The 115,343-nt window shown below is 59.7% G+C and carries 76 protein-coding genes, 3 tRNA genes and 1 rRNA gene (1 of these 80 running past the window's edge); 36 read left to right on the top strand and 44 right to left on the bottom strand.

Going from position 1 to position 115,343, the window contains the following annotated elements:
• The 4 genes in view from CQR48_RS00405 to CQR48_RS00390 are tightly spaced (at most 24 nt apart) and all read right to left on the bottom strand, a layout consistent with a single transcriptional unit that may run on beyond the window.
• Window positions 1–673 carry the beginning of an FtsW/RodA/SpoVE family cell cycle protein gene (locus CQR48_RS00405; protein ID WP_244898868.1) on the bottom strand. 1,103 nt of this gene lie to the left of the window's left edge, so only the first 673 of its 1,776 coding nucleotides appear in the window; the start codon lies at window positions 671–673; its stop codon lies off the left edge, out of view.
• Window positions 670–2,367: a PP2C family protein-serine/threonine phosphatase gene (locus tag CQR48_RS00400; RefSeq protein WP_101451584.1), complete on the bottom strand. Its 1,698-nt coding sequence runs from the start codon at window positions 2,365–2,367 to the stop codon at window positions 670–672. The genes CQR48_RS00405 and CQR48_RS00400 overlap by 4 nt, the downstream gene beginning before the upstream one ends.
• A gap of 6 nt (window positions 2,368–2,373) precedes the next feature.
• A complete protein-coding gene (locus CQR48_RS00395) occupies window positions 2,374–2,898 on the bottom strand; it encodes an FHA domain-containing protein FhaB/FipA (protein ID WP_029576234.1) in 525 nt (174 codons plus the stop codon).
• Window positions 2,899–2,922: 24 nt separating this feature from the next.
• Complete coding sequence (locus CQR48_RS00390) at window positions 2,923–3,624, bottom strand: FHA domain-containing protein (protein WP_015449566.1); 702 nt, start codon at window positions 3,622–3,624, stop codon at window positions 2,923–2,925.
• Window positions 3,625–4,648: 1,024 nt separating this feature from the next.
• Here CQR48_RS00390 and CQR48_RS00385 point away from each other — a divergent pair.
• On the top strand, window positions 4,649–7,282 hold the full coding sequence (locus CQR48_RS00385) for a S9 family peptidase (RefSeq protein WP_101451583.1): 2,634 nt from the start codon (window positions 4,649–4,651) through the stop codon (window positions 7,280–7,282).
• A 136-nt stretch (window positions 7,283–7,418) separates the two neighbouring features.
• Window positions 7,419–8,474: an alpha/beta fold hydrolase gene (locus CQR48_RS00380; protein ID WP_101451582.1), complete on the top strand. Its 1,056-nt coding sequence runs from the start codon at window positions 7,419–7,421 to the stop codon at window positions 8,472–8,474.
• Window positions 8,475–8,551: 77 nt separating this feature from the next.
• On the opposite strand, the gene CQR48_RS00375 is transcribed toward CQR48_RS00380, so the two are convergent.
• The 4 genes from CQR48_RS00375 to CQR48_RS00360 all read right to left on the bottom strand — a co-directional run bounded on the left by CQR48_RS00375 (window position 8,552) and on the right by CQR48_RS00360 (window position 13,465).
• The gene (locus CQR48_RS00375; protein WP_015449562.1) at window positions 8,552–8,725 is read right to left on the bottom strand and encodes a hypothetical protein; all 174 of its coding nucleotides are present in this window, start codon (window positions 8,723–8,725) and stop codon (window positions 8,552–8,554) included.
• Between the two features lie 243 nt (window positions 8,726–8,968).
• Entirely contained in the window at window positions 8,969–10,171 is a 1,203-nt protein-coding gene (locus CQR48_RS00370; protein WP_101451581.1) for a MalY/PatB family protein, read from the bottom strand.
• 342 nt (window positions 10,172–10,513) lie between these two features.
• Window positions 10,514–11,095 carry a dCTP deaminase gene (gene dcd, locus CQR48_RS00365; protein ID WP_015449560.1) on the bottom strand — a complete coding sequence of 194 codons (582 nt, stop codon included), beginning with the start codon at window positions 11,093–11,095 and terminating at the stop codon, window positions 10,514–10,516.
• A gap of 570 nt (window positions 11,096–11,665) precedes the next feature.
• On the bottom strand, window positions 11,666–13,465 hold the full coding sequence (locus tag CQR48_RS00360) for a threonine/serine exporter family protein (RefSeq protein ID WP_244898867.1): 1,800 nt from the start codon (window positions 13,463–13,465) through the stop codon (window positions 11,666–11,668).
• 411 nt (window positions 13,466–13,876) lie between these two features.
• On the opposite strand from CQR48_RS00360, the gene CQR48_RS00355 reads away from it, so the two are divergent.
• A complete protein-coding gene (locus CQR48_RS00355; protein WP_033492924.1) occupies window positions 13,877–16,633 on the top strand; it encodes a phosphoenolpyruvate carboxylase in 2,757 nt (918 codons plus the stop codon).
• 1,178 nt (window positions 16,634–17,811) lie between these two features.
• On the opposite strand, the gene CQR48_RS00350 is transcribed toward CQR48_RS00355, so the two are convergent.
• On the bottom strand, window positions 17,812–19,593 hold the full coding sequence (locus CQR48_RS00350; RefSeq protein ID WP_101451580.1) for an FAD-dependent oxidoreductase: 1,782 nt from the start codon (window positions 19,591–19,593) through the stop codon (window positions 17,812–17,814).
• Window positions 19,594–19,732: 139 nt separating this feature from the next.
• On the bottom strand, window positions 19,733–20,296 hold the full coding sequence (gene ahpC, locus CQR48_RS00345; protein WP_026503028.1) for an alkyl hydroperoxide reductase subunit C: 564 nt from the start codon (window positions 20,294–20,296) through the stop codon (window positions 19,733–19,735).
• Window positions 20,297–20,667: 371 nt separating this feature from the next.
• On the opposite strand from ahpC, the gene CQR48_RS00340 reads away from it, so the two are divergent.
• Window positions 20,668–21,432 (top strand): carbonic anhydrase, encoded by a 765-nt coding sequence (locus CQR48_RS00340; RefSeq protein WP_101451579.1) that lies wholly within the window; start codon window positions 20,668–20,670, stop codon window positions 21,430–21,432.
• A 126-nt stretch (window positions 21,433–21,558) separates the two neighbouring features.
• Window positions 21,559–22,938: a hemolysin family protein gene (locus tag CQR48_RS00335; protein ID WP_101451578.1), complete on the top strand. Its 1,380-nt coding sequence runs from the start codon at window positions 21,559–21,561 to the stop codon at window positions 22,936–22,938.
• A 52-nt stretch (window positions 22,939–22,990) separates the two neighbouring features.
• On the opposite strand, the gene CQR48_RS00330 is transcribed toward CQR48_RS00335, so the two are convergent.
• A complete protein-coding gene (locus CQR48_RS00330) occupies window positions 22,991–23,683 on the bottom strand; it encodes a M48 family metallopeptidase (protein ID WP_484785001.1) in 693 nt (230 codons plus the stop codon).
• 125 nt (window positions 23,684–23,808) lie between these two features.
• Complete coding sequence (locus CQR48_RS00325; protein ID WP_026650582.1) at window positions 23,809–24,495, bottom strand: SOS response-associated peptidase; 687 nt, start codon at window positions 24,493–24,495, stop codon at window positions 23,809–23,811.
• Window positions 24,496–24,632: 137 nt separating this feature from the next.
• Here CQR48_RS00325 and CQR48_RS00320 point away from each other — a divergent pair.
• A tRNA-Ile gene (locus CQR48_RS00320) sits at window positions 24,633–24,706 on the top strand.
• Window positions 24,707–24,750: 44 nt separating this feature from the next.
• Window positions 24,751–24,823 (top strand) — tRNA-Ala (locus CQR48_RS00315).
• Between the two features lie 264 nt (window positions 24,824–25,087).
• Here the strand turns inward: CQR48_RS00315 and mscL are convergent.
• Window positions 25,088–25,555, bottom strand: coding sequence for a large conductance mechanosensitive channel protein MscL (mscL, locus tag CQR48_RS00310; protein WP_015449545.1), 468 nt, complete (start codon window positions 25,553–25,555; stop codon window positions 25,088–25,090).
• A gap of 371 nt (window positions 25,556–25,926) precedes the next feature.
• Here mscL and gdhA point away from each other — a divergent pair, with 371 nt between their 5' ends.
• Window positions 25,927–27,273 carry an NADP-specific glutamate dehydrogenase gene (gene gdhA / locus CQR48_RS00305; RefSeq protein WP_101451576.1) on the top strand — a complete coding sequence of 449 codons (1,347 nt, stop codon included), beginning with the start codon at window positions 25,927–25,929 and terminating at the stop codon, window positions 27,271–27,273.
• A 116-nt stretch (window positions 27,274–27,389) separates the two neighbouring features.
• Here gdhA and CQR48_RS00300 read toward each other — a convergent pair whose 3' ends face one another.
• From CQR48_RS00300 to dnaA, 9 genes are all read right to left on the bottom strand, one after another.
• Window positions 27,390–28,592 carry a VanZ family protein gene (locus tag CQR48_RS00300; RefSeq protein WP_101451575.1) on the bottom strand — a complete coding sequence of 401 codons (1,203 nt, stop codon included), beginning with the start codon at window positions 28,590–28,592 and terminating at the stop codon, window positions 27,390–27,392.
• A gap of 214 nt (window positions 28,593–28,806) precedes the next feature.
• On the bottom strand, window positions 28,807–29,913 hold the full coding sequence (locus tag CQR48_RS00295; RefSeq protein ID WP_244898854.1) for an alpha/beta hydrolase: 1,107 nt from the start codon (window positions 29,911–29,913) through the stop codon (window positions 28,807–28,809).
• 687 nt (window positions 29,914–30,600) lie between these two features.
• Window positions 30,601–31,110, bottom strand: a complete 510-nt coding sequence (locus CQR48_RS00290; RefSeq protein WP_015449541.1) for a DUF3566 domain-containing protein — start codon at window positions 31,108–31,110, stop codon at window positions 30,601–30,603.
• Window positions 31,111–31,251: 141 nt separating this feature from the next.
• Complete coding sequence (gene gyrA, locus CQR48_RS00285) at window positions 31,252–33,939, bottom strand: DNA gyrase subunit A (RefSeq protein ID WP_101451574.1); 2,688 nt, start codon at window positions 33,937–33,939, stop codon at window positions 31,252–31,254.
• A gap of 123 nt (window positions 33,940–34,062) precedes the next feature.
• Window positions 34,063–36,102: a DNA topoisomerase (ATP-hydrolyzing) subunit B gene (gene gyrB / locus CQR48_RS00280; RefSeq protein ID WP_026650581.1), complete on the bottom strand. Its 2,040-nt coding sequence runs from the start codon at window positions 36,100–36,102 to the stop codon at window positions 34,063–34,065.
• Between the two features lie 307 nt (window positions 36,103–36,409).
• A complete protein-coding gene (locus CQR48_RS00275) occupies window positions 36,410–36,889 on the bottom strand; it encodes a DciA family protein (protein WP_101451573.1) in 480 nt (159 codons plus the stop codon).
• Window positions 36,886–38,379 carry a DNA replication/repair protein RecF gene (locus CQR48_RS00270; RefSeq protein WP_026650580.1) on the bottom strand — a complete coding sequence of 498 codons (1,494 nt, stop codon included), beginning with the start codon at window positions 38,377–38,379 and terminating at the stop codon, window positions 36,886–36,888. The genes CQR48_RS00275 and CQR48_RS00270 overlap by 4 nt, the downstream gene beginning before the upstream one ends.
• 250 nt (window positions 38,380–38,629) lie before the next feature.
• On the bottom strand, window positions 38,630–39,754 hold the full coding sequence (gene dnaN, locus CQR48_RS00265; RefSeq protein ID WP_015449536.1) for a DNA polymerase III subunit beta: 1,125 nt from the start codon (window positions 39,752–39,754) through the stop codon (window positions 38,630–38,632).
• Between the two features lie 596 nt (window positions 39,755–40,350).
• Window positions 40,351–42,273, bottom strand: a complete 1,923-nt coding sequence (gene dnaA / locus CQR48_RS00260; protein ID WP_101451572.1) for a chromosomal replication initiator protein DnaA — start codon at window positions 42,271–42,273, stop codon at window positions 40,351–40,353.
• A gap of 356 nt (window positions 42,274–42,629) precedes the next feature.
• Here dnaA and rpmH point away from each other — a divergent pair, with 356 nt between their 5' ends.
• The 8 genes from rpmH to CQR48_RS00220 all read left to right on the top strand — a co-directional run bounded on the left by rpmH (window position 42,630) and on the right by CQR48_RS00220 (window position 51,529).
• Window positions 42,630–42,764, top strand: a complete 135-nt coding sequence (gene rpmH, locus CQR48_RS00255; protein ID WP_015451361.1) for a 50S ribosomal protein L34 — start codon at window positions 42,630–42,632, stop codon at window positions 42,762–42,764.
• 16 nt (window positions 42,765–42,780) lie between these two features.
• Window positions 42,781–43,221, top strand: a complete 441-nt coding sequence (gene rnpA / locus CQR48_RS00250) for a ribonuclease P protein component (protein ID WP_101451571.1) — start codon at window positions 42,781–42,783, stop codon at window positions 43,219–43,221.
• A 9-nt stretch (window positions 43,222–43,230) separates the two neighbouring features.
• Window positions 43,231–43,542, top strand: coding sequence for a membrane protein insertion efficiency factor YidD (yidD, locus tag CQR48_RS00245; RefSeq protein ID WP_015451360.1), 312 nt, complete (start codon window positions 43,231–43,233; stop codon window positions 43,540–43,542).
• A 3-nt stretch (window positions 43,543–43,545) separates the two neighbouring features.
• Window positions 43,546–44,553, top strand: a complete 1,008-nt coding sequence (gene yidC, locus CQR48_RS00240; protein ID WP_101451570.1) for a membrane protein insertase YidC — start codon at window positions 43,546–43,548, stop codon at window positions 44,551–44,553.
• Window positions 44,554–44,764: 211 nt separating this feature from the next.
• On the top strand, window positions 44,765–45,331 hold the full coding sequence (locus tag CQR48_RS00235) for a Jag family protein (RefSeq protein WP_033492898.1): 567 nt from the start codon (window positions 44,765–44,767) through the stop codon (window positions 45,329–45,331).
• 372 nt (window positions 45,332–45,703) lie between these two features.
• Window positions 45,704–46,402, top strand: a complete 699-nt coding sequence (rsmG, locus tag CQR48_RS00230) for a 16S rRNA (guanine(527)-N(7))-methyltransferase RsmG (protein ID WP_015451357.1) — start codon at window positions 45,704–45,706, stop codon at window positions 46,400–46,402.
• A gap of 2,631 nt (window positions 46,403–49,033) precedes the next feature.
• Complete coding sequence (locus CQR48_RS00225) at window positions 49,034–49,978, top strand: ParA family protein (RefSeq protein WP_033492895.1); 945 nt, start codon at window positions 49,034–49,036, stop codon at window positions 49,976–49,978.
• Complete coding sequence (locus CQR48_RS00220; protein WP_101451569.1) at window positions 49,979–51,529, top strand: ParB/RepB/Spo0J family partition protein; 1,551 nt, start codon at window positions 49,979–49,981, stop codon at window positions 51,527–51,529.
• A gap of 849 nt (window positions 51,530–52,378) precedes the next feature.
• On the opposite strand, the gene trxB is transcribed toward CQR48_RS00220, so the two are convergent.
• From trxB to CQR48_RS00200, 4 genes are all read right to left on the bottom strand, one after another.
• Window positions 52,379–53,320: a thioredoxin-disulfide reductase gene (gene trxB / locus CQR48_RS00215; RefSeq protein ID WP_101451568.1), complete on the bottom strand. Its 942-nt coding sequence runs from the start codon at window positions 53,318–53,320 to the stop codon at window positions 52,379–52,381.
• 220 nt (window positions 53,321–53,540) lie between these two features.
• The gene (locus tag CQR48_RS09045; protein WP_180335076.1) at window positions 53,541–57,701 is read right to left on the bottom strand and encodes a lipid II flippase MurJ; all 4,161 of its coding nucleotides are present in this window, start codon (window positions 57,699–57,701) and stop codon (window positions 53,541–53,543) included.
• Window positions 57,698–60,016: a DUF6049 family protein gene (locus tag CQR48_RS00205; protein WP_244898853.1), complete on the bottom strand. Its 2,319-nt coding sequence runs from the start codon at window positions 60,014–60,016 to the stop codon at window positions 57,698–57,700. The genes CQR48_RS09045 and CQR48_RS00205 overlap by 4 nt, the downstream gene beginning before the upstream one ends.
• On the bottom strand, window positions 59,980–60,630 hold the full coding sequence (locus CQR48_RS00200; protein ID WP_026650702.1) for an NUDIX hydrolase: 651 nt from the start codon (window positions 60,628–60,630) through the stop codon (window positions 59,980–59,982). Before CQR48_RS00200 ends, CQR48_RS00205 begins: the two co-directional genes overlap by 37 nt.
• Window positions 60,631–60,715: 85 nt before the next feature.
• On the opposite strand from CQR48_RS00200, the gene CQR48_RS00195 reads away from it, so the two are divergent.
• Window positions 60,716–62,134: a CCA tRNA nucleotidyltransferase gene (locus CQR48_RS00195; RefSeq protein ID WP_029576267.1), complete on the top strand. Its 1,419-nt coding sequence runs from the start codon at window positions 60,716–60,718 to the stop codon at window positions 62,132–62,134.
• Between the two features lie 273 nt (window positions 62,135–62,407).
• Here CQR48_RS00195 and CQR48_RS00190 read toward each other — a convergent pair whose 3' ends face one another.
• The 7 genes from CQR48_RS00190 to CQR48_RS00160 all read right to left on the bottom strand — a co-directional run bounded on the left by CQR48_RS00190 (window position 62,408) and on the right by CQR48_RS00160 (window position 70,966).
• The gene (locus CQR48_RS00190; RefSeq protein ID WP_015451348.1) at window positions 62,408–63,031 is read right to left on the bottom strand and encodes a LytR C-terminal domain-containing protein; all 624 of its coding nucleotides are present in this window, start codon (window positions 63,029–63,031) and stop codon (window positions 62,408–62,410) included.
• A 32-nt stretch (window positions 63,032–63,063) separates the two neighbouring features.
• Window positions 63,064–63,990: a 4-(cytidine 5'-diphospho)-2-C-methyl-D-erythritol kinase gene (locus tag CQR48_RS00185; RefSeq protein ID WP_101451566.1), complete on the bottom strand. Its 927-nt coding sequence runs from the start codon at window positions 63,988–63,990 to the stop codon at window positions 63,064–63,066.
• Window positions 63,987–64,943, bottom strand: a complete 957-nt coding sequence (gene rsmA, locus CQR48_RS00180) for a 16S rRNA (adenine(1518)-N(6)/adenine(1519)-N(6))-dimethyltransferase RsmA (protein WP_101451565.1) — start codon at window positions 64,941–64,943, stop codon at window positions 63,987–63,989. Before rsmA ends, CQR48_RS00185 begins: the two co-directional genes overlap by 4 nt.
• A 50-nt stretch (window positions 64,944–64,993) precedes the next feature.
• Window positions 64,994–66,550, bottom strand: coding sequence for an aggregation-promoting factor C-terminal-like domain-containing protein (locus CQR48_RS00175; protein WP_101451564.1), 1,557 nt, complete (start codon window positions 66,548–66,550; stop codon window positions 64,994–64,996).
• A gap of 566 nt (window positions 66,551–67,116) precedes the next feature.
• A tRNA-Thr gene (locus tag CQR48_RS00170) sits at window positions 67,117–67,190 on the bottom strand.
• A 384-nt stretch (window positions 67,191–67,574) separates the two neighbouring features.
• The gene (locus CQR48_RS00165; RefSeq protein ID WP_015451343.1) at window positions 67,575–68,567 is read right to left on the bottom strand and encodes a DsbA family protein; all 993 of its coding nucleotides are present in this window, start codon (window positions 68,565–68,567) and stop codon (window positions 67,575–67,577) included.
• Between the two features lie 137 nt (window positions 68,568–68,704).
• Entirely contained in the window at window positions 68,705–70,966 is a 2,262-nt protein-coding gene (locus tag CQR48_RS00160) for a serine/threonine-protein kinase (protein ID WP_180335079.1), read from the bottom strand.
• 249 nt (window positions 70,967–71,215) lie between these two features.
• Here CQR48_RS00160 and CQR48_RS00155 point away from each other — a divergent pair, with 249 nt between their 5' ends.
• The 3 genes from CQR48_RS00155 to CQR48_RS00145 all read left to right on the top strand — a co-directional run bounded on the left by CQR48_RS00155 (window position 71,216) and on the right by CQR48_RS00145 (window position 77,629).
• A complete protein-coding gene (locus tag CQR48_RS00155) occupies window positions 71,216–74,140 on the top strand; it encodes a glycoside hydrolase family 3 protein (protein ID WP_101451562.1) in 2,925 nt (974 codons plus the stop codon).
• A 437-nt stretch (window positions 74,141–74,577) separates the two neighbouring features.
• The gene (locus CQR48_RS00150) at window positions 74,578–77,031 is read left to right on the top strand and encodes a glycoside hydrolase family 3 C-terminal domain-containing protein (protein ID WP_244898852.1); all 2,454 of its coding nucleotides are present in this window, start codon (window positions 74,578–74,580) and stop codon (window positions 77,029–77,031) included.
• Complete coding sequence (locus CQR48_RS00145; RefSeq protein WP_143252435.1) at window positions 77,024–77,629, top strand: GtrA domain-containing protein; 606 nt, start codon at window positions 77,024–77,026, stop codon at window positions 77,627–77,629. Before CQR48_RS00150 ends, CQR48_RS00145 begins: the two co-directional genes overlap by 8 nt.
• Window positions 77,630–77,757: 128 nt before the next feature.
• Here CQR48_RS00145 and CQR48_RS00140 read toward each other — a convergent pair whose 3' ends face one another.
• Both CQR48_RS00140 and CQR48_RS00135 read right to left on the bottom strand, forming a co-directional pair.
• Window positions 77,758–79,113 (bottom strand): sensor histidine kinase, encoded by a 1,356-nt coding sequence (locus CQR48_RS00140; RefSeq protein ID WP_101451560.1) that lies wholly within the window; start codon window positions 79,111–79,113, stop codon window positions 77,758–77,760.
• Window positions 79,114–79,119: 6 nt separating this feature from the next.
• On the bottom strand, window positions 79,120–79,851 hold the full coding sequence (locus CQR48_RS00135) for a LytR/AlgR family response regulator transcription factor (protein WP_101451559.1): 732 nt from the start codon (window positions 79,849–79,851) through the stop codon (window positions 79,120–79,122).
• A gap of 416 nt (window positions 79,852–80,267) precedes the next feature.
• On the opposite strand from CQR48_RS00135, the gene CQR48_RS00130 reads away from it, so the two are divergent.
• Complete coding sequence (locus CQR48_RS00130; RefSeq protein ID WP_029576273.1) at window positions 80,268–81,395, top strand: ABC transporter ATP-binding protein; 1,128 nt, start codon at window positions 80,268–80,270, stop codon at window positions 81,393–81,395.
• Window positions 81,396–81,518: 123 nt separating this feature from the next.
• Window positions 81,519–82,988 carry a DUF4032 domain-containing protein gene (locus CQR48_RS00125; RefSeq protein WP_101451558.1) on the top strand — a complete coding sequence of 490 codons (1,470 nt, stop codon included), beginning with the start codon at window positions 81,519–81,521 and terminating at the stop codon, window positions 82,986–82,988.
• Between the two features lie 147 nt (window positions 82,989–83,135).
• Here the strand turns inward: CQR48_RS00125 and rlmB are convergent, their stop codons facing one another.
• A complete protein-coding gene (rlmB, locus tag CQR48_RS00120; protein ID WP_015451338.1) occupies window positions 83,136–84,146 on the bottom strand; it encodes a 23S rRNA (guanosine(2251)-2'-O)-methyltransferase RlmB in 1,011 nt (336 codons plus the stop codon).
• A gap of 255 nt (window positions 84,147–84,401) precedes the next feature.
• Here rlmB and CQR48_RS00115 point away from each other — a divergent pair, with 255 nt between their 5' ends.
• From CQR48_RS00115 to CQR48_RS00105, 3 genes are all read left to right on the top strand, one after another.
• Window positions 84,402–87,398 carry a cation-translocating P-type ATPase gene (locus tag CQR48_RS00115; protein ID WP_244898851.1) on the top strand — a complete coding sequence of 999 codons (2,997 nt, stop codon included), beginning with the start codon at window positions 84,402–84,404 and terminating at the stop codon, window positions 87,396–87,398.
• 334 nt (window positions 87,399–87,732) lie between these two features.
• The gene (locus CQR48_RS00110) at window positions 87,733–89,058 is read left to right on the top strand and encodes a hypothetical protein (protein ID WP_143252434.1); all 1,326 of its coding nucleotides are present in this window, start codon (window positions 87,733–87,735) and stop codon (window positions 89,056–89,058) included.
• Between the two features lie 67 nt (window positions 89,059–89,125).
• Window positions 89,126–89,866 carry an alpha/beta hydrolase gene (locus CQR48_RS00105; protein WP_101451556.1) on the top strand — a complete coding sequence of 247 codons (741 nt, stop codon included), beginning with the start codon at window positions 89,126–89,128 and terminating at the stop codon, window positions 89,864–89,866.
• 401 nt (window positions 89,867–90,267) lie between these two features.
• On the opposite strand, the gene CQR48_RS00100 is transcribed toward CQR48_RS00105, so the two are convergent.
• The gene (locus CQR48_RS00100; protein ID WP_101451555.1) at window positions 90,268–92,346 is read right to left on the bottom strand and encodes a cation:proton antiporter; all 2,079 of its coding nucleotides are present in this window, start codon (window positions 92,344–92,346) and stop codon (window positions 90,268–90,270) included.
• 306 nt (window positions 92,347–92,652) lie between these two features.
• Here CQR48_RS00100 and CQR48_RS00095 point away from each other — a divergent pair, with 306 nt between their 5' ends.
• Window positions 92,653–93,084 carry a nucleoside deaminase gene (locus CQR48_RS00095; RefSeq protein ID WP_033492872.1) on the top strand — a complete coding sequence of 144 codons (432 nt, stop codon included), beginning with the start codon at window positions 92,653–92,655 and terminating at the stop codon, window positions 93,082–93,084.
• 81 nt (window positions 93,085–93,165) lie between these two features.
• Here the strand turns inward: CQR48_RS00095 and CQR48_RS00090 are convergent, their stop codons facing one another.
• Window positions 93,166–95,379, bottom strand: a complete 2,214-nt coding sequence (locus CQR48_RS00090) for an alpha-galactosidase (RefSeq protein WP_101451682.1) — start codon at window positions 95,377–95,379, stop codon at window positions 93,166–93,168.
• Between the two features lie 320 nt (window positions 95,380–95,699).
• On the opposite strand from CQR48_RS00090, the gene CQR48_RS00085 reads away from it, so the two are divergent.
• The gene (locus CQR48_RS00085) at window positions 95,700–96,545 is read left to right on the top strand and encodes a sulfite exporter TauE/SafE family protein (RefSeq protein WP_101451553.1); all 846 of its coding nucleotides are present in this window, start codon (window positions 95,700–95,702) and stop codon (window positions 96,543–96,545) included.
• A gap of 34 nt (window positions 96,546–96,579) precedes the next feature.
• Here CQR48_RS00085 and CQR48_RS00080 read toward each other — a convergent pair whose 3' ends face one another.
• Window positions 96,580–97,287: a response regulator transcription factor gene (locus CQR48_RS00080; RefSeq protein WP_015451328.1), complete on the bottom strand. Its 708-nt coding sequence runs from the start codon at window positions 97,285–97,287 to the stop codon at window positions 96,580–96,582.
• A 60-nt stretch (window positions 97,288–97,347) separates the two neighbouring features.
• On the bottom strand, window positions 97,348–99,081 hold the full coding sequence (locus CQR48_RS00075) for a sensor histidine kinase (protein ID WP_143252433.1): 1,734 nt from the start codon (window positions 99,079–99,081) through the stop codon (window positions 97,348–97,350).
• Between the two features lie 141 nt (window positions 99,082–99,222).
• Between CQR48_RS00075 and CQR48_RS00070 the strand changes: the two genes are divergently transcribed.
• The gene (locus CQR48_RS00070; protein WP_101451551.1) at window positions 99,223–100,122 is read left to right on the top strand and encodes a DUF5067 domain-containing protein; all 900 of its coding nucleotides are present in this window, start codon (window positions 99,223–99,225) and stop codon (window positions 100,120–100,122) included.
• Window positions 100,123–100,658: 536 nt separating this feature from the next.
• Here CQR48_RS00070 and CQR48_RS00065 read toward each other — a convergent pair.
• A complete protein-coding gene (locus CQR48_RS00065; protein WP_101451550.1) occupies window positions 100,659–101,900 on the bottom strand; it encodes an ROK family transcriptional regulator in 1,242 nt (413 codons plus the stop codon).
• Between the two features lie 235 nt (window positions 101,901–102,135).
• Here CQR48_RS00065 and CQR48_RS00060 point away from each other — a divergent pair, with 235 nt between their 5' ends.
• The 3 genes from CQR48_RS00060 to CQR48_RS00050 are packed head-to-tail and all read left to right on the top strand — an operon-like array spanning window position 102,136 to window position 105,275.
• Window positions 102,136–103,425: an ABC transporter substrate-binding protein gene (locus CQR48_RS00060; RefSeq protein ID WP_101451549.1), complete on the top strand. Its 1,290-nt coding sequence runs from the start codon at window positions 102,136–102,138 to the stop codon at window positions 103,423–103,425.
• Window positions 103,426–103,458: 33 nt separating this feature from the next.
• Window positions 103,459–104,397 carry a carbohydrate ABC transporter permease gene (locus CQR48_RS00055; protein WP_015451318.1) on the top strand — a complete coding sequence of 313 codons (939 nt, stop codon included), beginning with the start codon at window positions 103,459–103,461 and terminating at the stop codon, window positions 104,395–104,397.
• 44 nt (window positions 104,398–104,441) lie between these two features.
• Window positions 104,442–105,275 (top strand): carbohydrate ABC transporter permease, encoded by an 834-nt coding sequence (locus tag CQR48_RS00050; protein WP_015451317.1) that lies wholly within the window; start codon window positions 104,442–104,444, stop codon window positions 105,273–105,275.
• 335 nt (window positions 105,276–105,610) lie between these two features.
• Here the strand turns inward: CQR48_RS00050 and CQR48_RS00045 are convergent, their stop codons facing one another.
• Window positions 105,611–106,114, bottom strand: a complete 504-nt coding sequence (locus tag CQR48_RS00045; RefSeq protein WP_180335075.1) for a substrate-binding domain-containing protein — start codon at window positions 106,112–106,114, stop codon at window positions 105,611–105,613.
• Window positions 106,115–106,144: 30 nt separating this feature from the next.
• Here CQR48_RS00045 and CQR48_RS00040 point away from each other — a divergent pair, with 30 nt between their 5' ends.
• The 3 genes from CQR48_RS00040 to CQR48_RS00030 all read left to right on the top strand — a co-directional run bounded on the left by CQR48_RS00040 (window position 106,145) and on the right by CQR48_RS00030 (window position 111,735).
• Window positions 106,145–107,839: a glycoside hydrolase family 13 protein gene (locus CQR48_RS00040; protein ID WP_101451548.1), complete on the top strand. Its 1,695-nt coding sequence runs from the start codon at window positions 106,145–106,147 to the stop codon at window positions 107,837–107,839.
• The gene (locus CQR48_RS00035; protein WP_101451547.1) at window positions 107,836–109,656 is read left to right on the top strand and encodes a Sip1-related alpha-galactosidase; all 1,821 of its coding nucleotides are present in this window, start codon (window positions 107,836–107,838) and stop codon (window positions 109,654–109,656) included. Before CQR48_RS00040 ends, CQR48_RS00035 begins: the two co-directional genes overlap by 4 nt.
• 252 nt (window positions 109,657–109,908) lie before the next feature.
• A complete protein-coding gene (locus CQR48_RS00030; RefSeq protein WP_015451313.1) occupies window positions 109,909–111,735 on the top strand; it encodes a glycoside hydrolase family 13 protein in 1,827 nt (608 codons plus the stop codon).
• Between the two features lie 178 nt (window positions 111,736–111,913).
• On the opposite strand, the gene CQR48_RS00025 is transcribed toward CQR48_RS00030, so the two are convergent.
• A complete protein-coding gene (locus CQR48_RS00025) occupies window positions 111,914–112,357 on the bottom strand; it encodes a TetR-like C-terminal domain-containing protein (RefSeq protein WP_101451546.1) in 444 nt (147 codons plus the stop codon).
• A 134-nt stretch (window positions 112,358–112,491) separates the two neighbouring features.
• On the opposite strand from CQR48_RS00025, the gene ilvA reads away from it, so the two are divergent.
• Window positions 112,492–113,757 carry a threonine ammonia-lyase gene (gene ilvA, locus CQR48_RS00020; RefSeq protein WP_015451312.1) on the top strand — a complete coding sequence of 422 codons (1,266 nt, stop codon included), beginning with the start codon at window positions 112,492–112,494 and terminating at the stop codon, window positions 113,755–113,757.
• A 121-nt stretch (window positions 113,758–113,878) separates the two neighbouring features.
• On the opposite strand, the gene CQR48_RS00015 is transcribed toward ilvA, so the two are convergent.
• Window positions 113,879–114,646 (bottom strand): SIR2 family NAD-dependent protein deacylase, encoded by a 768-nt coding sequence (locus CQR48_RS00015; protein ID WP_026650771.1) that lies wholly within the window; start codon window positions 114,644–114,646, stop codon window positions 113,879–113,881.
• A 498-nt stretch (window positions 114,647–115,144) separates the two neighbouring features.
• On the opposite strand from CQR48_RS00015, the gene CQR48_RS00005 reads away from it, so the two are divergent.
• Window positions 115,145–115,343: ribosomal RNA gene (locus tag CQR48_RS00005) — 16S ribosomal RNA — on the top strand; the annotation flags it as partial.

The raw sequence follows: 115,343 nt of genomic DNA, 5'->3' as shown, positions 1-115,343 counted from the left end.
AATCACGCTGAATCACGAGCACGCCCATCGACATGGCCCAGACCACTACGATCGGACCTAAGTCCTTAATGCGCGGCAGTTGCAGACCCAGCACCTTCTTGCCGCCGACAGCGAGCTGGTCACGGTGGTCGAACAGGTACGCGGCGAAGAAGAACGCGATGAACAGCTTGGCGAATTCACCCGGCTGCAATGAATACGAGCCGATGCCGATCCAGATTCGCGCGCCGCCAATCGTCTTGCCCAGACCTGGAATCATCGGGGACAGCAACAGTACGATACCGGCCACCATGCTCACGTACGAGAACCGTCTGAGCACGCGATAATCACGCAGGCAGATCACAAGAATGCAGCACAGCACCAACGCCAAGCACAGCCAAATCAACTGTCTCGTGCCGACATGCGTACCTTTCTGCTGGTCGATGCGAGAGATGAGCGTGATGCCGATTCCCGTCAGCAGCAGCACGCACGGCAGAATTGACTGGCTGGCGTACGGCTGGAATTTGAGCAACAGCGACCACAAGATGATGAACAGCACCGCGACAACGCCCAGCAGTATCATGTATTCGCTTGGGAACGACCCGGCGGTGCGTTCAAACATCTGGAAGAAGCCGATGAAGCTGACTGCCATCGCGAACAGCATCAACGACATCTGGCGCAGACGAGTGACGATCATCCAATCACCGCCCATGCATCGGCGGACCATGTGGCCGCGCCTGATATGGGGACCAGGGGAACGCGCACCGCAGCCGGGCTGGATGCGGCGGACGGGCTTGCCGATCCGTTTGCCGAGGGGCTCGCGGAAGAGCTGGCCGACGGACTAGCCGAGGGGCTCGCCGACTTGGAATCGCTGGAATCCGTAGACCCCTTGTTGTTTGCCCGTTCGGTCGCCTTGAAGTTTTTCATCTCCTGCTCAATCAGCTTGACGTGGCTGCGCGCCTCGTCCAAACTGTCCACGGAGATTCCGTCATGCAACTGGTCGCGCCAAGACTGCGGCAGGGACGACACCTTGATGTCGGTGTCTTGGATGGCGTGGGACAGCTCAACGCCGAACACATTCGTCGGAACGCCCTGATAGATCGACACTACGCCGTCATGCTCGCCGATGTAATACTTGGTCTGGCTCCACCGGTAGCCGGCGAATGCCAAGCCGAGCAACGCGGCGATGATCACGACGATGCCGACGATGATGCCAAGACGTGACAGATGGACACGCTTGCGGTGCGCCCGCTTCTGTTGCGCCTGCTCGCGCTGGATGGCCTTCGCCACCTCCGGATCGTTGGGATCGGCTGATATACGGCCGTCACGCTTCTTGACGACAGGGATTTCACCGGTATCGGTATTGGGAATCTCGCCGTTTTCCTCACGCACTTGCGAAGGCTGCGCGACACGGGATTTCGGGCCCTGCTCCTCTTCCTTGGCCGCCTTGTCTTTTCCTGCGTGCACCGCGCCTTGGACCAGCGCCGCCGCACGCTGCGCAGGTGAGTTCTTGCCCGCCCGCAAAACCGGAGCCGAAGCGACCGGCTTATGCATAATATCGGCAATCGTTTCGAGGCTGGCGCTTGCCGCTCCGCCGACCAACGGGGTCTGATGCGGCAAATCGAAGGCATCGGCGTCAAGAGCGAGCGTGGCATCGCCGATCACCGCAGTCACGTTATCCGTGCTGCCAGCCTTCAATGCCATGGATACCAAGCGCTGCGCGCATTCCTCCTGATCGGAGACCGTGCTGAGCATTTCTTCGATAGTCGAATCCTCCAGCACGCCGCACAAGCCGTCCGAGCACAAGAGCCAACGGTCGGCAGGATGCGCTTCGCAGATGGCGATATCCGGGTGGGGGTCGATGTCAAAATCGCCGAGCACACGCATCACGACGTTGCGCTGCGGATGATTGCGCGCCTCGGCTGGACTGATGCGGCCGGTATCAATCAGATGCTGTACGTAGCTGTGATCGGTGGTCATACGCGACAGTTTCCCGTCACGAAGCAGATACGCGCGGGAATCGCCGATATGCGTCAGCACCCAGTACCCGGAAACCAAAGCGACTGCGACCACCGTCGTGCCCATGCCGGCGAGTTTGCGTTCATGTTTCGCTTTGCCGACAATCGCATCATGCGCAGCCATCACGGAGGTTTCCATCATCTGCGCCACAGCTTCCACACTGCTTTGCTCGTCATCCTGTTCAATATGAGCAAGCGAACGAATGGCGATGGTGGACGCGGTATCGCCGCCGGCATGACCTCCCATGCCGTCGCACATGGCGATCAGGCGTTCCCCGGCGAAGGAGGAATCCTGGTTATTGCTGCGAACCGTACCGACATCGGAAACGGTGGTCGAATAAAGGAACAACGTCTGTTTGGCTGCATTCGGCATCAGGCATCACCTCAGCTCGAACGTCGTGGCGCCGATACGGACAGGGACACGAGCGGGCAACACCGTCGGAGCGCTGATACGGCGCTGATTGACCACCGTACCGTTCGTGGAGCCAAGATCCTCAATCACCCACGAGCCGGCTGTGGGATCAAGATAGACACGGGCGTGATGCGAGGAGACGAATTCGTCATCAAGCACGACGGTATTGGACGCCGCACGGCCGAGGGTAATCGGTGCGTTCCCCAGAGGAACGGAACTTCCGGCGAGCGGGCCGTCGATGACGACCAGCAAGGTCGGTTGGGCGGATTGACGCGGCGTTGGCGCGGATGATCTGCCCGCAGACGGCGCTGCGGGTGTGGGACTCTTTGACGCCTTGCGCGCTTTACGATCACGGCGACGACGCGACAATGATTTGTGGGGACTGAACGTCTCGATGTCACGACGCAAGGAACGCACGACAAGCCAGAGAAACACCCACAACAGGATGAGATACCCGTACTTGAGGATTGCGAAGGTAAGTTCGGTGGGCATAACGAAACTCGCTCTCAGGCTGGGTCAGTCCTGATCCTGCGACGAAGCCCAATACAGGATGCGGGTACGGCCGATGGTAATGGTGTTGCCGTCAAGCAACGTGGCCGCGGGAATCTGATGCCCTTCGACGAATGTGCCGTTCGTCGAGCCGAGATCGCGTGCGATCACGCCGTTATCGGTGATGTCGATTTCAAGATGCTTGCGGGAGATGCCCGGGTCGTCAATGACTATGTCGCAGCCGGAACCACGGCCGATTACCGTCTTCGGCTTGGTCAGCAGATACTGGCTGCCGTTGATTTCGAGCATCGGGCTATCCTGCGACTGGTTGTCGGTTGTGACGGGTACTGCGTTGCCTTGCACGGATTCCGAACTCAGCTTGAAGTTGCCTTTGCTCAGGTCAAGATCCTCTTCGAAAATCACCACAACCGGACCGACAAAAGCGTAATTCTGGCTCTTGGCGTACTGGGTGAGATTATCCGCAAGCTCATTGGCAAGCGCCTCGCTGCCCCACTGCTCAATCCGATCGAAATCAGGGGTGCTCAGCTTAAAACGGTACTCATTCGGGGCCACCGTGCGATCGCGGCCGACCGGCATGGCTTCAGCGTCGATCTCACGCTCGAGGGCGCTTGACAGGTCGACGGGCTGCAGGTCCTTGGACCCGAACTTCGAAAACACACCGTTGACGGCGCCTTCCACGCTCTTTTCAAAACGGTCGAGAACGCTCATAGTGATCCCTTTCTATATCTTCGTCCATCCTACGCTGTGTCACCACCACGACCAAAATCAGACGCCAATACTTGCAATTTCTTCATTCAACGGTGCGCGGATGGTGATGCCGCCCAGAAAGAGGACGGGAATTGCGTTCGCGGGGATTCGTGGGAAGGACCGGGCGAGGTGGGGGCTGGGAGGTGGGGGTAGGGGTTGGGGAGGGTTGAGAGAGGTGGGTTAGGAGAGAGGAGGTGGGTTGAATTGAGTTGGAGGGCTTGGTGTTGGGGGAGGCAGGGTTTGAGAAGGTGGGTTGGGTTGAGAGGGGATTGGAAGAGCTGGATTGAGGTGGGAGGAGTGAGGTTCGGGGAGGCGGGGCTGAAGTGAGGTGAGGTGGGGGTCGGGGTGGGAGAGGTGGATTGGGAGAGATGGATTGGGTTGAGGTGGGAGAGATGAAAGTAGTTCACTGGGCTTACCAGGGCGGCATATTCGATCATTGCGTTTGCGGGGCGGAGAGCGGGGCCGGGATTGCGAGAGGATTCTTTAGGCCATCAGGGGGAAGGGCGGAATTGTTGAGGGAACCGGACACCCCGGCGCTGAATCGGGAATCGCACGCCGAAATCGGAACCAGTCCGAGCAGGAGCAGGACCGCGCCCGGCCACCACCCATGGCAACACCGCAAAACCTTGGAATTCCAACGTTCAGGCCACATCACAACAATCAGCCATTGCTGGCCCCACAGCCTGAATCCACCAAATCATGGACCAAATCAGAGAACAAGACTCCAAAACCGATCCAGTCCACAATTGCACCAACCTTCACGGCCCCACCCACAACAGCCACATCACAAAACCGTGGAATATCAGCAATCCATCCGCGCCGGTCATCAAACCGCAAGCCCGCAACCCGTCAACAGGCCCGAATCCATGGACCAAATCGGAGAACACGGGACGAAATCGGAACCGGTCCTCAACAGCGACAGACTGCACTCGGCCTTCAATCGCGGTGCCTTCCTCGCAAGCCCGCACCAGAGTAGGCTGAAAGCATGAGTGAACTTCATACGCATACCATCGGTTCCGTCAGCGGCAAGCCGGAGCGGGCGGCCGACGACAGGCCTTCCGCAGACACGTCAGCAATCACTGCATCGGCGGTCACGACACCAGCGACGACATCTGCCGCCGCGGCAACCATCCAATCCGCCATCGAACAGTTCCCGGAACATAAAGCCCGCACCCTGCGGTTCACCTGCGGGGCACCGCGTTCGGCAACCGTTATCGGGGACGGTTCCCGGGCGTTGTTCCTGCGCTCCGACGGCCCGGAGGACAGCGTCACATCTCTGTGGCTGAGCACATTCGACACCACCGCCGGCACGCACGAGGAAATCCTGCTCGCCGACCCGCGCGAATTGCTCCCCAACGCCGACGCCGAAGAGGTTCCCGCCGCGGAACGGGCCCGTCGCGAACGCGCACGCGAAGGCGGGCAAGGCATCGTGTCGTATTCGGTCGATGCGGCAGGCGACCGCGTGGTCTTCACCATCAACGGTCAGCTGTTCCTCACGCAAATCGACGATGACGGCTGCGGTGCGCGCACACGACAGCTTGCAGTAGATGCTCTGTCTGCGACACCGGACGCTGACGACACCCCGCACATCGATGACACGCACGCCCATCACACCTGCGCTGACGAGAATGACGCCTTCGACATCGTAAACGACACCGATCCGAACGACTTGCTGCCGGTGCTCAACCCCCGCATCAGCCCGGACGGCCGTCATGTGCTGTACACAACCGGCGAGCATCTGGTCATGGTGGATATCGCGGATTGGCCGCAATCCAACGAATCCAACGAATCCGGTGCGCCCAACACACCCGACAGCCCCAACGCCATCACACCTCTTCACGACGGCATCCGCGCAATCTGGGGCGTCCACAACGGCCCTGACCACGCGGAACACACGTGGAGCATCGGCCTCGCAGAATTCGCCGCCGGCGAGGAAATGAACCGGTATGACGGATTCTGGTGGTCGCCCGACTCCAACGCCGTCATCTTCGAAACTTTCGACAGCTCCGCGGAACCGACTTGGTATATCAGCGACCCCACGAACCCCGACCGCAACGCGACCTCACGTCGTTATCCACAAGCTCTGACCCGCAACGCGGACGTCTTCCTCACCCTGGTTGACCTTGAATTCGACGGGCACGGCCAGTACAGCGGCATGGACGCCCGGCGCATCGCATGGGACCGCCAGGCGTACGAGTATCTCGCCGTCGTGCGGTGGACGGCAGGGCATCGTCCGCTGCTGCTCGTGCAGAACCGGCTGCAGAACCACGACCAAGTGCTCCAAGTCGAACACAACGGCACCACCACCGTGCTCGAAGAACACACGAACCCCCAGTGGCTCGATTTGGTCGCCGGAACGCCGGCATTCACCCCGGATGGGCGCCTGGTGTGCGCGTTTAACGACATGGATACGGACACCAACCGTCTCACTGTCGACGGCAAGGCGTTCACCCCGGTCGGCTGGCAGGTGCGCACGGTTCTGCACGTCGGCGACACCGACGTGCTTGCCGTCGTGCAACGTACAACCGATAATCCGCAGGCCACCGACGTTCCGGACGCATGGGCCGACCAGGCGGACGAGCACGACGCCCGCAGCTTCGACGTAGTGCGATTCGGCTATGATGGCTCGATCACGCCGGTCACCATGTCGCCAGGCGTATGGACCGCATCGCGCACAGGACGCGGAATCGTCGTGTCCGGTAGGGATATGGATCATGCGAAATCACAGATGGTCCATCTTTTCGCGCTCGACGCCGACGGCGACCCCACGACCGCGGACCGGTTCCCCGCACTTGACAACCATCTGCGCGCCGACATCGCCAATCATGCTCAAACACCCGGATTCACGCCGAATACACGGTTCGTCAGATTGGGCGAGCACCGGCTGTATACCGCCATCACCCGGCCGAGCATCGACAGCCCGTACGCAGGCGCACAACGACTGCCCGTCCTACTCAAACCGTACGGTGGCCCGGGCCATCAGGAAGTCACTCTCAGCCAAGCAGCATACTGGGATGCGCAATGGTGGGCGGATCAGGGGTTCCTGGTCGTCACCGCCGACGGGCGCGGCACCACCGGCCGCGGACCGCGATGGGATCGCGAAATCTTCCACGATATGAAGCGCGTCACGCTCGCCGATCAAGTCGAAGCTGTACACGCCTTGCAGGAGGCGGCCCCAGAAGCGGACACCGACCGCGTCGCGATGATCGGCTGGTCATATGGCGGATTCCTGTCCGCGCTCGCCGTGCTTGACGCGCCACAAACCGTGCAGGCCGCGTGCGCCGGCGCCCCGCCCACCGACTGGACCCTGTACGACACGCATTACACCGAACGGTATCTCGGCCTCGACCCGGAAACCTACCGGTCCAACAGCATCATCGAGGACGCGCCCGGGCTGAGCCGTCCGCTCATGCTGATCCACGGGTTCGCGGACGACAACGTGAGCATCGCCAACTCTCTGCGCCTATCGCAGGCACTCATGGCGGCCGGAAAGCCACACACCTTCCTGCCGCTCACCGGCATCACCCATATGACCAACGACCCGACCGTCGCACGCAATCTGCTGATCCTGCAACGCGATTTCCTGATCCAGGCTTTAGGCATGACGCCGAGGGCATGAATCAAGCAACTCGCGGCATCGCCATACCGCGTTGTCGCGGTGAAGCGTTATGGCAGCTGAATAACGCCTGGGTATTGGCCATTCGCCCCACAGATGACCAATACCCAGATAATCCGTTTCGACTACAGTAGATGTCATGACGATTCCGCTGATCGACGAAAGCCATTACCAAGCGCAGATGGACACTGTGGTCATGCCCGCGCTCAAGCAATGCAGCACCGAGGGATGGATGGACCCCGCGCAGGCGCCCGGGCTCGGCGAGCCGGCAACGGAAGGCAAACTGCATTACGTGTGCTATGACGCCAGGGAATTCGACAAACTCAATGTCGAAGGCGCTACGGCAATGTTCAACGGCGCGATCGTCATATCACACGGTTTCACTGAATTCGCGACGAAATACAGCGAAATGATCTGGTATTTCATGCTCGCCGGATATTCCGTGTGTTTCCTGGAACACCGCGGACACGGCCGTTCCGTACGCGATATCGACAATCCATCCCTGGTGTGGATTGATGATTGGCATCGATACGTCGCCGATCTCAACAAATTCGCCTTCGACGTGGGCAGGGAATACGCGGGCGGACGGCCGCTGTTTCTGTACAGTCATTCGATGGGTGGCGGCATTGGCGCCGCACTGCTGGAAACATATCCCGACACCTTTGACCGGGCTGTGCTGTCCAGCCCGATGATCGCCCCGCAGACGGGAATGCCGAATTGGATCGCGTATCTGCTCTCAAGCCTGATGTGCGTCTGCGGATTAGGCAAGCATATCGTGTTCGGACAGAGCGAGTTCACGCCTGAACTCGATATGAGCGACCATCAAGGGGCATGCGAGGCGCGAGTACGCTGGTATCAGCAGCAACGCATCGACGATGTACACAATCAGACGTATGCGGCGACCTTCGAATGGGTGCGGCAGTCACTCAAGCTGTCACACGCGGTGCAGAAGCCGCGGGCATGCGAGAATATCGACACCCCACTGCTCCTGTTCCAAGCGGAGCGGGACCAATGGGTGCTCAATGAGGCGCAGAACCGTTTCATCCACTGGGTACTCAACGCCGGGGGGAACGCGAAACTCGTGCGCGTCCCCAGCGCGCTGCACGAAATCTTCAGCATGCCGAACGAAATCCTTGGGCCTTATCTTGAGCGGATTCTCGCGTTCTATGCGGATGCGGACGAGCTGAATCACTGACGTGGCACACTGCTGCGGCACCCGTCTGCTATGCGGCACGGTAATCGCACCACGACCAGATACCAGCCCGCCGCCGCTCACTCGCCGTCGTCGCTGCTGTCGAGAATCGACTTGAAGGGCATGTCCGGCAGGAAGCCGTCGTATGAATGCCAACGACGTTCCAGCTCCTTGTTCACCTCATCATGCTCGCGTTGGCCACGTTTCGCGTATTCGCGCAACTCGTTCGGGCCCATCATCTTCACATCTGCCATGTCTTCCATGCTAGCCGCCGTAATACCGACACAACCACCGCCGACAGCGAACACGGCGAGCACAACAAGCACAGCGAGCGGCGGGCCGGCAGTGAAACGACGCTCAACTGCCCCGCACCCCGGGATTTCAGCTGCGCCCGGAACTCACCAGCATCAGAAATTTCACAGCCATGCCAGGAACTCACCCACACCAGGATTTCAATCCGCAAACACCCGGACCGCAAGCACTCAGACCGCAGCCACTCAGAACACGTATTCTTGCAGTCTGCGGATCGCTTCACACACACGGCTTTCCGGCAGCGCCACGTTCATGCGGATGGAGTCCGGCATGCCGAACATCACACCGTCCTGCCAGGCGACGCCCACATCCCAGCCGCGCTTCTCAAGCTCCCCGATGGTCACGCCGTGCTCCCGACACCAGTGTGAGCAGTCCAGATACAGCATGTACGTACCTTCCGGCCGGGCGAGTTCCACGCCATCCACCGACGAGAGGTAATCGTACATGAGCCCCACGTTGCGCGACAACACGGCAAGCAGCTCGTCAAGCCACTGGCGGCCTTCCTGCGTATAGGCGCCGACCAGCGTGTGCATGGCGAGCACATTGGCCTCGTTGTAATGGGACTTTGACGCCTGCGCCTCAACCCGGTCGCGCAGATAGCTGTCGTAGATGATGTGATACGCGCCGACCAAGCCGGACACGTTGAAGGTCTTGCACGGCGCGTACAAGGCGACCGTCCGACGCTTCGCATCCTCGCTCACCGTTTGCGTGGGGATGTGCCGGTGCCCGTCAAGCAAGATATCCGACCAGATTTCATCGGAGACAACCACACAATCGTTGCGGCGGAACACTTCCATCGCTTCTTCGATTTCCCACCGCTCCCATACGCGACCGCAAGGATTGTGTGGGCTGCAAAATACCGCCACATGGATGTGATGCTCTTTGAGACGACGGTCCATATCGTCGAAATCCATGCGCCACACACCGTGCTCGTCAAGCTTGAGAGGACTGTGCTCAATGGCGTATCCCGCGTTCTCAAGTGCCATGGTGAATCCCACATAAGTGGGGCTGTGCAGCAGAATCTTGTCTCCGGGAGCCGCAAACGCCGCGACGGCGGACATCAATCCGCCGAGCACGCCGTTCTCATAGCCGATCGCCTCCCGCGGAATGTCGCTGACGCCGTTGCGGTCGCGCTGCCATCCGGCGATCGCATCGAAATACTCGTCGCTCATCTGGAAATATCCGAAAGCCGGATGCTTCGCGCGCTTGATAATCGCCTGCGCAATGGTGGGAACCGTGGGGAAGTTCATGTCGGCGATCCACATGGGGATCACGTCGAAGCCGGGTTTTGGCGGATCCGGAGCGAATCCCGGCTGGGAACCCAGACCATCGACGGCGAGCGCGTCCTTGCCGTGCCGTTCCATCAGCGACGTGAAATCGTAGGTCATTCCAAACTCTCCTTGGGTGTGGCTTGTGGCGGGGTCCCGGAATTCCAGACATTAGGGAATCCGAATACCCTTTCCGTAGTAGGCGAATCTCGTTTCGCACGCATTGCCGATATGTCACGGGATGACAAGTCATGTGACGGCAAGGCACGGGCGGCGGGGCGCATGATGACACGCGTGCGGGCGGTTCCGAACGGCTTCAAGCATCTGCAAGCGATTACAGGCGGCTCAGTCATCGAAATCAGCTGGCTGCCGGCTTGCAAACCGCAGACGGTCAAACCGCAGACACGCAAACGTGCCGTCGGAATACCAGCGGCACGTGAGGGATGCGGGGACTGCCGGGGCTCAGTCGTCGACTTTCGCGCGGTAGAAGTTGATATACGAACGCGACGGAGTCGGCCCGCGCTGTCCTTGATAATGCGAGCCGGTACCCTTCGACCCGTATGGGTGTTCGGCGGGGGAGCTCAGCTGGAAGAAGCACATCTGGCCGATTTTCATGCCCGGCCACAGTTTGACCGGAAGCGTGCTCACGTTCGACAGTTCAAGCGTGATATGCCCTTCAAAGCCGGGGTCGATGAAGCCGGCCGTGGAATGGGTCAGGATGCCCAGACGGCCCAGTGAGCTTTTCCCTTCCAAACGGGCTGCGATGGTCGGGTCAAGCTTCACGTACTCCCAAGTGGAGGCGAGCGCAAACTCGCCTGGGTGAAGAATCCATGGCTCATCAGGCTGGACTTCGAACTGTTCGGTCAGCGCCCCTTGGTTTTCCGCCGGATCTACGTAGGTGTATGCGTGATTGTTGAACAGGCGGAAGAAACGGTCCAGACGCACGTCGATAGAAGCGGGCTGCACCATCTCGGGCGTCCACGGGTCGAGCGAGATATGACCGTCGGCCTGTGCGGCGAGGATGTCACGGTCGGACAGCAGCATAAGATTCTCCTTGGCAATTACAATGCTCTCATCGCGGCCGCCGGCTTGCGGGCGCGGCCGCGGATTCACTGTATGCCAGTGTACGCGGCGGCGCGGCCATCGGTTGCCGGATCCGCTCACGCGCTATCACGACTTCAGCACAGTCTTGGCAGCATACTTTCAGGAAAACATCGAGTTGCCCACAGCATCGTGAGTTCTCATAGAACATGTCAGCAAACAGCTGATCAGGAACACCAGTTCCCGATAATTCAACCCCTTTTTCTTCTTCTCTCTCCTTTCTCTCCTCCCCGGTGGCATCCCCCACCGGGGTTTCTTTTTCGGATGTGGGAGATTGTCCTTATCGGCCGCGTTTCCCCATTGCCCACCCGCACGCCGCTCGCCCGCGGCCTATTGCCGACTTCCAATGCCGACATCTGAAAAACTCGCGTCCAAAGGCAAAACGTGCGAGATATTGAGAGATTCTTCCCGATATCTCCGTTTTCGGGGCGTCGTGTCCGAGAAATCACGACATCGAAATCACGAGATCAAAATCACAGCATCGCAAGACTGAGAGCTCAACGCGAACACGCCTCACACGTCGTACCGCCAGCTCTTGTCAGTGAGTACGCGAGCCATCACCAGCCCGATCGGCAGGCAGATAATCACCATGAACGCACGGAACGCCCAGTCCAACGCGTGCAACGTGTCGAAAGCCCCAAGGTAGAACATCGCACGATACATATACATGCCGGGCACCATGATCACAATGGACGGCACAGTCAAACAGATGCGCGGATACCCCAAGTGCGGCGGCAGCAATCCGCGCCGGACCGACGACCGCCACGCGGAGGCGAGCAGCCCGGCAAGCAGAGCGCCGATGAACGCACCGGCTTCGGCCGGCACACCCATATCCACGATTTCCAGACGCAGTGTATCGGTGATCATGCCGATCACGGCTGCGACTAGGCACATGCGCTGCGGCGAGTTGAACATCACGGAGAAGCCCCACACGCCAATGAACGCGAACACCATGCGCAGCAAGCAGTTGACTACCGGGCTGAGTCCCAAAGGCTCAAATCCCTGCGGGTTGAGATGCACAATCGAGGCGACCATCCAGCCGGCGAGTGTGGCGATCAGCACGATGCACAGCACGTATGTCACTCGTTGGATGCCTGACGGGAAGTCGATCTTCGCCATATCCAGCCCGCCCGTAATCATCGGGAAGCCAGGGATGACGAACAGCATCGCCCCGATATACGCAGTGTCATGCTGCAAGGCGACGGGGTCGAACAAGCCGATCAGACGCAGCATACCTGTGCAGGCCAGCGCCGCCACGCTCACGCATATGAAGGTCACGAAGAACTGGTTGAGATGGTGGACGAACATCCGCCGACGAAGCCAATGGCCAAGCCCCGCGCCGACGAAGGCCCCGATCATGTCATACGGGCCGCCGCCAAGCAGGAACACGAAGGCCGCGCATGCGCACGCCGAGGCGAGACCAGCAAACGCCGGGGAATACAAGGGTTTGCGATGTTCGATCATGTCGAGCCGTTCATGCGCCTGTCGTACAGTGACTCCGCGCCGATGCCCGGAACGTTGGCCGACATGGTCGAAATGACTTGCGTACTCGCCTTTCGGGGGGCGCTGGGTGCGTTCGAACCGCCGCGCAATTCGGCGCTCCCGGGCATCATCGCAACGCTCACCGCGGGACTGCGCGTTCTGTCCGCGTTCGGCGCGGTATTCGGCCTTGCGTCCCGCCTGACCGCCCTGTTCACGTTCCGCACGATTGATACCCCGCATATCCAGCGGCGTCGCCGTCTGGGCGTCCTGGGTGCCAGGACGGACCTGCTCGGCGTGTTCGAGCGCGTCGAGCACCGGGTCGTCATCGGCTTCGGCCGCCTGATCCCACAGTTCACGCTGGGCCTCACTGCCCTTGTTTTCCTTGATTTCCTTACGTTCTTTGCGCAGCTGCTTGGACAGGTCGGCGGACACCTGGGAGGCATCACGCTGATCGAGATGCTGCATCAAGCCTTCGGACACTTCGGTGCGGCTGTGATACATCGATCCGGTGCCGAGATTGACGTTAAACCAGTCAGCGAAATGCTCGAGTAGCCAGATCCGCTCGGTATTGACACCGGTGGTAGGCAGGTCCACCACTTCGGTGATCCGGTCGTGGCCGTCCGTGCAGGCCGCTTCGATATCGGTCAGATTCACGTCGGCGCGCACATGCACACCCAACGGGTACGCGATGCGGTGCATCATTTCGCGCACACGGAAGCTGCCGGTGCCCGCCCCCAAATCCAGCATGCCGACGCGCACAATCACACTGGCTTTCGCCGCGATTCCAGCCTCGGTGATCGGCTTGTCCCAGTCACGCTCGATATCCTCCATGTCGAGCGGAATGGAATGCGTATGGTATTTCCTCACCGCAGCCGCGGCGTTTTCGACGCCGCCTGTCTGCGCGTTGTCCCGCAGTCCGGTTCCCTGATGTTCTTGTTGTGAAGGATGCTGTGAAGGATGCTGTGAAGTCACGGTTCCATTACTATCGCAAGCCGTACCCCGTGCGGTCCGCGGCGTCGGCAGAATGACCGGAAAATCGCCAGTTCACCATCCTGTCCACCATTCGGTCAATCTGCGGGCAGATTTCGGACATGTTACACGCCCGTCGAAAACATGACCGTATAATGCCACTGCAACCGCTGAACCGACGGCTTTGGGTTCGCAACGGCCGGCACCACAACCGTGGAGGAGCCACGGAAGACCGGCAGACCGAACAACCGAAGGTTTGGAAAAGGAGGTTCAATGACAACAGAAAATCAGCAAATCACGCCAGCCGACGCCGGTATCGTGACGTCCGGCACGGGCACCAAAGGCCCGGAAGAGCGTGCTCTCCCTGATTCGCTGAAGCACGACATGGATTTGTGTCTGCAGATCGTGCGCGAAGTGCTTGGCGAATTCGATCCCAAACTGCTCGAGACATTCGATACCGTCCGCCAATATGTGGCCGACGCCAGCGCCGAGCATTTCACCAGTGTTCACACCGACCCGAGTGAGGGGCAGCGCGAGCTGGACAAGGCGGTCGAAACCATCGACGCGATGAATCTGCATGATGCGCAGCTGCTCGCACGCGCGTTCACCACCTACTTCCATCTGGCGAACCTGTGCGAAGAAAACTACCGCGTATCCGTGCTGCATCAGCGCGAAGCGGCAGTCAGCGATGACGAGGCGGTCGACCCGGTCAATGAGATGACCAACGCCTATCACAAGCTCATTGTTGAAATGGGCCCGGCGAAGGCGAAGGAACTGCTCAACAAACTCGAGTTCCACCCCGTGTTCACCGCGCATCCGACCGAGGCACGCCGCAAGGCCGTCGAAGGCAAGATCCGCCGCATCGCCCAGCTGCTGGAAAGCAGCAAGATGCTCGGCGGCTCCGACAAGAAGGAAAGCTACCGTCGTCTGTACAACGAGATCGACGCGCTGTTCCGCACCTCGCCGATTGCCCTGAAGAAGCCGACGCCTGTTGAAGAGGCCGACACCATCCTCGATATCTTCGACAACACGCTGTTCCACACGATTCCGCTCGTCTACCGTCGTTTCGACGATTGGATCCTCGGCGACAAGGCGGGTCTCGTCCCGCCGGTATGCCCCGCGTTCTTCCATCCGGGCAGCTGGATCGGCTCCGACCGTGATGGCAACCCGAACGTCACCGCGAAGGTCAGCCGCCAGGTCGCACGCAAGTTCAGCGACCATGTAATTGCCGCTCTTGAAGAGGCCTGCCGCACCGTCGGCCGTAACCTCACCATGGAATCCGGCACCACGCCGCCCAGCGCCGAGCTGAAGAACCTGTGGAACCACCAGAAGGAAATGAGCGAACGGCTCACGTCCAAGGCCGCGCTGATTTCCACCAAGGAAATGCATCGCGCCGTCATGCTGGTGATGGCCGATCGTCTGCACTACACCATCGAGCGCGACGCCGATCTCATGTACAAGTCCTGCGATGATTTCATCGCGGATTTGAAGATTGTGCAGCGTTCGCTCGCAGCAGCCGGCGATCCGCGCGCAGCCTACGGCCCGTTGCAGGATCTCATTTGGCAGGCCGAAACCTTCGGCTTCCACATGGTGGAGATGGAGTTCCGTCAGCATTCCGTCGTGCATTCCCGCGCGCTCGAGGACATCCGCGAACACGGTCTGCATGGCGAGCGTGGCGAGCTGCAGCCGATGACGCACGAGGTGCTCGACACCTTCCGCGCACTGGGTTCCATCCAGAAGCGCAACGGCATCAAGGCCGCACGCCGCTACATCATCTCCTTCACGAAGTCCGCGCAGAACGTGCGTGATGTGTACGAGCTCAACCGTCTCGCCTTCGCCCATCCGGAGGACGTGCCGACCATCGATGTAATCCCGCTGTTCGAACAGCTTGAGGATCTCGAGAACTCGGTGGATGTGCTCGACGAGATCATCAAGATCCCGGAGGTACAGGCCCGTCTGAAGGCTACCGGCGGCAAGATGGAAGTCATGCTCGGCTACTCGGATTCCTCCAAGGACGCCGGCCCGACCACCTCCATCCTCGCGCTACATGACACCGAAGGCCGTATCGCCAAGTGGGCCAAGGAACACGACATCGATCTGACGCTGTTCCACGGTCGTGGCGGCGCTGTCGGCCGCGGCGGTGGCCCGGCCAACCGTGCGGTGCTCGCGCAGCCTGCCGGCTCAGTCAACTGCCGGTTCAAGCTCACCGAGCAGGGCGAGGTCATCTTCGCCCGCTACGGCAACCCGGTGCTCGGCCTGCGCCACATCGAGTCCGTCGCCGCGGCAACGCTGTTGCAGTCCGCTCCGAGCATCGACAAGATCAACACGGAGATGACCGCGAAGTACAAGCCGATGGCCGACGCACTCAACAAGGCATCGCACGAGCGCTTCCTGGATCTGCTGCATACACCGGACTTCGCCGAATGGTTCTCGACCGTCACCCCGCTTGCCGAGGTGGGTCTGCTGCCGATCGGCTCCCGTCCTGCCAAGCGCGGTCTGGGCGCCAAGTCGCTCGACGATCTGCGTACCATCCCGTGGGTGTTCGCCTGGTCTCAGGCGCGCATCAACCTGGCTGCATGGTACGGTCTGGGCACGGCGTGCGAGAAGTTCGGCGACCTGGATACGCTGCGCAAGGCGTATGAGGAGTGGCCGCTGTTCTCCACGTTCATCGACAACATCGAGATGTCGATCGCGAAGACCGATGAGCGCATCGCAAAGATGTATCTGGCTCTCGGCGATCGCGACGACCTGCGCGACAAGGTGCTCGACGAGATGCGTCTGACCCGCAAGTGGGTGCTGCGCATTGTCGGCGACGCTTGGCCGCTGCAGCACCGTCATGTGCTCGGCCAGGCCATCAGGGTGCGTTCCCCGTATGTGGACGCGCTCTCCGTCACCCAGGTGCTGGCGCTGCGTTCGCTGCGTCGCAAGGTGGACAAGGAAGAACTCAGCCAAAGCCAACAGGCGGAGTTCATCTACCTTATCCTGTGCACCGTTTCGGGTGTCGCTGCAGGCCTGCAGAACACGGGCTGATTCCGATTTCCGACCAGTGCAAACGCGGAAGGCCTCGTATCCTATGGGTGCGGGGTCTTCCCGCGTTTTGGGGTGACTTGTGAGACACCTCTGCGCGACTTGTCTGCGCCGGCATACACAACTCATCAAAGCCCATGACGATTCGAATGAATCATCAGGAAATGTTGCGCCGCGTATCTGACGACATACACAACATGCCAGTTTCCCTGACGCTTCGGCAACGACGACCGGGAAACCACCCGCTGCGTATCTGACGACATACGCGATCCGTCACATGCCTTGACTATCAAGTGACGTTGGCCACGAATAGTCACGTTGCGCATGCACCTGCATACGCAACCCGTCAGATACCTTGGCGATCCGGTAACAATGAACCGGAAGCGCACGTTGCGTATGTCCAGACATACACAACCCGCAAGTTATCCCGCTGATTCGGTCTCCGAGCGCACAATCCGCCTCACCGCGCATGCGATGACACACAACCTGTCAGATACCGCAACGATTCGAAGACGATACTGCGAACGTGGTCCGCTCAGCATACGATGACATACTCAACTCATCACATGTCATGACGATATGACTTCACTCATCAGCATTTGACTACTCGGGAATGTCATCGTCCAGCCCGCCTGCCGGGAGATCACCACCGCCCCACGAGTCCGCCCAAAACTCCCCGGAAATCCCCCACAAATCACCCAGAACTCCCACATCCCCGCCCCATCCGAGCTGATCTGACCCTACCGGGAGTTTGCGGGTATGAGGATTCGATTCTCGCCCGACGCCTGTCCACCCTATCCTCCGGGAGGTTGCATGATATCCACCGATGGCAGCGCGTTCTCCCGCATTTGCGCGGGACTTCTCGCAACATGCGCGATTCAGGCCATAATCTCCCATCGGGCCGATTCGAGTCGCATTGGTATATCAACGATTTCCTTGGCACAATATCGCCGAACCCGGCCATCACAGCCAAACTCCCGGGAGATCACCACCGCCCCACGAGTCCGCCCAAAACTCCCGGGAGATCCCCACCGCCCCACAAATCCATCCAAAACTCCCGCGCTCCCGCCCCCATCAGCAACTGCCGAAAAAGCAAGCGCCCGTCGTATGGGATGATACCCACACGACGGGCGTGATTCTCAGATGGGTGCGATGCCGATCCAACAGCTGCACGAAAGAAATCAGGCTCCCAGCAGATCAAGCATCTGCGGCACCGATTTCTTGCCGAATTCGATGGTCTGCTGCGCTTCGGACGCGGCATCAGCACCGGGCCGGGTGATGACCATGCACGGCACGCTCATCACGTTGAACTTGTCTTTGAGCTCAGGGAAGTGCGCTATATCGTAAGCTTCCGCCCGCACCTTCGGGTTCGCCGCGGCGATGCGCTGGGTCGCGAGCACGGTTTCCGGACACATTGTGCACGTGAGGGAGACGAGCAGCATGACATCGACCGGCTTGCTGATGGAAGCAATCCGCTCAGCGGTGTCATGATCAAGCGCCTGCCCGGGACCAGCCACATTGTACAGGGCGAGTACAAAGGAGTTGAACTCATGCCCGCTTGGAACACCATGGAAGGCGATACCGGTTTCCTGCGGCTCGCCGTTCGCTCCGACCGTGCACAACCGCACGTTCGGCCGCGCATCCGGCAGCGGATCATCTAGCGAGACATCGCCGCCGGTCGCCGGAGCCGTATCAACCACCGTGCTCAACTTGCCGTCGCTCAGCGTGGTCATCTCACTGATGAACGCCTGCAATTCCTTGGACAGCGGCGAATCATCAAGCTCAAGCTTCAACACCAGCGGACGTGCCATCCGGGAGAATACGACCGCAAGCTGTTGGCGGATCGCATCGTCGAAGAACGCATGATTACCGGCGCCCGACACGGAAGAGGCACTGCCAGAGCGCTGTGGCGCCGGAGCCGGGGATGTGCCCGACGCGCTGGCGGCTTTCGCGGCTTTCTCTTCCTGCTGCTCGTATGCGGATGTCGTCGGGCGCGGCGGCACCAGTCCGGTCTTCTCGCTCAGTTGCTTCGCATACCGTTCCAGCTCGACCGCGGCGATCGCGCCATCGGCAGTCGCCGTGACCACTTGGCGCAAGTTCTTGACCCGCAGATCGCCCGCCGCGTACACGCCAGGAACCGAGGTCTCCAAGTAATCGTGCGTGACCACATATCCGTGATCATCAAGCTCCACAACACCGCGAACCAGCTCAGTCTGCGGCACATAGCCGGCGAACACGAACACGCCGAATGTTCCACCATCCGCAGGCTTCCATACGGTTGTCTCGCCGGTTTGCGTATCGCGCAGCGTCGCCTCGGTCAGCCCGCCAGAACCGGCGGCGACCCCCTCGAGCTGCGTATGGTACCGCACTTCGATCTTGGGGTGGTTCTTGGCTTCGGCTGCGACAGCCGCGTCACAGGTGAAATCGCCTTCACGCACGAGGATGGTGACTTTGCTGGCGTATTTTGTCAGGAATACGGATTCTTCTGCCGCCGCGAACCCGCCACCGACCACGATGACCTCACGACCATTGAAGAATTCACCGTCGCACGTGGCACAATACGCCACACCGCGACCCGCGTACTCCTGTTCGCCGGTAAAACCGATTTTGCGCGGTGAAGCGCCGGTCGCGATGAGGATGCCGAAGCAGCGGATATCCCCACGATTGGTGTGGACGACTTTGATGTCACCGTCTACGTCCAACCCTGTTGCTTCGGCGATTTTGAATTCTGCTCCGAAATTCTGCGCCTGCTTGCGCATGGTCGCCGTGAGTTTTCGTCCGTCAGTGCGTTCGACACCCGGATAGTTCACCACTTCGGATGTGATGGTGATCTGCCCGCCGAAATCCGCCTTTTCCAGTATCAGGACGCGATATCGCGCACGCGCCAAATACAGGCCTGCGGTCAGACCGGCAGGACCGCCGCCGATGACCACGACATCATACAAATCATCTTGCTGTTGCATTGTCAGCTCCTCGTATCGTACCGATTACGGGTTCATATGACGGGTGCCGCCGCCTGGCGCAGCCACAAACCTGACTGGTTGCGATAGTGCGACCGGCAACGGCACCCGGAGTAAGGAATTTCAGCTGATCAGCTGGCCGTCACAGCTGGCCGACAAGGTCAAGCGACGGCGCGATGGTGTCCTCGCCCGGCTCCCACTTGGCGGGGCACACCTGATCGCCGTGCTCGTAGACGAACTGGGATGCCTGCACGCGGCGCAGCAGCTCTTCGGCGTTGCGGCCCACGTTGGAGGAAATCACCTCGTAGGCCACGACCTTGCCTTCCGGGTTGATGATGAAGTCGCCGCGTTCGGCCTGGCCCAGCTCCTCATTGTAGGTGTCGAGGTCGCGGGCGAGCAGTGCGGTCGGGTCGGCGAGCATCGGATATTGGATTTTTGCGATTTTCTCGTTCGCGTCATGCCACGCCTTGTGCACGAAGTGCGTGTCGTGGGAGACGGAGTAGATTTCGCAGCCGATCTTCTTGAACTCTTCGTAGTGGTCCGCGAGGTCTTCAAGCTCGGTCGGGCAGACGAAGGTGAAATCAGCCGGATAGAAGAAGAACAGGGACCAGTGGCCGAGCACGTCAGCCTTGGTCACTTCGTGGAAATCGTTGTTCTGGAACGCCTGGACAGTGAAGTCGGTCAGTTCATGTTGCAGTAGTGTCATGGTGCACCTCGTCGTCTCGTTGTTCGATGCTGACGGGCTTTGCGCACGGCCCGCCTGTGTACGGGCCCGGAGGTTCCGGCCCCGCGTGGCTCCCATGCTAGACCATGACCGATGGAAAAACTCGGATTTCTGCTGTGGCAATCATCACACTGTGTCGTGCTTGACATCCATGCGCCGCACAGCGATACTGTCGTCTTTTCAAGCCGATGATGGCAGGAGTCACGCTACCGTAACCGGTTGGCGAGATTGCCGGTTGGGCGGTTGCCGTCATCCCACCGGATGCATATGGGTTGGGCGCATAGAATCCGCTCAGCCACGGCATCGTCGAATCTGCGATACGATGGCAACGCACATCACAGGCAGGAGGCCACATGGCAGACCAGACATTCAATGACGACCCCCAACACGAACCGACCGCAACCTCCACGTGGAGCCGTCTGCTGGCCGGCAACCGGCGTTTCGCCCAAGGCAAGATGACACACGCCTGGCAGGACCGTGAAACCCGCGAATCCCTCATCGATTCTCAACGCCCCGACGCGGCCGTACTGTCTTGCTCGGATTCCCGGGTGCCGCCGGAAATCATCTTCGATGCCGGTCTCGGCGACATGTTCACTGTCCGCACCGCAGGGCAAATCATTGACGACAGCGTGCTCGCATCGCTGGAATACGCCGTGGACAAGCTGCATGTCAGTCTGCTGGTCATTCTCGGCCACCAGCATTGCGGCGCGATCCAAGCCGCGGAGCAGCAGCTTGGCGTGTTGGCGTCGCGCGTGAGGCACGGCGATGATTCGTCTGAAACTGCGCAATCACTGGCTTCCGTCATCGATGACATCGAAGCGATGGGTGATGCGCAGGCCGCAGAAAGCGTGCAAGATCAACTGGAAGAATCCTTGGAACATCTGGTCGCCGAAGCGACTTCCCCGATTGTGCGGTCAGTCGGCCCGTCCGTCCTCCAAGCATATGAAGCGCAATTGCGCAATCACGAGGATATCGAACGCGTGCATATCGCCCATACCATCGAGGAACTGGTCGATCGTTCGCAGCTGATCCAGCAAGCCCTGGCGGATGAGCGCCTGATGCTTGTCGGAGCACGCTACTGCATGGATACCGGCCTGGTGGAAGTGTTGAGCTTCTAGCGAACCCCGTGATTCCGGATTCAAGCTCCACGCCGACCGCCTGGATTGCCGCGGCATTCCCACTCGTCAGCGTCGGTCACGCGGCAGGATTGCCGCTTGACCGACGCTTCTTCTAGAGTGGAAGGCATGTCGTCACTGTGGTTGAATGTCCTGCTGATCTTTGTGTTTCTCGTGCTCGGATCGGTGTTTTCCGGCACAGAGCTGGCGCTGGTGAGTCTGCGCGGTTCGCAGCTCGACCAGATGGAGCAGGAAGACGCGCGAGGAGCACGGGTCGCACGCATCGCACGCGACCCGAACACCTTCCTGTCCACTGTGCAGCTCGGCGTCACCCTATCTGGATTTCTGTCGGCATCGTTCGGCGAATCGGCGATTTCCCCGATGATTGTGCCTGTCGTGGTCAGCTGGGGCATTCCGCAACATATCGCCGCTCCGGTGACCACTATCGTGTTGACGCTGATTATTTCGTACTGCTCGATCGTCATCTCTGAAATGGTGCCGAAACGCATCGCCATGCAACGCACTGAGCAGATCGCCCGCGCGGTCGTGCCGGCGATTGACGTGTTCGCCAAGATCTGCAAGCCGATTATCTGGTTGATTGGCAAGAACACCAACGGTCTGGTCCGTCTGCTTGGCTTCGACCCAAACGAGACGGAAAGCGAGGTTTCCGATGAGGAGCTGCGCGTGTTGGTCAACACCAATACGCGGCTTGGCAAGGACGAGCGCACAATCCTGGACGATGTGTTCGATGCCTCCGAAACGATTGTGGCCGAGGTGATGCGGCCGCGCGCCGATGTCATCTTCCTCGAGGGCGATATGACCATCGAGGATGCCGCCGCCTACGTGCGCGAAATGCCATATTCGCGTTACCCGGTCACCGGCAAGGATTTCGACGACGTGCTTGGCTTCGTGCACGTGCGCGACCTGCTGGATGTGCGCGACCCGCATGCGAAAACCGTGGCGGATATCACCCGTGAAGGCATCTCTCTGCCGGGTACGTCGAAGCTGCTGCCCAGCCTTGAGCTGCTGCGCAAGAGCGGTATCCACCTCGCTGTGGTCATTGATGAATACGGCGGTACGGACGGCATCGTGACCCTCGAGGATATGACCGAGGAGCTGGTCGGCGATATCCACGATGAATATGATCTGCCGGAAACCAAGGACGGCAAGACCGCGCCGGACACCGCGTTTGTCAACGGCGTGGCGACGATCGACGGCGGAATGACCATTGAGGATTTCGCCGATCTGACCGGTATCGAACTTGAAGACGGCCCGTATGAGACGGTCGCCGGGTATTTCCTCGCGCACACCGGGAAAATGGGCGCTGTGGGTGATGTTCTGCACTCCGATGATGGCTACGACATGATCGTCACAAAAGTCGACGGGCGGCGGATTGAGACCATCGACGTACGCAAAAGCGGCTCGCCCGGCCATGTGGATATCGCAGATAGCGGAAAGGCCGCGTCGGAGACCGGCGAATCGCACGACAGCGATACGGCGGCCCACTGATCATTTCGAGAGCGACCGGTCCGGAGAACACCACCTCAGGCAATCGCCGACATCACAGCACGGCGTAACGGTTGAGTTCACGGCGCAGATCGCGCCAGTCAGGCAGGAACCGGTCCATCAACTGCTGGAACCGTGGCCCGTGGCCGCCCACCCACAGATGGGTCATCTCATGAACCAGCACATACTCAAGGAACCGTGGTTCCATGAGTCCCAACTGAAGATTGAGCCGAATCCGCCCTGTCGCCGGGGTACATGATCCCCATCGCGACCGCATGATGCGAAAAGTGATCCGTGTCGGCGAGCGCCCAATCACACGCGTCCAATGGTCCAGCAGCGCCGGGAGCTGCCATTCGAGCGATTGGCGGGCACGTCGCTGTACATCGGCAGTCCACACGGTCACGGAGTCACGGCTACCGATGTTGCGGTTGCCGGTATCGCGACTACCGATTCCGGATGAATCCTGCTCACCCACGCTTGGTTGTCTTCCCGTTTGATCGTTCAGGTGCTGCGATTGGCCTTCCGGGTGTTCCTCGCCCGTCGCCCCACAGACAAGCCGCATCGTATCGCGCTGCATCCGCTGGATTTTGCGTTGCTGGGCGCGAATCCACGTCTTGCGCGTGCTGACGAACGTCTCGACGGCCTCCGTGGATATCCGTGTGGGCGCCGTCACCCGGATGTCGCCGTTCGGCGGCTGAACGCGCAGATACATGTTGCGAATCGGCTTGCGGATTACCGTGACCGTCATCCCGCCGATATCGATGATGTCCGTCGAAGTGACGCGTCTTGATGTGCGGCGTCGGTAGGTCACGGCATGGTCCTTTCTGTTCCCTGTATGCAGCCACAGAGCCGGTGGACGCTATGGCCCGGCTATCAGAAGCGCAGCATCATCTCATCATACGGCTCGGTGAGTTCCGGCCCATCGCCATGCAATGGCGCGACCTCGTGACTTGCGAGCAATGACTGCGACAGCCGAGCCCCATACGCGGACGCCTCTGGGAGAATCTTGTCTCCGGAAACGCTGCGATCGAGCCATTCCTGTGCGTGTTGCGGATCGCAGAGCACCGGCATCCGGTCGTGGACCTGGGCGGCGATACCGACCGAGTCACGTGTCAAAATGGTTGCGGTGAGCAGCCAAGTGGCATTCGCCCGTTCCCGTGACAGCCACCAGGAGTATAGCCCCAGCAGTAGCAACGGCCGATTGTCTTTGGCGTGGAAGTAGTAGGGTTTGCGTTCCGCCGTCCACTCGTAGTAGCCGGATACGGGGATGATCGCGCGATTATGCCGCGCGGCCTGCGCGAAGGTCGGCCTATCGAGCGCTGATTCAATGCGGGCGTTGAACGTGGGATAGGGGAGTTTCTTCGATTCGGCGGTGGGCGGAATGAGTGACCAGTAGGCGGATGCGAGATGATTGACCCCATGCGCGTCCTGCCCGATGACGGCGATGGTCTGCGTGGGGCTGACATTCCATGATTTCCCGGGCAATCCGGCGGATGGTTGCGCGTGCAGTATCTGCGCAATCTCTGGGTAATCAAGCTCCGCGGCGAATCGTCCACACATGCCCATCAGCGTAGTCGACACCGAAGAAGTGCGAGCGGTACCGCATTCCGCACACAACGACACGCCGGATACCCATGGGTTGACGGAAGTCTCAAATATGGTACTATATCTGCTTGTGCGCTTTTAGCGTACGGATCGGGCCCGTAGCTCAGGTGGTTAGAGCGCATCCCTGATAAGGATGAGGTCGGAGGTTCAAGTCCTCCCGGGCCCACGTCGAAAAATCAAGCGGCTCGTGGGCCGCTCTTTTTTTCACATGGGGCTATAGCGCAGCTGGTAGCGCATCTGCTTTGCAAGCAGAGGGTCGCCGGTTCGAACCCGGCTAGCTCCACAGCAAACCCCCGGAACCCTGAATTCGGCAGAGTTCCGGGGGTTTATCATCTTTCCCACGTCTTCCATCCCAGAAACTAGCTACGCACAACCGCCGCCTATCGAATCCCCACCTTCTGCCGACGCTGACAAGGCTCTCAGCGTCGGCAGAAGCAGGCGGGGGCGACAGTTCCAGTACACCTGCTGCCTACCCCCACAAACCAGCTACGCAAGCGGGCACGCAAGCGTAACCAGTTTGGGAAAGTCAGGTCTCAGGTCTCGGGTGTCAGCGCACGCCAGATGGCATGTCAGAGGTGTTGTCGCCACCCTGCTTGGCAAGCTGGTCGCGGATTTCGCGCAGCAACAGCACGGTCTCTTCCTCGCTGCTCAGCTTCTTTTCCTGCTCTTCCTTGGCCTTGGCGTCTTCCTCACCCTTGGCCTTGGCAATCAATGCCTCGGACATATCCCGCAGCTTATTGATCGGCACCAGAATGCAGAAGTACACAGCCGCCGCCACAATCAGGAAGTTCAGTACCGCGCTGAGAATCGCGCCGAAGGACACGGTCGCGCCATTGAAGGTGAACGCGAGCAGCCCGTCCATATTCGGCTTGCCAAAGATCATGGCGATGAGCGGGTTGATTAGGTTGTTCACAATGGAATTCACCACAGCGGTGACCGCGGCGCCCATCACCACGCCGACAGCCATGTCGATCATGTTGCCGCGTGCGATGAATTTCTTGAATCCGTCTATCATTCTTGTTCTCGATTCATATGATTGCTGATTGTGATTGTCGATTGATGGCCATACTGACCAACTATTGGTGATTGTCCGTCGACAGGCGTTGAACATGCCTATTCGACAGGTGACACGCCGTCGGCGTCCGCCAAGGAAGATGCAGTCGACGTGGGGCTAAAACAGCTCTGCTTGGTATCGTACCGTCCGGTATCCATGAATCGACATCGCGACACGCCTGAGAAATCCCGATTTGCCTTGTAGCCACGCCGGAATCGTCGTCTGCCGCCTGTCCAAGGGGCGGAAAACAGCATCCGCGGTCTTGCCGGCCCATGCACCCGCGCTTAGAATAAAACCGTCTTATCAATAACCCGACCAATGAGGGGAGAGCTATGCTCACTGAAGAGTATGTCAAGCGCGTGTATGCGCAAGTGGAACGCCGCGACGGCGACCAGCCTGAGTTCCTGCAGGCCGTTCGAGAGGTGTTCGAAAGCCTGGAGCCGGTTGTCGCCAAGCATCCGGAATATGAGCGCAACGGTGTGCTGGAACGGTTCGTCGAGCCGGAGCGTGTAGTGAAGTTCCGCGTTGCATGGATGGATGATGAAGGCCGTGTCCAGGTGAACCGCGGCTACCGCGTGCAGTTCAACTCCGCAATTGGCCCGTACAAGGGCGGCCTGCGCTTCCACCCGACGGTCAACGAGTCCGTCATCAAGTTCCTCGGCTTCGAGCAGATTCTTAAGAACTCCTTGACCGGCCTGCCGATGGGCGGCGGCAAGGGCGGTTCCGATTTCGATCCGAAGGGCCGTTCCGATGGCGAGGTGATGCGCTTCTGTCAGGCGTTCATGACCGAGCTGCAGCGTCATATCGGCCAGTTCACTGATGTTCCGGCAGGCGATATCAATGTCGGTGCTCGCGAAATCGGCTATCTGTTCGGCCAGTACAAGCGCATCCGCGACGAATATTCCGGCGTGCTCACCGGCAAGGGCTTGGAATTCGGCGGTTCGCTGGCACGCACCGAAGCGACCGGCTACGGCCTGTGCTACTACACGCAGGAGGCGCTGCGCGTGCTGCGCAACGATTCCTTCCAGGGCAAGACCGTGGTCGTCTCTGGTTCCGGCAATGTCGCGATCTTCGCGATCGAGAAGGCGCAGCGTCTGGGCGCGAAGGTCGTCACCTGTTCCGATTCCAACGGCTATGTCTACGACCCCAAGGGCATTGACCTCGATGTGGTCAAGGACATCAAACTCGGTCACCGCGGCCGTATCAAGGAATACGCCGAGCGCGTGCCCGGTTCCGAATACCATGAGGGCTGCCGTGACGTGTGGACCGTCCCGTGCGATATCGCGCTGCCGTGCGCCACGCAGAACGAGATTGACGGCGAATCTGCCCGCACGTTGGTGGACAACGGCTGCACGGTTGTGTGCGAAGGCGCGAACATGCCCAGCACGCCGGAGGCGATCGCCGTGTATCAGGGCGCGAAGCTGCTGTACGGCCCTGCAAAGGCCGCCAATGCGGGCGGTGTGGCTGTTTCCGGCTTGGAGATGAGTCAGAACTCGTATCGGCTGAGCTGGACCTTCGACGAAGTCGATGCCAAGCTCAAGCAGATTATGGAGGATATCGTGGCGAACTCCCTGGACGCCGCGAAGGAATACGGCCGTGAGGGCGACCTGATGCTGGGCGCGAACGCCGCCGGCTTCGTCAAGGTCGCAAACGCCATGGTCGCACAGGGCATCTTCTGACACGTTCCCCGCTGTCTGTCTGCGCCGGCAGGTCGTCTGACACAACAGACAGCGGGGATTTTCATTCGGTTCCTGTCTGGGAATCGCCGATTTTGCCCGCTATTGCGCTGATTTCGCTACTGCCAGTTCTGGGATAGGGGCGACGCCGGTGCGTTGACGGCGTTCTCAGTAAGAGCAGTGACAGTAGCGCCGTCAGCATCACCAGCATCTTCGGCATCACCGACGCCATCGGCATCCGCGCGCTCCGATTCGGCATCACCCGGAACATAATCCCAAGGCATCTGCTTGAATATCAGCGCGAACACCGCGACCGCGATGATCAGCAACCCACTGTGTGTGTCCTTCTGCAGCAGCGTGAGCAGGAACCATCCGCCGATAATCGTTGTACGGATCGTATAGAACAATACCCGTTGCCATCCGTGGCGTTCACGGGTTTCCATACTCATGTGGGTGAACATGCCTCCGAGTGTCTGCCCGCGGTGCGTCGCCGGAATCCACAATTCGAATATCAGGAATGATGCCATGCCGAGCACGGTGACTATGGTGTTCAACGATTCGACGTGGATGACGGCACTTGCCAGCTGGAACGTCCCGTCGGGCAGCGGCTTGGCGATGGCGTGGAACAGCCAGACGACAATAATGCCCAACGGGTAGTATCCCAAGATCACCATGATCATATCGATTGCGAAAGTCACCCCGCGGTGCACAATGCCGGGCCGGTGGTTGATTTCCGCACGGTCAACCGGTTTTGGCGGCCACCGCCGGTCGCACAGCTTCGCGATGCCGTACCCGACGAGAGCGCCCAAGGTATTGGTCAGCAGGTCATCGACATCGAATTGCCGATACGAGCACGGGTAGATACCCCAAAATCCACTCAGCTGCGTCAATTCGATTGCCAGTGACAGCAGAAAACCGACGATGACGGTATGGCCGATATTGCGCCGCAGGAACCGCATAAGCAGGAATCCGAGCGGCATGAACAGCACGATGTTGAGCAGCAGCTGCATCACCGCCGATACTCCGCCGGTGGCGACGTCCTGAATGAATTCAAGCGGGTTGAGCTGCGGCGAAAGATGATGTGTGGCGCAATACCGGTCCGGTTCGTCCGGCATCGGGTACTGCGTGAAGGTGAGCAGACCGGCCACGTACAGCACGCTCAGATACGAGCCGATGGTCGAGGCAAGCCGCAGACGGTGCTCGTGATGGTAGAGCAGCGCCAGAATCGGCAGGGTCAGGAACGCTGAAATGAACGGCCAGAGCAGCAGCGCAATCAGCAGCGGTGTGCCGAAGGTCTTGGCGTACAGGGTTACGATACTCATCGTGCAACAACACTAGCGCAAGGGCTGGGGGATATCTTCCAAGCGGCACGGCGATTCCTGAGAGCATGCCGACAGATGCATCCGGTGAAAAATCAGAGTTTCGCCAAGGCTTCATCCACCCATTTGGTGGGAATGACACGCCGCCACGCCATCATCGACGCCCACATGGTGACGATGCGGAAATACTTGCGCCGCGCATCCGGCTTGGACATGCTCAAATCATGCAAACCGCCACGAATCGTCGCCAGCGCGACCACATCGCCCAGATGCAGCGCTGCCTGACGGATTGCAGTAATGTCCAGCACACTGTGGCTTCGCGCATACCTTCATCCCATGTGGATTGCAGCATCATTGACTTGTCCGAAGTACATACAAGGACCGGGATCTGGATGTCAAGATTCTTCGCAATCTCGTCCTGCCCGTTGTAGATTGCCTGCATCCAGCCTGCCCGCGTGAGAAATTCAACACCAGGATTGAGCGGGTGGTCAAGATAGTCCCATTCGCCTCCGGTCGACCGTTTGATGCACCGGGCATAGAATCCCGGGTCGCGCATCGGCATCACGGTTTTGCCGCCGCGCAGCCGATACATCTGCACGACCGGCGTGGACAGCAAGCGGAACATGCGGTTGCCTTGCAATTCAAGCCAAGGGGAATTCAGCGCGAGTGCCTCGACATGGTGAGGATGTTCGGCGTTGACCCACAACGAAGCGCTCAGCCCGCCTTGGGAATGGGCGATCATCAGAATGCGGACATCCTTGCCTTGCTCTTTGACGATCTGGTCACGCAAGGCGTTGAATTCCAGACGATATTCGTGCAAATCCTCGATATATCCGGGGGTCTGGTAGGGACGGTAGGATCGCCCGAATTTGCGCAAATCCACGGCGTAGAAGGGGATTCCCAGCGATTCCCAGTATTCGGATGCGTGCCGGCGGTAGAAATAGTCGTTCCACCCGTGCACGTACATGATGGCCAGACGATGGCCGCGCACGCTGAAATGCCAGCGCCGCCACCGTTCTTGCAAGGTGAGTTTCGACGGGTCCTTGCGCACGAAGGTTGCTACAATCTCGCCCTCGGCGTCCTCACCGAGGTGGACGGTGGCCTGTTGATACCCTTCGAGCACGGAATCGGGCTTCCACGGGTCCACGTAGGAGTAGGAGGCCTGCGGGTCTTTCGAGGATGATTCCATCGAAGATGATGCCGTCGGAGATGATGCCGTTCGAGTGGCCAATGCACTGTCCGACAACACCGCCGCGGAGGTGTTGCCCGTTGCAGCTGCATTATCCGGGATACTGGACACTGGGGGCTGTCCGGTATTCGACATGGTAGCCTCCTTGTTCGTATGACCTGCTCTTCGGTCATCTTACGCAGGGCACGATGACGTTCGCCGTCGGCATGTCCCGCTAGCCGTTTAAGCAATCACGTGTTCCGAGGAACGTTGCGGCCGTAGGCGTGTCAGGGACATTCCATGCAAGGTGACCGCACTGCTAGCATCTTGCTTGTGGTCGTAGGGCGTGTCAGTCATTGAATCTGTGTTCCGTGTTTTCCCCCGCCATCGCGAACGCGAACTGGGCCGTCATGGCACCAAGGTGGTGTCAGTTGCGTATGCCAGGACATACGCCGAGCCCCGGAAACAAGCGCCCAGCAGCCCGGATATGCCGCCGACACGATGCTACGCATGCCCAGACATACGCGACTCAGCAAATACCAGAAGACTCCGTCATCTCTCTACGCCCTCCATTCGATTACGCATGCCCAGACATACACAACCCGACAGATGTCAAAGGATTCCATCACCCCTCTGAGCCTTCCGCCCGGTCACGCATGCCAGCGCATACATCACTTGACGGAACGTTTCCAACAATACCTTTGGCTCGGAAATGCCCGACAAACCGACAAACCATTGCCCCCAAGACCGCATTACCCTAGGCCGCATATACGATCAGGGGCGGCCCGGAGTACCGGAACCGCCCCTGATCGGCTGAAAAGACCATGGATATGGGAATGGCTGTCAGTCGTCACCCAAAGTCACGTGGACGCCGCCGACAAGCGAGCTGACCACGTTATACAGCAGCGCGAAAATCGTCGCCAGCAGAGTGAACAGCACCACGCCGATGATGGCGAGGATGGTCACCGTGCTCAGCACCGTGCTCAGCGAGAGCACGTCGGCGAGGTTGAATCCGCTGGAATCAAGGCCTGTCGAAGAGACGATCTGCGTGACCTGGTCGAACACGCCCGCCATGTTCAGCACCAGCCACAACAGCGCCGCCGCCACAATCTGAATGATGCCTCCGGCCACACTGAGCAGGAAGGTGACCTTGGCCACCGACCAAGCGTCCACTCGTGTCAGGGACAGGCTCATACGCCGTGCGCGCGGCGTATGGTGCCGACGCTTGTTCGCAGCTGCGGCACGCGCCGCAGACGGCATCGGTGCCTCGTTGCCGGTACTGATCGGCTGGTTCGAGACGGTCCTGCCTACGCGTGGTTCGCGGCGCCCCTCGTCGTCGACGTATTCGCTCATTGTTTCTCCTTGGACGTTCCGACTGCCTTCGCCTGATTAGTGAACCTACCAGTGTTCGGGGACGATTGCCGCTCTGATGGCAAGGTCTGCACACTATCCGACGGGCCGCGCCATGGTATTTCGACGCGGCCCGCCGCCAGTTCACTGCTGCGCGCCTTGTGCGGCCGTGGCCTCATCCGCGTGCTGATCGTGCTGATCATGCTGATCGGCATCGGTCTGGTCGTTCTCGTCGTCGTCATCCTTCTCGGCGTTGCGCGCGATGGCGAGAATTTCGTCGCCCTTGTCGGGTTTGGCGAAGGTCACGCCCTGCGTGGTTCGGCCGGTCCGCTTGACTTCGGACACATCCGAACGGATGACCTTGCCGGACTTCATGATGGCCATGACCTGGTCGTCTTCGCTGACCACGAGCGCACCGACAAGTGAGCCGCGGCCTTCCGCCAGTTGCAAGGCCTTGACACCGAAGCCGTTACGGCCTTGCAGACGATATTCGCTGATGGCCGTGCGCTTGGCGAAGCCCTCGTTGGTGACCACGAACAGATCCTTGTCGCTGTCACCCCAGATGACGTCCATGGACAGCAGTTCATCGCCGTCACGGAACTTCATGCCCTGCACGCCGGCGGTCTGGCGACCCATCGGACGCAGCTGCTCGTCGTCCGCACGGAACTTGAGACTCATACCGTGCTTGGAGACGAGGATAATGTCGTCCTCCGGGTTGCACAGCGCGGCGCCGATCAGCTCATCGGTCGGCTCCCCGGTCTCGGGGTCAGCGGCCAATCGCACTGCAATCAGGCCGCCCTGGCGAGGCGAATCATATTCGGCGAGGCTGGTTTTCTTGACCTTGCCGGACCGCGTGGCAAGCACCAGATACTTGGCGACCTCGTAATTCGGAATCGACAGCACCGCCTGGATGGTCTCGTCGGGGGCGAACTGCAGCAGGTTGGCCACATGCTGGCCCTTGGAATCCCTCGACCCTTCGGGCAACTCGTAGGCCTTGAGCCGGTAGACGCGACCCTTGTTGGTGAAGAACAGCAGCCAGTTGTGCGTGCTGGTGAGGAAGAAGTGGTCGACCACGTCGTCCTCGCGCAGCTTGGCGCCCTTGATGCCCTTGCCGCCGCGGTGCTGGGCACGGTATTCGTCGGCCTTGGTTCGCTTGATGAAGCCGGAATGGGTGACCGTTACGACCACGTTTTCCTCAGCGATCAGGTCTTCGACGTTCATCTCGCCCGAATACGGCAGGATGCGGGTGCGGCGTTCGTCACCGTACTTCTCGACGATTTCGTCAAGCTCGTCGCCCACAATCTGACGCTGGCGCTCCGGCTTGGCGAGAATGTCGTTGTAATCGGCAATCTTGCGCTGCAATTCCTCGTGTTCGTCGAGGATCTTCTGCCGTTCGAGCGCGGCGAGACGGCGCAGCTGCATCGCGAGGATCGCGTCCGCCTGCACATCATCGACGTCCAGCAGATCTTTGAGGCCTTCACGGGCGGTGTCCACGTCCTTGGAGGAACGGATGAGGGCGATGACCTCGTCGATCATATCGAGGGCCTTGAGATAGCCCTGCAGGATGTGGTCGCGCTCTTCGGCCTCACGCTTCAAATACCGGGTACGGCGTTCGACGACGTCGAGCTGGTGGGAGACCCAGTGGCGGATGAACGCATCCAGGCTGAGCGTGCGCGGCACACCGTCAACCAGGGCGAGCATGTTGGCGCCGAAGGTCTGCTGCAGCTGGGAATGCTTGTACAGGTTGTTGAGCACGACCTTGGGGACAGCATCGCGCTTGAGTACGAGCACCAGACGCTGGCCAGTACGGCCCGAAGTCTCGTCTCGCATGTCGGCGATGCCTTGGATCTTGCCGTCACGCACCGCCTCACGGATGGAGACGACCAGACGGTCCGGGTTGACCTGATATGGCAGTTCGGTAACCACCAGGCACATACGCCCGTTGATTTCCTCAGTGTTGACCACGGCACGCATGGTGATCAGGCCTCGGCCGGTGCGGTATGCCTGTTCAATGCCCTTGTGGCCGAGAATAGTCGCGCCGGTCGGGAAGTCCGGCCCCTTGATTCGTTCGATCAGCGCGTTGAGCAGCTCCTCGCGGCTTGCTTCCGGGTGATCGAGCGCCCAGTGCACGCCGTCCGCCACCTCGCGCAGGTTGTGCGGCGGGATGTTGGTGGCCATGCCGACGGCGATGCCGGCGGAACCGTTGACCAACAGGTTCGGGAAACGGCTCGGGAGCACGGTCGGCTCTTGGGTCTTGCCGTCGTAGTTGGGCACGAAATCGACGGTGTCCTTGTCGATGTCGCGCACCATTTCCATGGCAAGCGGGGCCATACGGCATTCGGTGTAACGCATGGCGGCCGCCGGGTCGTCGCCCGGGGAGCCGAAGTTGCCCTGACCGTCCACAAGCGGATAGCGCATGGACCACGGCTGGGCCATACGCACAAGCGTGTCGTAGATGGCGGCGTCGCCGTGCGGGTGGTATTTACCCATAACGTCGCCGACGACGCGGGAGCACTTGTTGTAGCCGCGATCCGGGCGGTATCCGCCGTCGTACATCGCGTAGATGACGCGACGGTGGACCGGCTTCATGCCGTCACGCACGTCCGGCAACGCGCGTTCCACGATGACGGACAGTGCGTAGGCGAGGTAGGATTCGCGCATTTCCTGCTGCAAATCAATCGGCTGGACGCGCTGGCCTTTCATCAGGCCGTAATCGGTGTTGTCGGCTTCCTGCGGGCTCAACGGCTCGTGGTTGTTGTCCAGCCCGTTGAGCTGGTCGTCATTGCTCGACCCGCCGTCTTCCGGGGTGTTGGTGTTGTTTTCGTCTGCCACGGTAGATCCTTCGTGTTCTTGTCCATCCTCTTCGGATGGCTAGCCTGATGCACGGCTAGTGATAAAGTGTGCTGGTTTCCGTGCCGGAATCCTTGGAAAACCGCGGATTCCGGCGTTGTACGGTCACGCGTCGATGAATCGTGCGTCGTGCGCGTTGCGCTGGATGAACAGGCGCCGGGGCTCGACCTCGTCACCCATCAGCATGGAGAAGGTCTCGTCCGCCTGTGCCGCGTCCTCGATATGGATTTGCTTGAGAATACGGTGGTCGGGGTCCATGGTGGTTTCCCACAGCTCCTGATAGGTCATCTCGCCCAGACCCTTGTAGCGCTGAATACCTTCGCCCTTCGGCAGCTGGCGACCGGACTCCTTGCCCTCGCGCAGCACGCGGTCGCGTTCGGCGTCCGTATATACGAAGGAGTGCGGCCCCTTGGTCCACTTGATGCGGTACAGCGGCGGCATGGCCACGTAGACGTACCCGGCGGTGATCATCGGCCGCATGTAGCGGAAGAACAGCGTCAGGTTCAGCGTGGCGATATGCGCGCCGTCGACATCGGCATCGGCCATGATGATGATTTTGTGGTAGCGCACCTTGCTCACGTCGAAGTCTTCGCCGTAGCCGCCGCCGATCGCGGTGATCAGCGACTCGATGGTGTCGGACTTGAGCATGCGGTCGATGGATGCGCGCTCGGTGTTGAGGATCTTGCCTCGAAGCGGCAGGATCGCCTGGGTAATCGGGTTGCGTCCCTGGATGGCGGAGCCACCTGCGGAATCACCCTCGACGATGAACAGCTCGCATTCCTCCGGATTGTTGGACTGGCAGTCCTTGAGCTTGTCCGGCATACCGGCGGATTCGAAGATCGACTTGCGCCGGGTCGATTCGCGGGCCTTCTTCGCGGCGATACGGGCGCGGGAGGCCTCGATCGCCTTCTGGATGATGCTTTTGGCCTCGGCAGGGTGTGCGTCGAACCAGTCGCCGAGCTTGTCGGTCATCACACGCTGTACGAAGGTCTTCGCTTCGGAGTTGCCGAGCTTGGTCTTGGTCTGGCCTTCGAACTGCGGGTTGGTGAGCTTGACGGACACGACGGCGGTCAGGCCTTCGCGCACGTCATCGCCGGAGAGGTTGTCGTCCTTCTCCTTGAGAATGTTCTTCTCGCGCGCATACCGGTTGACAAGCGTGGTGAGCGCCGCACGGAAGCCCTCCTCATGGGTGCCGCCTTCGGTTGTGGAGATGGTGTTGGCGAAGGTGTGCACGGATTCGGAGTAGGCGGTCGTCCATTGCATGGCGATTTCCGCGGAGATGCCGATTTTGAGGTCTTCGGCCTCGAAATCGATGACCTCCTCCTCGATCGGGTTGGTCTTGCGGGTTTTGACCAGATAGGCCACGTAATCCTTGATGCCGTGCTCGTAGCAGTATGTCACGGAACGATGGAGTTCCTCGACCGGGTTGTCGCCGTCGCCGGTCACTTCGTCGCCCGCCTGGTCAATCTCACGCAGGTCGGTCAGGGAGATGCGCAGGCCGCGGTTAAGGAAGGCCATCTGCTGGAAGCGCGAACGCAGGGTCTCAAAATCGTAGACCGTGGTTTCGAAGATCTTCGGGTCGGCCCAGAAGGTCACGGAGGTGCCTGTCGATTCGCCGTCCTCCATGGGCTTGCCTTGGGCGAGCGGTGCCGTCGGATGCTGGTCGATGTACGTCTGGGTCCAATGGAAGCCCTGACGACGCACCTCGATCTCCATACGCGTGGACAGCGCGTTGACCACGGAGATGCCTACGCCATGCAGACCTCCGGAGACCGCGTAGCCGCCGCCGCCGAACTTGCCACCCGCATGCAGCTTGGTCATAACCGTCTCAACGCCGGAGACACCTTCGCCCGGCACGATGTCGACCGGGATGCCTCGGCCGTCGTCCACCACGCGGATGCCGTTGTCCGGCAGAATGGTCACTTCGATATGGGTGGCGAAACCGGCCAAGGCCTCGTCCACTGAGTTGTCGACGATTTCGTAGACCAGATGGTGCAGGCCTCGCGGACCGGTCGAGCCGATGTACATGCCCGGGCGGATACGCACCGCCTCAAGCCCTTCCAGCACGCGCAAATCACTGGCGTCGTAATGGTCCGGCGACAGCGAATCGTCAAGCTGGGCATTCTCGAGCTTGTCGTTGGCGATGGCGTCGTTGACCTTGTCGTTGAGTTCGGCCTTGGATTCATTACCTGTCTGCGATGGTACCCCGCCCTGCTCGGGCGCAGCATTGTTCAGCGAATCAGCTTCAGCGTCTGCCACACAAATTCCTTCCAGCACACCGCGCGGCGCCCCTGCCGACACGGTCGATATACCCTAGAACGAAAATAACGGGGCCTTCTAGGCGTTTTACAGTACTGTACGTGATTCTACACATCAAGGGGGACTTTGCGGCTCTGAGGGCAATACAAGGCATTCCGCGATATTTCGCGGTTTTTAAGCCCTCCATCCCATACTATCGCCGGTATCCGCCGTAGCGGCCACGGGTGAATGGATGCGCCTGCGGCCCGGTCACGCGAATCTGGGAGATATCAAGCCCGTCAAGACGTTCCTTGATCGTATCGGTCAACTGCGGGATCATATACGTCAGCGTCGTGGTCCATGCTGGGGATTCCGCCCGAATCACGAGGATTCCATCATTGAACGAGGCGACCACCGAGTGCTGCGCGATCTGCGGGCCGACCACTTGATCCCAATGGTTGCGCAGCTGGGCGAGCTTGAGATGCGGGGTCCAGTTGCCGTTTTTCGCCAGCAGGATGACCAACGATCCGAGGGTGTTGGGGTCTCTGCCCGGTTTGCCGAAGCTCTCCCAGGCCTTTGCTTCGCGCTCTTGCCTGTCGCGGATGATGCCCGCCCGCGCGGCATAGCGTTGGAACACCTGCGCCGGCAGCTTTCTCGGATCAAGCTTGAGCATGCGTGCGACCGGCTTGTTCATGCCGATGCCTCGCCTTCCGCGTCGACCTGTTGCCGGGCGGCCTTGATTCGCGCGACGGTCTCGTCCGTCAGCAGCTGCCCGGCTTGTGCATTGTCGCTTTGACGCCGGAGAGCGGCGATATCGACGATCCGTGCATGCGTGCCATACTGCGACAAATCAGGCACGTCTGCGGCCGCGGCGGCGGTGATCAGCACTTGGTCCCGTCGGACGGCGAATTCGAGGATCTGCCGCCGACGCGTCTCATCAAGCTGGGCGAACACATCGTCGAGGATCACCATCGGAGCGTTACCTGTAGCCCGCTCAACCAAGGCGGCAAGCGCCATTTTGAGCGCCAACGCCATCGTCCACATTTCGCCGTTGGACGCGAATTCCTTGGCCGGCACGCCATCCAACGTCATGGCCATGTCGTCGCGATGAGGACCGATCAGATTCTGGCCGCGCGCCACTTCGCCCGGATAGATTCGTTGGAAATGCCGGCTGATCAGCTGATGCGGCTCACCGTCTTCCAGCACCTCGTCGAATGAGGGGAGATAGACGAGCGAGGCGTGCTGTTTGCTTCCCGACAAGGCATCGTAGTTCTGGGAGAACAGGGGAGCGAGCTGGTCGATGAGGCGCTTGCGCATACGCGTGAGTTCAACGCCTGACTCGATGAACTGCCCGGTCCAGATCTCCAGTCCGCTGAGCGCAGGTTGCATCGCGGCAGCCTGTCCGGCATCAGCATCGCTTGGGGCGCCCTGCCCGTACCGATCGTTGTATCGCCCGTCCTGAACGGAGGATTTTCCCAGCTGTTTGAGCAGCGCGGCCCGTTGTCTGGCGATTTTGGCACATGTCTGGTGGACTTCGTCGTATCCAGGGATGAGCAGAGTCCCTGCCTGGTTGATGAATCCACGTCGGGTCGCAGGGTCGCCCGACACCAGGCGCTGGTCTTCCGGCGTAAACGAGACGCTGGGAATCCGACCGAGAATGTCGCGCATGTACATTGAGGCGCCGCCGTCTATGCGTGCCCGGTTCGCCCCATGGGCGCGGATGGTCAGCTCGATGGTGGTATAGGGGGCGCGATTTTGGGTGTTGCGGTCTGGTTGCGCCGCATCGCCATGGCCGGAGGATGAATTCTGAAGTGAATCCTGATTAGAATTCAGTTTTCCATTTTGCTCTTCCGAACTCGATTCAGAGGAATCTGATGCCAATTCAGTATTGGCTGATTCTGCGATATTCCGCGGTTGTGCCCCGGCCGCTTCGCCGTCTGCGACGTTAGTATCCACGATATTAGCCCGGACCGTAGCCGAGTCGTATCCTCGTTGGACGAGTGGAAGCGAGCTTGATGTTCTGTGGCTCGACCCGGTGGACAACACTTCGATTGCTTCGACCAGATTGGTTTTGCCCATGCCGTTGGCGCCTTGGATTACCGTGACCCCCTCAGGCAGGTCGATGATGCAATGGTCCCACGACCGAAAATGGTCGAGCGCCAGTCGCGAGACGATTACGCTCATCGCCGCCTGTCCTTTCTAGGTCTTTTGGCTGGCCACCAAAGCCTGTGGATAACTGTCGAATTGTCATATTCCGTGTTTGAGAGGGTTTCCCGTGGACGACCGCCATAGCGGTACGGCAGCGGAAGAATTCCGCAGCGCCTCGCCGTTCAGTACGATCGCGCCCAGACAAGGATTTCGCCGTCGGCAGGGTTATCCACACCACCTTGCCGACGGCGATTGCCTGATTGGGGCTCAGATACCCAGTCCAGACTCAGTTGCTGAAGCGCATCGGAACCAGCAGATACCGGTAATCCATCGATTCGTCGGAATCTTGCTCCTGCTGGCCGTTGAACTCAACCGGCTTCACCGCTGTCGTCATCTTCATGCGCACGAACGGTTCGGCGATTGCGCTCAATCCCTCAATCAGATAGGACGGATTGAATGCAACGGTGATGTCATCGCCGTCAAAATCGACATCGAGCACATCGCTCGCCTGATTTTCGTCGGCGACACCGGCGCTCAGCGTCAACTCGCTACCGGAGAACGCCATGCGGATTGGTGCGTTGCGCTCTGCTACCAGCGAGACACGCTTGATCGAGTTGATCAGCTGCTGTTTGTCGATGACCGCCTGAATCGGATATTCGTCGGCGAACAACCTGTCGATTGCAGGGAACTCACCATCAATCAGTTGGGAAGTGGACACCCGGCCGGCGTTTTCAAAGCCGATGAGTGAGGGGTTGTCCTGGCTGAAGTTGATGGTGACGTTTTGGCTTTCGTTTAACGTTTTGGCGATGTCGCGCAACAGCGAACCGCGCAGCAAGGTGTTGGTCGAGACATCCGGATTCTCCGGCGACCAAGTGAACGTCGCGCGGGACAGACGGAACCGGTCGGTCGAGGTCATGATGACCTTGTCGCCTTCGAACTGCATGAATACGCCGGTCAGTACCGGCCGAGTTTCTTCGCGTGAAACGGCCACGCACGCCTGATCCACCGCCTGATGGAAGGTTTCCCCGTCAACTTTACCCAAAATCGGCGGAACGACCGGTAGATCGGGATATTCGCTTTCCGGCATGAGCTGCATGGTGAACTTACTCTTGCCCGAAGTGATAATCAGCGTCGAGTTTTCAGTGGCTAGATATGTCTTCTCGGAAGGCAACGACCTGGTAATGTCCGCGAGAATCTTGCCCTGGACCACGGTGCTGCCTGATTCATCGACTCCAGCTTCGATGTGATCGCGCGCCGAAATCTCAAAGTTGAATGCAGACAGTTGGAGCGTTCCGTCAATGGCCTCCAGCTTGATGCCTGCAAGGATAGGGCTTGCTGGACGTGCATCGATGACCCGCGTGGTCCATGCGACAGCGTCCGCAAGCGAGGTCGTGTTCACTTCGACTTTCATGCTTCCTCGTTTCGATTGGTGTTCTGTGGCTATTCTAGCCGGACTTTCCGGCCAGAATCATTCGTGCGAAGCATGCGCCATGATGATGCCGATGATGATACGTAAGAGAACAATAGCCTTCGTAATAATTCCGGTGGATAGTGTGGATAAGTGTATGCAGGCCTACAGCGCTAAGACTTCACAACCACCTGTCGAATGTGGATAACTCCTGAATACTCTGTGCATAACCCTAAGAGTTATCCACAGCGAGAAGGTCGCTGAAAAGTTATCCACAGCGGAAGCCGAATCATCCACGAATTATCCACAGCTTTTCTGGGGTTGCCCACGAGTTATTCGCACGGTTTACCCACAATTGTGAATAACGTGGTGGATAACTTTTTTTCTGATTTCTCCACAGCCCCGGTGTGTCGTATCCACCACGGTGGATGATTTGGAAAAGAGGAAAATCCTGCTGTGAGCGTCGTTGTCTCGCATGGAACGTGGGATCGGACGCAAGACGTCACTCTGATAGGACACCTGATAGGACTGCCCGTAAGGCGCATTTCAAACCGGCACGCGTCCCGGGCACAGCTTGGTTGACCGGGCGGGGGCAGGGCTTATTGTTCGGCGGAATGATGCTTGAGACGAACAGTCAACTCCATGACGTAGTTGTACGTCTCCTGCTTTTCTTTCATCTCGTCGCTGATACGCGTGTAGGCGTGCATCACCGTCGTATGGTCGCGCCCTCCGAATACCTCGCCGATATCGACCAGGCTCATGCTGGTCATCTCACGGGCAAGATACATGGCGATCTGCCGCGCCAGCGCGATGTTCTTCGTGCGTGCACGCCCCACGAGATCGTCAAAGGTCAGGTGGAAGTACTTTGCCACCTGGGTGATGATATCGGTGGGTTTGATCTCCACATCCGTTGAGAAGAAGTCCTGCAGGGTCTGCTCGGCAAGCGCACGAGTCACCGGCTGGTTATTCAGTGACGCCACTGCGGAGACTCGTGTCAGCGCGCCTTCCAGCTCGCGGATGTTCTCAGTGAACCGTTCGGCGATGAGATCGAGCACATCGTTCGGTATTTTCATATGGTTCATCGAGGCGATCATGCGCAGAATCGCGATGCGGGTCTCCAGATCCGGCGGTTTGACATCCACGGTCAGGCCGGATTCGAATCGTGAAATCAGGCGGGCCTCGAAGCCTTTGAGGTTCTTCGGCGCCACATCGGATGCAATTACGATGCGCTTGTTCGCCTGATACAACGTGTTGAAGGTGTGGAAGAAGCTGTCGAGTGTCGCTTCCTTGCCGCCGAGGAACTGGATATCGTCGATGAGCAGGACGTCGACTTCACGGTAACGTCGGTTGAAATCGGCGATTTGGCCTTGGGACTGATTTGGGTTCTGCAGCGCTTCGATGAATTCGTTGGTGAATTCCTCGCTGGTGACGTACCGCACTTTGAGCGTGGGGTCCTTGATCAGCGCGTAATTGCCGATGGCGTTGAGCAAATGGGTTTTGCCCAATCCGGAGCCGCCATAGATACACAACGGGTTGAAATCCTTGCCAGATCCCTCTGCCACCGCCATGGCGACGGTACGCGCGAAACGGTTGGAATCGCCTGGAACGAAGGTTTCGAAGGTCGCGTTCTTGTTGAGATGGGTTTCCGGATCGAGGGCGGGTCGATGCTGGTCGATGTTGAAATTCTCCCGATTCGGCACGCCGGAGGGCACGGTTGCCGGGATTTCGGGCTGATTCGGGCTGGGCGCCGGTGCTTGGTGCTGGGCGACAGTAGACGGCATGGCCGCTGCGGAACCCGGTTGGTCTGCGCCATAGTGCACTGGTTGTTGTTCGTAAATCGCGGCGCCGGTCGGTTGCCCCATTTGTTGCGGCTGGGCAGCCGGCTGCTGATATCCGGGGACGTACGGGCTATATGCATCGGCGCCGTGTTGCTCGTTGAATCCGGATGATTGCTGATATTGGCCGGGCATCTGACCGCGGTCCTGATGCATCGTCGTCTCGGACTGCACCGGATGCGTGGCCTGGTGAGGCATCATCGCGGGTTGCTGGAACTCGGCGAATTGGGGTTGCGAAGCCTGTCCCGAACCCCATGCCGGGGTCTGCTGGACGGAAGGTTGTTGCGCGGTCGACTGCTGCTGCCCGGTTGGGACATTGGTGTGGCCGGCGTAAGAGATTTCCCCTTGGGTGTCGGGCCTCGGCGTGGCGTCGGGCATGGTGATGTCCGGCTGCGGGGCGAGCGGCTCGGGGTGCGGCTCAATCTTGAACGCCGGGAACATGTCCATTCCGGTGCACAATTTGAGCGCTTTGAGCAGAGGCTGGTTGAGGTCGGTCTGCAACGCCTTCTGCGTCGCGGCGTTGGTGACCGTGAGCACGATGGTGGTGCCGAACACAGCTTCGGGAATGACACCTTCGAACCATCCCTTGTCCCGTGCGGTCAATGATGCATCATGCTTGAGTACGGCGAGCACATCCGACCAGATATGCACGGCCTGGGTCGCCGGATCTTGCGAGCTGTTCGCCATGCGGCCATCCTTTCGTGCATACCTTGTGTTCCCGCCCGTATATGAGAACAATACCGTAGTGTATGTTTACACCGAATCCGGGAAGTTATCCACAGCCTTGCGTGTTGAAATTGCTGAAATGTGAATAACATCAGTGTAATTTGTGGATAACTTTCCCCTCGGTTTCGTTGTGATTGCAACGTTTTTCGGGAATCGTGGGGATTGATTCGCCGGTTGGTAAGCGATGTGGAAAACTCCGAAGAATTATCCACATGCTGTGTCGTGTTGACGAATGGGTAGGGGTGAGAGTAGTTTAGTAGAGCTTGACTCATGAGGAGCCGTGCTTTTGCATGGCTGAAAAACCGGGAGCGTAAATTATGAAGAGGACATTCCAGCCCAATAACCGCCGTCGTCACATGAAGCACGGGTTCCGCGCACGTATGCGTACCCGTTCCGGCCGCGCCGTCATCAACCGTCGTCGCGCCAAGGGCCGCAAGACCCTGTCTGCCTGAACCGGCGAACTGAGCAGTGGAGCGGCTTACAAGTCACCGTGACTTCGTCACCGTGCTGAAACGTCGCCGTAAAGTCAGCGACCATGACATCGTCGTGCACTATCTGGTGCGCGACGATTCACATTCATGCACCCAATTGGGCGCTATCAGCACCCCAAACGCCCAGTCCGCTGAGAGGGCCGGGCGTACGGATTCCACTGGCTCAACGCTTGGAACACCATCGCACCGACGTCTTGGGCTCGCCGTATCCAAATCGGTGGGGCACGCCGTAACCCGCAATAAGGTAAAACGCAGGTTCCGCGTCTTGGCGCGGAATCACGAGCAATTATTGCCCGATCATTGCGACATCGTCATGCGGGCGAAACCATCAGCAGCGCACGCGCCATTTGGATCCCTTGACCGCCAGGTCGAGCGATTGTTCGCGTCCGTCGGCGCACGGGTGGCCCAAGGTAAGTAAGCGGTCGATATGTCAACTGCAACGCAAGCCGCGATTCGGGCCATCCGCTGGTATCAGAGGAATATCTCTGCGAATACGCCGGCACGGTGCAGGTACTATCCGACGTGCTCGAACTATGCCTTGCAAGCAATTCGACGCTTCGGCATAGTGCGTGGCGGAACACTGGCATTGTTGCGTCTGCTGCGATGTCGCCCCTGGAGTCGCGGCGGTATTGACGACGTTCCGCAGCGTTTCTCGCTGTTCTATCGATATTCCTGGTCGAAGGCCCATGAGGAGCCACGACTGACGCCACTGGCCTCGCACACGAAGGAGATGGCCTGATCGATGAATACCAATACTGATCAGTTCTTGCTTGACAGCGGCTTTTGGGGCTGGCTGTACAAGCTGTTGACCCCGGTCGAATGGCTGATGACCCAGATCATGGCCATCTTCCACAAGTTCCTGACACTGCTAGGCATGCCCGCCGTCGGTGTTTCTTGGGTGCTCTCCATCATCTTCTTGGTGATCGTGGTGCATGCGTGCATTCTGCCGATTTTCATCAAGCAGATGCGTTCGATGCGCAAGATGCAGGCGCTCCAGCCGAAAATGCAGCACATCCAGAACAAGTACAAGGGCAAGAACGATCAGGCCAGCAAGGATGCCATGAGCCGCGAGCTCATGAAGCTCTATCAGGACAACGACGCCAACCCCGCCGGATCCTGCCTGCCGATGCTCATCCAGGGCCCTGTGTTCATGTGCATGTTCTATGTGCTCTCCGCCATCGAATACATCGCCAAGGGCAAGCGCGCTCCGCTCGGCGCCTTTGATAAGGCTACCGCGCAGCAGTTCTCCGACAGCTCGAACTTCGGTGTGAACATAACCACGCGCTTTATGCACGCCGATACGCATGCGAAGATTGTCATCGGCATCTTCATCGCGCTCATGTGCTTCTTTATGTGGCTCATGCAGTTCTATAACATGCGGCGCAACCTGCCCCGAGCTTCGATGCAGGGCCAGCAATACCGCATGCAGCAGGCGATGACCTGGATGTTCCCGATCATGTACATCTTCTCCGGTTTGAACTTCCCGTTCGCCGTGCTGATTTACTGGCTTACCAACAACGTGTGCAACTTCCTGCGGTCGTTGTGGCAGATTTACACCTTCCCAACTCCGGGGTCGCCCGCTGCGGAAGACAAGGAAATCCGCGATCACAAGCGTGAGAACGCCCGTCGTAAGCGCGCCGGTGAGCCGTCGCTCGAGGAAGAGCAACTGCAGAAGGCCAAGGACGAGGCCGCTCGTCGTGAGACCGAAGGGTTCCAGCGCAAGCAGCCGAAGCGCAAGAAAAAGAAATGATTCCATGGTGGCGCTGGTATGTCAGGCTATACCGGCGCCACCTGTGCGTTGACGGCATGGTATCAGCCGCGACGCCGGGTGTAATCCCTGCAGGAGCCTGAACCCCCGACATGAAGACGGATGCGCCGAACAACATTTGTGATGCGCTCAGATGCGGCGAATTTCCGTCCATCCATTAGACTTGACCTATACAGCCGACAAGGAGTACCACATGGCACAGGATGATGAAAAGACGATCGACCAGCTCAATGAGGAAGCTGATATCGCCGCGGATTATCTTGAAGGACTTCTCGACATTGCCGATTATGACGGTGATATCGAGATGGGCATTCGCAACAACCGACCCGTTGTGCAGATTGTTGCCGATGATGACGACGACATCAAGCATCTGGTTGGCAAGAACGGCGAGGTGGTGGACGCCCTGCAGCAGCTGTCACGGCTTGCGGTGCAGCAGAAGACGGGTGAGCGATCACATCTCATTGTGGATGTTGACGGATTCCTCAAGCACAAGCGTCAGCACCTGCGCGATATTGCGCTTGATGCCATCGACGAAGTGCGCGAGACCGGCGAGCCTGTCGATTTGAAGCCGATGAATTCCTTCGAACGCAAGGTGGTCCATGATCTGGTCCGCGAAGAGGGGTTGCGCTCCCGTTCGCACGGTGAGGAACCGAACCGTCATGTCACCATTTATCTCAAGGCTTCCGCTGTCGATGATGATCAGCATTACGATGATGAATATGATGACGAAGCTGATGAAACAGGTGACGTCGAAGCCTGATTTCAGTCGTTTTTGGCTCGTCTGGTGATGGGCTTTGATGCTGAATGCGGTTGTGTGAATGCGTAGCTGCTGAGTGCTGCGTGTTTGCACAACCGCATTCTCTTTGAAACGGATGATGGTTGATTTCGGTGATTGGCCACGGGGAGAGGTGTTGCTGGTGTTTGGAATGGTTGCGCGGCTGGTTGCTGTTGTTTGCTGTTGGTCGTGGATGAGTTTGGTGCAACCGGTTGCCGCGAATTGTGGTCGATCGTGGAATGCGGCCGATGCGGCCGATTGTGTTTAACTCCTACTGAATGAGAGCTGATAAATAGCTGTATATGTATCATCCGGTGATTCGAGTACATTGAAATCATTACAGAAGGACGTGCATTCATGATTGAACAAGAACAGACACCTCAAGATGCGGTTGTTGACGAGCTTGATGGTTCCTCGCTGCCGCAGCAGATTTTGGGCGACGCCTACCCGGTGTTGCAACGCTTCCATGACAAGCTCATGGCTGAAGGTGAGCCCCGTGGTTTGATTGGGCCTCGGGATGTTCATATTGTCTGGGAACGCCATATTCTGAACTCGGCAGCTGTGGTGCCCTTCATTCGTAAGGTCACTTCGCATGATGCCAAGAAGCGGGTCGCCGATGTCGGCAGTGGTGGCGGTTTTCCTGGCATTGTCGCAGCCGCATGCCTGCCTGACTGTGAGTTCACTCTTATTGAGCCTATGGAGCGTCGTGTCGAGTGGCTCGAGGAGTGCGTGCAGCAGCTCGGACTTGAGAATGTCAAGATTGTGCGTGCGCGGTCAGAGGAGATCATCAACCAGATTCGAAAGCATGATATCGAACCGTTCGCCGCGGTTACTTGCCGGGCGGTTGCACCGATGACCAAGCTTTCCGGTTGGACCCTGCCGTTGCTGAAGCCGCACGGCCAACTCATCGCTTTGAAAGGTCGTTCCGCACAGGTTGAACTTGATAAGGCGGAGAAGATGATTCGAAAATTCCACGGCGGTCATGCCCGTGTGTGTCTCGCGCCCGTGGGGGAGGGACTTGAACCGACACATGTGGTGTTGGTGGACAAGATGTAGACAGCGCGCTGTGTTCGGTTTGAGGTTTTTCGCAGCATAGCCAGAAGCTGTTGAACTCCGGAATTCCTGCGGTTTTGGTGTTGTGTGCTCGGTGGATGGATGTTGGGCCATTACTGTGGATGCTGCTGATTTCACATCTCACCGATAGTGAGTGATGATACCGGGAACGGGATGATGTTGGTGGAATGTTTCACGTGAAACATTCCACCAATGTCGTGTTGGGCAAGGCTCGATATTGGAACCAGCCGTGGTTGAGTGCCGATGATAGTGCGGGTGGTATGCCTGCCAATTTTGTGAGTTGACGATTAGTAGAACGGCGTAGTGCCTTTGACTTCGTGTTTTCTCATCCAACGTGTCCTTCGTGGAAACACAGTCTCGTCTAAACGGCAGAGGCATTCGTCCTGTTTGCTAGTATGCCAATTGCGGTGACACCGTTGCCTCTATTACGCGGCGCAGTCGGGGTGTCGATGTGGTGTGCTTCTCTCGGTTACGTCTGTACGTCAAGTATTGGATATATGAAACGATTGTGGACACACGAGTTCCCGGCATGAAACTATGTTCGAACACGAATTTCAGACCTTCAGATATGAATCAGCGAATGATTACTCGCATCACGACATGTCCACTCCTGCAATGGATTAGTCGCATCATCGGCACCACGATTTCCCTGTACGCTGGCGACTCAATGTTGGGAGTAGGAGAGTCGGATGATGTACTTATAGGTGAATTCCTCCAATTGTTGCCTCTGCCATGATTTCGCTTTCTGTGTATAATTTGAATGTTCAACTACTGATGCACTGACTAGCTTTCCTGATATTGCTAGTTGTGGATACTGTGACAAACTCGACTACGAGTTGTCTGTTGAAGCGATGATGTTTCACGTGAAACATCATCGATAGTTCCGGTGTTGTAATCAATACCAGTACACCAGCATCCTGCTGCACTGTTCTACTGCCAATATCGTTCTCTCAGTTCTCTCGCTAGTGTTTACATTTCCGTAAGGTGAGGGCTCACATCAAGAATTGTTCGTATTAGTCTACGAGGCTGATGTTTCACGTGAAACATCAACAGGCTTGCAGAACGGTGACTATAGATGTTTCGCCGATTAGATCCACACTCATTCAGATGAAGAAAGTCTTGATACCGAATGACTTGCGCTGGGACAGTTGGGAATGACATCACCGGTGGCATTGAACACAGCTTGTGTCGGCCTGTAATCACATGCCTGATACTGATAATGCTGATGGGATCTTCTGTAGGGTCGGGCAGTTGCCGCCTGTTGCCGGTTTCCAAATTCATCAGCGTTTGTGGGTGGTTGTGTCGGTGTCATTTTTCCAGGTCTCATATTGCAGGCGTATTGAGAACAGTATCCGCCGTGAATCCGTTGCTTGCCGATAGGGGTGACCTAGTCACTCTATAATTGGCGGGAAATGTGCAGATAATGATAGCGCCGTAGAGACCTGGCCCCTCATCCAACAAGGTGTGAGGGGAGTGATACAGAGAGTCTAGGTTGCCACTGTTTAGTAATACGTAGCGATGTGCGCCATCTGACAGGCGAATTCCAAATCAAGGATGATGTTTCACGTGAAACATCGCAGGTTGAGTGAGAGTGTTCTTAATTGCATTCTGTTCCCTTTATACCGATGGATGCAGCGCTGGTGTGATTTTGTTTGGAAAAATACGTCTTGATGTGTTAAACGGAGTGAGGTGGCAATCTCCCAAAGCTCACCGTTTGCAGAACCGCTGGATTGGAATGTTTCACGTGAAACATCGTTCCATCAATTGTGTGGATGAGCTGGTTCGACGAATAGTGCGAGGCAGGATGTGTGGAATCAGTCCTGTTGCTCATCATGCTGTTGTGTTCCAACCGAAGTTGTGTGCTGTGGGTGTGATGAACCGCTTACACATGAATCCCGGTAGATCGGTGGTGTTACTCGTCTGTTGATGTCGTATCTCACCGGGATTGCGGAAATCAAGAATCCAGAACCGGCGCGCCCGTGCTTGGTGGGCGTATGAAGGAAACTGCCGCATCACGATGGATGGCAGGAATACTTCCGGAGCGGGAAAGCCATCAAGCCACAATTTGGCATCTGTAAAGACATGTTAGATACCCAGCAACGTAGTTACGTACACTATGTTGTTGCTACATGTCTGAAGTGACATGGCAAGATTGATTCGTTTTGGACAACACAATCAGCGATGAATTGTGTGGATGATAATAGCCACTCACAAGCATCGTCGCACATTCTAGTCAATGTTTCACGTGAAACATTGACATCTGTTGATTGATATCGGATGTAAATACGGATAGGGCAAATCAAGGTCTAGCACCACTTATTCCCACTTCAAGAAACTAGGTTATCCACATTTTAACGTCGCAAAAAAGTTATCCACAATGATCGTGTTTACCTTTGGGAAATGTTGTTTCCGCGATTTCCTGCGGGTTTATGACGGGATGAAACTAGATTATCCACAAAGTTGTGCAATGTTGTCCACATTTATCCACAATACGGTGGATATCTTGCTGGGCATGTCCAGTGCAGTGGGGAAACTGGAACAACTGCATATCAAGGAGGAGCTTTGTCGACGGCTGCACAGCGTTCAACAGGTTCAGAGCAAGGGGGTCGGTCCATGGATTCCGCCTCGGATATCATCCGTCGGATATTTGGCGACCAAGCGGATTCGCTTGGCAGTGAAATCGCCGAGGAAACCACCAGGTATCAAGCTCTTCATATGGTGACATTCCCGAAGCCGGCATCAACGCGTCGTATTGCGGTCGCCAATCAGAAAGGTGGCGTGGGCAAGACTACAACCACGGTGAACCTTGCGGCTGCTCTTGCGGATAGTGGAGCAAGGGTACTTGTTCTCGATATGGATCCTCAGGGCAATGCGTCCACGGCATTGGGTGCGCACCACATCTCCGGTGAACCCTCGATATATGATGTCATCGAGGGGCGTACGACGATTCGTGAAGCGATTCAGCAATGCCCGTCATTTGATCATATGGATGTCGTCCCAGCGTCTATTGATTTGAGCGGCGCGGAGCTTGAAATTGCCGATCTTGGCGACAGGACAGATTTGCTCAAGCATGCCTTGGATGAGTATCTAGAATCATGCGAAGAGCCTTACGACTATGTATTTGTCGATTGTCCGCCAAGCTTGGGCCTGCTGGTAATCAATGCGATGTGCGCGGTGACGGAAGTACTGATTCCAATCCAAGCTGAGTATTATGCGCTCGAAGGATTGGGACAGCTCATCAACACCATCGGTTTGGTACAGGAGCATTACAATCCTGTGCTGTTGGTATCCACTATGTTGGTGACGATGTTTGACAAGCGTACGATTCTGAGCCGTCAAGTTTATGATGAAGTGAAGAGCCATTATCCCAATATCGTACTTGACACGACGATTCCACGTTCGGTTAAGATTTCAGAAGCACCGAGTTTTCAGCAGACGGTGATTGCATATGACCCGCATGGCATGGGAGCGATTGCCTATGGGGAAGCGGCTCTTGAAATTGCGAGGAGATCTCCGGCGGTCTTGGCAACTTTGGAAGCAAAACGAGGTGAGCACTGAATGGCAACGAAGTCACGTCTGGGCAAGGGGCTTGGAGCATTGTTCCCTGCATTGCCTGGAGATCCAAATGAGTCCAAACAACAGGCCACTGAGCCGAATCATACTGCCGCAGTTGAGGCTGATGCCAGTACATTGGTAAAGCAGGACAAGGCATCTTCCGGCACATCGCAGCGTGAGAACAAGCATGCACAGAATCGGACGCCTGCCCGTGATACGGCTTCGGTAGAGGCACGACCGCAACATCAGCGGAAGCATGACGATGTTTCACGTGAAACATCTGCAACATCTGAAACATCGACTCATGCTGCATCTGCCAATACCAAGCAGCATGCGCATGGGCAGTCACGTTTGCAGCATCGGATGAGCATTCCGTCGCTTGAAGAAATGACTCATCCGAGCGACGTGTTCTTCGGGGCAATGCAATCAACGGAAGCGGTCGTAGAGAAGCGCGCTGCAGACGAGAACAAGGTGCAGCAGAATCGTGCGACTGACGCGACGTTTGTAGCCAATGAGGAAGCGTCCCGCGCTCGTTCGGACGAAGCAATCGCCGATGCCGACAATAGAAATGGTTCTACGGATGACAATGTTTCACGTGAAACAGCGGCAGACACTGATGGGCGGAACGAAGAACTGAAACCAGTGCAGGGCGGTTATCTGGCCGAGTTAAAGCTGGATGACATCGGCCCAAACAAAGAACAGCCGCGAACCATCTTTGATGAGGACGAGTTGCGGGAGCTTGCCGAATCGATCCGCGAGGTCGGTGTATTGCAGCCGATTGTGGTGCGTAAGCGGCCTCAATCACAGATTGTGGCATTGGCAGAACATCAGGCAGATACCGACGATACCAACGATGTGATGCGCCGACCATACGAACTGATTATGGGAGAGCGCAGGTGGAGAGCCTCGCAGCTTGCTGGACTGGAGACCATTCCGGCAATCGTCAAGACGACATCCGACAACGAGATGCTTCGTGACGCGTTGCTTGAGAATTTGCACCGAGTCGCCTTGAATCCTCTTGAAGAGGCGGCTGCATATCAGCAGATGATTGATGAGTTTGGACTGACCCAGGCACAGTTGTCGAAGTCCGTGTCTAAGTCCAGGCCACAGATTGCGAATACCTTACGGTTGCTGAATCTTCCGGCCTCAGTCCAGAAGAAAGTCGCCGCGGGTGTATTGTCTGCTGGCCATGCGCGTGCCTTGCTTGGGTTGTCGAATGAGGAAGATATGGACAAGCTTGCCAACAGAATCATCGCTGAGGGTCTTTCCGTACGCAGCACGGAGGAAATCGTCGCGTTGAAGACCATGGCGGGGGAGAAGCCTAAGAAGGAGAACAAGAAGGTCGCGAACCCGTGGGCTGATTCTCCGATTCGGCAGCACCTTGAACAGCGCTTGGACACCAAGGTGACGATCAAGGGTAATCAGAAGAAAGGGCGGATCGAGATTGCATTCTCGTCGCCAGATGATATGCAGCGGATTCTGGACATTCTGATGCCGCAGCAGCAGGAGGGGAATGCTTCTGCAGCCGCTGATGGGGAATCTGACTGGGTGTGATACAAGGCAGATTTCCTGGACTCTTGAGCTGAAAACGCGGTGTGGCCACAATCCAGGTCTCCCCGGATTTCTGATTTGCAGCAGAAATCCGGGGATTCTGTTGTTCACTAGGTGATGGTGACTGCACTGTGTGCGGCCGTGCTTGAATTCGGTCGGGAATCTGCTGTGATACGGCGTGCCAGGTCGTATAACGGATTTCAGGTATTCGGAACAATCAGATTGCTTTATGGTAATTTTCAGCATCGAATGCCATTCAATCGGCGCTGCGCTGTGGTACAACACGGGATACGGGCTGGTATGGGTATGTGACAATCTCAGCTGGCGATAGCTGACGACAGTCGGATTGTGGCGCCGCTGCCGGCAATCAGTGGAGGTGAGGGAATGTCTCTGCCGATGATGGCGGAATTCGTCCGTATCGCAAAGACCGACAATCTGGTCACGCCGGGGCCAAGGCGTAAGCAGATTGGGTGGCAATCAAACTATCTACGCCAGGGTCGTGCTGAGCATAACCAGTTTGGGCGATGGTACGAATCAGTGACGTCGCGGTGGTGTTGAGCGTAACCGGTTTGAGGAATCACACAATCTGGTTACGCTGGCAAGGCGGCTTGCGTAACCAGATTGAGTAAATGTACAAACTGGCTACGCTTAGGCGGTGCTGAGTGTAGCCAGTTGAGTTGATATACAAACTATCTACGCCAGGGTCGTGCTGAGCATAACCAGTTTGAGAGATCACACAATCTGGTTACGCTGGCAAGCCGGTTTGCGTAGACAGTTTGTGGAGAGATGGGTGGTGGGGAATAGCGGTATGCTGGGGCGAATACCTGCCGAATGACTCAGGCGCCGAATGTCTCAGGCTTGTTCGGCGAGGTAGGCTTGCGCGTCGAGGGCTGCGCGGCAACCCATGCCAGCTGCCGAAATGGCTTGCCGGTAGACGCCATCCACCACATCACCCGCTGCAAACACGCCAGGCACACTGGTACGAGTCGAAGCACCATCAACAGTGATATACCCATGCTCATCAAGTTGAAGGGCACCGTGAAGGAATTCAGTGGCAGGTGTGTGCCCGATTGCGACGAAAACACCGTTGGCCGGGATTTCAGTCGTATCGCCGGTCACCGTATCGCGAATCGTCACGGAGTGGGCACCCGACTCATCATCGCCGTTAACACGCTCCACCACGGCGTTCATCCGGAAATCAATCTTCGGGTTCTTTTCCGCCCGGTCAACCAGAATGCGCGAGGCTCGGAATGTGTCACGCCGATGGATCACCGTCACCGAAGAACCGAAACGGCTCAGGAAGTCAGCCTCGGTCAGCGCACTGTCACCGCCGCCGACCACGACAATGGGCTTGCCGCGGAAGAAGAATCCGTCGCAGGTGGCACAGTACGAAACACCGCGGCCGGAGTATTCGACTTCGCCCGGCACCCCGAGTTTGCGTACCTGCGAGCCGGTGGCCACGATTACAGCACGGGCGGTATACGTATCCCCACCGTCCAGCACAACACGCTTGGAATCGCCCTGCACATCCGCGCTGACCACGTCGTCATAGACGATTTCGGCGCCGAAACGCTCAGCTTGCTTGCGCATGGCATCCATGAGATCGGGGCCCATGATGCCGTCTGGGAACCCGGGGAAGTTCTCCACTTCAGTGGTATTGACCAGCTGTCCGCCGGGCGTGAGCGCCCCGGCAATGACCACCGGACGATACCCGGCGCGGCCAAGATAAATGGCCGCAGTATAGCCGGCAGGCCCGGAACCGATGATGATCACGTCTGTTGTCTGTTCACTCATGCGTCCTAACATAGCATGTCCAGACGGCCATGATTGTGCTGTCAGCACAGTGGCGAGACATCCCGCAACGGAGTAATGCAGGACCGCAGTCGCGGCAGCGGCATCGACAACCGCCTGAAAACAAACCGGGGCGGCCGTCCGCAACAATGCGCAGACAACCGCCCTGGAGAAAGCCCAGCAGCCGTGAAAACAGCCGCAAGAACTGCCGTGAAGGCAGCCGTTAATACAGCTGGACCGATTTGATGTACAACTGGTTGCCGGGCAGACTATCCCGCGGCACCCACATGAGGAAGTCCTGGCTCTTCACCGTCTTCGTAAGCTTGACGTCGGTCGTTCCGCTCGCGTCGAAGGAGAACTGAGCGACCTGCTCGCCCTGCGTCGGATCCGCGGTTGTATTGGCATACAGGTAGCCAGTGCCGCCGGAAGACCTGATCGACACTACGAAGCGGTACACGCTTTCCGGCTCGCTCAGATGCATGTAATAGCCGTAGCCATCCTGACCGCCAGGCTTGGTGAGGAACTCCTGTTTATCAATTGAATACGGGGTGTTATTCTCCGGAACCTTGGGCGTCGGCACGGCGGAAGCGTCCTTGTCCTCGGTGATGATGTTCGACTTGCCGGACGAGCCCGAGGATGAGGCATCACTGGTAGGCGTGCTGCTACCGAATGGCACCTTGTCAAGATTCTGGGACGGCCATGCACTCGACTGCTTCGCGGCACCGAGTGTGCTTCCGCCAGAAAGGCTATGCAGGGCGAGTCCGGCGGCCGCCGCAACCACCACAATGACGACGACAATCGCCACAACCTTCGTGCTGAATCGGCCGAACAGTTTCTCATCCGCCACATCGTCCTGGGTGACCGGATTGTAGTCTTCGTGCGTTTCCTTCTCCGGTTCCACAGTCGGCGTGAAGCTTGGCGGACGGCTCACCGGGGTGTTGGACGCGAGAATCTGCGTCTGTTCGTTCTCCAAGGCGCGTCGTGATTCGTCACCGGGGGGAACCGGCACACCGTTCGCATCGTACACAGGAATCCTGCTCGTGGATTCATTCACCGACGGCGGCTGCAAACGATGGGCGTTCTTGGCCGCCTTGCGGGCGAAATCGAATCGCATTGTCGCCTGGGTGTCGGTATACGGGCCGGACGCCGCGTTGAAGTTCGGGAAAATCGCGTTATCCGGGTCGGGAACGGACGGAGCCATGATATTGGCCACTTCCGCAGCGGCGATGTCATGGAAGTCGTAGTCGCTGCTGTCGGTGACTTCAGGATGGGGAATGGTCTGCCTATTGGGGTTGCGGGGAACCGCCTGGCTGTTCTTCATCCATTCGGCCGATTCCTGCTGCATCGCCTGCCGAATGGCCTGCTGGCGGGCGGCAAGAGCTTCGGCATGGTCGGTGTTGTTACTGCCGGCGTCAGGAATCGCGGCGGATGCACCCGGTAAGACACTCGCCTGGGCGGCTTGCGCATACGAATGCTGCTCGAAAGACGAGGACAGATCCTGCGGGAAATCAAGAATATGCCCGGGGGCAGGTGTTTTCAACGCTGCGTTGGCAATGGAGCATTCTGCATCGATACTTGGCAGGGCGATATCACTGTTCTGCAAGTGCGACAACGGTTCCCAGTCGCCGAGTAGCGCGGTGAGCTCGGCAAGCGACTCCATAGGGATAACACTGCCGTTCCCGTCGGATTCCAGGCCACGATGGCAGATGAGACGGAATTCGCCGGGCACGTCCGGGCCGAGCTTGGACAAATCGAATTGGGTATCCACCGATGAAGGGGTGCGGGTGATCAGGGCATATAACACGGCGGCGAGTTGGCGGGTCGCCAGACGCTCGGCCCCGAGCCCTTCCGGGGCATGTGACGTGTCGGCGAGCATCGGGCTCAGCGTCGCATCGGCGAGCTGGACCCCGTTCGCGGTCAGACGGATGGTATCGGTGTTCAGCGCGTAGTGCGACAGCCCGTCCACCAGGAGCTGACGCATCGCAGATGCGGTTTCGCCGAGAATCGACCGCATGGCCGCATGACTGAGGGTTCCTGACGCCGGTCCATGGAAGTAATCGGTCAGTGACAAACCGTTATCCACAGCGGTGATGATAATCGACACGTCACCGCGATGCTGGAGTTGAAGGACCTGTGTGAAACGACGGTTGCGCGACAGGGCTAGGGATGATGCGATTGCGTCGACTTTGGCGATCGCATCGGCGTCGGTGACGATGTACAGCTGGCAATCACGCGCGAGGACACGGTCATTTGCCTTCCACGCTTGCAGGCCGGGTTCGTCACGCAACAGTGACACCAACGTATACCGGTTGATAACGGTATCTCCCAGTTGAGGCTTCATAGTTCCTTCGGCTCCATAACGAGAAAATCGCGTGCTCGCGGGTGATGTAGTAGTAGTCATTCTAACGACTGGAGTGGTCGAAACGGCGGTGGGTACTGCCGTGTCTTCCGCAGAATCGGCTTGTGGGCCGGTTCTTGGCCGGTCAGGGGCGCGATTGCCCGGATTGCTTGGTTCGTCCGGATTATCGGGATTGTCTGGTTCGTCCGGTTCATCTGAATCATTTGGTTCGTCTGGCTCTCCGGAGGTGGCCCGATTGTCGGCGGTTTCGGTAGTGTCGGTAGTGTCGGTAGTGTCGGTAGTGTCGGTAGTGTCGGTGGATTCGTCGGCAGTGTCGCCGGCAGGCTGATCGCCATCGACATTCGCCGCATTGCCAGACCGTCGGGAGGCGACCCGTGCCTTGAGCGACGACAACATCGTGACCAGTTCCTCGGTGTGCATACCCCACAAGGCGCCCACATAGACCGCAATCACCACAATGCCAATGACGACGCACACGCCGACGGATTGCAACCAGTTCATATGCCCGCCGGAAGGGGTGAGTTCCGCGCCCAGCAGATGTTCCACGGGTCCGCGCAGCCATAGACCGACAATCGCCGCGGCTACCGCTGCGGCAGTGGCCTTGATATAAGACAAGGCGATACGACGGCCGTCCAAGCGGTTCTCGAAGCGTTTGCGCAGCATCCACACCAGCAGGGGGAAGGACAGTGCATAGGCTAGCGTAACGGCGACACCGCGCATCAGCGTCCAATCCAGAGGAGAAAGCACCTTGGTGGTAATCAGCAGGGTGAGCATCTGAATGCTGAGCTGGACAGCCATGAATATGAACGGGGATCGCCCATCCTCGAAGGCGTAGAAGGTACGCTGGATGATCAGATAGGAGCTTGACAACGGCAGTGACAGTGACAGCGCAATCATCGGCCCTGACATCAGCTGTGCCTCGCCCACGCTAATCGAAGGCAGCAAGGCGAGCGAAATCGGGACGGACAACACGACGAATATCGCGGAGAAGAAGCTCATGAGCAGGGTGACATTGCGCAGCGCATCGCTCAAATCATCGCGGGCGGTGTTTAAATCATTATCAGCGACTGCTCGGGAAACCCTCGGAAACACTGCGGTCGCCACTGACACCGCAATCAACGAATACGGAAGAATGTAAATCGTGAACGCATTTTGGTAGGTGGCATTACCGGCGACCAGCGTCTCATCAATGCCGAACAGCTGATGCGCACGCAGTGGGGCGTTTGTGGTGATACGGGTCGAAATGATGGTCAGCAGCTGGTCGATGCCGACAATCCCCAGACTCCACGCGGCCACCGAACCCATCGAGCGCAAGCCGATACCGTGGACACCCCAACGCCAGCGGTACCGCAACCCCAGTTTGAACAAGGGCAGGAACAATACCAGTGCCTGGACGGCCACGCCCAGCGTCCACGTGCCAGCGGTTAGCATGATTTTGTCCGTGGTCCAGAAGCTCAGCGGCTGCTTATCGGCCTTGCCGAACATCACAATGAACAGCGTGAATCCGGCGCAGCTGACGATATTCGCCGCGACCGAACTCCACGCATACATGCCGAAATGGTTTTTCGCCGCCAGAATCTGGCCGAGTACGGTATACAAGCCATAGAAGAAGATCTGTGGCATGCACCACAGCGCGAACGCATTCGTCAGCGCGAGCATGTCCTTGCCGCCGTTCGCGTACAGATGCGTGAACGCGGGGGTGGTGGCGGTCAGCAGCATCATTGCGATTGTGATGCCCGCCAGTAGCGCGATGGCGAAGGTGATGAGCTTGTTGAGCCGGTCCTCGGCGTCATCCTCTTTGAGCGTGCGCACAATCTGGGGGACGAGCACCGCGTTGAAAATGCCTCCCGAAATCAGCGTGAAAATCACCTGCGGGATCATCGAGCCGGCCTGATACGCGTTCGCAGCCATGCCGGTGGTGCCGACAGCTGCCGCGAGCAGAATCGTACGGATTTGGCCGGTCAGTCGGGAAGCCGCCGTGCCGACGGCCATCACGAAGGAATTATGTCCAACCGAGGAACTCATTCGTCAGGATCTTTCTTCCGATGGAATTGACGCCACAGGCCTACCACGCCGAGCAGAAAAGCCACCCCGATGAACGCGATGCCGGTCTTGTCACTGATTTGCAGGGAACTGGTGATGGTCGTCGTCTGTGCCGACGAGAACGTGGAGCCCTGACGGTCCAGAAGCGTCAGATGCACCGTGGTGGAACCCGAAGTCGCCACACGGATGGCGAAAGTGACCTGCGCCTCGCCGTGGGCGGGAACCGTGACATCCGCGTACCGGCTGGTCACAATCTCCATGGAGTCGGTCAGCGAAGACACACGAACACGCACCGGATACGGGTTCGCGTTCGTCACTGTGACCGGCATGCTTGCAGTCTCGCTGACCACGGTGACCGTATCGGTCGGGGTTATGGACACGTTGTTCAGCAATGTGGTCGACAAACCGGCCGCGGCATCGCCCAGACGCTGGATGACCGCCGCATTGCCGGATAGCGCAAGCAATCCCATACGCGATTGCAGAGAATTCAGGCATGTCATCCATGAGGAAGGGCCTTTTGCGTTGTTTTCGGCGACCTTCGAGGCGTCATGTCGTGCCAGTGATTGCTCGTCACCGCTGTTGGACGTACTTGCGGTTGCGCTTGCGGAAGGCGACGACGACGGATTTGAATACAGGACATGTTCCTTGAACTGGCTCAGACTCCTCACGCTGGCCATGAACGTCGACAACGCGGCCTCAAGACGTTTGCGCGACGCTGCGGTGATGCCGGAGCTTTGAGGCACGATGTCGGACGTCTCGTCGCCGCTGAGATAAGCGTCCGAAGCGATGAGGGTGTTCAGGTCTGTGAGATTGAGCCATGTGGATTGTTCGACGGCGCTCATCAGGGTGTCGATCAGCGTGGTCGATGCCCCGGGTTTGAGACACACCAGCAGGTTGCGGGATGTATAAGGCTGTTCCATCTGGTAGAACGCGCTTTGAGCGACAAACCGCGACAGGCGTCCCGCATCGCTTGTCTCGCTGTCCGCCTCGCTGCTGGTTGCCTTGCCTTGGGCAAGGCCGCTCAGCTCCTGCTGGGCAGTGAGGACCGTCACATCGCCGGAATTCGTGGGAACGACGTATTTGCCCGTGTGGACCGTCCCGGAAGTGTCGGCGTCATAGCCGGAGGTGGCGATAACCGTCAAATAGCCCTGTTGACGCGCGATATTCAACGCCTGACGGGTCCAACGCCCGCTGCCTTGCCACGCGATGATGGTATGCGTCGCATTCGTGTTGCCGACCGCCGAACGGTAGGCGGCCATGCTTGCGGAGGCATCCCAATCAGAGAATTTGACGCCGGCGGACTGATAGGCGTCAGGCGTGTCCAGCGCCGCGTACCCGGTGATGTCGAACATGCCTGGCTGGGCGATTGCTGATGTCCGTGTGGGGATGGACATGGATTGCAAATATATGGGGTCGGCGACGACCTGCAGCTTGGCGTGCTTGGAGACGAGCTGGGATTCGGCGCGTTCGCGTTTCGCCGCGTCGGTTCCCGTGAAAATCGCGTCTGCCACCGAAGACGAGTTCAGCCATGAACGCTCCGCGTTGACGATATTGGACACGATGGTCGTATTGCTCTGCCAGGAGGTTGAGCTCAGTGGTTGGACAACCGTGATGTTCATCGCCGGCGTGTCGGCCGTTTTCAGTCCGTCGGTCGAACGGGTCAGGAAGGTGTGCAGGGAGACGTTGGCCGAGCCGGATGCCGACGCATAGGAGATGCGCACCGGCTTGGGCCCCCAACTGGTGATCGAGGCCAATTGTTCGGCGGATGCGTCCACATCGACGTTCACCGTCGCGGTGCCGTGGGCGGCGATGTTTCCAACATCGATCTGGGACAGCTGGCTGGTCATGGGGATACGTGACTGGCCTTGCGCCCAATCCTGGATATCGGTGCGCGAAACGAAGGTGTACAGCGCGTTCGCGGCGACCGTCAACGTGCCGTCACCGGTGGCTACACTCGACGTATTCTGCAAGGTGAGTTGCAGATGATAGCCGGATGAAGCAGTGACCACCGGGGTCGCACTGTCAATGCTCATCGAGATTGAGGAGTCACCCTGCCGTTGCGTGGTGCGCGAGGCGGTTTTCGAAGTGGTTGTAGAGGTGGGCTTGGTTGATGCGCTGGCGGCTTTTGCCACGCTCGCATCTGCGGCAGCATACCCGAACATCGAAGGCACGACGACGGCGAGGATACAGGCGACCAGCAGGCGCAGCAGACGCTGCATCCGCGCCGACTGGATGCCATGATGTGCGGGGTAGTTCAACGTTATGCCTGCCTGTTCAGTTTCCTGGCGTAGAGCCATGCGATCTTGCGTTCATTAGGATAGCTGAGCACATTGTCCAGATCCTCGAACTTCACCCAGATCGCGTCCTCCGCCTCATGGTCGGGGTCGCCGGTTACCGTCAGCTCACCGCTGATTCGACGAAGCGCATAATGGTGCACCAGCTTGTGCACGCGTTGGTTGGTTCCGGTGAACCAGTAGTCGATTGTGGCGATGGAATCCACCACCTCGCCGAGGATCCCCGTTTCCTCATGCACTTCACGGACCGCGGTCTCCTGCGGCGTTTCGCCCTTCTCGATATGCCCCTTCGGCAGGCACCATTCCAGATGCCCGCTGCGTGAATGCCGGGCGATGATCGCGACACGGCCGAGTTCGTCGAACACGAGTCCGCCAGCGGAGTACTCTCTGACGACCGGAAGTTCCTGCGCGTCCAAGGAGGCGAACGTTGCGGGCGTGTCACCGGTCCTGCGATGAGGCATCAACGCGGGAGTAGGGGTTCCCGGCTCGATATCCTGGTATTGCACGGGTTTTTCCGATTGCGACGTGTACATCAGCGTGTCGGGCGACGGGCCCATTTGGGTATGCTTATCCGCAGCATTGGCGAGCATGCGCGCAAAGTCTGCGGGAGTAATCATGTCTTCCACCTTACTCAAACCAATGTGCAGGTGGAGTAACGGTATGCTTGGAGGCGTAGAAAGTGCTGAATCGAAAGGGCGCGCGTTGAATTTCGAAGTCTGGCCAGAAGCGATAGAGCTGGGTCATATGTTCGCGGATGAAGGCTATGAGCTGGCTCTCGTGGGAGGTCCGGTACGTGACCTGCTGTTGCATCGCAAATCCCACGACCTTGATTTCTGCTCGTCGGCCAGGCCTGAGCAGTTTGAACATATCCTGCGGGCATGGGGACACGACGGTTTCTGGGATATGGGCCGCAAATTCGGCACGCTCGGCGCCATGCGCCGCCGGCCTGACGGCACGCCGGTACAGGTCGAGGTGACCACGTACCGCAGCGACACGTATGATCCGGATTCGCGCAAACCGGAAGTCAATTACGGCGATTCGCTGGAAGGGGATCTGTCGCGGCGCGATTTCACGGTGAACGCCATGGCGTTGCGCGTACCGGATCTGGAGTTCGTCGATCCGTTCGGCGGCGCGAACGACCTGGCCAAGGGCGTGTTGCGCACGCCCGTCGATCCACGTCAATCCTTTGACGACGATCCGTTGCGTATGATGCGCGCGATTCGTTTCGTCGCCCAGCTGGGATTCAGCATCGAGCCGGAGACCGCGCAGGCGATCACCGAAATGACCGAGCGTATCCGCATCGTCTCCGCCGAGCGCGTACGCGACGAACTGGTCAAAATGCTGCTGTCGACCCGGCCGCGCGCCGGAGTGGAGGCGCTGGTGGAATCTGGGCTCGCCGATATCGTGCTGCCGGAGATTCCCGCGTTGAAGCTGGAAATCGACGAACATCACCGGCATAAGGATGTCTTCGAACACACAATGATCGTACTCGACCGTGCGGTGGCGCTGGAAACTGGCCCGGACGGCCCGGTCCCGGCCCCCGACCTCGAGTTGCGGCTCGCAGCGCTGCTGCATGACATCGGCAAGCCGGCGACCCGTAAGTTCGAAGACCACGGCAAGGTCAGCTTCCATCATCATGACGCCGTCGGCGCAAAATTGACGCGCAAACGCCTGCGCGCCCTGCATTTCGACCATCACATCGTCCAAGATGTGAGCGAACTGGTGAACATGCACCTGCGTTTCCATGGGTATGTCGACGAACCTTGGACCGATTCCGCGGTCCGTCGCTACGTTCGCGACGCAGGGCCGCTGTACGAGCGTCTCAACCGGCTGACCCGCGCCGACGCGACCACGCAAAACAAACGCAAAGCCCAGATGTTCTCCGATGCGATGGACGAAATGGAACAGAGGGTCCGCGACCTCAAACAGCGTGAGGACATCGAGGCGATCCGCCCTGAGCTTGACGGCAACGAAATCATGCAACTGCTGGGTCTCGAGCCCGGGCCCCAAGTGGGTGTCGCCTACCAGCACATGCTGGAATACCGGTTGGATAACGGTCCGGTCGGCCATGAAGCGGCGGTCGAAGAACTCAAACGTTGGGCCGCCGCGCAGAACGCTTGAGGTGATGTGAGAACGGGCGTAGCAACGCTGGAAAGAATGCGTGCCATCATGTGTGATGCCGTGTCATGCTGTGGCACGCGGCGCCCGTGCCGTGACACGCCGTGTTATGCCATGGCATAACACGACCAGCCCTTTTCCCGTACCTGAACTTTCTCCGTGCCCAGATCTATTTCTACAAACTGGTTATGCTGAGCGCATCCCCAGCGTAACCAGTTTGTGAAAGTGGGGGAGTGGGGAAAGCAGGTGCCGACTGGTGTGTGGTCAGCGTATGCGTCAGTTCACCGCGTCATGGGCTAGGGCCTTGGGCAGATTCGTCATCTTGCTGCTATCGAGGCAGCCGCTGACATCGGTGATTTTCGCGCCCTTGCCCAGCACCTTCGACTTGGTTTTGAGATTGTCGAAGGTGGCGCCGAGCACCACGTCGATGAGCTTGTCCTGACGGTCGTCCATCTTCATAACTGCATCGGTGAAGTTGTCGTTGAGCGTGTACGCTTCGTTGATGGTGTTCTTGCCGTAATAGATGATGGTCCGCTTGACGTCAGTCTTCTGGTAGTTCGACACGTTCTCCACGGTGAACCCGCGATTGGTGAGTGCTTCGCCGACAGCGCGCGCAAACCCCGAATGCTGGGTGCCGTTGAGCACGCGGACGTGGACGGTCGAGTTGTCAACGTATTTCGCTGTTCCTGATGAATCCGGCACGGCGCAGGCGGCGGAGACGCCATAATTCGGCAGCGTCTCGGCGGTTGACACCGAGCCCAGACCGAATACATGGAACGAGAACAGCAGGGCGATGATCAACGCAATCACCATGCCCATGATGGTGAAAGTAAACACCGCGGTCTGACGGTGGCGCACATAGGCTTTGCGTGCCGCGCGTTCATCATAGATTCCGGTCATAGCATCCTCTTCGTTCCTGTATCCATCTCACTCTACCGGCAATCGCTGACTCCACGGGCGACATGGATCCGCGGCACGGCCGGTGCCTGTGCTTCGATGATTCGATCGACGGCATTGCCTGCGCGCCACGACTCGGCGACCGCCGACAGCGCGCGGGAATTCGGCACGAAAGCGACGACGGAAGGTCCTGAACCAGATACGAATGCATGGGTCGCTCCGGCTGCGATCGCCAAGTCAATTGCCGTGCCGCTGCGTGGATGAAGCTGCACCGCAGCATACTGCAAATCGTTGGCCGGCTTGACGTCGCCGGTATTGTGCCGCCCGTCGCCAATCCGGTCGAACTCGGCATACACACGGGGTGTGCTGAGCTGCGAATCGTACGCACCGACGAGCACCAAACCCGCGAATCCTTGATTGCGCAGCTGTATTGCGGATTCGCTGTCCGGCGGTATCGGGGTGATGCGCTCACCGAATCCGGTACCGTGCGCATATCCGCCGGTCAGGCAGAACGGCATGTCGGCGCCCAGTGTTGCTGCGACCTGCTGCAAGCGGTCAATCGGCCAATGCAGATCCCACAGCGTGTCGAGCGCCAGCAGGGTCGCCGCGGCGTCCGCCGAACCTCCGGCCAAACCTGCTGCGACAGGGATGCGCTTGACGATATGCACGTCGACATCGGGGTTATGCCCGCTCGCCTGCGCCAACGCGTTGACCGCGCGCACGGCATGGTTGTGGCTGTTGTCGCCGTTGCCTGCGAGGTCGGCAAGGTCTGCAAGATGCTCCCCGTCCATCGACAGCCGTACACCGCCGCCGGGTTGCGTGGGGGACACGGTGACCGTGTCGTAGACGCCGAGCGCGCAGTAGATGGTGTCAAGCTCGTGCCGTCCGCCCCAATCCGCATGTTTCGCGCCCACATGCAGGGTGATATTGGTCTTCGCGGGGCAATCCACGCTCACCTTCATGCTGATGCCCGCTCTCCGACGGTGCTGGTGTGCGCGGTCCGTGCGACCGTAAGGCGTGTGAATTCTTCAATGGTCAAGGTCTCGCCGCGCCGGGTCGGATCGATGCCGGATGCCGTGAAGGCCTCCGGGGAAACCATGTGTTTGAGGGCGGCGTGCAAGGTCTTGCGCCGCTGCCCGAAGGCGGCATCGACCAGTGCGAAGACATCGTCGCGTGCGACCCCTAGGCTGGAGGCCTCCGGCAGCTGCCCGCCGGGATATCGGGTGAAGGTCACCAGCGCGGAATCGACGTTCGGAGCCGGCCAGAACACGTTGCGGCCAATCATCGCCGAACGCTGTGCGATGCCGTACCATGCGAGTTTGACGCTGGGGGTGCCGTAAATCTTGCTTCCCGGCTTTGCGGCGAGCCGGTCGGCGACCTCTTTTTGCACCATGACCGTGAAGCGGTCCAGTTGCGGGAAGCGTTCAAGCAGAGTCAGGATGATCGGCGTGGCCACGTTGTATGGGAGGTTCGCGACCAGCGTGATGTGCGGGGCTGTTGACAGCTCAGGCGTGTCCTCGGGGGTGACGCTCAGCGCGTCGTGGTTGATTACATGCAATCGGTCCGCGGCTTGCGGCATGAAGTCCATGACGGTGTCGGGAAGGCGTTGTGCGAGGGGTGGGTCGATTTCAATCGCAGTAACATCGGTTCCGGCTTCCAGCAGCGCCAACGTGAGTGATCCGAGCCCCGGACCGACCTCCAACACGGTGTCGCCGGCCGAAACGCCGGATTCGTGGACGATTTTTCGGACGGTGCCCGGGTCGATGACGAAATTCTGCCCGAATTTCTTGGTCGGGTGGATGCCCGCCTCGGCGGCGATACGGCGGATATCCGCGGCTCCGAGCAGGTGCCCGGCATGTTCCGGGGCGTTGTTCTTCCGATTGTTCGCCGTCTGCAGGGGTGTTGTGGTATTCATTCGTGCTTCTTGTCGAGTTCGGTTGCGTGGTGGTCGGTGGAGGGAATCGATCAGTACCAGTTGAAATCTTTCCAATGCTGCCAGGCGACGGAGGGTTTGCCGTAACGGATGGTGATGTAATACAGGCCCCAGTCGATCTGGACCGCGCCGTCATCCTTCCAGTTTGCCCCGAATTGAGCCATTTTGCTGCCCGGCAGGGATTGGGGGATACCGTAGGCGCCCGATGTGGGGTTGCCGGCGGACCAGCGCCAACCGGATTCCTTGGTCCACAGGTTCACCAGGCTTGTCCACTCGTCGCCGGTCCAACCGCGTTGTGCAGCGGCGCCGGCGGCATAGGTCTGAGCTTGCTGGACGGTTGGGTGCCACAGTCTGGAGCCGGCCGCGGACGATCCGCTGCTGCTGGATGACCCACTGTTTGAAGATCCGCTGTTCGACGGCGTGGTTTTGCTTGGGCTGGGGCTTGGTTTCGGCGCCGCAGTCTGGGTTGGTGTTGGGGTCGGTTTTGGCGTGGTCTTGGACGGGCTTGGTGACGCTGTGGCTGTCTTCGACGGCGATGGTGACGGCGAAGTACTGGATGAAGCGCTGCCCGTGGAGGACGGCGAGGACGACGCCGAGGCGGATGGTGACGATGAGCCTGATGATGATGACGAGGAACCTGAGCCACTGGAACCGGAGTCGCCAGAGTTACCGGAATCTGAACCGCCTGCCGCCGCCGATCCGCTGTCCGAACTGCCGGAATCCGCAGAATCGCTGGACTGCTCCGGTCCTACGGCGATGATCTGCATGACCGGAACCGCCGTGGTCTGCGACGAGGTCAATGTCTCACTTTCCTTGACGCCATCCACATACGTGACGTCATACGTGTCGACTTTGGTGCCGTTCTGTCCAGCCTGTTGAATGACGGTCTGCCCAGGCTGCAGGCTGTTGTCGACTACGGTCTGCGTGTCGAAGGGAATGGTTTCCGTGCGGGTTTCGGTCTGATGCTTGACGCGTTGCACGCGCAGGATGGTTGTCCCGTTGTCCCGCTCGACGCTCACGCGGTCTTCCTTGCCGAGCGTGATGCCCTTGGAATCAAGGATTGACGCAGCCGTCAGTTTGCCGTTCGGCGCGATGGACGTGGTGCCGTCCGCTATGACGGTGACCGGGCCGGCCTCGTTGATGACTAGGCCGCCAGTGAGCTGGTTGTAGACGTTCTTGATGTCGACGGTCACTTTCGAAGCGGCCTGTTCGTTCTGCTCGAAGAAGCCGAGCAGCTGGTCCATGCTTGTGGCGACTGTCCAGAACGGGACCTCGGTGCCGTCGATGTTGATAGTCGTCTCGTATGCCGAGCGGATGGTGACCACATCATGGTCTTTGAGCGCGCCTTTCGAGGTGGACTCGATGATGTCATGGGATTTGATGGTGACGCCGCGTTCGCTGAGCAAGCGATCCACCGAGGAGGCATACGTGGTGATTGTCGTGGTCTGTCCGTTGATGGAGAGGGCGACGGTTTTTCTCGCGCCGACAGTGAATGTGCACACTGAGGCGAGTACGACCGCGATTGAGCAGCATGCCACTCTGATGCGACGCAGTATCACCGTGCGTTGTGGAGTCCAACGACGCGCCATGCCATCACCTTCCGAAATCGTAGAACGGGTTGCCTGTCTGGCAGAGCCTCTGGCTTGCATTGTAGCGACTTGCCCGGGCGCGGTGGGGTATTCGGCGCAGCTCGCAACATTCTCCCACATTCGCAGGGTTCGCTGCCTGCGGTTGCTCGGTTGCTTGGGGGCTCGTGGCGGTCCTGGCGTAACGAGTTTGTGGAGGAAGGGGAGAGGGCGGAACTTGCTGATGTGCATTGCCACACCGCCCGATGCGTATCTGGCTGTCCTGATGCGGATGTTGGCCGATGATTCCACAGCCTGGCCTCGCCCGAAGGCTCCCGTGGCCGGTTTCGCGGAATTCGTATGCGCTGGAAAAAACAAGTCCGCCCCACAGCGGGCGGACTTGGAAGAGAAAGGGGGGCCGAAGAGAAGGGGATGTTCCGGCCCCCCTCAAGGTGAAGCTGGTTGGGGGGACGCTCCACCTTTGTGTTGCCAAGGGTCATAGTTGGGGGGAAGGCCCTTGGCTTACTTACTCGCAGTAAGACTCAACGTGGTGCCACCATTATGGCACAACAATACTGTACCACGTTTCGAGCCTCCTGTCGGGATCGAACCGACGACCTGCCGCTTACAAGGCGGCCGCTCTGGCCATCTGAGCTAAGGAGGCGTTCGCGCGTCGGCGGCAACCGTAGTGTTGTCGCGTCCTGAGCGTACAAGGAACTAGCATACCAGTGCTGACGAACATCGACTCACCATAGGGTCGGAACCGTGTCGTGGGGGCGATGTCGGCATCAAGGAAAGCAACGTTTGCAAAAGTGAATGATGTGTGAAGTTGTTGATATGTTCGCTCAGGACGAACATGGGGTGGATCCCAGAATGAACATCACAGGGGTCATCTCCGCGAATTCAGCACGAGCGTCGCGAACCGTGTTGTGTTGCAGCCGTTGCGCCGCCGTACCTGCAACCCCCGCGTCGCCAGGCATGACAAAAGCCCCGGCCATAACGACCGGGGCGTGAATCTGCTGCGCATACAGCCGCGACGCCGATTCCGTTACTTGCCGGTGTCGATGGCCTTCGGCTTGCCGGAGCCGATCGACGGCATGACGCCGATCTTGCCGACCTGGCTTTCCTTCAGGCCGATGGAGGTGAGAATCGCGTCCTTAATCGACATGTTGTACTGGCCGACCTTCACCAAATCCAGATACGTGCCGTTGATGGTCACGGTAGGCGTGGTCATGTAGCCGGCGTAATTGCCTGAGACGTTCTCAAGCTCCGGCCGCATGCTCGTATAGGTGTCCGCGGCCTTGAGCCAGGCGGTGTAGGTATTCGAGAACGCTTTGGAGGCCACAGCGGTTGAGACCCCGGCCTTCTCCGCCTGCTCCTGCAGCTTCTTGTCGCTCACCGGGACATAGGAGTCGGCTTCGTCAGGCTGGAAATCCTCGTCGTAGATATTTTCGATGTACTTGAGCAGATGCTCCGGGTTGTCGTCGTGCTCCACGATGTACACTGCGGCGTTGGCGGCGCGCGAAGAGTAGTTGTCCGAGGAGCTTGCGTCACGCGAGGTCATCAGATGGAATTCAAGATTGACCTGTCCCGCGTCGAACATCGACGCAAGAGTCGAATCAATCTGCCGGTGCATCGACCCACAGCCCGGGCAGATCGGATCCATATACAGCGCGATGGTGGGGGCGTCGCTAATTGTCTTGTTGTATCCGTTCTTCGAGAACAGGAATCCACCGGTGGAATTCGCCTTTGACGGCTTGGTCTTCACCGCGTTCATCGCCTTTTTCGCGGCGGCGACGGATGTAGGCGAAGCAGAGCCGGATGATGTGGATGTCGAGGACGGATGCGTGTTGCGATAGACCGTGACGCCGATGACTGCCACCAACGCCACGACCACGAGAACCACGATTGCGCCAATCAGCGTCTGCTGTTTGCGCTCGTGTTCCGCCTGGGCGGCCTGCTCCTTCAGACGCGCTTCTTCCTCAGCCCGGCGTTCCGCACGGGTACGGCGTTTGGCGTTCCTCTTGTCGTTCTGGGGCATGATTGTCCTTTCTGGTATGCACGATTCCGCGACCGCGGCATCCATGACCGCTCACTGTCGGATAGTCTAATCGAGGACGGCGAGAACCGCCGGCAAAGTCCCGGATTCTTGCGGTTCCGGCAATCGGCACCGGCCTATCACATGTGCATGTAGCCAGTGACCATCAACGGTACCCAATTGATTGCACCAGTCATCAGCATCGCCACCACGGCGGCGACCACCAGCATCAGCCATATCACGAGCAGCGTTGTCCGTCGGCCGCCCGCGCCCTTGCGTTCCGGCGCGTCGTTTTGGCCGGTCTCACTATTGCCTTCAGCCGGGAGAGTGCTTCCCGTGTCGCGGGGAAGACCGCGCAATGCGCCTGAGCCCAATCGGATTGCGGCGGCCCTAGGCGCGAACACGCTGACAAGCCATCCGATGGCGGCGGCACCTGCCAGGACGCAGCCGCTGACCGACAGCGGATGGCCGGCGAGCAACACGAACGGAACGACCCAGCCGTTGGCATGCCATGGCGCCGGGAATGTCGGCAAATGTAAGGCGAGTGTGGCGATGATGACCACCAGTGTGGCGATGATGCCGGCCAGTAGGGCGCGGGGGATGGTCAGCGCCAGTCCTTTGACGATATGCCACGGCATGGTTGCCACGCGCAACGCGCCATCGCCGCGTTTGCGCGTCCCGCCGCGTTTGCTTTCGCGGTCAAGCTGTGAACCGGTATTCAGACCGATAGCGATGAGCAGCCAGATCAGCACGCCGGCGAGAATCCATGCGATGAGCGGCATCGCCGCCGCGGTGATGGCGACCGGAACGGTCAGCGCAGCGAGCGGGAGCGTTCCGCGCTTGAGATACTGTGCACGCTTGATATCGGCGGGATTGGGCTGATGCTGGGTTCCTGGCACCGCCGCTTGCGTTGCCGGCAGGACCGGTTGCCCGGCCGCCTGCCCGGTTTCGGCTCCATCTTCCGGGAGAATGGACGGCGGCATCGTCTCGTTCGCGGTATTCGCGGTGTTAGCGGTATTCGCGGCGTAGGGGGCGCCGGCGGCATCGGGGAGCAGACGCGTGGGATCGTCATGCGGCATCACTGCGGTCGCGGTAATCGGAACCGGTGCGGCAACAGTAGGCTGGTCGTCGATTACCATGGCGCAATCCGAGGCGTTGGAAGAACTGGCGGTATCTGCAAATTTCGCGGAATTCATATCGGCGCGGGCATCAGCAGCGTCGTCGGGATCAACCGTGTTAACGACATCAGTGGCATCATCGTCGGCATCGGTTCCGCGGTCACCGCCGATATCAGCGGATTCTGGGCCGTTTTCCTCATGGCTGTCGTCGTCCCAGCCGTCGCCGGTATCAGCCACCCACAACGACCTCGGATTGTCGGCTTGCATGGTGGCGTCCCTGGTGGTGTGCCCGGCATTCACCGCATCGCCCCCGTCAAAAGGGAGCATCGCGCCCCCGTCTTCAGAGCGCTCGCTGCCGTCTGCAGGGGGAAACACAACCGTCTGCCCGTCCACCATCTGGTCTTGCGCATCATCCCAAGCGGCCGGATTCAACGCATCCGCGGCGATGGTGTGCAGCAGCTGCTTCGGCGTGCACCTGTGATCGGGGTCCGGGTCGAGAGCAGACCGGAATGCGGCTGCTGTGCGTGCCGGCAGCCCAGAAAGATTCGCGTTGCCGTGCGCCTCGCGCTCCAGCACCGCCATCATCGGCTTCGTGCCGAACACCGGCTGGCCGGTCGCAGCGAACGCCAGCACCGAGGCGGTCGACCACCAGTCCGTCGCCTCGCTTGATTCGGCGCCGTCAATGATTTCCGGGGCAATGAACCCGGGTGTGCCCATCACCAGCCCGGTCCGCGTGACATGGCTTTCCCCTTCGCCCATCGCGATGCCGAAATCCACCAGAATCGGCCCGCTCGCCGCGACCATCACATTCGTCGGCTTGATGTCGCGATGCACGATCCCCGCCGCGTGCACCGCCTCGACCGCGTCAATCAGCTTGCGTGACAGACGCTCCAGATCGTCGCCCACATACCGGCCGTTGGCGGCGACATCCTCGCGCAAGTTCCTGCCCTCGATCAGCTCCGTGACAATGAACGCGACCGCATCATCCAATTCCATATCCACAATCGAGCACACGCCGGGATGTTTGATGCGCCGCAACGCCATCGCCTCGCGGCGCAGGCGCTCGCGGGCGGTCGCATGGTCGCGGGTGGCCTGGCCGGTCGTCTCGCCGTCATCAACCAGGGAATCGCGCAGGATCTTCATCGCGTATTCCTGCCCGCCGTCGTCCTTCACGCGCCAAACCGACCCCATTGCACCACTGCCGAGCCGGGAAATCAGCGTGTAGCCGCCGATTTCCTCGCCTGCTTCGAGATTCAACGCGTTCAAATCGCTCATAGCCCCAATCCTAGTGATACCAAGGTGCAAGCGTGCCGGACCTGTCATGACACGTCGGCAGGTCATGCACGGGAAGCGTGCAGATTATGCACCCGAAATGACAGGATGGGGCGTAGAGGCACGACAGGACATATTTTCTGGTGCAATGGCATCAAGGCATGTTGGACCGCTCCCGAAGACGGGCGACACATCGGTGTGAGGCGTGGAAGCAGCATCGACACGGTCGAGACATGCACCACAAACAAGGAGGAGACGACCATGTTACAGATCAACATGGCAGATGTTGTCGCCGTCATCAACTCGCTGGTGCCGTATCTGGTCACCGCAGGCGTGTTGCTGCTGCTGGCGATCATCATCACAATCGCTGTCAACAAGAAGACCGTGCGCGTTGTGGCGACACGGAAACTCGTGCATTCGCAGTCGTGGCTTGTGGCCTTGGTGGGCATCGTCGTCGCGATTTCCATGATGCTGTCCGGCCCGTTGTCGACCCTGCTCAACAACGCGACGATCACCAAGTACGAACTGTCCTCGAGCACGGTGTCCCAGGCGAACAAACTCGCCAACAGTGTCGAGGAAGAGGCCGTGACCCTGCTGAAGAACGCCGACGCCAACCTGCCGCTGAGCAGCAAGAAGGTCAACGTCTTCGGCTGGGGCTCCACCAACCCGGTGTACGGCGGGACCGGCTCCGGAGCCATGTCCGACCAGTACCCGACGGTATCCATGCTCGATGGCATGAAGAAGGCCGGCTTGACCACCAACAGCCAGCTGACCAAGCTGTACACGGACTACCGCAAGGACCGTCCGCAGGTGCAGATGTTCGCACAGGATTGGACTCTGCCTGAGGTGCCCGCTTCGCAGTATTCCGATTCGCTGATGAACCAGGCCAAGAGCTTCTCCGACCAGGCCGTGGTCGTCATCACGCGCGTCGGCGGCGAGGGCGCAGATCTGCCGACCAACATGAAGGCCAAGGGCATAACCTACCACAACAATTCCAAGGACTATGAGGACTTCAAGGACGGTGAGGGCATTTTGCAGCTCGACCAGACCGAGCGCGATATGGTCAAGCTCGTCACCTCGAACTTCAAGAACGTCACCCTCGTGTACAACGGCGCGAACGCCTTCCAGTTCGACTTTCTCAAGGATTACCCGCAGATCAAGTCCGTACTGTGGTGCCCGCCCGCCGGCCAGACCGGCTTCACCGCGCTCGGCGAAGTGCTTGCAGGCAAGGTGAACCCGTCCGGCAAGACCTCCGACACCTTCCTCAAGGACCTCACCAAGTCCGTCAGCTACAACAACTTCGGATATTTCGCCTACAAGGACGCCGACGCGCAGGCAGCCAGCTACATCGGGTTCACCGGCAAGGAGCAGAAGAGCACCCCGACCTTCGTCAACTATGCTGAAGGCATCTACGTGGGCTACAAGTTCTACGAGACCGCGGCGAGCGAAGGGCTGATCAACTACAATGACATCGTCCAATACCCCTTCGGCTATGGCCTGAGCTACACCGATTTCACCCAGAAGATGGGCAAAGTCACGTACAGCAACGGCAAGGTCTCCCTCAAGGTGACCGTCACCAATACCGGCAAGACCGCCGGCAAGGACACCGTCGAAATCTACTACAATCCGCCGTACACCAATGGCGGCATCGAAAAGGCGGCCAAGAACCTGGTGGCGTTCGAAAAGACCAAGACGCTCGAGCCGGGCGCCTCTCAGACCATCGCCATCTCCTTCGACGACGATGATATGGCCTCCTACGACGAGAAGAACGCCAAGGCATACGTGCTGGAGAAAGGCGACTACCAGATCATGCTGCAGTCCGATTCCCACACCGTACTCGCCACGCAGACCGTGAATGTGCCGAAGACCATCACCTACAACAAGGCCTCCGACACGCATAACGGCGACAAGACCGTCGCGACCAACCAGTTCTCCAACGCGGAAGGCGACGTGACCTACCTGTCTCGTGCCAACCATTTCGCCAACTACGCGAAGGCCACCGCTGCGCCCACCGATTTCACGATGAGCGACGCCGCCAAGAAGGAGTTCACCAACAACAACCTGTACAAGGCAGCCGACCACAACGACGCCAGCGACAAGATGCCGACCACCGGCGCGAAGAACGGCATCAAGCTCAGCGACCTGCGCGGCAAGTCCTACGACGATTCCGCTTGGGACAAGCTGCTGGACGAGCTCACCTTCAACGATATGGACAATCTGATCGCCAACGGCGGCTACGGCACTCAAGCCATCAAGTCCATCGGCAAGGTCCAGCTCACTGACGCCGATGGCCCGGCGGCTTTGAACAACAACTTCACCGGTGTCGGATCGATTGGCTTCCCATCCTCCACGTCCTTCGCCTGCACGTGGAACAAGGATCTGGCCAAGCAGTTCGGCGAGATGATCGGCCAGATGGCGCATGACATGCATGTCGCCGGCTGGTATGCCCCCGCGATGAACATCCACCGCAACCCGTACTCCGGCCGTACCTTCGAGTACTTCTCCGAAGATTCGCTGCTCTCCGGTGCCATGGCGTCCAACGAGATCGCCGGTGCAAAGACCCGCGGCGTGTATTCCTTCATGAAGCACTTCGCGCTGAACGACCAGGAAACCAACCGGTTGAGCATGCTGTGCACGTGGGCCAACGAGCAGTCCATCCGCGAGGTGTACCTCAAGCCCTTCGAAATGAGCGTCAAGCAGGGCGGTGCCCAAGCGGTGATGAGCTCCTTCAACTACCTTGGAGCCACGTACGCGGGCGCTTCCAGCAACCTGCTGCAGACCGTACTGCGTGACGAATGGGGCTTCCGCGGGTTCGTGCTCACCGACTACTTCGGCGGTTATGGCTATCAGAACGCCGACCAGGAAGTCCGTGCCGGCAACGATGCGATGCTCGCCACCACCAAGGTGACCAACCACATCACCGACAAGTCCGCGACTTCGGTCAAGGCGATGCGTCGGGCCGCGAAGAACATCCTGTACACCACCGTCAACGGCTGGCAGTACGAGAACGGTACGCCGAAGGTGCCGACCCCGGTGTGGCGCGTTGCGATGATCGCCGTCTGGTGCGTGACCGCAGTGCTGTTCATCGGTCTTGAATTCCTCACCATCAAGCGCTATATCAAGCGCCGCAATGAGGCCAAGACCGCCGCTCCGGCAGCGTCCAAGGGCGGTGATGTCCAAGCCTGACCCGAACACAACCCCCGTAGCAGAGCCGGGTTGCGCAGCTGCTGACATGCAGCGGTGATCCGGCTCCGCTGGGATTCTTCCTTCCCTTCTTCCCACACGCCGCCGGCGACAGGTTGATTGGCCTGCCGCCGGTGGCGTATTCTTTTGGTGCCTGACTGGGTGGTATTCGGGGAGGACAGGCAGAAGCAGGCGGATATGGACAGGCCGCGTCATGCCCCAACATAAGTGTTCCAACGTCAGTGACCCGGCATTAGCAGTCCAACACCAGCGAGAATACGATGGCGGCGGCAGATGACCCGACCCGGCGCCGACCGAATATGCCGCCAAAGTGACAGGTTGTGCAGATGGCCAGATATGGCGGTTGCGGCTCTGATTGAATCAGAATATACCGAAACGTCACGCGCAGCAGCATGACGGACATAAGGCAGGGAGCAACAATGGACCTTGAAGATCTTTCAACCACCGAGAAAGCGGCGATGCTTTCCGGCGGTTCGGAATGGGATTCGCGCGGCAACGAACGGGCAGGGATTCCGAGTTTCGTGATGAGCGACGGCCCTCACGGCGTTCGCCGCCAGCTCGGATCCGGCGACCACCTGGGCATCGGGGAATCCAAACCGTCCACCTGTTTCCCGACCGCGGGAACGGTCGCGAACTCCTGGGATCCTGCCCTTGCACAGACCATGGGTGAAGCCTTGGGCGCGGAAGCGCACGACCTCGGCGTGAACGTCCTGCTCGGCCCGGGTATGAATATCAAGCGCAACCCGTTGTGTGGGCGCAACTTCGAATACTATGCCGAGGATCCGCAGGTAGCCGGCCGTATGGCAGCCGGCCTGATCCGCGGCATCCAGAGCAACGGAATCGCCGCATGCCCTAAGCATTTCGCCGTCAACAGCCAGGAGCTGCGCCGCCAGGCCTCCAATTCGGTGATTGACGAGCGCACCATGCGGGAAGTGTATCTGACGGGTTTCGAAATCGCCGTGCGCGAGGCCCACCCGCTGGCGATCATGAGCTCGTACAACCAGATCAACGGCGTGTACGCGCATGAAAACCCGCATCTGCTGCGGGACATCCTGCGCGACGAATGGGGCTTCAACGGCATGGTCGTCTCCGATTGGGGCGGCTCGAATTCCGCAGTTGCTGCGGTCAAGGCCGGTGGATCGCTGGAAATGCCGTCCCCCGGGTACACGTCCGTGCGTGAACTGGTCGCTGCGGTCAAAGCAGGTACGCTGTCTGAAGCCGATTTAAACCTGCGCGCGAAAGAAGTCGCCGATATCGCCCGCAACACCGTCATCACCGGGGTCGGGCGGGATGATTTGCTCAGCGAGGCGAATATCAAGGCGCATCACGCGGTGGCGCGGACGGTCGCGGAACAATCAGCGGTCCTGCTGAAAAACGCCTCGAATCACGCCTCCTTACATGGGAATGCCGTTCTGCCGCTTCGTCGCGGCGTGCGTCTCGCCGTCATCGGTGATATGGCGAAAACCCCGAGATTCCAGGGTTCCGGTTCATCCAAAGTCAATGCGACACGTGAAGAGAATATCCTCGACGAACTTTCTGCACGCCAAGATGTGCAGGTCATCGGCTACGAACAGGGCTATGAACGTCAGGGGCAGAACAACCGGGCGTTGCTGGAGGATGCGGTCGCCTTGGCTGCGCGTGATGACGTTGATGCGGTCGTCGCCGTGGTTGGCCTTGACGAGCGCAGCGAATCGGAAGGCCTGGACCGTTCCACGATGGCGATTCCGTCCGTGCAGAACAAGCTGATGGATGCGCTCGCCGCCACCGGAAAGCCGGTCGTGGCAGTGCTTGTCGCAGGCGCCCCGGTTGAGCTCCCGTGGCTCGACAAGGTGTCGGCGCTGCTGTACATCGGCTTGTCCGGCCAGGCGGGGGCTTCCGCGGCGGTGCGCGTGCTCACCGGCGAAGTCAATCCGTCCGGGCATCTCGCCCAGACCTGGCCTTCGCATATCGAAGACGACCCGACTTCCGGCTGGTATCCGGCTCCCGGGCGCGATGCCATCTATCGTGAAGGCCCGTTCGTCGGCTACCGGTATTACGAGACTGCCGGTGTGCCGGTCCGTTTCCCGTTCGGATTCGGCCTGAGCTACTCGCGCTTCGAATACAGCGATCTGCACGCCGACGACAACGGCGTGACCTTCACCGTGGAGAACACGTCGGACATGCCGGGGGCGACGGTTGCGCAGTTGTACGTGCGCGGCCCCAAGAACGGCGTCTTGCGCCCGGACCACGAGCTCAAGGGCTTTGCAAAGGTGTCGCTTGGCGCCCACGAGCGCACGACCGTTCGCATCGATTTCGACCGCTACACCTTCCGGCACTATGACGTCGCCTCGCAGAGCTGGCATGTTGAGCGTGGCGAATGGACGCTGATGATCGGCACGGACGCGCATGACATCGTGCTGCGGACAACGGCCACGATCCAAGGCGATGTCGATCCGATCGCCCCGAATCCGGCGCTTGGTGCATATCTCACCGGCCATGTCAAGGATGTGACGGACGCGCAGATGGCGGCCCTGTTCGGCCATGAGGTCCTCGCCCCAGGCAAGACCATTACGTTCACCATGAACGATCCGATTCTTTCGTGGAAGGACTCCAAGGGCGCTTTCGCCCGGTTCGTCGCCAAACGGCTGGAATCGCGTGAGGAGAAGATACGGCGCAAAACCGGTTCCCCGGACCTCAACACGCTGTTCCTGCTCAACATGCCTCCGCGCGCGATGTGCAAGATGACTGGCGGCATGGTGGATGCCGCGATGGTGCAGGCCGTCGTGACCATCGCCAACGGGCACACCTTCCGTGGCATCGGTTCGTTTATCGCAGGATTCTTCCGCAACAAATCAGCCAACAAACGTATCGCAAAGGAGCTTAATCATGACTGATCACACCACCGCCGCCAAAGGTCGGCAGACGCCGGCGGACCAGCCTCGCCGTGAGGAAAAGCGGCGCGAGCGCGGCCCCATCGGCCATTGGATCGACGAACACCCGAATATCTGGGAGTTCATTCTGTTCAACGTGCTGTCGAATATCTCGACAATCACACGATTCGTGGTCACCTGGATCGGCACGGCCGTGTTCGTGTCGTGGCTTGGCATCACACAGCCGTTCGGCTTCCTGATTTTCGACTACACCGGCAAGGGCGCCAACGGTCTGGGTGGCTTCCTGACCTTCCTGCTCGCCGAGGTGCTCGCCCAGGTGGTGAACTTCATTGTGCAGATGAAATGGGTGTTCAAGTCGGATGCCAGCTTCGCCAACGCCGCTTGGAAATATGCGATTCTCGCTGTGATTATCGTGGTTGTCAACCTCACCTTGCCGGGGCATATCACGTCCCTGTGCGAAAGCTGGGGCATGGCTGCAGGCCTCGCCGCGACTATTGCGTCAGTGGTCAACACCCTGCTCGCCGTCATCGTCAGCTATCCGCTGCTGAAATTCTGGATCATGCCGAAGCATAGCAATACCGACAAGGAGGCGGCCAAGTAGACGATTCTGGCTCTCTTTTCTCTCCTTGACGCCCGTCCGGCGCGCTGGTGCCGGGCGGGCTCTCCTATATCTGCTTTCTGCTATCTGCAGGCTCGCTGTCATCTGATCCGCGTCCGCATGATGGCAGATTATTCGGCGGTGTGCCCGTCGCGCGGCAGCAGCACGGTCAGCGTGAACCAGTGGTCTTTTGCGGAAATACTCATTTCGCCGTTGTACTGTTCGGCGATATGCCTGATGGATTTTACGCCGAAGCCGTGCGAGGCGCGGTCCCGTTTTGAGGTTTGCAGATTGCCGGCGTCATCGGTGCGCAGATTGCCCTCGTAATAGTTCTCAACACGGATGACGATGAACTGCTGCCTCGAGAACAGCGCGAGCTTGATCAGGCGTTGTTGTGGGTCTTTGATGCGGCTGGTCGCTTCGATGGCGTTGTCGATGGCGTTGCCGAACAGCGTGGCGATGTCCATCGAACTCATGCCGGTGAGTAGCTTGCCGTCGGCGACAGCGGTGAAGGTGATGCCGTGGTCCACACACACTCGGCTTTTGCTGGTGAGAATGACGTCGAGCACGGGATTGCCGGTCTGCTGCTGCACGCTGTACTGCTGTACCGAATGCTCAAGCTGTTCGAAGCCTTGCGCCATATGCTCCGGGTCGACTTGTGCCCGCAGCGCCGTAATCTGGTGTTTGAGGTCATGGGCGATGCGTCCCAGCGATTCCAGGTTCTCCTTGGATTGCAGATATTCCTGATGCTGGCTGCGCAACTGTGCGTTGATGGATGCGAGTTCGGCGTTCGCCGCGGCCCGCCGCGCCTGCTCCTGCTGGGCGTAGAGAATCGCGAAACCGCAGAAATCCACCAGTGTACGGATGTAGAACACCTCTTGACCGACGCTTCCGGAGAACGGTGTGTTGGTCGACACGAAACTCAGATTGCTCATCGCGAAGGTGACCACGGTGATGGCGATGGTCGCGATGGTGGTGGAACGCGTGGGTTCAAGCGGCTCGGTTCGGCTGAAATTGTTGCGTTCCAGCAGCCACGCGAGCACGAAACAAGAGCCGTAGATGATGCACAGGGTGACGATATCCGCCACTTCGCGGGCGATGCCGAAGCATTGCGCGCTCCCGCGCATAAGGAAGGTGATGATTTGCCAGTGCAGGGACGCCACGAGTTCCGCGAGCACGAATGCACGCGCCGTGACATATAGCCCTTCGCGTTTGCCGGTGCCGGCTGCGAACAGCACGATGAGATACATCACCGAAAAGGCGAGAACCATGCCGAAAATCCAGAACCACATCGGCATGGCACCGTCGAAATACTGGACGGCGATCATGGCTGGCAGGCCGGCGGCGATTACCGCGATGCTGCGTGCGCGTGGTGCGCGTCGGTCGATGACGCTGACGTAGACCAGGCACGCCAACCACTCGCAGATGGCCGTGTACAGGCGCGGAATATCGGGCAGGGCGTTGGTGATTGAGCTGATATCATGCATGCGCTGTCACCGTTCACCTGTGGTGGCAGTACCCGCGAAATAGTCCGCAAGCGCGATGAGGAAGCTTTTCTTGCGAGGACGGCTGATCCGCAACCGTTCGCCGGAACTCATCACGCAATCCTGGCCGGCTACGCCCGTGACGTGGCGCATATTGACCAGATAGCAAGAGTTTGAACGGTAGAAACCCTGACCTGACAGCTGTTCCTCAAGTTCCTTGAGCGTGCTGCTGATGGAGAGCTTGCCGTCCAATGTATGGATGATGATTGTATGCCGCATGGATTCGATATACACCACATCGTTGAGGCTGAGTCGCAGTTTCCGTGAGCCCGCGTCCACGAGCAGCGAGTCCTGAGAACGCCGTCGGACCATCCCGATGCAGCGTTTCATCTCCTGGCTGAACGCGAACCAAGGGACGGGCTTGAGCAGGTAGGACAGCGCGCGCACCTTGTACCCGCTGATGGCATACTGCGGGGCGGCGGTGATGAACACGATCACCACGTCATCGTCGACCTGCCTGATCCGCCGGGCGGCTTCCATGCCGTCCATGCGTTTCATCTCGATATCAAGCAGCAGAATGTCGTACACGGGCTTGTACTGCTCGACGATTTCCTCGCCGTCGCTGAACGCGCAGACCGAGAACTCGACGTTCTGCTCGCGTTGGTAGCGGTTGAGATAGTCGATGATGTGCTGGCGGGCGGTTGCGTCATCTTCGACTACGCCGACGCGGATTGTTTGCATGCAGCTGCCTCCCTGTACATCGTACGTGGTATGCGAACCGTTGCAGCCGCAGGTCGCCGCTGTAAGCGAACCGCAAGGTTCTTGTATATACGGTTCTACAGTATCAGGCGGTTGATATGGACGGGCCGGTGTGGTTGCAGGACGCAAAAGGCTTGTGATACGTAGGCTTCTGCTCGATTCGTATCGACGCAACAACCCTGTTTTCGGCCCGGCACAACACGTCAAACGACACACCCTTGCCGTTGTCAAATCATCGTGTATACTGGGCCATGGCTCAACGAAGAGAACCTTCAATGGACCGGAACAAGTAAACGCCGAAGCTTGCAGTTTCCGAAGCCGGATGCTACGAGTGAACGCACCAAACCCTCTCACTACGGATCGTGAGGCACGTACCTGCCTCTGAAAGGATGAACATTATGGCAGAAGTCGTATTCGACCACGTCACGCGTATCTACCCGGGCAATGACAAGCCTTCGGTTGATGATCTCAATCTTGATATCAAGGATGGCGAGTTCCTCGTGCTCGTCGGTCCGTCTGGCTGCGGCAAGTCCACAACGCTGCGTATGCTCGCCGGCCTTGAGGAAGTCAACAAGGGTCGTATCTTCATCGGTGGCAAGGACGTCACCACCATGCAGCCGAAGGATCGCGACATCGCAATGGTGTTCCAGAACTACGCGCTGTACCCGCACATGACCGTCGCCGACAACATGGGCTTCGCCCTGAAGATCGCCGGCACCCCGAAGGAAGAGATTCGCAAGCGCGTCGAGAAGGCCGCTGAAATCCTCGACCTCACCGAGTTCCTCGACCGCAAGCCGAAGGCTCTGTCCGGTGGTCAGCGTCAGCGTGTCGCCATGGGCCGTGCAATCGTCCGTGAACCGAAGGTCTTCCTCATGGATGAGCCGCTGTCCAACTTGGACGCGAAGCTCCGTGTGCAGACCCGTACGCAGATCGCTGCACTGCAGCGTCAGCTCGGTGTCACCACCCTGTACGTGACCCACGATCAGACCGAGGCTCTGACGATGGGCGATCGCATCGCCGTCATCAAGCTCGGCAAGCTGCAGCAGGTCGGCGCTCCGACCGAGCTGTATGATCGCCCGGCGAACGTCTTCGTGGCCGGCTTCATCGGCTCCCCGTCGATGAACCTGAACACCCACCCGGTGGTCAACGGCAAGGCTAAGATCGGCGACGACACCATCGATCTGCCGGCTGAGGCCGTGAACAAGCTCACCCCGGAGGACGGCGGCAAGATCGTTGTCGGCTTCCGCCCGGAGGATGGCTCTCTGGCCGCTCCGAACGAGCCGAACGCGTTCTCGCTCAAGGTCGTCAACGTCGAGGATCTCGGCTCCGACGGCTACATCTACGGCAACATCATCACTGATGGCTCGGTTGCCGAAGCCACCACGCTGATGTCCGATCAGAACAAGCTCACCACGATTCGCGTGAACCCGCGCGTGCTTCCGCGCGTCGGCGAGGTCGTCAAGATCAAGATTGATCCGTCGAAGATGCACCTGTTCGCGCCGTCCACTGAGCTGCGTCTGAACTAGGAACTTGGCGGGAGCAATCCCGTCAACCAGTAACGCGAGGCTTCTCTTCCTCTCTTTCGGCCTCGTTGGAAAAGCCCCGCATAGCTGCGGGGCTTTTCTGTTGGAAAGGGTAGCATGAGGAACATGGAAACGAACGACCAGTCACAGCTTGACCCGCGCGCGGTGAACGCGACATCCGTCAAGGCGGAAGACGGCAACGAGGAGTCGAAGGAACCCGAGACGCTGAATATTACGGCGGCGAGCTCGAACCCGAAGATGTTCACCCTGCCGTGGAACCAGCCGTTGGCCATGTGGCCGGACGATCTGCTGGTCAACCTGCCGCGAGGCATCTCCCGGCACGTCGTCCGCTTCGTGCGCGTCGGCGATGACGTCTACGCGATGAAGGAGATTACGCGCAGCGTGGCGGAACGGGAGTATGAGCTGCTCAGGCGACTGCGCAAGCTCGATCTGCCCACGGTCACGCCGATTGCCGTCGTCACCGGGCGCCACGACAAGGACGGCAACCCGCTCGAAGCCATGTTGGTGACCGAGCATCTGAAATACTCGCTGCCGTACCGCGCGCTGTTCGCGAGGAACCTGCGCACCGACACCGCGGAACGGCTGATTGACGCCCTCGCCGTGCTTATGGTCCGGCTGCATCTGGCCGGCTTCTACTGGGGCGATGTCTCGCTGTCCAACGTGCTGTTCCTGCGTGATGCCGACGCGTACTCGGCGTTCCTTGTGGACGCCGAAACCGGCGATCTGCATGCGAATCTCACCGAAGGTCAGCGCGAATATGATATCGACCTGGCGCGCACGAATATCATCGGCGAGCTGATGGATTTGAGCTCCGGCAAGCTGCTCCCGGGCGATGTGGACGAAGTCGAAGTCGGCAACCGGCTGGTGGACCGCTACCATTCGCTGTGGAGCGCGCTCACCGATGTCGAGACCTTCAATCCGGACGAGATGTGGAAGATCGAGAAGCGCGTCAACAAGCTCAACGAACTCGGCTTCGACGTGGATGAGCTCGAGGTGAAGACCGCCGCGGACGGCACCCACGTGCTGGTGCGGCCGCGCGTGGTCGATGCCGGGTATGCGTCCCGCAAGCTCATGCGTCTGACCGGCCTCGATGTGCAGGAGAACCAGGCTCGGCGACTGCTCAACGACCTTGACACGTATCGCGCGTCCACGTGGCGGCAGAACGAGGATCTCGAAGTGGTGGCGACCGACTGGATGCGCGAGGTCTACGAGCCGACCGTGCGCATGATTCCGCCGGAATACCGTTCGCAGATCGAACCGGCGCAGTTCTTCCACGAGGTGCTGGACCACCGGTGGTTCCTCGCCGAGCATGCCGGGCATGACATCCCCATGGCGGAAGCCGTGCAAAGCTATGTCAAGAACGTGCTCCCGCAGTACAAGCTCGATAAGAAGGCGATGAAAGATATCAACGCCGACGCCGATTCCGGTGTCATCGACGATGAGTTCACGTACGCTGATGATTCGGCTCGCGGACAGGGCGCGGAAGGCGAAGGCGCGGAAGGCGAAGGCGCAGCGGGCGAGGGCGACGGGTACAATCCCGAGGACGACCCCGACGCCGCTGTCTGGAGCCACTGACAGGCGGAACTGGCTGGCGTACTGGCAGAGACCGGCCTGAGCCATCCCCGACCCCGATACCATCGCGCTCAATACACAAACTGGTTACGCTGAGACTCTTCCCAGCGTAACCAGTTTGTGTATGGGGATTGTGCGGTTGACGGCTGATTACTTGGCTGCCGCTTGTGCTTGCTGTTGCGCGGCTTCGCGACGGGCGCGCGCCACGGCGTACAGACTGATACCGGCGGCGACCGAAGCGTTCAGCGATTCGACCTGGCTGTCGATTGGAATACCGGCGATGGCATCGCACGATTCCCGCACGAGCCTGCTGATGCCCTTGCCTTCGGAGCCGAGCACGACCACAAGCGGATCGGTCTCGAACCCGGTCTCGCCGACGAGCGCATCCCCGCCGCCGTCAAGCCCGACAACGTAGTATCCGCGCTCTTTCAGTGCCTCAATCGCCTTGGTCAGGTTCACCACGCGCGCAACCGGCAGATGGGCCGCAGCGCCGGCCGACACCTTCCAGGCCGCGGCCGTGACGGAAGCGGAACGGCGTTCCGGCAGAATCACGCCGTTTGCGCCGAACGCCGCCGCGGAACGGATCACCGCGCCAAGATTCTGCGGGTCGGTCACGCCATCCAAAGCGATAAACAGCGGGCGGGCCGCAATACGCATCTGCGGGGAATCGACCTGTTCCATGGCCTTCGCGCGCTTCTCGGCCTTGTCGGCGAGGTCGCGCAACGACGCGTATTCGTAGGGCTGCACTTTGAGGATGATGCCCTGATGGTTGCCGGAATGCGCGATGTGATCCATCTCCAAGCGATCGGCCTCCAGCAGGTGGAGCCCTTGTGCGGTGGCGATTTTGATGATCTCGCGCGTGCGGTCATCATGCTCGATATGCGAGGCGATATACAGCTGAGTGCTCGGCACGCCTACGCGCAACGCCTCGAGGACGGAGTTGCGGCCGATGACCAGATCGGCGCCGTCGGACGTGTACTTGGCGGCCCGACGCCGTGCGGCGAGACGTGGATCGGCGGCTTTGCGGCGGTCCGCCGCCTGCTTCGCCTTGTATGCCTTGTGATAGACGCGATTCTCTGCCTTCGGGGTCGGACCCTTGCCCCGAAGCGCGTTACGATGTTTTCCTCCCGAACCCTTGGTCGGGCCTTTCTTGTTAGCCATACCTTTCATTATCTCATGGCCGATGGAGCAATCGCCGGTCAGGGCGGCCGGAGCCGATGCCGGAGTGTCGTCGGAAAATCGTGGATTTCAGCGTTTCGTGAACGCCTCGGTAGGGGGCGTCTTTGTAGAATACAAGTATTGCGCCGTAGGCAATCGCCCGGTGCCCATAACCGCGCAGCCTTGCCGTGCCGGCATCGTCAGCAGACGCAGCAGACACGAGGGTTGACTACTCCGCGGCTGACTGAGGAGACCATCATGGTTGATCACCAGCTCGATCAATCCCCATCCCATGCCCCCCAGGCGCAACCAGCCGAAGCCGGTGACCTGCATGCATCCGCGATTCTTGACACCGATCCGTCGCTCACCGACGCATCGGATGTCGCCAAAGCCCTGCATGTCGATCCCGCTGTCGGGCTGAGCTCGCAGGAGGCGAAACGCCGCAAGGAAAAGTTCGGCCCGAATCAACTGGCCAGCGCACCGCCGGTGCCCAAATGGAAGAAGTTCCTCGCCCAGTTCCGCGACCCGCTGGTCTATCTGCTGCTTGTCGCGACGGCCATATCGCTAGTCGCATGGTTCATCGAACGGGCGAACGCGCAGCCCGGCTCATCCACCGAGGCGCTCCCGTTCGACGCCATCGTCATCGTGCTGATCCTCATCGTCAACGCGGTGCTCGGCTACATCCAGGAAGCAAAAGCAGAACAGGCGGTGGCGGCGCTCGCCAGTATGACCGCCCCGCAGACCTCCGTGTTGCGTGACGGTCAGGTGATGCGCATCGACACGTCGGACGTCGTGCCGGGCGATATCCTCATCCTCGGCGAAGGCGATTCCGTCTCCGCTGACGGCAGACTGCTCGCCGCCGCATCCCTGCGTATCGCGGAGGCCAGCCTGACCGGCGAATCCGTGCCGGTCGCGAAGAAACCCGAAACCCTTGACAGCGCCAAAGCGCTAGGCGACCGCATGAACATGGTGTTCAACGGCACATCCGTCACCCAAGGCACCGGGCGTGCCATCGTCACCGGCACCGGCATGGACACGCAGGTCGGCAAAATCGCCGATATGTTGTCGCAGACGGAAGACGAGCAGACCCCGCTGCAGAAGGAAATGGCGCACGTTTCCAAGGTACTGGGTATCGCCGTGTGCATTATCGCCGCGGTGGTACTCGCCGCACTCGCGATTATGGAAGGCTTCCACAGCGTCGATGACGTCATCGAATCCTTGCTGCTTGCCGTGTCGCTTGCGGTCGCCGCAGTACCAGAAGGCCTTGCTGCAATCCTCACCGTGGTGTTGGCGCTCGGCGTCCAGCGTATGGCCAAGCACCACGCGATTGTCAAGAAGCTGTCATCCGTCGAAACGCTCGGTTCTGCTTCGGTAATTTGCTCTGACAAGACCGGTACACTTACCCGCAACGAGATGACCGTCGAACGGGTGGTCACGCCGAGCGGCGAAGTGCAGTTGACCGGCACGGGGTACGCTCCCGAAGGCAGGATGATCGCCGTTGGAGCCGCCGATGGCGATTTGGAAGTGCCTGCCGATATTCGTGCGGAGGTCTATGCCACCCTGGGCGCCGGTGCCATGGCGAACGACGGCGAGTTGCGTGAAGGCGACAAGCCGGGCACATGGGATATCGTGGGCGACCCGACCGAGGTGTCGCTGATTGTCGCGGCCCGTAAAACCAAAACCGACCGCCGGTTCGAGAACTTCCAACGTGTCGGCGAAGTGCCGTTCACCTCGGAACGCAAGCGCATGTCGATTGTCGCCAAGGACAACGCGGACTCCGGCAAGCTCACAGTATTCGCCAAAGGCGCTCCGGACGTGCTGCTCTCGTATTGCACCCGCATCGCCGTGGGCGGCGCGGTCCGGCCGATCACCGAAGGCGACCGGCAGGAAATCCTGCACCAGGTCGAACGGCTGTCGAACGAGGCCTACCGCACGCTTGGCGAGGCATACCGTCCGCTTGACACCCCTTCAATCGCTGATGTTCCGGGCATGATTTCCAATGCGGCAGGCGAGGTGCTCGATATCGCTGACCAGAGCGACGCGTTGGAACGTGACATGATCTGGACCGGCATGGTCGGCATCATTGACCCGCCGCGCACCGAAGTGCGTGACAGTGTCGCCGAAGCGCACCGGGCGGGCATTCGTACGGTCATGATTACCGGTGACCACCCGCTGACCGCAGCGCGTATCGCCAGCGACCTCGGCATCATCGACAAGGGCGGCAAAGCCTTGACCGGCGACCAGCTGGATGCCATGGACCAGCAGTCGTTCGACAAGGCGACATCCGAAGTGTCCGTGTACGCGCGCGTCGCCCCGGAGCATAAGCTCAAAATCGTCGATTCCCTGCAACGGCAAGGCAATATCGTGGCGATGACCGGTGACGGCGTCAACGACGCCCCGGCGGTTAAAACCGCGGATATCGGTGTGGCGATGGGCATCACCGGCACTGAGGTGACCAAGGAATCCGCCAAGATGATCCTGGCGGACGACAACTTCTCCACCATCGTGGCAGCCGTGCGCGAAGGCCGCGGCATTTTCGACAACATCCGCAAGTTCCTGCGCTACCTGCTCAGCTCGAATGTCGGCGAAGTGTTCACCGTGTTCTTCGGCGTGGTGCTCGCCGGCTTCCTCGGCATCACCCAGCCGGGTTCCGCGGGTGTCACCGTTCCGCTGCTGGCGACGCAACTGCTGTGGATCAACCTGCTGACGGATGCCGCGCCGGCGCTCGCCATGGGCGTCGATCCGCAGACCGAGGACGTGATGAACCGCAAGCCACGCAAACTCACCGACCGGGTGATTGACCGTTCCATGTGGGGTGACATCGTGTTCATCGGCGTCATCATGGCTGCGGTCACGCTGATCGGCATGGATATGCACCTGTCCGGCGGCTTGTTCACCGACCGTTCCGTCAACGCCATCGGGCATGACGCGCAGATGGTGGAGGCGCGCACCATGGGCTTCACCATCCTTGTGTTCGCGCAGCTGTTCAACGCGCTCGCCTCGCGTTCGGCGCGCCAGTCCGCGTTCGTCGGCCTGTTCTCCAACGGCTGGCTGTGGGGTGCGATCGCGCTGTCTGTTGTGTTGCAGCTCGCGGTGATTTATCTGCCGTTCCTCAACACCGCGTTCGGCACCACACCGCTCAGCGGCGGCGCTTGGCTGGAATGCATCGGTCTGGCAGCCATCGTGCTGGTCGCTTCCGAACTGCGCAAGCTGGTGCTTCGCGCAGTGGAACGCGGCAAGGAATCCGTGAAATGATGCGGCATCAGCCCAGACGGCCAGATGCCGGGTTCGGGTGCGAATGCCGCCAGAATGCGGCAAGGCCCTGATCGGCACTGACAGCGTCCGAGGCGCGTTGCGAGGCAGGATTCGCTGATGAATGTGGGACGTCGTGCGGCAATGACCGGTTTTCCGGTCGCCGCACGACGTCCTCGTATATTGCCGGGTGACTCGGCGTATCTGCGCCCGGCGCCTGATATGGTGAAACGATGGTGACAGCAACCCGCTGAGTGCCGACCGGCTGTCGGGCGATGAACGATAATTGCTGTTGCGCGTATTGCGTATGTATGGCTGAAACGTGAATGAGGGCATGATGACAGACGACGGAAAGGCGTTACCCATCGATTCCGGGACTTCTGCGGCTTCAGAGGCCTTGGGAATGCCGAAAACCACAGGAAACGAGATTGCCCGATCACGGCAGGCCACGGAGAAGGCGTCAAGCACGTCGGGGGAGGATGCATTCCGCCGGAACAACGACAGTTTCAATGCTGATGACGACTATGCTGATGACGATCCGTGGCAGGACCCTCTTCATCCCTGGAATGGACTGTATGACCGCGCCCAAGCGTCCCCGCAGCCGGATGACGATGTGATGGCAAAATTGCAACGAGAGGCCGATGGGTCGTCGTTGTCGCCGCAGGCGTCGGCGGCGTATGCGGTTGGAATGTCACCTGTCGAGCGGCAAGAGGCGACGGCTGGCTCCGCACAACAGTCTGTGCATTCGGAGCAAACGCAGGCGGGTGCCGCCACCGCTGCTGGTGCCGGCTCCGACTCCGGCGAGCGATCGAATCTGCGAAATAACCCGGCCGATAGCGACCGCGATAGTGACAATCACCCTGGTCATGCGGGCGAACCAGCGGTGCATGAACATGAATTCCACGCCGGCGAAGGGCGTGACCCGCACGCTTTGGCGGCACCCAAGCTCAAGCGCCAACGCAAGCCGATTTCCGCGGAACGCTGGATTGCCGGCGGCGCGGCGCTGAGCGCACTGTTGTCCCTCGCTGCGGCCTCGTGCGCGGCATTGCGTGCGGTCGCTCCCGGCAAGTTGTCTCAACTGGCGGTATTGCCCGTATCCGCTTACACCGCGATTGGCTGCGTGTTTGCGGTACTGGCCATCATTCTCGTCGTCGCCGCCCGCGTGGCGGATTTGAAACGGCGCAAGGGCGGCCATGCGGGTACTGCGGCCATCGTGCTGACCGCCATGGCCGGCGTGTTGATTGCCAGTGCGCTGGTGGTAGGCAACTTCTTCCCTGACGGCATCATCAAGGCGTCTGGACGCGATAACGCTCCCGTGAACAGTACGTCACGCATGGAATCCGGCATCGAGGAAGCAACCGAGCGGTGCTCCGACGGCTGGCAGACGATGGATGTCAGCGGTTACCCCGGCATCAGCACGGTGGCGGTGTGCAAGACCACGCGGATGGCGTTCGTCACCTTCGACAGCGCGTCAGCCGCCTCCATGTACCGCAGCGCAATCACGTCGAAGATCTCGTCCACGCTGGACAGCTACTCCACCGACTCGCGCGCCCAGGGCGAATGGCGTATTCTCAGCGGCGAACGCTGGATCGCCTTCGGTCAGAAATCCGACATCGAAGCCCTGCACGACCAGTGGGGTGGCACCATCAGCACCGTGCAGTGAGCGTTGTCTCCCGAATATGATGCCGCCAACGGATAGTCGCGGACAATTCGCGGGTATATTGGGCGGTATGAGTGAATCTTCACAGCTGGTGGGTCGTGAATCGAACGTAGTGCCGGGGCGGTTCGGCGAACCGATGCAGGTGCGTGAAGCCCAATGGTCGCGCGGAGGCGGCAACGCGCAGCCCAATCGCCCGATGCTGCTGTGCCTGCACGGCTGGGGGTCGAACGAGCAGGATCTGGCGGATATGATGCGCTACGTGGCTCCCTACAACGATTTCGTATCGCTGCGTGCGCCGCTCGTCTTGCAGGAGGAGCATGGGTCGATTCCGGGTGCCTACACGTGGTTCCATGATTGCGTGCCGACCGGCGAGGACCTGGACCGTGACTCCTTCGCCGCCGCCAACGCGATCGATGCGTGGGTGTTGGAGCATATCCCCGCAGAACGTGACGTGGTGCCGATTGGCTTCTCCCAAGGCGGATTGCTCGCGATTCACTTGCTGCGTGTACATCCGGAACGGTACCGTGCTTCGATTTCACTGTCCGGATTCCTTGCTCCTGCACAGGTTCCTGGCACCGCTCCCGCGGATGATCGGCTCGCCGACCTGCAAATCCCGACCTTCTTCGGCTATGGTCAGGCCGACACCGTGATTCCAGCGTATGAGATCCACGCGATGTCCGCATGGCTGGAGGAACACACCTGGCTGACGGAGAAAAGCTATCGCGGGCTTGATCACGCGGTCAGCTTGCAGGAATTCAATGACTTGCGCCAGTGGCTGATGCTGCACAACATCACGTCCGGTATGCTGTGAGCCGCGTGGTGTCGGCGGTTGTGTGTGAGGATTGGGTCACAATGTGGCCCCCGGAGTGGCTCAAATCGGATGATTGGACGATGACGGCTGCCTCTATGTGAGGATTGATTCACAATGTGGCCCCCAAGGCGAAGCAAATCGGCTGGATAGGTATCGATGGGCGTCATCGTGTGAGGATTGGCTCACACGATGGCCACTGTGGTTATGCAGATCGACCGATGAGACTCCAGCAGGGGTGGATGTGTGAGGATTGGCTCACACGGTGACCCTCGAGATGACTGAAATCAACTGGCTGGGTGTCCGCAAGGGTGGATGTGTGAGGATCGGCTCACACAACCGCCCCTGCCGGTGGCTCGGGCCGGTCTCCTGGAGGCGAAAAGCGCCGTTGTGTGAGGATTGGCTCACACACCGGAGTCCGCGTCCACCTGCATCACATACACGTTGCGACGCAGCTGCCTCAACTGGGCGCGATTAATCCGTCCGTCCTCGAACAGGTCCTGGATGATGCCCAGCTCAATCGCATAACTGTTGCGCTTGACATCCTCCACCTCGTTGATGGTCTCCGCGCTGCGCTCCATATTCGGCCGGTTGCGCAGGGACGCCTCAGCACGCTGATAATCAAGAATCAGCGCCGAACAATCCTCGGTATTGTAGGTGCCTGCATGCATCTGCTCATACAGCTTGCCGATCACTACATGAATCGCTTCAAGCTGGGTGCCGCGCACGGCCGCGTAGATTTCGTCTTCGCTCATCAACGGGGTCGTACGCAGGATTTTGCCGTATACCCGCCGCGCAAACAGTGATGCTCGGCGTTGCAACGCGCGGAACCGTCCGCGAATCTGCGAGACCGCCTGCGAATTTCTTGACCCCGCTGTCGCATGGCGGAGCGTGGTCATCAGCTGGTCGAGCATGCGCTCGCAGGCTTCGATATGCAGGTCGCGCTGATGGGTTGCCGCTGGGGTTGCGGGCTCCTCGTTTTTCAGGTCGATGATTCGTTGCTTGAGGAAGTCTTTCTCCCATTGCAACGCCTCGATTTGCAGGGCTTCGAAGCCTTGCGGGTCGGCGCTGCCGATGCGGTGCTTGAGCCGGGTGATGCGCTTGGTGTATGAGTCGATGACCGCGAGCACCGCCCGTCGATTCTCCGGAGTGACGCGGCGGGCGAGCTCCTCCACGGTCTGGCGCAGCACTTCCACGGTGATGTCGTCCATCTCCTTGGTGTTGTGCAGGTGGGTGGGTGCGAGCAGCGGCAGCAGGAAGTTCGCGAGCAGCAGCGTCACGATGATGACACCGGCGGCCACGAATATCAGCTCGTCGCGCATCGGGAAATCAGCGCCCGCGGCGATGGTGTACGGGATGGTGAACATCAGGGACAGGGTGATGGTGCCTTTCGGCCCGCCGAAGGTCATGATTGCGGCGGAACGCCAACGTTCTGGGGTCATCCGGCGGCGTCGGCCTGTGCGCTGGTCGCGGGCGATGCGCAACATGGCGGCCACCCACACGAACCGCATTACGACCACTACGGTGGACACCAGCACGATGATTCCCAGCAGCATGATGTTGCTTTCCGTGGGGTCGGACCATGTGGTGCCCAGCACGTCCGGCAGCATCATGCCCAGCATGATGAACACCGAGCCGTTGAGCGCGAATGACAGCACCGCCCACACGCTGGATGACACGATGTTGGTGCGGGCGACATTCGGGCCCACGCCGCTGCGATCATATTGAGCAATCAGCCCGGCGGCCACAACCGTGAGAATGCCAGAAACGCCGACCGCCTCCGCGCCTAAATACAACAGGAACGGCAGGAACAACTCCATCAGGATGCGTGATGTGGTGGTTTCCCAACCGAAGGATCGCATCAATCCGAACAGCCAATTGGCGATGATGCCGAGCACCAAGCCGAGCAGGGCTCCGCCGAAGAACGAGACGGCGAACTCTTCGGCCGCGGCCCCGACGGAGAACGTTCCCGTGATTGCCGCGAGAATCGAGAACTGGAATCCGACGATGCCGGAAGCGTCGTTGAACAGGGATTCGCCTTTGAGAATTCCGCGTTGGCGTTCGCTCAGCGTGGCTTCATGGCTCAGCGATGTCACGGCGACCGCGTCGGTCGGGCCGAGCGCCGCACCCAGCGCGAAAGCGGCGGCAAGCGGCACGGCAGGCCAGGCGGCATGCGTCACGTAGCCGACCGCGACCATGGTGGCGATTGCCAGCCCGATGGCCAGCGACAGCGAGAGTTTGAGATTCTTCAACAGCGTTGTCTTGTCGATGCCGCGCGCCTCGAGATACAGCAGCGGGGCGATGAACAATACCATGAACAGTTCCGGGTCGAGGGTGACATCCGGGAAGAACGGCAGTTGGGCTGCGGCGGCCCCCAGCACGATTTGTACGAGCGGAGTGGAGATTTTCGGAATGAAGCGGCTGAGGAACGAAGACACCACGACCGCGCCGACGATGCACAGGACGAGGGTCAGTTCCGTCATGATGCCGCCTTCCTTGGACTGGTAAGCAGTGGGCGTGGGCTGTGGTGCGTTGCGTTGCCGATTGGGGTTGCCGCATGGCACGCACGAATACTTCCAGCGTACCGGGCGCAGATGAATTTTGTTCGCTGCGTGCTGAGGAGTAGTTGTGGACTGACTGTAGGCAGACCGTGTGCTGATTGCGCATCAGCTGGAGATAGGCGGCATGCAGATTGGGCAGGTGGCTAGTGCGCGAAGCTTGCCGCTAGACTGGCTGATATGGCGGAAACGGGAAGTCGTGCAACGGTAAGCGAGATGCTGGACGGGCCGATGCGGCTGGCGCTGGGTCTTGCGCGTGAGGCTGCGCGTGAGGGGGAGGTGCCGGTCGGGGCGGTGGTCATCGGCGCTGACGGCGCTGTCATTGGTCGTGGCCGCAACCTGCGCGAGCGCGGCGGCGACCCGTTGGCCCACGCCGAGGTCGAGGCAATGCGTCAAGCCGCTAAGACCTTGGGGAACTGGAATCTTGCCGATTGTACGCTGGTTGTCACCTTGGAACCGTGCCCGATGTGTGCCGGAGCGTGCCTGCAAACCCATATCGGGCGTATCGTGTTCGGTGCGTGGGATGCCAAATTGGGCGCATGCGGTTCGGTGTGGGATATCCCGCGCGATCCGCATGTCGGCTCATTCCCTGAAGTGTATGGGGGAGTATGTGAGGACGAGTGCGCACGTCTTCTCGCGGATTTCTTTAGCCCCAGGCGGTGAATCGGGTCGTCCCCGGCTGAGATGTCATGTCACGTCACACGCGCGCACCTCAAGCGCACGCATGTGACGTGACATGCGAAGTCACACCCGCACGGCCTCGAACAGCACGGCTTGTGCCGGGTGCAGGCTCGGCGGGCGGATACCGTAGGTTTCAAGCGCAACCGCAGGTAATGTCGCACCGTCGGCGGTCCACCAGCCGAGCGCGGACTGCCCGTTGCCGATGCCGTCGGCGTCGAGATCAAGGCTGACTGACAGCGGCTTGACTTGGTACACGGCATCCGCATCGAGTCCGGGAAGATCGACCGGTGCCGCCGGGTAGGTCTGTGACGTGGTCAGCTGCGTGAAACGGTACACGGCGTGCGAGCGGTCGGCGCTGACAATGCCGTCCAGGCGCACTGCCGGATCCGCGGTATCCGCATGCACTGTCGTCCCGGTTTCGAACATAGAGCGATGCTCCTTGTATGCGCGCACCCACGCGGCCAGTTTGTCCAAGTCCTCCTGTGGCTCCTTGAGCAGATTCCATTCGATGCCCATATGCCCGAAGAACGCCATATCCATACGCAGGTCTTGGCTGGTCGCGCGATGCGTCGAATGTGCGGGGCTGGCGCCCACATGCTCACCGATCATTTCGGGCGGCACCAACAATGACGTGTAGCGCTGGATGTCTGCACGCTCCACCGGATCCACGCAGTCGGATGCCCAGACACGGTCGGCGTAGCGCAGGATGCCCAGATCGATACGGCCGCCGCCGGAGGAACAGCTTTCGATTTCGAGTCCGGGATGCGCGAGTTTCAGATCACGGTAGATTCGGTATACGGCGAGCGTCTGTTCGTGCACGGCTGGCTTGCCGGAGCGCGGGGACACCGCTTCGGTGACGAGCTTGTTGTGATCCCACTTGATGTAGTCGATGCCCAGTTCGCCGACCAGATGGTCCATCGCGCCGAACACGTAATCGTACGCGTCCGGATTGGTCAGATCGACGACCTGCTGGGAACGTCCCTGCATCGGCAGGCGGCCGGGGGCGGGGCGCAGTACCCAATCCGGGTGGTTGCGGAACATGTTTGAGTTCGGATTGACCATCTCCGGCTCGAACCACAGGCCGAACTCCATGCCCTTGCCGTGCACGTAGTCGGCCAACGCCTTGAGGCTTTTTGCGCCGTCGGGCCACACATCCTGTGAGACCTGCCAGTCGCCGAGGCCGGCGGTGTCATCGCGCCGGGCGCCGAACCAGCCGTCATCCACGACGAACCGCTCCACACCGCTGTCCACGGCCTTGTCCGCGAGCCGGACAAGCGTGTCATAATCATGCTGGAAATAGACGGCCTCCCACGTGTTGAGGATGACCGGACGCGGCTTATTGGCGAGATTCGGGTGCTGCGCGCGCAGGAACCCGTGGAAGCGGTGGGCGACCTCGTTCAGCCCGGTGCCGAACGCGCCATACACCCACGGCGTGGTGTACTGGCCTCCATGCTCCAGTGTGATTTCGCCGCCGAACAGCTTCTCGCCGCCGCCGATCACACCCTGCGTGTAGGGCAGACGTTCTGCAGACAGCACGCTGTTGCCGCTCCAACCCACATGCACGGAATACACGTCGCCGTGCTCGAAGCCGAATCCGGGGGCGCCGGCGGTCAGAAGCAGGGATGCGTCGAAATCAGGGCGCCCGGCCATCGAAAGCTTTTCGAAGCGGCCGATGGTGAGCGGCTGGCGCTGCGGTGAGCGCTCACGCAGATGGTGGCCGGTGGTGGTGAGGATTTCCACCGCCTGTTGAGGCATCGGATACCCAAGTTCAACACCGTTGACGTCCAAGGTGCCGTCCCCGAGATTGGTGATGGTGGCAGATTGGCGGATCAGGCCGGAATCGGTCAGTTCGCAGGTCCACTGCAGAGCGATCTGCTGGTCGGCGTCCTGTGCGTCGACGCTGATGATGGAGGCGCCCTCGTTGTCTCCTGCGGCAGGGCTGATAGCGGTGACGGCGAAGTTGCAGAACAGCTCGCGCCCGTCACGGCGGATATCGATGCGTTGCGCGCCGATCCACGATTCAGACTGCGTGGGCAGAATGCTCGGCCATGCGGTGTTGTCCAATGCGCCGGACACGCGTTGCGGTTTAAGTGCGTCATACAGGTGCACGAGGGTTTCCGGGTGCGTCAGTGGGCGCCCCCAATGGACGAACCGGGGGAGGGCCTTGCCTGGGAAAATCAGTGCGAACGCTACGTTGGCAGCGGCGTTCTCCGCGTACACCGCAGTCAGGTCAGTGCCGTCGTTCGCTGTTCCGGGGATGATGGTGATGCGCGTCATTGCACTCCTTTGGTCGTAGGGTCTGTCGTTGTCCTTCGCTGTGCCGGAGCCGGCGCGTGTATGCTGGCCGCGCCGCTCCTGCATTGTTGGTTGTATGGTATGTGCTCGCGTTTTCCTTGTCTCAGGACGCGTGTCGTGTGCATTGCGCAAGAAAAACAGGATTTTCGCGAACGCTGAAGAAACGCTAACGATGAAAAAATGCAGGTGTCAGGAGACTGACATGGAACGAGGACGTTGCGCGGCTGTCGGGCGCGCTACAGTTAGTGCCGACTGCGGCGCATTCATGCGCACGGAAAAGCAGGAAGCAGGGAAGGACACCCATGGCGTATTCCAGCACACAGGATCATGATGCACTCGGGGGCAGTCTTGTTCGTCGTGTGGTGGTGCTGGCGATGGTGGGTGTGCTGTCGGGCCTGATGTCCGGCCTATTCGGCATCGGCGGCGGCACGATTATCGTACCGGCGTTGGTCTGGCTTGGCCTGACACAACGCCATGCGGTCGCCACCTCGCTCGCCGCAATCATTCCGACCGCCATCGCCGGCGTGATTTCGTACGCGCAATCCGGACATGTGGACTGGATCGCCGCGCTGCTGCTCGCCTGCGGCACAATCGTCGGATCGCAGCTTGGCAGCTGGCTGCTGTCACGATTGCCAGAAATGGTGTTGCGCTGGGCGTTCGCCACGTTCCTGGTCTTTGTGATTGTCTCGCAGATTGTCGGGACGCCGTCGCGTGACAGCACGATTCACATGACATTTCTGACCGGTGTTCTGCTGATGCTGCTCGGCGTGTTCGTGGGCACATTGTCTGGCCTGCTTGGCATCGGTGGCGGGGCGATTGTCGTACCGGCCTTGTCGCTGGCGTTCGGCGCGAGCGACCTGGTGGCCCGCGGCTCGTCACTGCTCATGATGATTCCGAATGCCATCGCAGGCAGCGTCGCGAATGTCCGGCGCGGCCTGGTCAACCTGCGTGACGGCCTGATCATCGGCGTGGTCGCGGCATGCCTGACGCCCGCCGGCACGTGGATCGCCGGCTCGATCAGCGCTCGTATGGGAGCCAATCTGTTCGCCATCTATCTGTGCGTGATTTGCGTGCGTTCCGTCTGGGCCGCCGTGAACGTGACCCCCGCCTTGGCAAAGCGCCTCCCGCGCCGCGAATCCTGGCGTTGATAGCGGTGCCACGGACGACGTTTGCCCTCCACGCTTACCGTCCGGCCCGCTCCACCAGCCTCGCCAGCTGCACCCGGTTCATGCTCAAGCGTTCGCTGGCGCTGGACAAATGCGCTTTTACTGTGCGTTCGGATATGAACATCCGTTCGGCGATTTCCTGATTGCTCATGCCTTGCGCGGCCAGGATTACGGTTTCCCGCTCCCGCTCGGGCAAGCTGTCGAGCATGCGTTTCGCTTCGTCCTCGCGGGCATTGAACCGTGCGCTCGCCATATCGTCCAGTAGCTGGCGTTGCGCGGCCTGATTGAATTGCGGCTCGCCCAGGCATACGGCGATGATGCGTTCGATGATGGTTTGCGGTGCGTCGGTTTTGGAAATGAAGCCTTCCGCACCCATTTCCACGGCGCGTTCCACCGTGCGTTGCGGGCTGAGCGAGGTGAGGATCAATACGTGCGTGCCCGGACTGACGCGTCGCACGCGGTCGGTGGCTTCGATCCCGTCCATGGCGGGCATGTCGATGTCCATAAGGACGACGTCTGGATGGTCGCGTTCGGTGGCGGCAACGGCCTGCATGCCGTCCGCGCACGTGTCGAGGACGCGGATTCGACCGCGGGAATAGTCCTGCAGGATCAACGCCATGGTCTGGCAAATCATGGGGTCGTCGTCGGCGATGATCACGGTGATCGGGGCATCGTCGCCTGCCACCGTATCATCAGGTTGTTCGATTTTCTCTTGCGTCCGCACGGCTCCATGATACCGGAGATGCTGATGCCGGCGATCTTGCCGTTCAGTGTGCGATGTCTGTTACTGGGGGTCTGCCTCGGATGCCTGTTGCCGGGCATCTGCCGAGGGAAGCGCCACATCAAGGTGGAAGACGCCGCGCTGGTCGGTTCCCCATGTACACGTACCGCCGGATGCCACCACGCGTTGGCGGATGCCGCGCAAGCCGTTGCCGCCTGCTGGTGTGCTGACCAACTCGTTGCCGGCTGTGCTTTCGATGCCAGTACCGTTCGTGTTCCCGTTCCTGTTGTCGGTGGTATCTCCCTGCGCCTGCATGCCGGTCGGATTGCTGATATGCACGCCGATGCCGCGTTCGGCAGAGCAGGTGACCTCGAGCTCGATGGGCTGTCCGGGGGCGTGCCGTCGCGCATTGGTGAGTCCCTCCTGGACTGTGCGATAGGCGATTTTTGCGATATCCGGGTGGATGGCGCCCATGTCCTGGATGTCAATCCAAGTGTCGATGTGCGCGCCTGCGGCTTTCGCGTCGGCAATCAGGCCGCTTAATGATTCACGTGACAGCGACGTGGTATCGTCCGGCCCGAGCGTTTGCCGGGCTTTGTTCGGATTGCGCAGCAGATCAATGATGCTGTGCGCTTCGTCCAACGCTCCCGCTGCCTGCTTGCGGATATCTTCGGCGCGCTGTGCGATGTCGTGTAGTTGCTGGTCGGTGATATTGCCGGCTTCGAGCGCCCCGCATTGCACTTGCAGGGCAGAGGCGTTGACCGCTATGAGCGACAGGCTGTGCGCAAGCGTGTCATGCGCCTCCGTGGCGATGGCGTCCGCCAGTTGCTGATCAGCAAGGTCGGATTGCAGCATCTGCGCGCGATCCTGCTGTTGTGCTGCCTGCCGTTGGGCTCGCCGCGCGCGTGAAGTGTTGCGGTTCGCCACGCCGACAATTACCGCGATGGCGATGGATATCACGGCGAGAAGCAAGCCTGACCACAGCATGCTCGGTTGGCTCGCCGCGTGGACGACGTGTCCTTGATCGTTGGTGCTGGACAACATGGTGCCGATGATGGAGTATTCGGCTGGCATCAAGGCATCGCGCAGACGGGAGATGACGGTTGCCGCGCTGCTGAGAGCGATGAGTCCGTAGATGCGGCGATCCGGGTCGCGACGAGCAATCAGCGCGCTTTGTGCCATAAGTGTGGTGAGCGGGCTGATGGGCAGGCAGATAGTTATTATTGCGGTGATCAGGCAAACGAATTCCGGTTTCTCGTCGCGGTTGCGCAGCAGGAAGGGTAGTGCGGCGCCGGCGACCAAACCAATCAACGACCAGAACATGCCGATATCGTTGTGCCATGCGGACATGCCTTCGTAGATGAACGCCGGTTGCACGATTCCGCAGGCAATCGCGCATGCGAGCATCACCGTTGTGATGGTGATGCGGCGGGTTTTCCCGTTGCCCGATGCACCGGTATCGGTTCTTCCGGCTTGCTGGCGAGGCGTCGTGTACGGGTGTTGCAACATATACGATTGCGCTGGTTGCGGTTGCTGAGGCTGAGGCTGCGCAGGTTGCGCTGGTTGCTGAAACCGCCGGGGTTGCTGTGTTGCGTACGGCTGCCGGTACTGGTATGCACCTTGGAACGTGCCCTGTGATGGGCCGCCACCGTAACCATATGGTGATTGATGCCCGACTGGTGCGGATGGCATAGCACGAGGTGTCTGAGGGGTTCCTGCTGTCCCCAATGACCCGATGGTCCCCGCACCCATCTGCTTGTCGGGTTCGCCGCCCGGATACCCTCCTGCTTCGCTCATGCCGTCCACTGTACTCAGTGAATTGTCGCGCCGCCATTGTCCTTTCGGGCATATCGGCACGGCCTGTCGTACACTTTCCGCTTCTCTTCCCAGCCCGTAGCGTGGGGATTGTCCTGATCGGAAGAGAAAAGCGAGGATGACATGGACGACAACCAACAGTATGGGACTCAGCCGTACGGCAGCCCTCAGACCGTATATTCACCGCAGCCGCAAGCTGCACCCACGATGCCGGCGACTCCCGGGGCGCTCCCGCCGAACACCGTGTACCCGCAGCCTGTGCCAGGCGGCGACCCGGATGATGACGTCCCGCGCAAGCTGAGTGCCAGCGCGGTCGCAGGTCTGGGCCTCGGCATTATTGGCATCATCTTCAGTTTCATTCCGATTATCAACAATGTCGCGTTCATTCTTGGCATCATCGGTTTGGTGTTCGGCATTATCGGTTTGGTCGCGACCAAGCGGGGTGGCAAGCGTCGCGGCAGGGGACTTGCGATTGCCGCGGTCATCCTGACGGTTCTCGCGATGGTGATCACACTGGTGATGCAGCAGGCGACAGGCAAGGCGCTCGATGATGCGCTCGGCACGTCTTCCACCACATCCCAGTCTGCCTCGTCCGGCGCGAAGAAGGACAGCGGTGATTCATCTTCCTCCGCGGCGGCGTCTGGGGCGCAGGATACCGAGGGCGATCTTGGCAAGCTTCATGTCAAGATTGTGTCTGCCGCCAAGTCCGGGGCCGACTATAACGGCCAGCCGACCGTGCTGGTGACCTACGAGTGGACGAATAACACCGACAAGAACCAAGTGTTCTCGGTGGCCACGTCGGCGAAGGCCTTCCAAAACGGCAAGGAGCTTGACATGGCGATCTATACGGAAGCGCCGGCCGGCTATGATTCCAACGCCAGCCTTCAGGAGATTCAGCCCGGTGCCACCCAGCAGGTGAGCGTTGGCTACGTGCTTCAGGATGATTCGCCTGTGGATGTTGAAGTGAGTGGCACCCTTGACTTCTCGGGCGCCAAGGTCTCGCACACCTACCAGCTGCAGTAGGGGATGCGGCGCGGTTCCTGAATGCGGTTCAGGGCTGTGCGGTCGACGATCTGTCGGCTGCGCAGCCCCGAGCTTGTTTGTGTGTGAGATTGTGTGTGAGGATTCGTTCACACACTAGCCGGTTAGACGCCCGGAATCGCAGACCTTGCGGTTCCAGACGCCCATTGTGCGAGGATTGACTCACACAATGGCATGCTGACGCTGCCGGGCGAAAGAATCTGACCCTCAGAGGGCGGGTATGTGAGGATTGACTCACAATGTGGCCCCCAAGGCGGCTGTGGCAGTCTGATTTGGTGTCGTCAAGCGTGGTTGTGTGATGATGCGCTCACACAGTGGGCGTCTGCACGTCCCGGGCTACGGTTTCGGAGGCTGTCGGTCGCAGCCGTGTGAGAATTCGCTCACAAACCGGCGGGTGGAACACGCAATCTCAGTCATTCCGCCCTCCTGACAGCCTGTTGTGTGAGCCAATCCTCACACGCCGACCTGTCGAAGGTTGGCTCACGCCGTCCAACCCATAGCCACATGGCCACCCCGCCTCACCCGATATACCGCGCGATCGCCCGTGCGGCCGCGGCTTTCGCCCAGCTTTCCCAAGAGAAATCAAGGATTTCGAAGTCGACGGTCGCCGCCTGGCTGGGGCGGTACCAGTTGATGCCGCTGCGGATCGATTCCTGGTTCATTTTCGCGAGGAATGATGATTCCCCGCTGATCAGCACTTTCGACGGCATGGCGAAGTTCGCGACCGTGGATACCAGTACGCCGAGTCGGAAGCACAGGCGGTTGAGTAGCTGCCGTGCCTGCGCGGTCCCTTCCTGCGCGTCGGCGGCGAACTGGTCGAAGGTGACCATGTGCCCCACCATGCCTGAATACTCTTCGGCCAGCGAATCATTTGTCAGGCATTGCGAGCAGCCGGTGTGACCCGCGTAACAGCGCGGCCCTTCGGGGTCCACGAGGATATGCCCGGCCAGCCCATAGCTTTTATCAGGGTAGTCCACAGGCATGCCGTCCTCGGCGAGCGAGTACCCGACGCCCGCGCCTATCGTGACCACAGCGAACCGTCGCACGCCGATGCCGGCGCCGAACCAGCTTTCATACAGTAACAGCGAATCGAGGTCGTTGAACACCGCTGTGGGCAGCCCGCCCGTCTGCTCAATCGCCCCGGCGGCATCGACCCGCCCGTCCCAATGCAGGAAGGGAGCGTACGTCACATACCGGTCGTCTTCCGCATGCCCGCCGAAGCTCAGCCCTACGGCCACCGGGCTTGGCGTGACGTCCGAACGGTATTTGCGGATTGCCGTGCCGATGGTTGCGGCGACATCCTGCGGCTTGGTGGATTCAAGCGTCACCGTGCGGCATGGCCCGACCGGCCGACACAGCGCGTCCACAGCCACAATACTCACCTCGGAGCCGTGGATATTGATGCCGAGGAAAGTGCGCTCGCCGGCGCGCAATCGCAGGTTGGTCTGCGGGCGGCCGCGTTTTTCGCGTGATTCTTTCGGTATGAAGCCTTGCGGGAGTCTGCCTTGTTCTGTGGTGTTACCGGGAAGTTCCTCGATGACACCTTCGTAGATCAGGTCGCTGGTGATGCGCGACAACGCCCCTTGTGACAGTCCGAGAAGTTGGGCCAGGGTCGTGCGCGCGATGGGTCCGTATTGTGTGATGGCGCGGGTCACCCGGTGGGTTTGCGGGGAGCCGGTGAACCATTGGACGTCTGTCGTGAGTTCATGCTCATCGCCTGATTCCGCGGTTTTCCACGTATCTGTCTCGTGTGTCGTCATCACTGCTCCTTGCCTGTGGGGTCCATCGCCGGCGTGCGAGGATACGTCCTTGTTCTCATGGCCTCGCATCTGATATCCTGCATTTTCTTTCTCAATACATAAAAATACCGTGTTTTTCTTTCCTCATGCAAGAGGCGCGCAGGGGCTGGGAATGAAATCCGCAGTCACGTATGCTTGCAATCACAAACAAGCCGCAGCGAAGGTGTTGCGGTGTGGAAGAGGCAAAGGAGTCTTCATGAAGACGGATTCCCATTCAGGACGCGGAACGCTCAGGTCGGTACTTCGCAGGGCGCTCACCGTGGCATGCATTGCGGTGATGGGGCTCGGTGCCGCCGGGTGTGGAGCGTCGAACGCGCAGACGGTGACGTTGGATTTCTTCCAGTTCAAGTCTGAGGCCGCTGACCAGTTCAAGAAGATGGCTCAGGAGTTCGAGAAGGAGAATCCGAACATCCGCGTCAATATCAATAATTCCGCGAACGCGCAGACTGATTTGCGCACCCGGTTCGTAAAGAACCGCGTTCCGGATGTCATCACGTTCAACGGCGATATCAGCTTCGGCATGTTCGCCGCCTCCGGTGTGTTCCATGATTTCACAGACGATCCGATTGTTGACGAACTCAACCCTGGCATGGTCCAGATCGCCAAGAACCTGGTGCAGACCACCGACCCGGCGAAGAAGCGCCTCTATGGCCTGCCGTTCTCCGGCAACGCATCCGGCTACATCTATAACAAGACGCTGTGGCGTAAGGCTGGCGTTGATCCGAACAATCCGCCTAAGACCTGGAACGAATTTATTGCCATGCTGAAGAAATTCAAGGCTGCGGGTATCAACCCGGTGCAAGCCAGTGTCGCGGACGCGTGGACCACCCAGGCGCCGCTCGCCTCGCTCGCCGGTACGCTCGTCCCGGAATCCGAGTACACGAAACTGAAGGAAGGCAAGACCGACTTCAAGACGATCTGGACCGAAACCGCGAAGAAGGAAGTCGAAATGTACTCCTATTCGACGTCCGACAAGGGTGTCACCTATCAGGAGGCCACCCAGAACTTCGCGAAGGGCACGGCGGCGATTATCCCGCTCGGCACGTATGCGATCCCGCAGATTACGATGATCAACCCCGATATCGACCTCGGGTTCGCGCAGATGCCGGCCAGCAACAACGTCAAGGAGCAGAAGCTCACCGCAGGCGATGACGTGATGCTCACAATGGGCGCCAACACCAAGCACCCGAAGGAAGCCATGAAGTTCATCAAGTTCCTGATGAGCAAGAAGCAGCTGAACGCCTACGCGAAGGCCCAGTCCGCTATTTCCCCGCTCAAGGACACCTACTTCGGCAACAAGGCGCTGGAAGGCGTCCGCCCGTTCTTCGAAAGCAACGACGTGGTTGACTTCTGCGACCACTACATCCCGTCGTCCATCAACATCGGCGGCTACCTGCAGACCATGGTGATCAGCGGCAACGTCCCCCGCTTCATCAACTCGATGCAGAAGGAATGGGACAAGGTCCAAGCTCGCACGGTCGAGTAAGTCGAGTAATCGGACACGGAGAAAGGAAATAGCATGTCTGCAACAGTCGTATCGTCGAAGCAGCCGGCGGCGTCGGACAAGCCGGCAAAGAAGCGCAAGACCGCGTTCTCCAAGCGCAAGGTCGACCGCGCCTACTACTGGATGACCGTCCCCGCGGCGATTATCTTCGCGGTGTTCCTGTATGTCCCGTTCATTCGCGGCATCGGCTACTCGTTCACGAACTCACAAGGCTACGGCAACTTCAAATGGGTCGGCCTGCGCAACTACCAGGCGTTGTTCAGCGATGACCGCGTCGGCCACGCCTACCTGTTCACCTTCTTCATCGCCATCATCATCACGGTGCTGATCAACCTGATCTCGATGTTCCTGGCGGTGCTGCTGAACAGCAAGATCGCGTTCAAGAACGGATTCCGCGCGATCTTCTTCATCCCGTACATTCTGGGCACGCTGGTCATCGGCTACGTGTTCAAGTACATCTTCATGACGCCGCTTCCCGCGCTTGGCAAGGCGCTGGGTATCGGCTGGCTGTCCGAATCGATGCTGACCAGCGAACAGTACGCATGGGTCCCTGTGGTGTTCCTCGCCGTGTGGCAGGGCGTCGCCTACTCCACGCTGCTGTACATCGCCGGTTTGCAGACCATTGACGACGAAATCTACGAGGCCGCGTCGATTGATGGCGTGAATGCGTGGCAGAAGTTCTGGAAGATTACCTTCCCGCTGATTGGACCGTTCGTGACCATCAATCTCGTGCTGTCGCTCAAGAACGCGCTGGGCACCTTCGACCAGGTGGTCGCGTTGACGGAAGGCGGCCCGAATTCCTCCACCGAAACCGTGACCTACCTCATCTGGAAGGGTGGCCTGACCGGCGGTGAATACGCCTATCAGACAGCCAATGCGGTGATCTTCTTCATCGTCCTCGCGATTGTCGCGTTCATCCAGCTCGGATTCTCGAGAAGCAAGGAGCAGATCTGACAGCCGTGCGCTGAAGCCCGACTGACAGAGGGGAAAGGAACATCATGAAAGACAAGACATTCCACAAGGATCATCGGATTAATTGGTGGCTGACCGCACTGACCGTGGTGCTGTCGCTGACCGTGCTGGTCCCGCTGTATTTCACCATCGTCACGGCGTTGAAGACACCGGCCGAGGCGGGCACCTTCAGCCTGCCGACATCCTGGCAGTGGCATAATTTCGCAGATGCTTCGGCGAAGGTCGATTATCCGCGGGCAGCGCTGAATTCCGCGATCATCACGGTGGCCGCGGTGGTGCTCACGCTGCTGACGAACACCTTCGTGGCGTACGCCGTCGCCCGCAACATGGATAAGCGCTTCTTCCGCTTCCTGTACTACTTCTTCATCGCCGCGATGTTCGTGCCGTTCCCGGTGGTGATGCTGCCGATCGCCAAGCAGATGGGCGCCTGGCATCTGGACAACCAGTTCGGTCTGATTCTGCTGTACATGACGCTTGGCCTGGGCACGAACCTGTTCATTGCGACCGGTTTCATCCGCTCGATTCCGCCGTCGCTTGAAGAGGCGGCGCGTGTGGACGGCGCGAGCACGTGGAAGATTTTCTGGAAGATTATCTTCCCGCTGATGAGCCCGATCAACGCGACGATTGGCATCCTGACCGCGCTGTGGGCTTGGAATGACTTCCTGCTGCCGCTGATTGTGCTGACGGACCAGTCCAACCAGACAATTCCGCTCGCCCAGTACGTGTTCAGCTCGCAGTTCGCGACCAACTACCCGATGGCGTTCTCCAGCTACCTGATGGCGATGGCCCCGATCCTGATCGTCTACGTCTTCGCCCAGCGCTGGGTTGTCAGCGGTGTGATGAGGGGCGCCGTGAAGTAAAGGAAAGCCCAGTGAGCTTTCCGTTCACGGCGCCGGGGCGGGGGATAGTCCCCGCCCCGGTAAAAATCCCGCCGGCCGTAGGCCGTCAATAATTGCCGGATCCCGTGAAGTAACGGAAAGCCCAGTGGGGTAAGGAAAGCCCACCGCCTTCCTACTCTCCCCATCCACCTCCATCCATCTGTTCTCTCCCGCCGAGGGGCCTGTGATGCACATTCACAGGCCCCTCGGTCTGTTTTTCCTCGCCCGATGCAACCACCCAGTCGCACGACACTGGGGTATCTCCTGCCTCCCGTCTCCGCTTTTCGCCTCTCACATCCTGCGCCCGTCGTGCCGAGCTAGTTGTTGTCCTGCGTGATTGCGGCGGTGGTGCTGCCGGGTTCCAACGTGGTCTGCACGGTGATGCGCTTTTCTGGTAGGGGTTCCTGATTGATGAGCGCAAGTGTTGTTTTGGCCGTCATCCGCCCGATTTCGCGGGCGGGTTGCGCCATGGTGGTTATTCCGAAGCCGGTCGCCACATCGGACCCATCGTGCCCCGCAACTGACATGTCTTCTGGAACTCGAATGCCGCTTCGCTGGAGTTCGTGGATGACCGCCAGTGCGTAATAATCTGACCAAGCGCATATTGCGGTGGGCCTGTCGGGGAGCGAAAGCATGGTGGCTATGGCTTGCTGAACGGATCGTGGGTCGTCTAGGCTGATGTGGTACATGCCGCAGTTTTGCAGGCCCATCTGCTTGGTGGTGTCGAGATATGCGACCACACGCTCGTCGTGCCCCCATTGTTTGCCGGTCAGAGGGTCTCGTCGGCCGACGTAACAGAATCGCTTGTGCCCGAGTGCCACAAGATAACGGATGAGCGTTGCCGATGACCGATGGCCGAGGACAATGCTGATGATTGGTGGAGAAACGCCGTGGTCTACGAGGTGTACCCCCGGTCGTTCAATGATGCCAACGGTGACGGGGAAGGCGACTTCCGCGGCATCATCGACAAGTTGGACTACCTGCATGACCTCGGTGTGGACGCATTGTGGTTGACTCCGTTCTACCCCTCGCCGCTTGCGGATGGTGGGTATGATGTCGCCGACTATTGCGGCGTGGATCCCAGGTTCGGGACACTGCAGCAGTTTGCCGATCTCGTTGCAGGCGCGCACGAACGGGGAATACGCGTCATCATTGATATCGTGCCCAACCATACTTCGGACAAGCATCCTTGGTTCACCAAGGCACTGCACTCGGCGCCGGGCTCGAAGGAGCGGAACCGCTATATTTTCCATGTTGGGCGCGGAGAACACGGAGAACGACCGCCGACGAACTGGCTGAGCAATTTCGGCGGATCAGCGTGGGAACCTTGTGGAGACGGATGGTACTATCTGCATTCGTTTGCGAAGGAACAGCCTGATCTGAACTGGGATAACCCCCAGGTCCGGCAGGATTTCCTGGATATCCTCCGTTTCTGGTGCGAGCGAGGCGTAGACGGGTTCCGTATCGACGTGTCCCACGGGCTGGTCAAGGATCTGAAGGAGCCGCTGCGGGATCGGCCGGATCCGACGTTGATGTCGCCGCAGGCGGCAGACGGGTCTGATCCTGTATGGGACCGCGATGGTGTGCATGAGGTCTATCGCCAATGGCGTGAGCTGCTGGACCGGTACAGTCCGGTGAAATATGCGGTCGGGGAGTCTTGGACGCCGTTCACTCCGCGGGTATACCAGTATGCCCGGCAGGACGAACTCGGGTCGATTTTTGACTTTTCCTTACAAAAGGCGGCTTGGGACCGGGACGATTATCGAAAGATTATCGAGCGTACCAGCGAATGTGCGACCGCTGCCGGTTCGGCGCCGGTCTGGGTGCTGGGAAACCATGATGTGCCAAGACTGGCCTCACGGATTGAGCTTCCCAAAGGAACGGACGTCGAACATTGGGTCACGTCCAACGGCACCGACCCGGGCATCGATCCCGCCCAGGCAGAACGCCGCGCACGTGCCGATGCGTTGTTGATGCTTGGCCTGCCCGGCACCGCGTTCATCTATCAGGGAGATGAGCTTGGCCTGCCCGAGGACCTTGATTTGCAGCCCGCGGACTTGCAAGACCCGATATGGGAGCGTTCTGGGCATCGATTCAAAGGGCGTGACGGCTGCCGTGTGCCGCTGCCTTGGAGCAGCGATTCAGTATCGTTCGGGTTTAGCCAGTCCGGGCATCCTTGGCTGCCGCAGCCGGCATGGTATGCGCGGTATGCGGTGTCCAATCAGGAACGCTTGCCGGGATCGATGCTGAACCTCTACCGTGGGGCTATCGCAGCGCGTCGACGTTGGATTAGGCCAGGAGATGAAGCCGAATGGCTCGCGGACGGCGAATATGCTGAATACGGTCTTGGCTGGAGAGTGTCTTCAGGATTAGAAGTCTTGGTGAATTTCTCTTCCGACCATGCGATCCGCCTGCCGGAAAACGCAACTGTCATGCTGAATTCGCGCCCGGAAATAACGGATTGTGCGAATAATCAGGTTCCGCCTGAAACCGCGGTCTGGTATTTCCGCGGAACCTTGGCATCTCGTAGCAAGGAGAACCGATGAACAACGTATGCCCGATTGATGTTGTGCGTGTTCAATCCAGCATTCTGAAAGAAGACACGCATGAGTGCAAGGAATGCGCCGTTCCGGCAACGGCGGTGAATATCGAGCCTGTCCGTGGGGACGATGCTGTCTGGAGTCTGTCGATCTGCACTGAGACCGGACCTGCGAAGCGTGAGCAACAATTCATCGCCTGTGATTCATTTGCGCCCTGCGATGCGGTGCGGGTCAGTTGCAGGGTGGGCGTTGCTGACGGCCAGATTCTGGCGCTGTACCAGCACAAGGAGTGGTGGATGCGACCGGCATGGTGTTCTGCGCCCACGCAAATTCCGTTCGGCACCCAGTTGCTGCTCTGGCGGTGGAAAGGCCGTGACGATAGTGTGCGATGGAGCGCGGTGCTGGCGGTGTGTGATGCCGATGCCCGTACTGACATCAGAGGAGACGAGCAAGGCATCACATTCGTGGTCTCTTCGAACCGTATGGGAATGACCCGCATCGAAGCGACGTTGGGGTTCATGGCATCGGCGGAAACTCCGTACCGTGCCGTCCAGGCGTGCGTATCTGCGGCAGCCGGGCGTACGGGCGTCAGCACTCGCAGGAGGAAATCTTTTCCGGACAACCTGTCCGGCTTGGGCTGGTGCACTTGGGATTCGCTGGGGCAGGATGTCAATGAGCGCCAGATCATCGAGAAGATGCAGGAATTCCACGATTTGGGAGTGCACATCTCCTGGGTGCTGATCGATGACGGTTGGTCGGATGTCGACAGGTCTCAACAGAAATTGCGTTCCTTCGATGCCGATCCCGAGCGTTTCCCGCAAGGGCTGGGGCATACAGTCGATGTGCTGAAACAACGGTTTGGCGTCCAGCATGTCGGCGTATGGCAGGCGTTCCAAGGCTATTGGAACGGTATTGATCCTGACGGACCAGTCGCCGACGCTTTCGGCGACTGCTTGACACGTTGCCCGTCTGGGGCGCTGGTGCCGGGGCCGACTCATGATCAAGCTGCGCAGTTCTGGAACGCTTGGGAATCGAAGATGAGCGAGCAAGGCATCGACGTGCTGAAAGTCGATTCCCAAGGTTCGATATCCGTGATGACCATGGGGGCTGAAAGCTTCGGTGAGTCCACGATCGGCCGTCATCTTGGACTTGAGGATGCGGCGGATCGGATGAATGCCGCGCTGATCAACTGCATGGCCATGACGCCGGAGAATTTCTGGCACAGCGATCGTGCGCAAGTCGCCCGCACAAGTGATGATTTCCTCCCGCGGGAGCCGAAATCCCTGGACGAACATCTGATTCAGAACGCCTATTGCTCACTGTTGCTTGGTGAGTTGGTCTATCCGGACTGGGATATGTTCTGGAGCGAACATCCTTATGCAAGGGCGAGCGTGTTGTCGCGCGTATTCAGCGGTGGTCCTGTGTACTGTTCGGACGCCTTGGGACATACCGACGTGTCTGTCCTCCGCGAGGTCCTTGGGGATGATGGTCATGTGCCCCATCCTGATGCTCCTGGCGTACTTGTTGAGGAATCGTTGTTGAATGACCCCCGGTCGTCTGACGTTCCCTTGGGCATCCGCGCAAGTTTCGGCGGTTGCGAACGCATGCTGTTCGTCGGGCTGAGGCAGCGGCAGATGCAACATGTGGATTTGACGGCGGACGTGCCCATGAAGGTATCCGGGCCGGATAGCGACTCGGTGGTTCATCTGCAACAGGGTGATCATGCCCGGTTCGATCTCTCGTACGGTCAGGCGCTGCTGGTTGATGTTGATCGGACCCCGGACCCCACGTGTTGCGGCATCAGCAATCATCCTCGGCGGTAAGCCTGCTCTGAGCGCGGGCGGATATGTGTAGGCGGACGAGGGCGGTTTGACCTCCGCCGCCTCGTTCGCCGGTATCAGCCTGCTGGTATCTGTCCGCCGTGTAACCGACCAGTCGCACAACCGCGTGATTCCGCCTGCGACCCCGCCCGAATATCTTTCCCCGCGCACCCGGCACGCCAGCAATAGGAATGAAAACGTATGCATCGTACGATAATCCCAGCAATAAAACACCAGACAGCAAAGGAGCTTGCCATGACCAATTTCAATCGTCCGGCCCTTCCCGCCGGTGTCCGCACGAATGGGGCGTCCACCAGCCCGTGGTGGGCGAACGCCGTGGTGTACCAGATTTACCCGCGTAGCTTCCAAGACACCGATGGCGATGGCCTCGGCGATATCAAGGGCATCACCCGCCGCTTGGATTATCTCGCCGACCTGGGCGTTGATGTGCTGTGGCTGAGCCCGGTCTACAAGTCCCCGCAGGATGACAACGGCTACGATATCGCGGATTACCAGAGCATAGATCCGATGTTCGGCACGCTTGACGATATGGATGAACTACTTGCCCAAGCGCATAAGCGCGGTCTGAAAATCGTGATGGATCTGGTCGTCAACCATACTTCCGACGAGCACGCGTGGTTCCAAGCGAGCCGCGACAAGAACGACCCGCACGCCGACTGGTATTGGTGGCGTCCCGCCCGTCCCGGCCATGAGCCGGGCACGCCGGGTGCCGAACCGAACCGTTGGGGCTCGTATTTCGGCGGTTCCGCATGGCAGTATGACCCCAAGCGCGGCGAGTATTTCTTCCACCAGTATTCCCCGAAGCAGCCTGACCTCAACTGGGAGAACCCGCAGGTGCGTCAGGCGGTCTACCAGATGATGAACTGGTGGCTCGACCGTGGTATCGACGGTTTCCGCATGGACGTCATCACACAGATTTCCAAGCGCGTCGACCCCAACGGCAAGCTTCCGGGCGAACCTGGCAGCCAAATCGAGGATTATCCCGCCGGTCCCGACGGCTACTCGTCCCCGTTCCCGTTCTGCTCCGACGGCCCGCGGCTTGACGAGTTCCTCAAGGAGATGCACCGCGAAGTGTTCGACGGCCGCGAAGGCTATCTCACGGTTGGTGAGGCGCCAGGCGTCGCCCCGCAGCGCAATGAGCAGATCACGGACCCCGCCGCACGCGAACTGGACATGCTGTTCATGTTCGAGCATGTTGATGTTGATTGCGAGAACGGCACGAAGTGGAATCCGACCCCGCTTGATCTGCCGAAGCTGAAGCGTACGCTTGCCGCTCAGCAGGATGCGGTCGCGAAGAAGGGCTGGGTGAGCCTGTTCTTCGACAACCACGACCAGCCGCGCGTCGTGTCCCGCTGGGGCGATGACTCTACGGAGGAGAACCGCGTCCATTCCGCCAAGGCGCTGGCGATGCTGCTGCACATGCATCGTGGCACGCCCTACATTTACGAGGGTGAGGAGCTTGGCATGACGAACGCGCATTTCACCCGGCTCGACCAGTATCGCGACCTTGAATCCCTGAACATGTTCCACCAGCGTGTCGAGCAGGCGCATATCCAGTCCGCCAAATCGATGATGGACGCGCTCGCCAAGCGCAGCCGTGACAACGCCCGCACCCCGATGCAATGGGACGATTCGACCTACGCTGGCTTCACCGCCGCCGATGCTCCCAAGGAACCGTGGATCAGCGTCAATCCGAACCATACGACGGTCAACGCGCAAGCCCAGCAGGATGACCCGGATTCGGTGTTCTCCTTCTTCAAGCAGCTGATTGCGCTGCGGCACGACGACCCGGTCGTATCCGCCGGCGACTGGCATCTGCTCGACGAATCCGACCCGCAGGTGTACGCGTTCACGCGAACGCTGGACGATGAGCGTCTGCTGGTTGCCGTGAACCTGTCCGGGAAAGACGCCCGCATTCCGGATGACACCGTGGCTGCACTCGCCGCAGCCGCCAATCAGTCACCCGATATCGTACTGACGTCCTATGATCCGCAGCATTCCACCGATTCGCTAGCTGCGCGCACGCTGTCCCCGTGGGAGGCAGTGACGGTCCGGCTCTAACCGACCGAAGGATTCCTGACCGGCGGATTCCTGACTGAAGGATTCCGGGAGGGCGCCCGTACCTTCCCGGAACCGCTGCAAACAGATGACGGGTACAGATGTTGGCGGTCGTCGCCGTGCTTCAGCTCAGCGACGACCGCCATCACATCGTGTTCAATCGGTGGCGGCCCCCAGTGACTCAATGCTTGGCGCTGTCCCCAAAAGCCCGTATTTCGGCATCAGTGGCGAGGATTGCGGGGGCCGCGTTCGCAGCGATTAGCGCCACTTTCTCCACACTGTCCCGGCAATCGCGATCAATCCACCGTCGCAGGATCGCACTGACTGAAGCCGTTGTGCAATCAAGGAAATACTTCATATCGTCTTCGTCGTCGATGCCTATTGAGGCACAAACCGGCCGGATTCGTTGCTCCCACAGTTCCTGGCTCCCGTAATGCACCGGTAGGCCGTGCCCGCTGTGCAGTGCAATGCCGTAGAAGTATCGGTGTTTTTTGATGTTGCGCAGGAACAGTTCAAAAGAAGCCAGACTCAGGGGGATTTCGGCGGGGCTGTGCTCATTCGAGTCTTCGGCGCGATTGCCTTGCCGGAAATGTTCGGAGAGCTTGGCGAACAGGTGCTCTTGCATCACGGCGATGATGTCGTCGATGCTGTCGAAATGCTCATAGAAGCTGGAACGATTGATGCCCGCCGCTCCGCAGCCGTTCCACGGGATGGACTCTCCCGATGCCGCGGGGCAGCGGGCATCCTACAATAACGATCATGGAACAAAACGAGGTTCTCAAAGCACTGCAGCGCGATCATGCCGCTGAATTGAAGAAGGCCGCCCAGCGGCTCAAAGGCACGGCCAAACACACGGAGATCATTGCCTCTCCGGTGCTGTCCGACATGACCGGACACCAGATTCTTCTCAAGCCGGAGAACCTGCAAGTTACCGGTTCCTTCAAGATTCGCGGCGCCTACAACAAGATCGCCTCCCTGTCCGAGGACCAGCTGGCTCGCGGCATCGTCACCGCATCCGCCGGCAACCATGCGCAGGGTGTCGCCTACGCCGCCCGCGAGCGTGGCGCAAAAGCCACCATCTGCATGCCAACCATCACCCCGCCGCTCAAGGTTGACGCCACCAAAGCCTACGGCGCCGACGTCGTCTTGCACGGTGACGTGTTCGACGAAGCCGCCGCGTACGCCCAGAAGCTGAGCGACGAGCAGGGCATGATCTACGTGCCGCCCTTCGACGATTATGAAGTCATTTGCGGCCAAGGCACCATCGCCATGGAAATCCTCGAAGATGTCCCGAATGTCACTGATATCGTCGTGCCGCTCGGCGGTGGCGGTCTGGGCGCCGGCGTGGCGCTCGCCGTCAAGACCTTCAAGCCCGAAGTCCGCGTGATTGGCGCGATTCCTGAGGGTTCTCCGGCGTTCAAGAATTCGTTCGCCGCCGGCCGCGTGGTTCCCGCCGACAAGGTGGTCACCTCGGCGGAAGGCGTTGCCGTCAAGCGCCCGGGCGACCTGACTTTCGCACTGCTCAACGAATTCCTGGACGACCTAATCACCGTGTCCGAACGTGATATCAACGAGATGATCCTGCTGATGCTCGAGAAGCACAAGCTCGTCGTCGAAGCCGCAGGCGCGGTGTCGCTCGCCGCATTGGAACATCTGAACCTGCGTTCGCGCAAGTTCGCGTCCGCTCCCGGTCCGCATGTCGTCGTCCCGATCATGTCGGGCGGCAACATCGATACGGTCACCATCGGAGCGGTCATTCAGAAGGGCATGATTGCCCGCGGCCGCATCATGAACTTCGAGGTCGAGCTGCCAGATCTGCCGGGGCAGCTGCTCAAGGTCGCCCAAGTGCTGGCCGAGCAGCGTGCCAATGTGATCGCCCTCGACCACGACCAGTTCAAGGCGTCCGGCCACTACACGAATGCAGTCGCCCTCGGGGTCACCGTCGAAACGAACGGCCCCGACCACATCGACCGCGTACTCGAAGCGCTGAAGCAGGCCGGTTTCGACCCCAAGCGCATCTACTGACGGTCCGCCATCTGCCTCTGTATGCCAACGGCCCCGGAATCCTTGGAATTTCAAGGTTCCGGGGCCGTTTCGTTCGTTGCCGTGGTTACTTTCCGTCCGGCGCAAACGCAAGTTTTAGCGCTTACCGCTCATCCGCCTGCGCTTCGGCGATGGTTTCGTCCACGAGTTTCGGCAACGCGACGGCGATATCCTCATGAATCAGCCGTGTGGCGATGTTGTCGTACTGCGTTTTGCCCATATTCATGATGGTGACGGGCACGCCGGCCTGTGCGGCGACCGGGGCGAGTGATGCCGCCGGGAACACCTCAAGCGTCGAACCGATCACCCAGAACTCGTCAGCCTGCGAGACGAGCCGCATGGATTTCTCCATCGCCCCGTCCGGCAGCATCTCGCCGAAATACACGACATCCGTTTTGATGATGCCGTTGCAAGGCATGTTGCCCTGGTACTTAAGACGGCGATGGCAGTGCGGATCAGGTTCCTCGTCAAGGCGGGCCATGATGTCCGCTGTGTCGTATTTCGCGTGGCACTTCATGCAGTGGGACGTGCCGATGGTGCCGTGTAGGTTCACGATGATATCCGGCGAATTCCCAGCCTTCTCGTGCAGCGCATCAAAGTTCTGCGTGGCCAGGAGCGTCAGGAGCCCCGCCTTCTCAAGTTTGACGAGTGCCTTGTGTGCGGCGCCAGGCTGGGCGTTCCACACGGGGGATTCTTTCTGCCAACGCCACGAATATTCGCGATCCTTCTGATTGGTGAGGAACGCGTCGATGTCGTAGACCTTGGTCTGCTCGGGGTGTTTGGTCCACACGCCGTCGGGCCCGCGGAAATCTGGGATGCCGGCTGATGTCGAGATGCCGGCTCCGGTTAATACTGCAATCTTTTTGCTCATACCTCAGGAATACCACGCTGTGATGTCCGTTTGTGGTGGGTTGTTGGGTGCGACGCGCCGTGTTTTTGGTGTTGTTTTGGTGTTTGGTTGGTTGGTCTGTGTGTTTTGGTGTGTGGTGTGTGGTGTTTTCGACACGCCGGTGTTTGCGTGTGTTTTGTAGGGTTTGTGGGGTGGTGGTTGGGTGGTTGGTTTGCGTGGGTGGTGTTGGTGGTGTATGTTGTTCTCTTGCTGCCGCTCGCCGGCCGGCTTCCCTTGGGGGGTTGGTTTTGTCGGGTGTGTGGTGGTGGTTTGAGAACTCAAGAGCGTGTCTGTACTACTTCTTTATAGTCAATGATTGCCAGTCCGGTCCCCGCTTCCGTGCGGGGTGTTTGATTGTCCTGCGTGGGAGTCCGCGAGGGCGGTTGATGGGGGTCGGGGTTTTCGTGCGAGTCGCCTTTCCTTATTAGGCGACCGTCAATTATTTTGTGAGAGTCTGTTTTTGGCTTTCCGCATTGTTTTTTTGTGGAGGGTTCGATTCTGGCTCAGGATGAACGCTGGCGGCGTGCTTAACACATGCAAGTCGAACGGGATCCTGCAGGCTTTGCTTGCGGGTGAGAGTGGCGAACGGGTGAGTAATGCGTGACCAACCTGCCCCATGCTCCGGAATAGCTCCTGGAAACGGGTGGTAATGCCGGATGTGCCGGGCTCCTGCATGGGG

Source organism: Bifidobacterium thermophilum (genome assembly GCF_002846655.1).
Classification (GTDB): domain Bacteria; phylum Actinomycetota; class Actinomycetes; order Actinomycetales; family Bifidobacteriaceae; genus Bifidobacterium; species Bifidobacterium thermophilum.
This window is presented reverse-complemented; position numbering and strand designations above follow the sequence as displayed.

What these genes read in the sequence shown, in the direction of transcription:
- CQR48_RS00400 (WP_101451584.1), bottom strand. Translation starts at nt 2,367, where the DNA reads ATGCCGAATGCAGCCAAACAGACGTTGTTCCTTTATTCGACCACCGTT.
- CQR48_RS00395 (WP_029576234.1), bottom strand. Translation starts at nt 2,898, where the DNA reads ATGCCCACCGAACTTACCTTCGCAATCCTCAAGTACGGGTATCTCATC.
- CQR48_RS00390 (WP_015449566.1), bottom strand. Translation starts at nt 3,624, where the DNA reads ATGAGCGTTCTCGACCGTTTTGAAAAGAGCGTGGAAGGCGCCGTCAAC.
- CQR48_RS00385 (WP_101451583.1), top strand. Translation starts at nt 4,649, where the DNA reads ATGAGTGAACTTCATACGCATACCATCGGTTCCGTCAGCGGCAAGCCG.
- CQR48_RS00380 (WP_101451582.1), top strand. Translation starts at nt 7,419, where the DNA reads ATGACGATTCCGCTGATCGACGAAAGCCATTACCAAGCGCAGATGGAC.
- CQR48_RS00375 (WP_015449562.1), bottom strand. Translation starts at nt 8,725, where the DNA reads ATGGCAGATGTGAAGATGATGGGCCCGAACGAGTTGCGCGAATACGCG.
- CQR48_RS00370 (WP_101451581.1), bottom strand. Translation starts at nt 10,171, where the DNA reads ATGACCTACGATTTCACGTCGCTGATGGAACGGCACGGCAAGGACGCG.
- dcd (WP_015449560.1), bottom strand. Translation starts at nt 11,095, where the DNA reads ATGCTGCTGTCCGACCGTGACATCCTCGCCGCACAGGCCGACGGTCAT.
- CQR48_RS00360 (WP_244898867.1), bottom strand. Translation starts at nt 13,465, where the DNA reads ATGGAGGATATCGAGCGTGACTGGGACAAGCCGATCACCGAGGCTGGA.
- CQR48_RS00355 (WP_033492924.1), top strand. Translation starts at nt 13,877, where the DNA reads ATGACAACAGAAAATCAGCAAATCACGCCAGCCGACGCCGGTATCGTG.
- CQR48_RS00350 (WP_101451580.1), bottom strand. Translation starts at nt 19,593, where the DNA reads ATGCAACAGCAAGATGATTTGTATGATGTCGTGGTCATCGGCGGCGGT.
- ahpC (WP_026503028.1), bottom strand. Translation starts at nt 20,296, where the DNA reads ATGACACTACTGCAACATGAACTGACCGACTTCACTGTCCAGGCGTTC.
- CQR48_RS00340 (WP_101451579.1), top strand. Translation starts at nt 20,668, where the DNA reads ATGGCAGACCAGACATTCAATGACGACCCCCAACACGAACCGACCGCA.
- CQR48_RS00335 (WP_101451578.1), top strand. Translation starts at nt 21,559, where the DNA reads ATGTCGTCACTGTGGTTGAATGTCCTGCTGATCTTTGTGTTTCTCGTG.
- CQR48_RS00330 (WP_484785001.1), bottom strand. Translation starts at nt 23,683, where the DNA reads ATGACGGTCACGGTAATCCGCAAGCCGATTCGCAACATGTATCTGCGC.
- CQR48_RS00325 (WP_026650582.1), bottom strand. Translation starts at nt 24,495, where the DNA reads ATGTGTGGACGATTCGCCGCGGAGCTTGATTACCCAGAGATTGCGCAG.
- mscL (WP_015449545.1), bottom strand. Translation starts at nt 25,555, where the DNA reads ATGATAGACGGATTCAAGAAATTCATCGCACGCGGCAACATGATCGAC.
- gdhA (WP_101451576.1), top strand. Translation starts at nt 25,927, where the DNA reads ATGCTCACTGAAGAGTATGTCAAGCGCGTGTATGCGCAAGTGGAACGC.
- CQR48_RS00300 (WP_101451575.1), bottom strand. Translation starts at nt 28,592, where the DNA reads ATGAGTATCGTAACCCTGTACGCCAAGACCTTCGGCACACCGCTGCTG.
- CQR48_RS00295 (WP_244898854.1), bottom strand. Translation starts at nt 29,913, where the DNA reads ATGTCGAATACCGGACAGCCCCCAGTGTCCAGTATCCCGGATAATGCA.
- CQR48_RS00290 (WP_015449541.1), bottom strand. Translation starts at nt 31,110, where the DNA reads ATGAGCGAATACGTCGACGACGAGGGGCGCCGCGAACCACGCGTAGGC.
- CQR48_RS00275 (WP_101451573.1), bottom strand. Translation starts at nt 36,889, where the DNA reads ATGAACAAGCCGGTCGCACGCATGCTCAAGCTTGATCCGAGAAAGCTG.
- CQR48_RS00270 (WP_026650580.1), bottom strand. Translation starts at nt 38,379, where the DNA reads ATGAGCGTAATCGTCTCGCGACTGGCGCTCGACCATTTTCGGTCGTGG.
- dnaN (WP_015449536.1), bottom strand. Translation starts at nt 39,754, where the DNA reads ATGAAAGTCGAAGTGAACACGACCTCGCTTGCGGACGCTGTCGCATGG.
- dnaA (WP_101451572.1), bottom strand. Translation starts at nt 42,273, where the DNA reads ATGGCGAACAGCTCGCAAGATCCGGCGACCCAGGCCGTGCATATCTGG.
- rpmH (WP_015451361.1), top strand. Translation starts at nt 42,630, where the DNA reads ATGAAGAGGACATTCCAGCCCAATAACCGCCGTCGTCACATGAAGCAC.
- yidD (WP_015451360.1), top strand. Translation starts at nt 43,231, where the DNA reads ATGTCAACTGCAACGCAAGCCGCGATTCGGGCCATCCGCTGGTATCAG.
- yidC (WP_101451570.1), top strand. Translation starts at nt 43,546, where the DNA reads ATGAATACCAATACTGATCAGTTCTTGCTTGACAGCGGCTTTTGGGGC.
- CQR48_RS00235 (WP_033492898.1), top strand. Translation starts at nt 44,765, where the DNA reads ATGGCACAGGATGATGAAAAGACGATCGACCAGCTCAATGAGGAAGCT.
- rsmG (WP_015451357.1), top strand. Translation starts at nt 45,704, where the DNA reads ATGATTGAACAAGAACAGACACCTCAAGATGCGGTTGTTGACGAGCTT.
- CQR48_RS00225 (WP_033492895.1), top strand. Translation starts at nt 49,034, where the DNA reads ATGGATTCCGCCTCGGATATCATCCGTCGGATATTTGGCGACCAAGCG.
- CQR48_RS00220 (WP_101451569.1), top strand. Translation starts at nt 49,979, where the DNA reads ATGGCAACGAAGTCACGTCTGGGCAAGGGGCTTGGAGCATTGTTCCCT.
- trxB (WP_101451568.1), bottom strand. Translation starts at nt 53,320, where the DNA reads ATGAGTGAACAGACAACAGACGTGATCATCATCGGTTCCGGGCCTGCC.
- CQR48_RS09045 (WP_180335076.1), bottom strand. Translation starts at nt 57,701, where the DNA reads ATGAGTTCCTCGGTTGGACATAATTCCTTCGTGATGGCCGTCGGCACG.
- CQR48_RS00205 (WP_244898853.1), bottom strand. Translation starts at nt 60,016, where the DNA reads ATGGCTCTACGCCAGGAAACTGAACAGGCAGGCATAACGTTGAACTAC.
- CQR48_RS00200 (WP_026650702.1), bottom strand. Translation starts at nt 60,630, where the DNA reads ATGATTACTCCCGCAGACTTTGCGCGCATGCTCGCCAATGCTGCGGAT.
- CQR48_RS00190 (WP_015451348.1), bottom strand. Translation starts at nt 63,031, where the DNA reads ATGACCGGAATCTATGATGAACGCGCGGCACGCAAAGCCTATGTGCGC.
- CQR48_RS00185 (WP_101451566.1), bottom strand. Translation starts at nt 63,990, where the DNA reads ATGAAGGTGAGCGTGGATTGCCCCGCGAAGACCAATATCACCCTGCAT.
- rsmA (WP_101451565.1), bottom strand. Translation starts at nt 64,943, where the DNA reads ATGAATACCACAACACCCCTGCAGACGGCGAACAATCGGAAGAACAAC.
- CQR48_RS00175 (WP_101451564.1), bottom strand. Translation starts at nt 66,550, where the DNA reads ATGGCGCGTCGTTGGACTCCACAACGCACGGTGATACTGCGTCGCATC.
- CQR48_RS00165 (WP_015451343.1), bottom strand. Translation starts at nt 68,567, where the DNA reads ATGCCCCAGAACGACAAGAGGAACGCCAAACGCCGTACCCGTGCGGAA.
- CQR48_RS00155 (WP_101451562.1), top strand. Translation starts at nt 71,216, where the DNA reads ATGTTACAGATCAACATGGCAGATGTTGTCGCCGTCATCAACTCGCTG.
- CQR48_RS00150 (WP_244898852.1), top strand. Translation starts at nt 74,578, where the DNA reads ATGGACCTTGAAGATCTTTCAACCACCGAGAAAGCGGCGATGCTTTCC.
- CQR48_RS00145 (WP_143252435.1), top strand. Translation starts at nt 77,024, where the DNA reads ATGACTGATCACACCACCGCCGCCAAAGGTCGGCAGACGCCGGCGGAC.
- CQR48_RS00140 (WP_101451560.1), bottom strand. Translation starts at nt 79,113, where the DNA reads ATGCATGATATCAGCTCAATCACCAACGCCCTGCCCGATATTCCGCGC.
- CQR48_RS00135 (WP_101451559.1), bottom strand. Translation starts at nt 79,851, where the DNA reads ATGCAAACAATCCGCGTCGGCGTAGTCGAAGATGACGCAACCGCCCGC.
- CQR48_RS00130 (WP_029576273.1), top strand. Translation starts at nt 80,268, where the DNA reads ATGGCAGAAGTCGTATTCGACCACGTCACGCGTATCTACCCGGGCAAT.
- CQR48_RS00125 (WP_101451558.1), top strand. Translation starts at nt 81,519, where the DNA reads ATGGAAACGAACGACCAGTCACAGCTTGACCCGCGCGCGGTGAACGCG.
- rlmB (WP_015451338.1), bottom strand. Translation starts at nt 84,146, where the DNA reads ATGGCTAACAAGAAAGGCCCGACCAAGGGTTCGGGAGGAAAACATCGT.
- CQR48_RS00115 (WP_244898851.1), top strand. Translation starts at nt 84,402, where the DNA reads ATGGTTGATCACCAGCTCGATCAATCCCCATCCCATGCCCCCCAGGCG.
- CQR48_RS00110 (WP_143252434.1), top strand. Translation starts at nt 87,733, where the DNA reads ATGACAGACGACGGAAAGGCGTTACCCATCGATTCCGGGACTTCTGCG.
- CQR48_RS00105 (WP_101451556.1), top strand. Translation starts at nt 89,126, where the DNA reads ATGAGTGAATCTTCACAGCTGGTGGGTCGTGAATCGAACGTAGTGCCG.
- CQR48_RS00100 (WP_101451555.1), bottom strand. Translation starts at nt 92,346, where the DNA reads ATGACGGAACTGACCCTCGTCCTGTGCATCGTCGGCGCGGTCGTGGTG.
- CQR48_RS00095 (WP_033492872.1), top strand. Translation starts at nt 92,653, where the DNA reads ATGCGGCTGGCGCTGGGTCTTGCGCGTGAGGCTGCGCGTGAGGGGGAG.
- CQR48_RS00090 (WP_101451682.1), bottom strand. Translation starts at nt 95,379, where the DNA reads ATGACGCGCATCACCATCATCCCCGGAACAGCGAACGACGGCACTGAC.
- CQR48_RS00085 (WP_101451553.1), top strand. Translation starts at nt 95,700, where the DNA reads ATGGCGTATTCCAGCACACAGGATCATGATGCACTCGGGGGCAGTCTT.
- CQR48_RS00075 (WP_143252433.1), bottom strand. Translation starts at nt 99,081, where the DNA reads ATGAGCGAAGCAGGAGGGTATCCGGGCGGCGAACCCGACAAGCAGATG.
- CQR48_RS00070 (WP_101451551.1), top strand. Translation starts at nt 99,223, where the DNA reads ATGGACGACAACCAACAGTATGGGACTCAGCCGTACGGCAGCCCTCAG.
- CQR48_RS00065 (WP_101451550.1), bottom strand. Translation starts at nt 101,900, where the DNA reads ATGACGACACACGAGACAGATACGTGGAAAACCGCGGAATCAGGCGAT.
- CQR48_RS00060 (WP_101451549.1), top strand. Translation starts at nt 102,136, where the DNA reads ATGAAGACGGATTCCCATTCAGGACGCGGAACGCTCAGGTCGGTACTT.
- CQR48_RS00055 (WP_015451318.1), top strand. Translation starts at nt 103,459, where the DNA reads ATGTCTGCAACAGTCGTATCGTCGAAGCAGCCGGCGGCGTCGGACAAG.
- CQR48_RS00050 (WP_015451317.1), top strand. Translation starts at nt 104,442, where the DNA reads ATGAAAGACAAGACATTCCACAAGGATCATCGGATTAATTGGTGGCTG.
- CQR48_RS00040 (WP_101451548.1), top strand. Translation starts at nt 106,145, where the DNA reads ATGGCCGAGGACAATGCTGATGATTGGTGGAGAAACGCCGTGGTCTAC.
- CQR48_RS00035 (WP_101451547.1), top strand. Translation starts at nt 107,836, where the DNA reads ATGAACAACGTATGCCCGATTGATGTTGTGCGTGTTCAATCCAGCATT.
- CQR48_RS00030 (WP_015451313.1), top strand. Translation starts at nt 109,909, where the DNA reads ATGACCAATTTCAATCGTCCGGCCCTTCCCGCCGGTGTCCGCACGAAT.
- CQR48_RS00025 (WP_101451546.1), bottom strand. Translation starts at nt 112,357, where the DNA reads ATGCAAGAGCACCTGTTCGCCAAGCTCTCCGAACATTTCCGGCAAGGC.
- ilvA (WP_015451312.1), top strand. Translation starts at nt 112,492, where the DNA reads ATGGAACAAAACGAGGTTCTCAAAGCACTGCAGCGCGATCATGCCGCT.
- CQR48_RS00015 (WP_026650771.1), bottom strand. Translation starts at nt 114,646, where the DNA reads ATGAGCAAAAAGATTGCAGTATTAACCGGAGCCGGCATCTCGACATCA.